The 90,639-nt window shown below is 56.0% G+C and carries 79 protein-coding genes, 4 tRNA genes and 1 pseudogene (1 of these 84 cut by a window edge); 24 read left to right on the top strand and 60 right to left on the bottom strand.

Features of this window, described 5'->3' with window-relative positions:
- From ACEW8N_RS09080 to ACEW8N_RS09170, 19 genes are all read right to left on the bottom strand, one after another.
- Nucleotides 1–1,161, bottom strand: the 5' portion of a protein-coding gene (locus tag ACEW8N_RS09080; protein WP_373499496.1) for a hypothetical protein. The gene continues 654 nt to the left of window position 1, outside the view; 1,161 of the gene's 1,815 nt are visible here — the first part of the coding sequence; its start codon is at nucleotides 1,159–1,161; its stop codon lies off the left edge, out of view.
- A 190-nt stretch (nucleotides 1,162–1,351) separates the two neighbouring features.
- Complete coding sequence (locus ACEW8N_RS09085; RefSeq protein WP_373499497.1) at nucleotides 1,352–3,211, bottom strand: hypothetical protein; 1,860 nt, start codon at nucleotides 3,209–3,211, stop codon at nucleotides 1,352–1,354.
- A gap of 253 nt (nucleotides 3,212–3,464) precedes the next feature.
- Entirely contained in the window at nucleotides 3,465–4,931 is a 1,467-nt protein-coding gene (locus ACEW8N_RS09090) for a CAP domain-containing protein (RefSeq protein WP_373499498.1), read from the bottom strand.
- 179 nt (nucleotides 4,932–5,110) lie between these two features.
- Nucleotides 5,111–7,120 (bottom strand): TonB-dependent receptor plug domain-containing protein, encoded by a 2,010-nt coding sequence (locus ACEW8N_RS09095; RefSeq protein ID WP_373499499.1) that lies wholly within the window; start codon nucleotides 7,118–7,120, stop codon nucleotides 5,111–5,113.
- 66 nt (nucleotides 7,121–7,186) lie between these two features.
- Nucleotides 7,187–8,551, bottom strand: coding sequence for a sigma-54-dependent transcriptional regulator (locus tag ACEW8N_RS09100; RefSeq protein WP_373499500.1), 1,365 nt, complete (start codon nucleotides 8,549–8,551; stop codon nucleotides 7,187–7,189).
- Complete coding sequence (locus ACEW8N_RS09105; RefSeq protein ID WP_373499501.1) at nucleotides 8,548–9,948, bottom strand: PAS domain-containing sensor histidine kinase; 1,401 nt, start codon at nucleotides 9,946–9,948, stop codon at nucleotides 8,548–8,550. Before ACEW8N_RS09105 ends, ACEW8N_RS09100 begins: the two co-directional genes overlap by 4 nt.
- Nucleotides 9,945–10,943: an ABC transporter substrate-binding protein gene (locus ACEW8N_RS09110; protein ID WP_373499502.1), complete on the bottom strand. Its 999-nt coding sequence runs from the start codon at nucleotides 10,941–10,943 to the stop codon at nucleotides 9,945–9,947. Before ACEW8N_RS09110 ends, ACEW8N_RS09105 begins: the two co-directional genes overlap by 4 nt.
- A gap of 118 nt (nucleotides 10,944–11,061) precedes the next feature.
- Nucleotides 11,062–13,347 carry a type II secretion system secretin GspD gene (gspD, locus tag ACEW8N_RS09115; protein ID WP_373499503.1) on the bottom strand — a complete coding sequence of 762 codons (2,286 nt, stop codon included), beginning with the start codon at nucleotides 13,345–13,347 and terminating at the stop codon, nucleotides 11,062–11,064.
- Complete coding sequence (locus ACEW8N_RS09120) at nucleotides 13,347–14,063, bottom strand: hypothetical protein (RefSeq protein WP_373499504.1); 717 nt, start codon at nucleotides 14,061–14,063, stop codon at nucleotides 13,347–13,349. Before ACEW8N_RS09120 ends, gspD begins: the two co-directional genes overlap by 1 nt.
- Nucleotides 14,060–14,737, bottom strand: coding sequence for a type II secretion system protein GspM (gene gspM / locus ACEW8N_RS09125; protein ID WP_373499505.1), 678 nt, complete (start codon nucleotides 14,735–14,737; stop codon nucleotides 14,060–14,062). Before gspM ends, ACEW8N_RS09120 begins: the two co-directional genes overlap by 4 nt.
- The gene (locus ACEW8N_RS09130; protein WP_373499506.1) at nucleotides 14,655–15,854 is read right to left on the bottom strand and encodes a PilN domain-containing protein; all 1,200 of its coding nucleotides are present in this window, start codon (nucleotides 15,852–15,854) and stop codon (nucleotides 14,655–14,657) included. The genes gspM and ACEW8N_RS09130 overlap by 83 nt, the downstream gene beginning before the upstream one ends.
- On the bottom strand, nucleotides 15,851–16,972 hold the full coding sequence (locus ACEW8N_RS09135; protein ID WP_373499507.1) for a general secretion pathway protein GspK: 1,122 nt from the start codon (nucleotides 16,970–16,972) through the stop codon (nucleotides 15,851–15,853). Before ACEW8N_RS09135 ends, ACEW8N_RS09130 begins: the two co-directional genes overlap by 4 nt.
- The gene (locus tag ACEW8N_RS09140) at nucleotides 16,969–17,742 is read right to left on the bottom strand and encodes a type II secretion system protein J (protein WP_373499508.1); all 774 of its coding nucleotides are present in this window, start codon (nucleotides 17,740–17,742) and stop codon (nucleotides 16,969–16,971) included. The genes ACEW8N_RS09135 and ACEW8N_RS09140 overlap by 4 nt, the downstream gene beginning before the upstream one ends.
- Nucleotides 17,705–18,148: a prepilin-type N-terminal cleavage/methylation domain-containing protein gene (locus ACEW8N_RS09145; protein ID WP_373499509.1), complete on the bottom strand. Its 444-nt coding sequence runs from the start codon at nucleotides 18,146–18,148 to the stop codon at nucleotides 17,705–17,707. Before ACEW8N_RS09145 ends, ACEW8N_RS09140 begins: the two co-directional genes overlap by 38 nt.
- A gap of 6 nt (nucleotides 18,149–18,154) precedes the next feature.
- Nucleotides 18,155–18,673, bottom strand: coding sequence for a GspH/FimT family pseudopilin (locus ACEW8N_RS09150; RefSeq protein WP_373499510.1), 519 nt, complete (start codon nucleotides 18,671–18,673; stop codon nucleotides 18,155–18,157).
- Nucleotides 18,663–19,097: a type II secretion system major pseudopilin GspG gene (gspG, locus tag ACEW8N_RS09155; RefSeq protein ID WP_373499511.1), complete on the bottom strand. Its 435-nt coding sequence runs from the start codon at nucleotides 19,095–19,097 to the stop codon at nucleotides 18,663–18,665. Before gspG ends, ACEW8N_RS09150 begins: the two co-directional genes overlap by 11 nt.
- 163 nt (nucleotides 19,098–19,260) lie before the next feature.
- A complete protein-coding gene (gene gspF, locus ACEW8N_RS09160; RefSeq protein ID WP_373499512.1) occupies nucleotides 19,261–20,490 on the bottom strand; it encodes a type II secretion system inner membrane protein GspF in 1,230 nt (409 codons plus the stop codon).
- 4 nt (nucleotides 20,491–20,494) lie between these two features.
- The gene (gspE, locus tag ACEW8N_RS09165; RefSeq protein ID WP_373499513.1) at nucleotides 20,495–22,024 is read right to left on the bottom strand and encodes a type II secretion system ATPase GspE; all 1,530 of its coding nucleotides are present in this window, start codon (nucleotides 22,022–22,024) and stop codon (nucleotides 20,495–20,497) included.
- Between the two features lie 272 nt (nucleotides 22,025–22,296).
- Complete coding sequence (locus tag ACEW8N_RS09170; protein WP_373499514.1) at nucleotides 22,297–22,644, bottom strand: ComEA family DNA-binding protein; 348 nt, start codon at nucleotides 22,642–22,644, stop codon at nucleotides 22,297–22,299.
- A gap of 787 nt (nucleotides 22,645–23,431) precedes the next feature.
- On the opposite strand from ACEW8N_RS09170, the gene ACEW8N_RS09175 reads away from it, so the two are divergent.
- From ACEW8N_RS09175 to ACEW8N_RS09190, 4 genes are all read left to right on the top strand, one after another.
- Nucleotides 23,432–24,037, top strand: a complete 606-nt coding sequence (locus tag ACEW8N_RS09175) for an ATP/GTP-binding protein (protein ID WP_373499515.1) — start codon at nucleotides 23,432–23,434, stop codon at nucleotides 24,035–24,037.
- Between the two features lie 12 nt (nucleotides 24,038–24,049).
- Nucleotides 24,050–24,472: a roadblock/LC7 domain-containing protein gene (locus ACEW8N_RS09180; RefSeq protein ID WP_373499516.1), complete on the top strand. Its 423-nt coding sequence runs from the start codon at nucleotides 24,050–24,052 to the stop codon at nucleotides 24,470–24,472.
- 56 nt (nucleotides 24,473–24,528) lie between these two features.
- Nucleotides 24,529–25,332 (top strand): hypothetical protein, encoded by an 804-nt coding sequence (locus tag ACEW8N_RS09185; protein WP_373499517.1) that lies wholly within the window; start codon nucleotides 24,529–24,531, stop codon nucleotides 25,330–25,332.
- Between the two features lie 164 nt (nucleotides 25,333–25,496).
- Nucleotides 25,497–25,853, top strand: a complete 357-nt coding sequence (locus ACEW8N_RS09190) for an FHA domain-containing protein (RefSeq protein WP_373499518.1) — start codon at nucleotides 25,497–25,499, stop codon at nucleotides 25,851–25,853.
- Nucleotides 25,854–26,029: 176 nt separating this feature from the next.
- On the opposite strand, the gene ACEW8N_RS09195 is transcribed toward ACEW8N_RS09190, so the two are convergent.
- From ACEW8N_RS09195 to ACEW8N_RS09205, 3 genes are all read right to left on the bottom strand, one after another.
- Complete coding sequence (locus tag ACEW8N_RS09195; RefSeq protein WP_373499519.1) at nucleotides 26,030–26,770, bottom strand: cytoplasmic protein; 741 nt, start codon at nucleotides 26,768–26,770, stop codon at nucleotides 26,030–26,032.
- Nucleotides 26,771–26,828: 58 nt separating this feature from the next.
- Entirely contained in the window at nucleotides 26,829–28,913 is a 2,085-nt protein-coding gene (gene fusA / locus ACEW8N_RS09200) for an elongation factor G (protein ID WP_373499520.1), read from the bottom strand.
- Nucleotides 28,914–29,442: 529 nt separating this feature from the next.
- Nucleotides 29,443–29,529 (bottom strand) — tRNA-Leu (locus ACEW8N_RS09205).
- A 125-nt stretch (nucleotides 29,530–29,654) separates the two neighbouring features.
- Between ACEW8N_RS09205 and ACEW8N_RS09210 the strand changes: the two genes are divergently transcribed.
- The 5 genes from ACEW8N_RS09210 (at nucleotide 29,655) to rpe (ending at nucleotide 34,773) form a co-directional block, all read left to right on the top strand.
- A complete protein-coding gene (locus ACEW8N_RS09210; RefSeq protein ID WP_373499521.1) occupies nucleotides 29,655–30,590 on the top strand; it encodes a bifunctional riboflavin kinase/FAD synthetase in 936 nt (311 codons plus the stop codon).
- A gap of 423 nt (nucleotides 30,591–31,013) precedes the next feature.
- Nucleotides 31,014–31,526, top strand: a complete 513-nt coding sequence (gene def / locus ACEW8N_RS09215) for a peptide deformylase (protein WP_373499522.1) — start codon at nucleotides 31,014–31,016, stop codon at nucleotides 31,524–31,526.
- Nucleotides 31,519–32,490 (top strand): methionyl-tRNA formyltransferase, encoded by a 972-nt coding sequence (gene fmt, locus ACEW8N_RS09220; RefSeq protein ID WP_373499523.1) that lies wholly within the window; start codon nucleotides 31,519–31,521, stop codon nucleotides 32,488–32,490. The genes def and fmt overlap by 8 nt, the downstream gene beginning before the upstream one ends.
- 19 nt (nucleotides 32,491–32,509) lie before the next feature.
- Entirely contained in the window at nucleotides 32,510–33,958 is a 1,449-nt protein-coding gene (rsmB, locus tag ACEW8N_RS09225) for a 16S rRNA (cytosine(967)-C(5))-methyltransferase RsmB (protein WP_373499524.1), read from the top strand.
- Between the two features lie 149 nt (nucleotides 33,959–34,107).
- Entirely contained in the window at nucleotides 34,108–34,773 is a 666-nt protein-coding gene (gene rpe, locus ACEW8N_RS09230) for a ribulose-phosphate 3-epimerase (RefSeq protein ID WP_373499525.1), read from the top strand.
- Nucleotides 34,774–34,797: 24 nt separating this feature from the next.
- On the opposite strand, the gene ACEW8N_RS09235 is transcribed toward rpe, so the two are convergent.
- The 11 genes from ACEW8N_RS09235 to ACEW8N_RS09285 all read right to left on the bottom strand — a co-directional run bounded on the left by ACEW8N_RS09235 (nucleotide 34,798) and on the right by ACEW8N_RS09285 (nucleotide 47,399).
- A complete protein-coding gene (locus tag ACEW8N_RS09235) occupies nucleotides 34,798–36,549 on the bottom strand; it encodes an ArnT family glycosyltransferase (protein WP_373499526.1) in 1,752 nt (583 codons plus the stop codon).
- 7 nt (nucleotides 36,550–36,556) lie between these two features.
- Nucleotides 36,557–37,339, bottom strand: coding sequence for an ABC transporter permease (locus ACEW8N_RS09240; protein WP_373499527.1), 783 nt, complete (start codon nucleotides 37,337–37,339; stop codon nucleotides 36,557–36,559).
- On the bottom strand, nucleotides 37,336–38,289 hold the full coding sequence (locus ACEW8N_RS09245; RefSeq protein ID WP_373499528.1) for an ABC transporter ATP-binding protein: 954 nt from the start codon (nucleotides 38,287–38,289) through the stop codon (nucleotides 37,336–37,338). Before ACEW8N_RS09245 ends, ACEW8N_RS09240 begins: the two co-directional genes overlap by 4 nt.
- A complete protein-coding gene (locus ACEW8N_RS09250; RefSeq protein WP_373499529.1) occupies nucleotides 38,261–38,950 on the bottom strand; it encodes a tetratricopeptide repeat protein in 690 nt (229 codons plus the stop codon). Before ACEW8N_RS09250 ends, ACEW8N_RS09245 begins: the two co-directional genes overlap by 29 nt.
- A gap of 77 nt (nucleotides 38,951–39,027) precedes the next feature.
- Nucleotides 39,028–39,417 carry a type IV pilin protein gene (locus ACEW8N_RS09255; protein WP_373499530.1) on the bottom strand — a complete coding sequence of 130 codons (390 nt, stop codon included), beginning with the start codon at nucleotides 39,415–39,417 and terminating at the stop codon, nucleotides 39,028–39,030.
- 129 nt (nucleotides 39,418–39,546) lie between these two features.
- Nucleotides 39,547–41,472 carry a hypothetical protein gene (locus ACEW8N_RS09260; protein ID WP_373499531.1) on the bottom strand — a complete coding sequence of 642 codons (1,926 nt, stop codon included), beginning with the start codon at nucleotides 41,470–41,472 and terminating at the stop codon, nucleotides 39,547–39,549.
- Nucleotides 41,473–41,587: 115 nt separating this feature from the next.
- On the bottom strand, nucleotides 41,588–41,986 hold the full coding sequence (locus ACEW8N_RS09265; RefSeq protein WP_373499532.1) for a type IV pilin protein: 399 nt from the start codon (nucleotides 41,984–41,986) through the stop codon (nucleotides 41,588–41,590).
- Nucleotides 41,987–42,611: 625 nt separating this feature from the next.
- On the bottom strand, nucleotides 42,612–44,009 hold the full coding sequence (locus tag ACEW8N_RS09270; protein WP_373499533.1) for a sigma-54-dependent transcriptional regulator: 1,398 nt from the start codon (nucleotides 44,007–44,009) through the stop codon (nucleotides 42,612–42,614).
- 7 nt (nucleotides 44,010–44,016) lie between these two features.
- A complete protein-coding gene (locus ACEW8N_RS09275; protein ID WP_373499534.1) occupies nucleotides 44,017–45,339 on the bottom strand; it encodes a dihydroorotase in 1,323 nt (440 codons plus the stop codon).
- A 42-nt stretch (nucleotides 45,340–45,381) separates the two neighbouring features.
- On the bottom strand, nucleotides 45,382–46,011 hold the full coding sequence (gene lepB, locus ACEW8N_RS09280; RefSeq protein WP_373499535.1) for a signal peptidase I: 630 nt from the start codon (nucleotides 46,009–46,011) through the stop codon (nucleotides 45,382–45,384).
- Nucleotides 46,012–46,235: 224 nt separating this feature from the next.
- Nucleotides 46,236–47,399, bottom strand: a complete 1,164-nt coding sequence (locus ACEW8N_RS09285) for a M20/M25/M40 family metallo-hydrolase (RefSeq protein WP_373499536.1) — start codon at nucleotides 47,397–47,399, stop codon at nucleotides 46,236–46,238.
- A gap of 88 nt (nucleotides 47,400–47,487) precedes the next feature.
- Between ACEW8N_RS09285 and ACEW8N_RS09290 the strand changes: the two genes are divergently transcribed.
- Nucleotides 47,488–47,585: transfer RNA gene (locus ACEW8N_RS09290), tRNA-Sec, on the top strand.
- 84 nt (nucleotides 47,586–47,669) lie between these two features.
- Here the strand turns inward: ACEW8N_RS09290 and ACEW8N_RS09295 are convergent.
- A complete protein-coding gene (locus ACEW8N_RS09295; protein ID WP_373499537.1) occupies nucleotides 47,670–47,876 on the bottom strand; it encodes a hypothetical protein in 207 nt (68 codons plus the stop codon).
- A 366-nt stretch (nucleotides 47,877–48,242) separates the two neighbouring features.
- Between ACEW8N_RS09295 and ACEW8N_RS09300 the strand changes: the two genes are divergently transcribed.
- Together ACEW8N_RS09300 and ACEW8N_RS09305 are read left to right on the top strand one after the other, a co-directional pair.
- The gene (locus ACEW8N_RS09300) at nucleotides 48,243–48,668 is read left to right on the top strand and encodes a pancreas/duodenum homeobox protein 1 (RefSeq protein WP_373499538.1); all 426 of its coding nucleotides are present in this window, start codon (nucleotides 48,243–48,245) and stop codon (nucleotides 48,666–48,668) included.
- A 64-nt stretch (nucleotides 48,669–48,732) separates the two neighbouring features.
- Nucleotides 48,733–49,308 carry a VOC family protein gene (locus tag ACEW8N_RS09305; protein ID WP_373499539.1) on the top strand — a complete coding sequence of 192 codons (576 nt, stop codon included), beginning with the start codon at nucleotides 48,733–48,735 and terminating at the stop codon, nucleotides 49,306–49,308.
- 19 nt (nucleotides 49,309–49,327) lie between these two features.
- On the opposite strand, the gene ACEW8N_RS09310 is transcribed toward ACEW8N_RS09305, so the two are convergent.
- The 7 genes from ACEW8N_RS09310 to glgP form a co-directional block, all read right to left on the bottom strand.
- The gene (locus ACEW8N_RS09310; protein ID WP_373499540.1) at nucleotides 49,328–50,920 is read right to left on the bottom strand and encodes a DEAD/DEAH box helicase; all 1,593 of its coding nucleotides are present in this window, start codon (nucleotides 50,918–50,920) and stop codon (nucleotides 49,328–49,330) included.
- A gap of 89 nt (nucleotides 50,921–51,009) precedes the next feature.
- Nucleotides 51,010–51,822 carry an alpha/beta hydrolase gene (locus ACEW8N_RS09315; protein ID WP_373499541.1) on the bottom strand — a complete coding sequence of 271 codons (813 nt, stop codon included), beginning with the start codon at nucleotides 51,820–51,822 and terminating at the stop codon, nucleotides 51,010–51,012.
- A 30-nt stretch (nucleotides 51,823–51,852) separates the two neighbouring features.
- Nucleotides 51,853–53,538 (bottom strand): energy-dependent translational throttle protein EttA, encoded by a 1,686-nt coding sequence (gene ettA, locus ACEW8N_RS09320; protein WP_373499542.1) that lies wholly within the window; start codon nucleotides 53,536–53,538, stop codon nucleotides 51,853–51,855.
- Nucleotides 53,531–53,953 carry a hypothetical protein gene (locus ACEW8N_RS09325; RefSeq protein ID WP_373499543.1) on the bottom strand — a complete coding sequence of 141 codons (423 nt, stop codon included), beginning with the start codon at nucleotides 53,951–53,953 and terminating at the stop codon, nucleotides 53,531–53,533. The genes ettA and ACEW8N_RS09325 overlap by 8 nt, the downstream gene beginning before the upstream one ends.
- 192 nt (nucleotides 53,954–54,145) lie before the next feature.
- Nucleotides 54,146–55,042: a site-specific tyrosine recombinase XerD gene (xerD, locus tag ACEW8N_RS09330; protein ID WP_373499544.1), complete on the bottom strand. Its 897-nt coding sequence runs from the start codon at nucleotides 55,040–55,042 to the stop codon at nucleotides 54,146–54,148.
- Between the two features lie 110 nt (nucleotides 55,043–55,152).
- Nucleotides 55,153–56,667 carry a glycogen synthase gene (locus ACEW8N_RS09335; protein WP_373499545.1) on the bottom strand — a complete coding sequence of 505 codons (1,515 nt, stop codon included), beginning with the start codon at nucleotides 56,665–56,667 and terminating at the stop codon, nucleotides 55,153–55,155.
- Between the two features lie 106 nt (nucleotides 56,668–56,773).
- Nucleotides 56,774–59,323 carry an alpha-glucan family phosphorylase gene (glgP, locus tag ACEW8N_RS09340; RefSeq protein ID WP_373499546.1) on the bottom strand — a complete coding sequence of 850 codons (2,550 nt, stop codon included), beginning with the start codon at nucleotides 59,321–59,323 and terminating at the stop codon, nucleotides 56,774–56,776.
- 358 nt (nucleotides 59,324–59,681) lie between these two features.
- Between glgP and ACEW8N_RS09345 the strand changes: the two genes are divergently transcribed.
- The 4 genes from ACEW8N_RS09345 to ACEW8N_RS09360 are packed head-to-tail and all read left to right on the top strand — an operon-like array spanning nucleotide 59,682 to nucleotide 63,844.
- Complete coding sequence (locus ACEW8N_RS09345; protein ID WP_373499547.1) at nucleotides 59,682–60,818, top strand: glycosyltransferase; 1,137 nt, start codon at nucleotides 59,682–59,684, stop codon at nucleotides 60,816–60,818.
- A 29-nt stretch (nucleotides 60,819–60,847) separates the two neighbouring features.
- Nucleotides 60,848–61,981, top strand: coding sequence for a radical SAM/SPASM domain-containing protein (locus ACEW8N_RS09350; RefSeq protein ID WP_373499548.1), 1,134 nt, complete (start codon nucleotides 60,848–60,850; stop codon nucleotides 61,979–61,981).
- Nucleotides 61,982–62,025: 44 nt separating this feature from the next.
- Entirely contained in the window at nucleotides 62,026–63,012 is a 987-nt protein-coding gene (locus ACEW8N_RS09355) for an NAD-dependent epimerase/dehydratase family protein (protein ID WP_373499549.1), read from the top strand.
- A 10-nt stretch (nucleotides 63,013–63,022) separates the two neighbouring features.
- Nucleotides 63,023–63,844 (top strand): methyltransferase domain-containing protein, encoded by an 822-nt coding sequence (locus tag ACEW8N_RS09360; protein WP_373499550.1) that lies wholly within the window; start codon nucleotides 63,023–63,025, stop codon nucleotides 63,842–63,844.
- Nucleotides 63,845–63,864: 20 nt separating this feature from the next.
- Here ACEW8N_RS09360 and ACEW8N_RS09365 read toward each other — a convergent pair whose 3' ends face one another.
- The 11 genes from ACEW8N_RS09365 to ACEW8N_RS09415 all read right to left on the bottom strand — a co-directional run bounded on the left by ACEW8N_RS09365 (nucleotide 63,865) and on the right by ACEW8N_RS09415 (nucleotide 78,247).
- Nucleotides 63,865–65,283: a CDP-glycerol glycerophosphotransferase family protein gene (locus ACEW8N_RS09365; protein WP_373499551.1), complete on the bottom strand. Its 1,419-nt coding sequence runs from the start codon at nucleotides 65,281–65,283 to the stop codon at nucleotides 63,865–63,867.
- Between the two features lie 271 nt (nucleotides 65,284–65,554).
- Nucleotides 65,555–67,048 carry an HAD-IIA family hydrolase gene (locus tag ACEW8N_RS09370; protein ID WP_373499552.1) on the bottom strand — a complete coding sequence of 498 codons (1,494 nt, stop codon included), beginning with the start codon at nucleotides 67,046–67,048 and terminating at the stop codon, nucleotides 65,555–65,557.
- Between the two features lie 78 nt (nucleotides 67,049–67,126).
- Nucleotides 67,127–68,632: a CDP-glycerol glycerophosphotransferase family protein gene (locus ACEW8N_RS09375; protein ID WP_373499553.1), complete on the bottom strand. Its 1,506-nt coding sequence runs from the start codon at nucleotides 68,630–68,632 to the stop codon at nucleotides 67,127–67,129.
- Between the two features lie 246 nt (nucleotides 68,633–68,878).
- Nucleotides 68,879–70,072, bottom strand: coding sequence for an ABC transporter ATP-binding protein (locus ACEW8N_RS09380; RefSeq protein ID WP_373499554.1), 1,194 nt, complete (start codon nucleotides 70,070–70,072; stop codon nucleotides 68,879–68,881).
- A gap of 19 nt (nucleotides 70,073–70,091) precedes the next feature.
- Nucleotides 70,092–71,039 carry an ABC transporter permease gene (locus ACEW8N_RS09385; RefSeq protein WP_373499555.1) on the bottom strand — a complete coding sequence of 316 codons (948 nt, stop codon included), beginning with the start codon at nucleotides 71,037–71,039 and terminating at the stop codon, nucleotides 70,092–70,094.
- Nucleotides 71,040–71,052: 13 nt separating this feature from the next.
- Nucleotides 71,053–71,589 (bottom strand): winged helix-turn-helix domain-containing protein, encoded by a 537-nt coding sequence (locus tag ACEW8N_RS09390; RefSeq protein WP_373499556.1) that lies wholly within the window; start codon nucleotides 71,587–71,589, stop codon nucleotides 71,053–71,055.
- Nucleotides 71,590–71,672: 83 nt separating this feature from the next.
- Nucleotides 71,673–72,566, bottom strand: coding sequence for a glycosyltransferase family 2 protein (locus tag ACEW8N_RS09395; protein ID WP_373499557.1), 894 nt, complete (start codon nucleotides 72,564–72,566; stop codon nucleotides 71,673–71,675).
- 108 nt (nucleotides 72,567–72,674) lie between these two features.
- Nucleotides 72,675–73,010: a type II toxin-antitoxin system HicB family antitoxin gene (locus ACEW8N_RS09400; RefSeq protein WP_373499558.1), complete on the bottom strand. Its 336-nt coding sequence runs from the start codon at nucleotides 73,008–73,010 to the stop codon at nucleotides 72,675–72,677.
- Entirely contained in the window at nucleotides 73,007–73,261 is a 255-nt protein-coding gene (locus tag ACEW8N_RS09405) for a type II toxin-antitoxin system HicA family toxin (RefSeq protein WP_373499559.1), read from the bottom strand. The genes ACEW8N_RS09400 and ACEW8N_RS09405 overlap by 4 nt, the downstream gene beginning before the upstream one ends.
- Nucleotides 73,262–73,337: 76 nt before the next feature.
- Complete coding sequence (locus ACEW8N_RS09410) at nucleotides 73,338–77,591, bottom strand: amylo-alpha-1,6-glucosidase (RefSeq protein ID WP_373499560.1); 4,254 nt, start codon at nucleotides 77,589–77,591, stop codon at nucleotides 73,338–73,340.
- 44 nt (nucleotides 77,592–77,635) lie between these two features.
- On the bottom strand, nucleotides 77,636–78,247 hold the full coding sequence (locus tag ACEW8N_RS09415; RefSeq protein WP_373499561.1) for a peptidylprolyl isomerase: 612 nt from the start codon (nucleotides 78,245–78,247) through the stop codon (nucleotides 77,636–77,638).
- A gap of 250 nt (nucleotides 78,248–78,497) precedes the next feature.
- On the opposite strand from ACEW8N_RS09415, the gene ACEW8N_RS09420 reads away from it, so the two are divergent.
- The 3 genes from ACEW8N_RS09420 (at nucleotide 78,498) to dksA (ending at nucleotide 80,600) form a co-directional block, all read left to right on the top strand.
- Nucleotides 78,498–78,743 (top strand): hypothetical protein, encoded by a 246-nt coding sequence (locus ACEW8N_RS09420; RefSeq protein WP_373499562.1) that lies wholly within the window; start codon nucleotides 78,498–78,500, stop codon nucleotides 78,741–78,743.
- A 136-nt stretch (nucleotides 78,744–78,879) separates the two neighbouring features.
- A complete protein-coding gene (locus ACEW8N_RS09425; RefSeq protein ID WP_373499563.1) occupies nucleotides 78,880–80,079 on the top strand; it encodes a M24 family metallopeptidase in 1,200 nt (399 codons plus the stop codon).
- A 98-nt stretch (nucleotides 80,080–80,177) separates the two neighbouring features.
- Nucleotides 80,178–80,600: an RNA polymerase-binding protein DksA gene (gene dksA / locus ACEW8N_RS09430; protein WP_373499564.1), complete on the top strand. Its 423-nt coding sequence runs from the start codon at nucleotides 80,178–80,180 to the stop codon at nucleotides 80,598–80,600.
- 74 nt (nucleotides 80,601–80,674) lie between these two features.
- On the opposite strand, the gene cysS is transcribed toward dksA, so the two are convergent.
- Both cysS and lgt read right to left on the bottom strand, forming a co-directional pair.
- On the bottom strand, nucleotides 80,675–82,081 hold the full coding sequence (cysS, locus tag ACEW8N_RS09435; protein WP_373499565.1) for a cysteine--tRNA ligase: 1,407 nt from the start codon (nucleotides 82,079–82,081) through the stop codon (nucleotides 80,675–80,677).
- 63 nt (nucleotides 82,082–82,144) lie between these two features.
- Nucleotides 82,145–83,011, bottom strand: a complete 867-nt coding sequence (gene lgt, locus ACEW8N_RS09440; protein WP_373499566.1) for a prolipoprotein diacylglyceryl transferase — start codon at nucleotides 83,009–83,011, stop codon at nucleotides 82,145–82,147.
- Between the two features lie 336 nt (nucleotides 83,012–83,347).
- Between lgt and ACEW8N_RS09445 the strand changes: the two genes are divergently transcribed.
- The 3 genes from ACEW8N_RS09445 (at nucleotide 83,348) to ACEW8N_RS09455 (ending at nucleotide 86,238) form a co-directional block, all read left to right on the top strand.
- Nucleotides 83,348–84,424 carry a site-specific DNA-methyltransferase gene (locus tag ACEW8N_RS09445; RefSeq protein WP_373499567.1) on the top strand — a complete coding sequence of 359 codons (1,077 nt, stop codon included), beginning with the start codon at nucleotides 83,348–83,350 and terminating at the stop codon, nucleotides 84,422–84,424.
- 148 nt (nucleotides 84,425–84,572) lie between these two features.
- Nucleotides 84,573–85,337: an ABC transporter ATP-binding protein gene (locus tag ACEW8N_RS09450; RefSeq protein WP_373499568.1), complete on the top strand. Its 765-nt coding sequence runs from the start codon at nucleotides 84,573–84,575 to the stop codon at nucleotides 85,335–85,337.
- Complete coding sequence (locus ACEW8N_RS09455; protein ID WP_373499569.1) at nucleotides 85,318–86,238, top strand: SufD family Fe-S cluster assembly protein; 921 nt, start codon at nucleotides 85,318–85,320, stop codon at nucleotides 86,236–86,238. The genes ACEW8N_RS09450 and ACEW8N_RS09455 overlap by 20 nt, the downstream gene beginning before the upstream one ends.
- Nucleotides 86,239–86,315: 77 nt before the next feature.
- Here the strand turns inward: ACEW8N_RS09455 and ACEW8N_RS09460 are convergent, their stop codons facing one another.
- Together ACEW8N_RS09460 and ACEW8N_RS09465 are read right to left on the bottom strand one after the other, a co-directional pair.
- Complete coding sequence (locus ACEW8N_RS09460; protein ID WP_373499570.1) at nucleotides 86,316–86,645, bottom strand: DUF6122 family protein; 330 nt, start codon at nucleotides 86,643–86,645, stop codon at nucleotides 86,316–86,318.
- Nucleotides 86,642–86,980: a cupin domain-containing protein gene (locus ACEW8N_RS09465; RefSeq protein ID WP_373499571.1), complete on the bottom strand. Its 339-nt coding sequence runs from the start codon at nucleotides 86,978–86,980 to the stop codon at nucleotides 86,642–86,644. Before ACEW8N_RS09465 ends, ACEW8N_RS09460 begins: the two co-directional genes overlap by 4 nt.
- 366 nt (nucleotides 86,981–87,346) lie before the next feature.
- Here ACEW8N_RS09465 and ACEW8N_RS09470 point away from each other — a divergent pair, with 366 nt between their 5' ends.
- Nucleotides 87,347–87,607, top strand: a complete 261-nt coding sequence (locus ACEW8N_RS09470; RefSeq protein WP_373499572.1) for a hypothetical protein — start codon at nucleotides 87,347–87,349, stop codon at nucleotides 87,605–87,607.
- A gap of 112 nt (nucleotides 87,608–87,719) precedes the next feature.
- Here ACEW8N_RS09470 and ACEW8N_RS09475 read toward each other — a convergent pair.
- The 3 genes from ACEW8N_RS09475 to tadA all read right to left on the bottom strand — a co-directional run bounded on the left by ACEW8N_RS09475 (nucleotide 87,720) and on the right by tadA (nucleotide 89,767).
- Nucleotides 87,720–87,796: transfer RNA gene (locus ACEW8N_RS09475), tRNA-Pro, on the bottom strand.
- A gap of 117 nt (nucleotides 87,797–87,913) precedes the next feature.
- Nucleotides 87,914–89,203 carry an adenylosuccinate synthase gene (locus tag ACEW8N_RS09480; protein ID WP_373499573.1) on the bottom strand — a complete coding sequence of 430 codons (1,290 nt, stop codon included), beginning with the start codon at nucleotides 89,201–89,203 and terminating at the stop codon, nucleotides 87,914–87,916.
- Nucleotides 89,204–89,290: 87 nt separating this feature from the next.
- The gene (gene tadA / locus ACEW8N_RS09485; RefSeq protein WP_373499574.1) at nucleotides 89,291–89,767 is read right to left on the bottom strand and encodes a tRNA adenosine(34) deaminase TadA; all 477 of its coding nucleotides are present in this window, start codon (nucleotides 89,765–89,767) and stop codon (nucleotides 89,291–89,293) included.
- 102 nt (nucleotides 89,768–89,869) lie between these two features.
- On the opposite strand from tadA, the gene ACEW8N_RS09490 reads away from it, so the two are divergent.
- Nucleotides 89,870–89,946, top strand: a tRNA-Arg gene (locus ACEW8N_RS09490).
- 263 nt (nucleotides 89,947–90,209) lie between these two features.
- Here the strand turns inward: ACEW8N_RS09490 and ACEW8N_RS09495 are convergent.
- Nucleotides 90,210–90,639 (bottom strand): annotated as a pseudogene (locus tag ACEW8N_RS09495) (hypothetical protein); the annotation flags it as partial.

Here is a 90,639-nt window from a genome sequence, read left to right on the forward strand (position 1 = left end):
TGCGCCGGGAGCGACGTAGGTTTCAAACGGGAGGGCGTTCAGGCTTTGGGCATTGCATACTTCGTCGAGTGTGGTAGTGGAGAGGTATTCCATTGATGTCTCGGCGATATACACGCCCTGGTCGCCGGTGAGGCCGTTGACCTTCACCTCGAGGCTGATCTTGTAGTCGTTGACCGGGAAGGGATTGGTCAGGGCCTGGATGATAAGCTTGTTGTTGGAATGGGTACCGGGGCAGTAGTAGGCGCCGGTGTCGAAGTCGAACGGCGGACAGGTTGCGCCCTGGCCTTCACCGAGGATAATGTTGCCGACCGTAGGAGCATCCTTGCAGGTTACCAGTGCATACTCAGCCGTCGCAAGAATTCTGGCGATCTCGCGCTCACCCGTGAAGGTCAGCTTGTTGTCGGCCGCAACGGGCAGCGAATCCGGGGTCACTTCCACTCTCTCACCCTGATAGTCGAAGGTGAGGGTGTCGATGCAGATGGTGTTGTCAGCAAACAGGAAGGGGTCGTCCAAATCCGTGGAATCCAGAATGTACTGGATGCCGGAGGCATCCTTGTCATCCTTCCACAGGTAGGTCGCCGTGGCCTTCTCATCGAAGATGGCGACGGTCACTACGTCCGTAGCTAAGGTCATGGGGCTGAAGAAAATTTCGAAGTCATCCAGCGCGGTTTCATTGAATGCTCCGGTGGTGACATTGCGGGAGCCCACCGTCAATTGGATGATCTGGCTGCCGGCAAGGGCTTTTACGCGGAAGCCGTAGTCGTGGGTGCCAGCTGGCGCAGGCGTCAAAGCGCCCGCACCCGGAGCCGTGCTAGCCTGAACGGTGAGGGTGTCACCTGCATCCGTGGCTGAAACCGGGTTAGCGGTTATTATTCCAGGAAGAAATGTGGCTGCTGCTCCGTCATGGAGCCTCAGGTAGAAGTCGATGTCCTTGCAGACCACCACGCCATTGTTCAGGGTAAATTGAATCACGTCTCCGGAGCGCAGGATGGTATCGGCGCTGAACTGCATGGAGATGGAGCCGGCCTGGTAGCAGAGGGATTTGGGAATGTTGGGCACGTTGGTGCCGAGCTCAACGCGGTTGGCCGCTGCATAGACGGCGCCCGAGAAGGCCAAAACGGCACACAGTGCGATAATTACGGGGAAGAATCTTTTTTTCATCATTTCTCCTTTTAAATGTTTTACACTACAGTTACGTGTTACGATTAATGACTCATAATTTTGCGTTTATTACTCTGCCGCGCCGATTTTCCGGCGCTTTTTTTATCACCCCCTTTCAGAATCCGGTTGTATATCCCATTAACACAATAGGGTTTTGATGATCAACCGCTGTGGTTATCGGTCACCACCTTCATTTTTTTCCGTCCACCCTGGGCAGGTAGCCCATGGATTCGCCCGTCGGGGAACCGGCGATGAAGCCGAAGCCGTCGGCGGTGAATGTGGTGACCGCCTGGACATAGGCGGCGGCGTCACCCGGGGTGCCGGTGCCGGCGGTCTGGGTCCAGGTGATGTCGGGGTTCACAATGGAGTCTGCCAGGGTCGTGGTCCAGATGGTGCGGGCCTTGACCGGCGTGGCGACAACACCCGTGAAGGCGTCGCCGTCGCTCTCATACATGTACAGGGTCACGTTGCCGTCGGTGCCGCTGATGTTGGTGATGGCATAAGCCGACCAGAAGTAGGAGCCGTTGGCCGGGGTGAAGTAGGGATAGAGCAGGGTCGTGGCACGGGTTTCGGGCGCGCAGCCGAAGGTGCCGATCTGGATTTCCTCGTCGAGGATGGTGCCGCAGGGGTACTGCGCCACGATCAGGCGGACGGAGACGACGTCGCCTTCCTTCACGATGCTCGTGTCATAGCGGAAGGAGGGAAGTCCCAGTCTCAGGTAGCTCTGGCCGCCGGCCAGGGTGATTCCCAGGTTGTTGGCGATGGTGGTGGCCTTCACGACCTTGTTTGCGCAGTCCACGGTGCAGCCGCTGCCGCCCGGTTCAACATCCGTGCTCTGGGTGCATGCGCCGGGAGCGACGTAGGTTTCAAACGTGAGAGCGTTCAGGTTTTCGGCGCTGCAGGCCTCGTCCAGGGTGGTGGTGGAGAGGTATTCCATGGCATTCTGGGCGATATAGACGCCCTGGTCGCCGGTAAGGCCGTTGACCTTCACCTCGAGGCTGATCTTGTAGTCGTTGACCGGGAAGGGATTGGTCAGGGCCTGGATGATAAGCTTGTTGTTCTCATGGGTGCCGGGGCAGTAGTTGGCGCCGGTATCGAAGTCAAACGGCGGGCAGATCGCATCCTGGCCTTGCCCCCCCAGGATGATGTTGCCCACCACCGGAGAATCCTTGCAGGTCACGAGCGCATACTCGGCCGCAGCAAGAATTCTTGCGATCTCGCGCTCACCCGTAAAGGTCAGCTTGTTGTCGGGAAGGACGGTGATGGAGTCGGGGGTCACTTCGACTCTTTCGCCCTGGTAGTCGAAGGTCAGGGTGTCGATGCAGAGGGTGTTGTCGGCATAGGTGAAAGGATCGTTGTTGGCCGGATCAAAATCCTGGTCGTAAAGGATGCCGCTGACATCCGGATCATCTTTATAGAGATAGGCCCTGCCCAACGCGTCCACAACCGCGGCCTTCTCATCGAAAATGGAGACACTGAGGACGTCTTCGGGATTGATGCCGACAAAGGTCATGATGAAATTGTCGGCGCCGTTCTCATTGAAGATCCCCTCGGGCGTAGCCAGCAGAGAAATGACCGGATCCACCGAACGGGAGCCGACGGTCAGTTGAATGATCTGGCTGCCTGCAAGGCCCTTGACCCGAAAACCGTAGTCATAAAAGGCAGGTCTACCGGCACCCACATTGACGGGCGGAACCGCTGCCGCATCGATAGTGACCTGATCCAGGGCGTCGGTTGCGGAAACCGGCGCCGCGGTGTTGGTTCCGGGCCGGTCGATGAGGGCCTCGCCGTTATGGAGGCGTACATAGAAGTCGATGTCCTTGCAGAGGACGACGCCGTTGTTCAGGGTATACTGGATCACGTCACCGGAACGAAAGACCGTGCCGGCGCTGAACTCCATGGAGATGGAGCCTGCCTGATAGCACAGGGACTTGGGAATGTTGGGTACGCTGGTCCCCAGTTCCACGCGGTTGGCGGCGGCCCAAACCGTCGCCGAAAACGCGAGGATGGCGACCGACGCGACAATTGTCGAGACGCATCTTTTGATCATCTGTTCTCCTTTTCCTGCTCTAGATTAATCGTTCAAAAAACCCTTTGAATCTTAAAAAAGCATTCGATTTAAACCTAATAACTTAAAAAGAGCAAATTGATTCCCGACCGCTTTACCTTTCCAAAGCGCTTTAACTTGCACCTCCTTTTGAGCGGCGTTAATACTTCTCAAACTAAAAATTTTCGACTTAATCGTACCTTTAAGCAAATTTGAACACAAATGTCAAAGAAAATATAACATTATGAATAAGATTCTAAACGGTATCCCCCGGCAGCATGAACACCAGGCTTTTGTAATCCTTGTGGATGTTGCCGATGACCCTCCGGTCGTCCCCGATCTGAACCTCAAGGGTCCTGGATACGCCGGGAAAGGAAAAGCGCCCCGCGCCGTCGGAGATGCTTACAGGATAAGATACTTGGACAGGGATCCAGTCTCCGGGTCGCCGCTCATAGCCGACCGCATTCACCGGGACGCCGAAGAGACCCTCCCCGACGGAATAGAGGCCGTTGCCGTCGCGGTCCTGGTAGACCCAGCCTTCGGCGCTCTGAGGAGACGCGGCCGATCCGCCCCAGTCCAGGGTCACCACCAGGGCCTTTCTCATGCCCTCTTCCGTGGGAAGGGCCCCAACCTCGATGCCGATGCCGACTTCCCGGTAGGCGGGGTTCAGTATGGTCTGAGCCTCGGGGGCGGCGGAAAGCTCCGCGCGCAGGAGGTTCTCGAAAAGGCGCTGGATTTCCGTGGAGATCACCGCGCCGTCCGCAAGAAAGTCATGTCCGAGCAGTTCCGCGACCGGTGCCGCTCCGTCGTAGCCGCTTTCGGCGATCCTTGACGGATAGCTTTTGCCCGACCGATCTTCACGGCTGTAGTAGGCATGCACCGCCATGTCCCGGGCATGTTTTTCTGCGGCGGCCGTCAGCGCGTCGTTTTTGGCGACCGGCGGCATTCCGGCGACCCATGCGGCATATCGCACGGGATCCGACGTTTTCACCAGATCGACGTCGATCCCCAGGGAAACAGCCACGTCCAGGGGCCGCATCCTGGCCTGGTTGATCAGGACGATCAGGGTGGATTCGGCGCCTTTATCGGTAATGTTCTCAACAATGTTCGACCCGAAATCGCAGGTCGCCATATAGGCATTGTAGCGGCGCTCGTTGATCACCACCTGGCCCGAGCCGAAACCGACACCCACGTCTCTCAGGGCGGGGTCCAAAATATTCCGCCGGGTACCCGCGGCCAGGGTCAATTCATCCTTCAGCATGTTCTTGAAAATCGTTTCCGCGGCGGCCGCCGGATCAATATAATTATAGAAGGCGATCAGCCCCAGAGACTCCCCCGTCATTGTCGCATCGTAGCCCGCGGCTTCGATACGCTCCTCGTAGATCCTCCCGTCGGAGCCCGCATGACCGTAAAGATTACAGGTCAGCATGTCCATGGTATGCGCGCGAGCGGCGGTTTTCAGGCGGCCGTCACCGACAAGCGGCGGCATCCCGCCGGACAGCCATTCCGCATCCTCGGGACAGGCCGCCAGGACCGCCGCCGGGTCGACCCCCGCCTCGATCATGGCCTGGACCGGATTGGCCCGGGCGGTGTTGATGAGGACGAGCATATGGTTTTCGGCCTGGAGGAAGGCATCCGACATATTATCATCCGCCCTTGCGGATACACCGGTCAGGATGAGCGCAAGGATGGCAGCAATCATGTACGAGATCAATCTGTTCATAGCAAGAATCCTAAGCAATACTGCTGCCAGCCTTTCAAGAGGCCCGCATATAAAACCAAACTATTTGATATAAATAAAATTATTTCATTTACCGCATCATTTTTCATCACGGCGAAAATACCAGGGCCAGGCTCGATCTGACCAGCGCTGGACAGAGCGAGCCTTCGATTCGGACCTCATCACCATGTTTTTCTGAGGGTGATCCGGGCCGACGCAGGCGGTCCCTCCATGAGGCCATAAGTCCCGGGGGTTTCGTACCGGGTGTTCGCCACATTGTCGACGGCCAACTCGAGATCCAGACCGGGGTAACCGACATCGTGAATGGTCCCGTTGAGATCCAGGGTCCAGAACCCGGAAGCGGAGAAGGACCGGAAGGCCGGATTGTCCGGATCGGTCTCGTCCAGATAGACCAGGTCTCTTTCCGAAGCGTATCCGGCGCGCACATAGGCGGTGAATTTTTCGTTCGGCCGCCAGGCGCCGGTAAGATTGAACAGGGTTTTTGCGCCGATGTCGTAAGGGTAGTTCAGGTCCATGAAGGTGTCCGGGTCGGGAAATTGAATCTGGACATAGGAGAAGGTCTCCTCGGGTCCGGCGTTGTTCATCAGCGTCAGGTTGGCGTAAATGTCGAGGGTGGCATGGGGGGACAGCCGCCCCTCAAGCTCGACGCCGTAGATGTCCTGATGGTTGGGTTGGGACAGTCCCGCATAGGTATCCTCCATGATATGGTTGTCGATGCGATTGAAAAATCCGCCGATCTTGGCATTGACTTGTTTCAGCGGCTCCCATGCCGCCTGGAGATTGACGCTGGTGATCCGTTCCAGGTCCACGTCATCGCCCTCGAGAAGCTGTTTGGCGAACGGCGTCCGGTAGGCATTGCCGACAATCAGTTTGAATATCCATTCGTCTGAGAGCGGCCAGGACGCCCCGGTATTGTAGCTGATGTGGTCTTTGTAGGCGTCGTGGTCATCGTACCGGAGCCCGAGCCAGACATCCGCACTGCCGATCCTGTGGCTGTATTGTCCGAACACGGACCAGAGTCGCGTGGCGTAATCCTCCTGGGTGATCACGGGCAGGAGAAACCGGTTGTCCGGATCCAGAAATTTCGGCAGGTAGCCCTCCCAGATGATGGCGTCCTTGATTCGCTTCTCCCGGTAGGAAAGCCCGCCGGTGAACTGGTTCTTGCCGGAGCCCACGGCCCGGTCGTAAGTCAGCTCGGCGAATGAGGTGCTCTCCCTGCTGGCGTATTCCCGGTCGATGACCCGGGTTTCCGCATTGAGCCATGTCTGGAGGAGCGTCGCCCGAAGGAGGGATTTCCGGTCGATATCCAATTTCGATTCCAGCTTGACGTAATTCATCGGGTCGTCGAGGCTTTCCCCCCAGGAGAGGTTTTTCTCCATGCTCTTCATGGCATAGGGGTTGTGGCTGTCGGCTACGCGGCCGGAGATTACGATGAGGTCGCCGATGCTTGCGTTCCCGGAAGCCTCGAGGTAGCGCGCGGTTCCGGGCTGGTCTTCTCCATAGCGCTGGGAGGGTCTAACGGGAAACCTTCCGTCGCCCCAGAACCGGATCACGTCGAAGGTTGTGTCGTCTTCATCCCCGCGGCGGCCGCTGATCGAAAGGAATCCGTCCCAGAGGCCGCCGTCGCAGCCCAGATTGGTGTAGAATCCGGCCTCGTCCCCGGGAGCGCCATAGAGGACGCCGGTTTCGACGCCGGCAAAGTCCTTGCCGGTAAGGGGGACCACGTTGACGATGCCCGCAAAGGCGTCCGGCCCCCATAAGACCGATCCCGGGCCCCGGATGATTTCGATCCGCTTGACCGGCGCCAGTGACAGGTCATGGTCGAGCGAATTGAGCGATTTGGTGAAATCGGAGGTCAAGGGGACGGTGTCATACAGGAAGAGGGTCGAGTCGGGGGTGCCCCGGAGATAGGGCTTTGTTCCCCACTCCCTTTCGGCCATGAAGAACCCCGGAACCGTTTCCAGGACCTTGCTCAGGGTGTCCCGGCCGCTCTCGATGAACTCCTTCCGGGTGACCACGCCCGCCACCGCGGGGGCCCGCGAGGCGCTCTCCTCACGGCGGGAGGCGATGGTCAGGACCTCGATGTCCTCCCCGACAAACATGAGGAAGGTGTCGTCCGACCCGGGCAGTTGTTCCGATGCGCCTGCGATCCGTCCGGCGCCGAGCGCCATGCCGAGGGCGAGTCCGCAAAGGAAAAGGGTTAACGATAATATTTTCAATCGGTTCGACATATCCGTTTATCTATCCGCCTGTTTCATTAATACCCTGAACTTCGCCCGGCTGAGGCCCAGGAGTTTTGCGGCCGCCGTCTGGTTGCCTCCGGCCATGTCCAGCGCCTGCCCGACCAGATCGTTTTCCAGCGCCTCCAGATCGATCCCGCCCGGCGGCATGGCGAATGCCCACGAACCCGCCATCGATGCGCAGGCCGACGGCGGGCTCAGGAAGGAAAGGGTTTCCTCCGTGATCCGTCCCGATTCCCCGGCTAGGATGACGGCCCGTTCAATGGCATTGGCCAGCTCCCGGACATTCCCGGGCCAGGGGTAGCCCGTCAGGGCGCGGACGGCCGAGGGCTCCAGGGAGACGGCGGCGGCGCCCAGACGGCTCAGGAAAAACCGGGCGAGCGGAGGGATGTCCTCCATCCGCTTCCGCAGCGGCGGGGGCTCGATGGGAAAAACGTTGATCCGGAAATAAAGGTCCTGCCGGAACTCCCCGGCATCCAGGCGCTTGGGGATCTCCTGGTTGGTGGCGCAGATGACGCGCACATCCACCGCGATCTCCTCGTTGCCCCCCACCCGCTGAATCCGCTTCTCCTGCAGGGCCCGGAGCAGCTTGGCCTGGGCCTCCAGGGGCAGGTCGCCGATTTCGTCCAGGAACAGGGTCCCGCCCGAGGCGTATTCGAATTTTCCTTCGGCCTTTCGGTCGGCGCCGGTGAAGGCTCCCTTCTCATGGCCGAAGAGCTCGGATTCCACGAGGCCCGCGGATATCGCCGCACAGTTGACCGGAACAAACCTGCGGTCGCATCTATGGCTCATCCGGTGGATATGCCGTGCGATGAGCTCCTTGCCGGTTCCGGATTCACCGCTGATGAGCACGGCGGAGTCGCTGCGCGCGACCCGATCGGCCATCCCCATCAGCAGGGCCATCGCCTTCGATGCGTAAATGATCTCATACTGCCCCTCGGCCCGCTGCAGGCGATGTTTCAGCTCCCGGTTTTCATAGAGGACGCGGGAAAGCTTGAGGGTCCGCTCCACGGTCAGGAGAATGCGGGAAGCCTCGAAGGGCTTGGTGATGTAATCGGCGGCCCCCAGTTGCATGGCCTCCACCGCCGATTCAACGGTGGCAAAAGCCGTGATGAAGACCACGGGTGCCAGGATCTGCTTCGCCTTGATCTCCTCCAGAAGGGCCAGGCCGTCCATGCCGTCCATCTTGATGTCCGATATGACCATGTCGAAGGGGGCATCCATGAGGAGGGCGAGGGCCTCTTCTCCGGAGCCGGCCCGGCTCACCCGGTATCCCTCCCTCTCGAGCATCATCGAGAGGAGATGCTGCATTTTTTCCTGGTCATCCACGACCAGAATGCGGGGTGTTGAGGAATCGATCATCTTCCCTCTTCCAGGGGCAGTTCGATAGTGAACACGGCGCCCCGCCCGGTGCTGCGGTTTTTGGCCCGGATGGTGCCGTGATGGTTCTGGATGACCTGGAACGCATAGGCCAGCCCCAGGCCCGTTCCCTGTGCCCGGGTCGTGAAAAAGGGTTCGAAGATCCTTCCCAGGTCGGGGGGCCGGATCCCCTCCCCCTCGTCTAAAATCTCCAGGACCCAGGCCCGATCCCCGCAGGCCGCCCGGACCGAGATACGTCCCTTGCGCCGGTTGGCCTCGACGGCGTTTTTCAGCACGTTCCCGATGGCCCGCATCAGCAGGTCCGGGTCTCCGCCGGCATAGCAGGGCGACCCCGGGATATCGGAGGAGATGCCGATCTCGTCGCCGCTCAGTTGAATCTCGAACCGGCTGATCCCTTCTGCCAGCATGGCGTTCAGGTCCACCTCCCTGAAATTGGGCATCGCCGGTTTCGAAAAGAGGAGGAATTCCTCGATGAGGCGGTTGAGCCGCCGGATCTCATCCTCGATATACTGGACCAGAATGTTGTCCGCCCCCTGGTCCACGTCATTTTTCAGCAGGTCCACGGAGCTCTTGATGATGCCCAGGGGGTTCTTGATTTCGTGGGCGATGATCATGGAGAACTTGCCCATCTCCGCCAGGGTTTTCTGCTTGACCATCTCCCGGTTGGCGTCCGCCAGCGCCCTGCCGCTCCTCTCAAGGGAGTCGAGCATGGCGTTGAAGGAGAGGGCGAGTTCGCTGGTCTCCGGGAGATTGCCGGGGGTGACCCGGAGCTTCATGTTGCCCGCCGCCACCTCGCGCGCGGCGCCGACCAGCCGCGTCAGCGGAGAGACGATGGACCTGGAGAGGAAGTAGAAGAGCAGCACTGAAAAGACGGCGAGAATGGCGGACCACCAGATAAAGCGGACCTTCATGACCGTAAGGAGCTCCGCGATGCCCTCGACGCTGTAATCGATCCTCACCTTTCCAATCAGCGTCTCTTTGGATTCCTTCCTGTGGAACTGCTGCCGGAAGGGGTTGTCGAGGTTCTCGTTCTCCTTGAGGATGACCGGCGCCTCAAGGGTGCTGCAGCGGGCCTCGGAGCCTTTGGCGACATCGGCCAGGCATTCTTCCCGGTCGTTGATGATCATCACCCGGATGACATCCTTTTCCAAAAGCAGGTTTTCCGCAAGGCGCTTCAGCATGGGCCGCTCGTCGATCAGGATGCCCAGTTCGGCATTGAGGGCCAGGTATTTCGCCAGGAACCGAATCTGGTTTTCAAACCGCTCCTGCATGAATTCATGGGTGATGTTGACGCCGATATATCCCAGCGTCAGCGTGGAGGCGCTGATCAGCAGGATGCCCGCCATGAGAAGGCGGAAATGAATACCATATCGCTTCATTTCAAGATCACCGATCCCCCGCCGTCGCCCAACGGGATCTCCAGTTTTTCGAGTACGCGCGTGTTGATCCAGGTTTTGAACGCCGGCGCGGGATGTCCGCATTCCCGGCCCTGGACCCTTTCGATCGCGAGCCTGCCCGCCTGCTCCCCAAGCTTGCCGTAGTCGAAAACAAAGCTTATCGCGGCGCCCGATTCGTAGAAAAACCGATTGTAGCCGACCACCGGCGTGTCGTTCAAGAGGGCCTGCTTGATGAGGTATTGAACAATGCTCTCGGAGATGATGGTCCGGTCGGGGACCAGCCAGAGCCCGTCGATTTTCCCCCAGACAGCCTCAAGGGCGCGGGAGATCTCCTTGCGGGAGGATAGACGGATGGGCGTGACCGAAAGGCCCTTGGCAGCCGCGATCCGCTCGGCCGTTTCATGGAACCAGGCGTTGTTGCCGGGGTCGAACATCAGGCCGATGCGCTTTACGGAAGGGAGGATCCGGGTGATGGATTGCATCTGCACCTCAATGGGAATGCCCAGGGAGATGCCGCAGGGGTCGGCCGGCGCGTCAGGCAGCCTCTCCGGATTCAGGACCATGGTGTAGATGACGGGGCATGCCCCCGTCCGGGACCGGGACCATGCGAACCGGGACGCCTCCGGACCGACCGTCAGGAGAAGGTCGTAGGCATTCCGGTCGATGGCCTGCTCCAGGAGCTGTTTTTCGTCTGCCGGAAGGGTTTCCACCTGAATGGTTTCGACCTGCAGCCCCCCGCCCTGAAGGGTCTCCGCCGCGCGGTCGGCGGCTTCGATGTAGGGCCGGATGTTCTGGGATATGAGCACGACCGCCCGAAGCGGCTGATCCTCCGGGGCTCCCCGGCCGTCCTTCGGGAATCCGAGGATTACCCCCAGGAAGATCATGCCGATCGCCGTGAGCGCGTCAAGCCGTTTCGGCCAGGGTGCCGGAGCGGGAAATGGGCGGTCGGGCGGCGATCCGCCGCCGGACGTCCGCATCGGATTTCTGATACGGGCCTTCAAAAACCGCAATCCACTCCTCCGGTGTTGTCCTGAAATCCCGACATGCCCTGAGCCATCCTGTTATTTCGGGGTACGCGCCGCCTGGAACACATGATTACCGGATGAACTTGATGGCATCTCCGACCTTGGTCCGGAATTCCCGGGAAACGGCATCCACGTCGTCCAGGCTGACGATAACCCTGGGGGTCAGCAGGATGATGAGTTCGGTCTTGATCGTGCTGTCTTGTTTCTTCCCGAAGAGATACCCCAGATACGGCAGGTCCTTGAAAAACGGCACCCCGCTGTCACCCTGGTCCCGCTTTTCCGTCATCAGGCCGCCCAGAACGATGGTCTGGTCGTCCTTCACCGTCAGCGTGGTTTGGACAACCCGCTCAAAAAACGACGGATACTCCTGGCCCCCGACGGAGACGCCGCCGGCCTGGTCGCTGATCTCCTGGCGGATGTCCATGCTCACCAGGCCGCGGTCGTTGATCCGGGGCGTGACCTCCAGGATGATGCCCGTGTCGCGGTACTGAATGGTCGTCTGAAAAATGGGATTTTCGTCGGTCGCGCTGTACTGGAACTGGGTGGTCGCAAGGGGTACCGAGGTCGAAACGTTGATCTGGGCCTGCTTGTTGTCGGAGGCCAGCACCGTCGGCGCCGACAGGATATTGACCTTGCCGTTCGTGGCCAGGGCGTTGAGGGCCTGGGTCCATTTTTCCGTAAGGCCGATGGTGTAGGCCAGGCCGGATTCCCCGATGGTGGCCGTCAGAAGTCCCGTCGGGTTGTCGCTGGTCCGGTCGAAGCTCCATTCCACGCCGAGCTCCGTGGAGGCGTCCAGGGTCACTTCGGCAATGGTCGCCTCGATCAATACCTGGCGGGGCAATACATCGATGCTCCTCAGGATGTTCTCCACGAGCTGATAATCGCCTGGCCGCGCGTCGATGATGAGGGCGTTTCGGATGATGTCGGGGATGATCCGGAGATCCCCCTTCAGGTTGGCAACCCCGGCTTCGACCTCAACAACGCCGGGCCCGTTATCCGCGACGCCGCCGTCCGCCTCTCTTTGGAGCGTCTCTTGTGCGGCGGTCTCCTGCGGTGCGATTCTGTCCGGAAACGGATCCACGGGGTCGGACAGCCGCCGGCTTGAGCGGGGCCGGGAGCCGACCGTCTTCCGGTCGCCCGTTCCGCCGTCCGACCTGGCAGACCGGCGCTGTACCGTCCCCTCCTCCTGGAAGACACTCATCAGGAGATCCGCCAGCTCGGAGGCCTCTCCGTTCTTGACAAAATAGACGTAAATTCTCGAACTGACGCTTTCGTTGGGCACATCGAGCCGTCTCACCAGGGTGTCCATCTGTTGAAAGACGTTCATGTTGGCGCTGACCACGAGGAGGGTGTTGAGCCGGCTGACGGCGATGATCTTGAAGTCATTTTTCTGGGGCTCGTTGCCGTAGGCCGTGAGGATGGACTCCAGGACCTGGACGACTTCTTCGGCGTTCGTGTGTCTGAGCGGGTAGAACTTCTGCTTCATGTTGTGGAACACGTCGATGTCGAAGGCATCCACAAGCCTCATGGCCTTTGCGATGTTACCCGCCCTGTCGACCAGAATGAGGATGTTGGGCTCGCTGTGGGAGACGAGGGTCCCGTCATTTGACATGAATGGGGTAAGCAGCTTGGCCATCTCCGCGCTGTCGATGTTTTTCAGGGGGATGATCTGCATGATGACCCGCTCGCCGAACCCCCCGCCCGCAGCGTCGCGCCCCGACGAGGATGGGCGGTAAAGCGGGATGGACCGCTTTGCCGATTCGCCGGATTTTCCGATGCGGTAGACATTTCCTTCCGGTATGGCCGTCAAGCCGTTGGCATCCAGTATCTGAGAGAAGATGGAAAAAAGATCCCGCCGGCTCATTCGGCCGGCCGTGTGGATCGTCACGTTACCCTGGACCGTGGGATCCACAATATAATTGATCTTCAGGATTTCAGCCATGGTCCGAATGACTTCGTAGATATCGGCGTTGTCAAAATTGAGGGTGACGGTCTCGCCTTCATCCTGATCCGGGCCGCGGATCTCGCCGTCTTCATCCGGGGCGAAGGCTGCCGTTCGTCCGCCCCCGCCGGAATTCACCGGGATGGGTCGATTCTCGACCGTCAATCCGTTCAGGGCTATTCTTGGGGATGCCGCCTGTGTATCATCGGGGATCGGACGCGAATAGGATTTGAACGGCGCCTGAGCACTCTCCCCGCCCGCCTCCCCGATGTCGGTGACGCTTATCTCGCCGCCCTCCGGGGCGGGCTTGAGGTCCTTCCCGCCGGTGGCGCAGCCGCCAACGGCGAAACAGAGGATAAAGGCAAGCGGCAGCAGGGAAGACCTGGATGGATTATTTCTAAAGGCTGTCATCATCACGGATTCTGCTTGGGAAATTGTCGTCGAAAGGGATTGTCCATCATTCTCTTTTCAATGGGCTTCGCTTGTTTTCCGGCGGCGCCGTCAGGCTTCTCCGCCTTTACTTTAGGGGGGTCGTTGGCGATGACCGTCGGTTTCTCGGCAGCCTTCGGCGAGGGCGGGGCCATGACTTTTCTGGATTTGGCCTTGTTCTTGTCGTAAAGCGGAACTTCATAGGTCTTTTTTCCCTCGGCCAGAAGGATGCTGTCTTCCCGGATCTCTTGGACCTTCAGGTTGGAAAGGGCGTCGCCCACCTTGACCCATATCTGCTCTCTTCCTCCGGCCTGCTTTCCCGGATTGCTGATGAGGGCCTTTTTGTAGTCATTCAGGATAACCACCCCGTACAGAAGGATCGCTTCCCCCGAAACCGCGTCTTTTGAGAGCACCGGCAAGGGCTCCGCCTCGGGCGCGGGCTCATCCGGCAAGACCTCTTTGCGATCCGGCGAGAAGAGATTGTCGGCGGCCACGATGTCATATGCGGACTCGGACGGCATCATTCTTTTCACGAATTTTTCCGTCGGGTCAAGTTCCGCACTTTTTTCATCGCTTTCCGCGATGTGGGTTTCCCTCCCGCGATCGACCCCCTCATCCCATATTTTATAGGCATTGACGCTAAAAAATACGGCCAGGACAGCCAGCACCAGGTTCATCATCCAGACCTTCGGGGACATCATGATCCGTTCCCTCCCCCGGCATCGGGCAGTTTCATAAACCCCTCGACGGTCAGCACCGCCTGGACGACCTCGGGCGTCTTCGGGTTCGGCATACGGATTCGGGCCTCGGGCACCCGGAGCAGTTTGGCGGCGTTTTCAATCCGATAGACGATCTCCTTGACCTGCCGAATTGATGCATCAAAGGTGATCTGCACCGGAATGGGAAGATACGCCGCCTTGTCCTCGCCGGTCGGCTGAAGAACCCGGATGGTTTTGAACCGCACCCCGCTCTGCTCGGCCAGAGCATTCAGAATATTCTGGATATCCACGGCGGCGATGGCCTTGGTGTTGCCGCTCAGCAGGCCCGATTCCGCCTGGGTGAGCGCCCTGCTGACCTGCATCAGTGCCGCCTGAAGATGGTCTTTTTCCCGCACCGCCTCCCGGTACTTGGCCACCTGCCGTGCCATCAGGCGAGACTCCCCGTCCGTGGACAAGGCCGATCTCATATCCGGTGCATACTGGAAGAGAACTGCGACCGACAATACAACAACCAGAACGATTAAGAAATATTTTCTTTTTCCCTCCGCAAGGGAGGATCCGAAATCGACCATATTATGAAGATTCCAATTCCATGCTGATATTGAACCGCTCCTTGCCGTCTTTTTCCTTGACGATGGCGGAGGTGAAGAAGACATCCTTGAAAATGGGGGAGGCCTCCAGCAGGGAAATCAGATCGGGCGCCGAATCCGCATACCCGTCGAGCCGGATCTTGCCGCCGCCCAGGCTGAACTCCCGAACCCACACGGTATCCGGCAGGATCTGGGTCAATTCCCGAAGAATATCGGACACCGGGATATAGGCGGCATTCAACCGGTTCAAAGCCGCCACCTGTCCTTCGACCGCATCGATCCGGCCATGGATTTTGGTGATTTCAGCCATCTCGGAGGCCAGCCGCTTCAGCTCCGCGTTGAGGGATCCCGAGACCATTTTGTGGTGCATCCAATAGCTTGCCCCCCACGCCGACACGGAGAGCAGCACCAGAACCGCAAGGGCCATCATGGCATAGTGGCCCGTGCGGCTGGGCCGCCTTCGGTATTCCATGGGCATGAGATTAATATCCACGGAAACCTTTTGCATGCCCTTTAGGGCCAGACCGAAGGCAGCCACAAGGTCTTCCGACGGCAGATCGAAGGTCTTCATCAAGGCGGAAACAGGCTCCGATTGCGACGTGTCCGAAGGCGCCGCCCCCCTCAGGAGCTTCAGAAAATCCTCGCCCAGATCGCCTGCCGTTTTTCCTTTCAGATGATAGATCAATGCATTGGCGACGGCCGTGGAAGACATCTCGATGCCGTTCACGCCCATGGCAATGCGATGGCAGAAGTCCAGATAGTGCTGGAGGTCATTCCGCTTCACCACCGCCAGCAGCACCGATATCCGGCTGTTTTCGGCCTCACCGATGATCTGATGGTCAAAATAGATCTCCTCCATTGAAATCGGGATGTGTTTCTCGAGTTCATAGGTCAGGGTCGTTCCCAGGTTATGACGAACCGCCGAAGGGAATTCGATCGCCTTGAACATGGCCGATGATGGCGGGATCCCGACATAGATTGACGGGTTGCCGACATTGTTTTCCCGCAGGAATTCCACGACGGCCAGACCGGCCGCATGGAGTTTCTCATTCAGGGAAGCGCCGGGGTCAAGGTTCAAACTGCCTCTTGCGGCGCAGGTCATCCCTCTCAGCGTCCCCTTGACATAGACAAGGGAGACCTGATGATCTCCAATCGAAATTCCCAGGCTCTCCTGAAAAATCAATTCCTCCTCCGCAGCCCTGCCTGTGGCGTCCCCTCAGGCCGCTCATGAATTGCCCGGTGTTGCGCCGCGCGGGGGCCTCCCTGAAAAACGCCGAGATTATCCACCCATTGGAGAATACGGTACTTCCTTCCCGGGCCGGACGTGATCTCGATGATGGCACGAACGCCGCGATGAAGCCCTCCTCCCGGCAGTTCACCTTCAGCAGACGGATATCCGACGGCGGTGACGGCGTAGACGGGGGAGTCCTGAACGGCCAGATAGGGCGATGCGGCGCCGTAAGCGTCGGGCCCCAGGACCGAAATCAGATCTCCGTAAGATCGGAGCGGCGTGGTTTCACGGCCGGCGATCACCGCATCGGCCAGCTCCCGGGTCATGCCGGGAAGCGATTCCAGCAGGACGGCGGGCGCGGCGTTCACATTGATCTGGTTGTAATTGAACGGCGCAGGGGCTCTGCTTGTGCCGCCTATCGGCATCCTCGGACTGCCCGGATGGACCGTGATCATCTCCCTCAGCCCCCCGTGAAAGATCTGCGCCGTGACGCCGCGGACCCGCATCAGCTCCTCCGGGGAGGAGAAATCCCCGTTTTTCGCATGGTACGGCTCGGTCAAGGCCTGGTAATACGCCTCCTCCGCGCCGTTCATCCTGTGAAAATCGTCGCCGTCCCGCCAGTCCTGGATGGAATCCACGATGATGTCCTTTTCCGCGTCACTCAAATCGAATCCCGTCAGCATCGCCCGCAAGAGCCCCGGCCCGGCGCGGTTGATGTTGACCTTTCCACCCTCATCCTCCAGACGGATCCGGAAAAAGCCGCCGCCGTATGAAAAGTCCGGCATGGCCCGGTTGATCCGCCACCGGTCCTCCGGCGGCGCTTCCCCGGGGCCTGCCACAGAAACGACAACCGCGGGCTGGGCGAGGTGCCGGAGCAGTTCATTGATCCCGATGGTCACGCCGGCCTTGGCGATATAGTACGACTGGGCCTCCTCCTTGAAATTTCGGGCGATGTTGACCTCCGTCCGCATGGCGTAGCAGAACTCGCCGACGATAACAGACAGCAGCATCAAAATCCACAAAACGAGGAAAAGGGCAATCCCCCGATCGTTGCGGAGCGGCCGCATCATGGCCGGTCTCCGCCGGGAACCGGCGCAATGATGCGGACGGGCCTGGATTCGCCGGCCCCCCGGAGACTCAGGGCAACCGCGCGCGGGTTGTGCTTCTCGACCTCTGGATCCCAGGCCGTTTCCCAGGAATACTCCTTGCCGCCGGTCCATCCGCCATCCATCGGGCCGGCATCCATCCGGCCGATATGCTTTTTAAAATCCGTTTTAGGATCCGGCTTCATATTCGGAAGTTTTCCCTGGACTTCCGGGCTCGCAACCCTGAGATAGGCGAACCCGCATTCCGCCGCATGGGGGAGCAGGACGTGGAAATCCTCCTCACGGATCTCATTCTCCTGCGGATCCGGGGATCTTTGCGCAAGATTCTGTTCATAAAACAAAAGGGATCGCCCCCCGTCCCCGTCCGTCCGGACCTCGTATTTCACATACACCAGGCCTGCGCGGTTTTCCGGCATCAGTGAGGTCCGGGAGATGAACTCAACGGAGAACGCGTCTCCCCTGAGATGATATTTCGCGGCTTCGGCCATCGGCAGGTCAACGGGGATATAAATTGATGCCATCTGCTGCCCGATGCGGTCCAGGACTATCCGGTGACGCTGCCGGTTGTCGATGTCGCTTTCGCCTTTCTCCCAGGCCCTGACCCCGATCCTCAGTGCGCCGAATACGATGGTGACGATCACCCCCAGGATGGTGAGGGAGATGATCAGCTCCAGCAGGGTGAACCCGTGGGGCTTTTCAGGCGCCGTCTTCGGTCTCGATCCGTTTTGCCGCATGAACCGTCTGCAGGGTGACACTGCGCTCCCGATCGGCCTCCCGCCAGCGCACTTCAACCGTGATCTCGAAAAGATCCAGAGGCCATGGCGTTTCGGGGGGAGATTCCGGCCGCCCTGCCCTTGCCGCCTCTTCGTCGGGCTCCGGATTGAGATATCGAGTCTCGGCCCGCCAGCCATATCCGTCCTCAAAGTCCCCCTCGAGCGCCGTGTCGCGCATCTCGTCGTATAAAAGCATCTCTTCCATCTTTTCACGCGCGTAAAAAACCGCGCGGGTATACTCCCCGGAGATCGCGGCGGAGCGCAGCCCCCCGGAAAAGAGTTGAAGGATGGTGACCAGGGAAATGGCCAGGATCATCATGGCCGTCAATACTTCAATGAGGGTGAACCCGTCGGCTGGTTTTCTCATGTCCGATCACTCTTCCAGCCGGACGGTCCCCATGATCCCGTCGATGGAGAGAGCCGCCCGCCGCCCCTTTTCATCGACGACGAGCACCCTTCCGCCGGAGCTGGCCCCGTCGGGGTAAAAAAAGATTTCGGCCGACTCGTTTTCCTCCGCCTCTCCCGAGGCCCGGACAACGCTTTCAATCCTGACGCCGTCTGCCAGTGAAAAAGCCCTGGGATCGATCAGCAGCAGATTCCCGTCTTCCGATATGGGCGCTTCGCCCGCGGCGTCAGGCAGCTTTCCCACCGCGACCCGAGAGGATTCGAGATGGAATGCGGTGACGTACACCGCCTTTTCCGAGGCGGCGTGGTTTCGGGCATACCGCAGGGCTGTCGCGATGCGCTTCACCGAGGTCCGGGCGCTCGTGCTTGCCAGGGTCCCGGCCAGGCGGGGCGCCACCAGCGCCGTCATGAGGCTCACCAGAACCAGGACAACGATCAGCTCGAGAAGGGTGAATCCCCCGCGGCCGGCTTTTCCGTCATTCCCCAAGATTCTTCCAACTGACGATGTCCTCCCCCTCCCCTTCTCCGCCGGGAACGCCGTCAGCGCCGTACGACACGATATCGTAGTCGCCGTGCTCGCCGGGAGACCTGTAGTCGTATGCGTTGCCCCAGGGATCCAAGGGAATTTCCTTGGGAAGGTAGGGGCCGTCCCATTTCGGTTCGTTTTCGGGCCGCTCTCTCAGTACCTTCATCCCCTGATCCGTCGACGGAAACCTTCCCACATCCAGCCGATAGGTGTCCATGGCGGTTTCAAACAGCGAGATCTGGGCCTTGGCGGCCTTCTGCCGGGCCTTGCCCGTTTTTCCAAACATGCGGGGTCCGACCAGCGCGGCCAGAAGACCCAGAATCACCATCACGATGAGCAGCTCAATGAGGGTGAAGCCGCGTTCTTTTCGATGCAGTTTCAACATATGCAAAATAACTCCTCCGATCTGGAATGGTTGATTGCAGGGTGAAGGCTGAAGGACAGTAACCGATCTTCAATCCCTGCACAACCCCTCTTGTGATGCCGTGGGTCCCGCTTGTCGGGTACGTCGGCAGAGCCCCTTCGGCCTTCAGTCTTCGGCCTTCTGCCTAAAACGGCATGTCATTCATGCTGAAAATCGCCATCAGCATCGAGATGACAATGAAGCCCACCACGAGCCCCATGCAGAGAATCATCATGGGCTCCAGCAGGCTGACAAACCGCTTGACGAGGTTTCTTACCACCTTTTCGTAATTTTCTGCGACCCGCAGCAGCATCTCCTCGAGTTTTCCCGCCTCCTCGCCCACGGTGATCATCTGGATCGCCAAGAACGGAAATATACGAGCATGCTCAAGGGATCTGGAGAGGCGGTCCCCTTCCTTGACCCTGTTGTGAACCTGATCGAGCGCCCTGGAGATGACCTGGTTGCCGATGGTGTCCTTGACCAGCCTGAGGGCCTGCAGAATCGGCACCCCGCTCCTGACCAGGGTGCCCAGGGTCCTTGCGAACCGTGCGACCTCGATTTTCCGGATCAGTTCTCCCATGAGGGGAAATGTGAGCTTGAAACGGTCGATCCTCAGGCGGCCCGACGGGGTTCCCGCAAATCTCCCGTAGCCAATGACGACCGCGCAGGCCCCGACGAGCAGTGTCCACCCGTAGGACTTCAGCCACGCGCTCGTGCCGATGAGCAGTCGGGTGGAAAACGGGATGCTGGCGCCCAGGTCGGAAAAAATCATGGAGAATTTGGGGATGACAAAGGTCATCAGGATGATGATTGAGACGCCTCCGACAAGGACCAGGAACACGGGATAGACCAGGGCCGATTTGATAAAATCCCTCAGCTCCTGGGAGGATTCCAGAAAAAGCCCCAGCCGGTCGAGGACCGCCTCCAGTACGCCCCCGGCCTCACCGGCGCGGACCATGTTGATGTAAAAATCCGAAAACGGACCGGGGTGCTTTGATATGGCGTTCGACAGGTCGCTGCCCCCCTGCACGGACTTCAGAATATCCTGGACGATGTCGCGCATCGCCTGCTTCTCGAGGGTATCGATGAGAATCCCCAATGCCCGGTCCAAGGGCAGCCCGGCCTTGAGGAGCGCCGAAAGGTCCTGCGTGAACAGCATGACATCCTTTGCGGACACGCGGTGGAGGAGCCCGCCGATGCCCTCGAACCGCCGGAACGCCATTTTGCCCATCGACCGTCCGCCCGGCCGGATCTGCATCGGGATGAACCCCGAATCCTGAAGCTGGGCCGCGGCCGCGCGCTCGTCCCTGGCGTCCACGGTGCCTTTGACGACCCGGCCTGAAGCGTCCGTCGCCTTGTAGGTGAATGCAGGCATGCGATCAGCTTTCCAGCGTCACCCGGAGCACCTCCGGTATGGTCGTTTCTCCTTTGATGACCTTCCGCCAGCCGTCTTCGCGAAGGGTGGTCATCCCGTTCCGGGCGGCAACCGCCTTGATTTTCTCGGCGGTTGAATTTAGAACGATCTCTTTTCGGATGGCTTCGTCCACCGACAGGTATTCAAAGATGGCCTTCCTGCCCTTGAACCCGATGCCCCGGCAGTCCTCGCATCCCCGGCCGGCAAAAAAGGTTGTCCGGGAAAGGGTCTCCTCCGGGAGCCCCATGGCGATCTGCAGCCGCTTCTCAGGGTGGGTCGGCGCCTTGCATCCGCCGCATATGACCCGGACCAGACGCTGGGCCAGAACCCCCAGAAGGGTCGAACTCAATAAGAAATTCTCGACCTTCATATCCAGAAGGCGGGATATGGCGCCGGCGGAATCGTTGGTATGAAGGGTGCTGAACAGGAGGTGCCCGGTCAAAGCCGACTGGACGGAAATCTCCGCAGTCTCCCGGTCCCGGATCTCCCCGACCAGGATGATGTCGGGGTCCTGGCGGACGATGGCCCGCAGGCCGCTTGCGAAACTGAGCCCGATCTTCGGGTTGACCTGAATCTGGTTGACCCCTCTGAGCTGGTATTCCACAGGATCTTCCAGGGTGAGAATCTTGTTTTCGGAGGAATTGATCTTGGCCAGGGTGGTGTAAAGCGTGGAGGTTTTGCCGCTCCCTGTCGGGCCGGTCACGAGTATCATCCCGTAGGGCTGGTGGATGGCCTGGTGGTACTGCGCCGATATCTCCTGCGGCAGCCCGAGCTCCTCCAGCTCCAGGATAAGGCTCTCGCGGTCGAGTATCCGCATGACGAGGCTCTCTCCGAACAGCGTCGGTATGGTCGACACCCGGAAATCGATCTCCTTGTCGGATATCCTGAGCTTGATCCTTCCGTCCTGGGGAAGGCGTCTTTCGGCGATATCCAGGTTGGCCATGATTTTGACCCGCGAGACGATGGCCGCCTGAAGGCGGCAGGGCGGAGATTCGATCTCGGCCAGGACACCGTCGATGCGGTATCTCACCTTGAACTCGTTCTCAAAGGGTTCAAAATGAATGTCGGAGGCCCGCATCTCGACCGCATTCAATATCAGGCGGTTAACAAGGCGGATAATGGGGGCTTCCGAGGCCAGGTCCTTGAGATGATCGACATCTGTTTCCCCCTCCTCGGATATCTCATATACATCCTTTCCCGCTTCTTCGATGATTCGCTCGATGGATTGGCTGCCGGCGCCGTAAAGCCGTTCGATCGCCTCCAGAATATCCTCTTTCTTGCCCTTCAGCGCTTCGATTCTGCATCCGTATGAGAATATGAGGGCGTCGACGGTATCCGCGTCTTCCGGATCCGCAATGGCCACCTTCATGTTTTTCCCGTCGAAGGCGAGGGGGATGAACCCAGCCTGTTTCATGAACTTTACGGATAGGTTTTCTATGGCTACGGGTTCTTTGGGATATTCCTGATATGTAATTTGGACGCTGGTATTTTTCACTGAAATCGCTTCGCGGGCCTGGCCGGCATATCCATGCTGATGAAAAGCATACGTTCTTAACGAGACAATATTTTGATAAGACTGGCTTTTTTGAAACATCTCGCCAAGGATCGGCTTTAACCGATCGGGTGTAAAGGACTATTTATCGACCATATCTGGCAGGGACTGTCAAGGAGAATTTGACGCGGAGAGCCGGTGAGCGGGGATGTGGAGAAAGGGATGCCGGCCATTGACGGGGTGCCGCGACAATGGCCGGCCAGGGTGGATGCGTCCTATCCTTTCTTTTCAGTTTCGGTCTGGCTCACCTTTTCATTGCTTTTGGGGGCTGGGTTATCCATATCCCCGACGACGATGCGGTCCTTGTTGAGTTCGAAGATCTTCTCGCCGATGCCCTTGACGTTCATGAGTTCTTCCGGAGCGTTGAACTTGCCGACGCCGGCCCGATATTCTACGATCTTTGCCGCCGTTTTCGGCCCCACCTTGTTGAGGGTGGCCAATTCTTCGACCGATGCGGTGTTGATGTTGACCTTCAAGGCTTCATTTGCCGTCACCTGCGCTGAAAGACAAAACAGACATCCCATAACCAGTGTGATCGCAGCCAGCAGTTTGAATCGTTTCATTTTTTTCTCCCTTTTCGCTTGTTTTGTTTTCCCATCCCCGCAAACGCTTCCCAAGCCGACGGTTTTTGATGCAGAGAGGGCACACTTGCGCCCCTCCCGTTCGCCTGCATCCAGATACAATCCCTTCCCGGCGGTCGCCCTCACATGAGGCCGTCAATTCGCATCACAAGAATGAGATAAGTTATATGTGTTTATAAAACGATCTGATTTTTTATGCAATCCGTACAAATACCTATTTTTGTATAGGTAGTTATGCCTATATGTGGTGCGTCGCCACGCCACAGGGACAAATCCCCCCGACGCGCCAAACTGGATCAGCGGATGCCGGGAAAGACAGATAGGCTATAACACTCTATTTTATCATCCGATAATTTCATGAGAACGAATGGAAAGAAGGCGTTGGAGAAGGTCTTGGATCATGTCTGCCCGCTTTTGTCCCGGCGAGCCATCCTCGCTGCGATGGGACCGCATATTTTTTTTCAGAAAAACGTCAGCAGTTATTGACCGGCTTTTCAGTTGATGGTATAAATAAATTTATTGGATTACCGTTAACTCATATAAATAAATATCAGATATACAAAAATCCTCTTGTATCAACGGTTATATGGAAAAGGAAGCGGATACGGTGCAGCGTTGGATGCTTGACCATCGCGCCAGACATCATCAGAAGCATCGGGACAGGTCGCATGAGCCATTATCGGATTGAAGCGCGGTCGCATACTTTCATTATCTTGGTCTTAGATCGAGACGCCAATTATCGGTTCATCGATTTTAGGAGGGTTCTGGTTTGGCATTCGTCAATCTGAAAAACAAGGAAGTGCAGGCCAAAATCATTTATTACGGTCCGGGGCGAGGCGGAAAGACCACCAACCTTGAGCAAATCTTCTCCAAATTTCGCCAGCGCATCAAGTCTGACATGGTCAGCATCAAAACCCACGGCGACCGGACGCTTTTTTTCGATTTCCTGCCCTTTGACATCGGAAAAATAATGGGATATGATGTAAGAATTCAGCTTTATACGGTTCCCGGACAGATAAAATACAATGCCACACGACGCCTTGTCCTGAAAGGGGTTGACGGGGTGGTTTTTGTTGCGGATTCTCAATTGGATCAAAGAAAGAAGAACCTGCTTTCCCTCAAGAACCTTCAGGAAAATTTGGCCGCTTACAAAAAGAGCATCTTCAAGGTTCCCCTGGTACTGCAATACAATAAAAGAGATTTAGAAAAAGAAGGGGTCCAAATCATGTCAATGGAGCAGATGGAAAAAGACCTGAACAGTCAGCTCAAGGTACCGTACTTCGGGGCGAGTGCGGTTTCCGGGGAAAATGTTATCCCGACCCTCAAAAAGATCATTTCGCTAACCATGACTTCCTTGCAGAGCACCCTAAAATAGGAGGACAGGCTATTGACACCCGATTTTGATGATGACCTGGCTTTTGACGAGTATACCTTCAGCCAGGAACAGCTTGAAACCATAGAGAGCATTATCCTTCACGATCTCATAGAGAGCGGCGCACACAGCGTTCTGCTGATCGATATGGCCGGCAACATTATCGCCAAGGCGGACAACGGCGAATGTGATCATGATATCTATTCCCTTGCCGCGTTGGCGTCGGCCAATTTCGCGGCCGTCGACACCATGGCGAAACTTGTGGGGGAGAATGAATTTTCGCTGCTGTTCCACAAGGGCGAAAATGAAAGCATCCATTTCAGCAAGGTCAAGAAAGACTTTTTATTGATCTCCATTTTCGGGACAAAGGTATCTTTGGGGCTGCTGCGATTGAAGGTTGCGGAGGCCATTGAGAAGATTTCCGCAATATGGAATTAACGCGTCTTTCGATGGATCATTTTTTTTTCAACGCCGCTTGAAGAGGAGAATTACCATTGGCATCCAATGACGAAAGCAATATCATGGAGCAGGTAGGCAGCCGTTTGGATGATCTTTTCGGGGAAGACGCCGTCAAAGACTCGGAGGATGCGCCCCTCAGCGTTGAACATGGATCGGGCGGCATCGGTCAAACGAGTGATTCCCCCGCACCTGAGGGCCGATTCAACAGGGAAACGCAACCGGCGAATGCAAAGGAGACGCATGTTCACAAGATCGATGCCGAGGAGATCGAGAATTCTCCGATTAAAGAGCTGAAATCGATCGTTCTCTCGCTGGAGTGGGAAATTACAGACCAGGTGATGGAAAAACTTGAAGAGGAAATCCGCAAACTGGAAACCCTCTGTCAAAGCGACAAGGTCATCCTGGCGTATCTTCAACTTCTCGGATCGTTGGGAAAATATATCCGGAAAAAACTTGCCCGGGCCCACGTGGATTCGATCACACTGCTTCATTCGGTCTATGACAGCCTCGAAAAGGCGATGCTTTCCAAAGACATGAGCGACGCGGCCAAGAAAAAAATACTCATCGCCCATGTCACGCAGTACAAAAAACTGAAACAAGACATACAATCCGCAAGAAAGCCGGGTTACCCCGGCAAGCCGTCGGAAAGTCATCGCCCCGCACCCACGGTCACCCCTGAAACGGAATACGATGCAAGACAAATTCCGTCAGACTTTAGAGATTTGACCCACATGACCCAGGAGATTCTCAAATCCATGAGAGAGATACAACAGACCATCCAGAACGAATTTACGGTCCTGAGAGGAGAAATCCGACGTCTGTTGGAAGAAAAAAAATAGACTTCGTCTTGTGAGGGAACCCTTCAGCAATGATAGTCTTTTGTGAGGAATGCGGAACAAGAAATACGATTGACCCAAACGCGCTGAATACCGAACAGGAACCCATTCGGTGCAGTGCCTGCAGCGATATTCTCAGATTTACCCCTCCCGCGCCCCGCAATGCCATGCATGACCTGCCGGAAGCGTCCGTCCGGCAGCGGCTGGAGTTGAGATTGGGACGCCTCCTGATCATCATGAACACTGACCGGCCGGAGGTGACCATGGGAAGGCAGCGGCATAACGATATCGAAATCGTCGATACGCGGGTGTCCCGCTCTCATGCCCGCATCGAATTGAGAGACGGACGATTCATCCTGATCGACCACAGCACCAACGGGACCTATGTGAAATTAAACGGAAGAGACGACAGCCTGAGCCTGAAGCGAAGCGAACTTCCGTTGGAGGGGGCCGGGACCATCAACCTCGGCAGGAAAATGATCGATCGGCCCTCCCGGACCATTTACTTCAATCTCATGGCCTGAGTTCCAGCGACCCGGCCGTTGTCACGCACGCTCATCCCTTTTTTTCCGCACCGCCCGAAAATAAATTTACATCCCCCGATCCCATGGTTGATTTTGGCTGCCGGGCTTGGCGGTTCATGACGCGCCGTTCGATTCACGGAGATCCCCTGCGGTGAAAGGCACGTCATGAATACCGGCTATTGGGCTTTTCGGTCTGCTGATGCGGGTACAGCATCCCCGTCGGGATTTTTAATCATCATGGTCGAGGGGTCCAGCGCCAGTTCCTTCACTTCCGATTCGGGGGGGCCGCCCTTGATGGCCCTCACAAAGATATCCTTGCCTTCCGGCTGAAGTTCAATGGCGACATCAAACAGGTCTTCGATATTCGAAAGGGGGATCGGCATGCCCCCATGCCCCGGCGCCTCATGGCGGTGGGTTTTGACCGTGAACCAGATGGGGACCCCCAGGTTCCTGGCAACGGCTTTCAGGTCAACGAACGTTTTCCGACCCCGCTCCTCAAAGGGGAGCCCGTCGATCAGAATCATCTGCGGGAAAAATATCCCCTGTTCGGAGAGATCCGTGATGCGCTCCTCCAGTTTGGGGACGCTGAAGCCGTCCACCTTGAACGTCATGATGAAGCGCCGGGGGAGAATGACCTCCCAGAAGGGATCGAGATGTTTGATGCGATTGCTGTCGGCGATACTCCTGAAAACTTGTTCGTACCAGAGGCAAACCTTTTCCACGGGCTCATCGATGCTGATATGGAGCACATTTTTATCCCGCAGGAGTTTATCTATGGCGATCTGAACAAGGAAAGCGGTTTTGCCGACGCCCGCACGGGCCATCAGCGCGCCGAATCCTCCTTCGGGCAAAACATCTTCAGACGGATACCCCATCATTTTCAGGGGATTTCGCCGAATGATTTCTTTTTTTTCCATATTGAAGTTCCTTTCCATAAAATATATGACATTCGCCGGCGATGAATTCCCGCTGATGTCAGGCAGCATTCTTTTTGTCTTTGGCAAGTTTTTTGTTCAATTCATCCGCGACGCCCTTGGGAACCTGTTTGTAGGCGGCAAATTCCATCGTGAACTGGGCCTTGCCCTGTGTCGAAGACCTGAGAACGGTCGAGAACCCGAACATCTCCGAAAGGGGGACCTGGGCCTCGATCACGCACATGGGTCCTTCATCCTGAGAACCGACGATGATGCCCCGCCGCTGGTTCAGCAGCCCCATCACCCCGCCCTGGAATTCGGTGGGGGTTTCGACGACCACCTTCATGATCGGCTCGTGAATGACGGCCGCCGCCTTGGCGTAGGCCTCCAGAAAGCCGCCGCGCGCCGCGGCCTGAAATGCCATTTCCGATGAATCCACGGAATGGGATGCCCCGTCGTTGATCACGACCTTGACGCCCGTCACGGGAAATTCCATCTTGGGCCCTTTTACCATGCAGGCTCGGAATCCCTTTTCGCAGGCGGGAATGTACTGGGTGGGAACAGATCCGCCGGTGACCTGGTTATCAAAGATAAAATCTTCCTCACACGGCTCCAGGTATCCCGCAATCCGCCCGTACTGGCCCGAGCCGCCGGTCTGTTTCTTGTGGATATAGTCGAACTCCGCCATCCGGGTGATGGTTTCCCGGTATGCCACCCTCGGCTGCCCGGTATCGACCTCCGCCTTGTATTCACGCCGCATCCGTTCGACATAGACCTCGAGATGGAGCTCGCCCATGCCGGAAATGATCGTGTCGCCCGTCTCCTCGTCCACATAGGTCTTGAAGGTGGGATCCTCCTTGGTGAAACGATTGAGGGCCTTGGACATGTTGATCTGGGACTTGTTGTCTTTCGGCACGATGGCAAGGGAGATCACCGGTGTCGGTACGAACATCGAGGTCATGGTCAGGCTGAGGTTGGGCGACGTAAAGGTATCGCCCGAGGCGCAGTCGATGCCGAACAGTGCCCCGATGTAGCCCGCGGGGATGGACTCGATCTCTTCCATCTGATTGGCATGCATCCGGACAACCCTGCCGATCTTGACTTTCTTCCCGGTGCGAACGTTGACAATGGTATCCCCCTTGGCCAGGACGCCTTGGTATACGCGGATGTAGGTCAGTTGACCGTACTGCCCGTCCTCCAGCTTGAAGGCGAGAGCGACGGTGGGATCCCCGGGATTGCTGCTCAGGGTGACGACCTCTTCATCTTTTTCCGTATTCAGCGCCTCGTTGACCACATCGGCCGGACAGGGCAGAAGCTGATTTACGCCGTCCAGGAGGGGCTGAACCCCCTTGTTCTTGTATGCCGATCCCATGAAAACAGGGGTAATCTCCCGTTTCAGCACGCCCTGCCGGACGGCCTCAATAAGCATGTTTTCCGTGATCTCACGCTCTTCCAGGATGGCCTCGGTCAATTCATCGGAAAACATGGAGGCGGCATCGATCAGCTCCTCCCGCTTCTCGAGTGCCTCGTCGAGAAGCTCCGCGGGCACCGCATCGGTCCGGACCGTCTCGCCGTTTTCTCCTTCGAAATAGACGGCTTTCATGGAGACAAGATCCACCACGCCGTTGAATTTGGCTTCCAATCCCACGGGAATCTGCAGCGCCACGGCATTGTGGCCGAGTTTGTCCCGCAGTTGCTGGACCACCCTGAACGGGTTTCCGCCGCTGCGGTCACATTTGTTGATAAAAGCGATGCAAGGGACCTTGTACCGCTTCATCTGCTGATCGACGGTGATGGACTGGGACTGAACGCCGCCCACGGCGCAGAGCACCAGAACGGCGCCGTCAAGAACCCTGAGCGACCGCTCCACCTCGATGGTGAAGTCGACGTGCCCCGGGGTGTCGATGATGTTGACCTCATGGCCCTTCCATTCGCAGAATGTCGCGGCGGACGCAATGGTGATGCCGCGCTCCTTTTCAAGCTCCATGGAATCCATGGTTGCCCCTACGCCATCCTTGCCTTTTACATCATGAATGGCGTGAATTCGCTGGGTATAGAATAGAATCCGTTCGGTCAGTGTGGTTTTGCCTGAATCGATATGGGCACTGATGCCGATGTTCCGGACCTTTTGTATATCGCTGTTCATTGTGTCTGTCCTCTACTTGAGTTTTGATGTATCCAAAGCCTTGGAAAAATATAAAAAGGAGGCGTATCGCCGACAAACGCCCTTTCAGCCGCCTGAGGATCAAAAATGGGCCTCACCTGTCTTTATTGCCGATTGACGCTGCTTTTAATTGCGCCGCAATGGAAACTGCTGTTCGAAAATATCCTCGTGCGCGGGAGGAGCGTTGGTTCAACAAAGATGCGTGTTCGCGGGCGGAGGCAAACTAATTTCCGGTGACAATAATGTCAATAGCAATTTAAGGCATCAACTATTTTTTAACATATGTCAAACAAACAGAGCGTATCCACAAGCAGCCCGATATCGGCACCGCGCGGTTCCCCCGTCACTGCGGTGTACTGTAACATCCCATCATATCATTGGAATTCGATAGTCTCGATCTCGAAGGTTTCACGAAAGCGAATCTCAGGCGACTATTGGGAATCCATCAATCAACATCAGAACAAAATAAAAAGAGGCGCCACTCTAAAAGTGCGCCCTCTTTATTTGTTGTTGGTGCCGAAGGGGAGACTCGAACTCCCACTGCCGTACGGCAACTAGACCCTGAACCTAGCGCGTCTACCAGTTCCGCCACTTCGGCCCCGCAACAATTTATCTCCGACGATCAACCCTCAAAAAGAAAGATTGATTTCGTCATGGACGTGGGGTATGTATACTGTTTCGGATTTGATGTCAAGCCAATTTTTCAAGGGAAACCAAATTATAATGAAGCTCATCGAAGGCATAGATACCATATCGGATCCCTTTCATAACGCCGTGATCACCATCGGCAATTTCGACGGCGTCCACCTTGGACACCAGGCACTGTTTCACGAGGTCATCGAAAGGGCCGCGGAGATCAAGGGCACCTCCCTCGCCATGACGTTCGAACCGCATCCCATCCGGGTTCTCCAGAAAAACAGCCATCCCCCGCTGATCACGCTTTACGAACAGAAGATCGAACTCATCGAAAGGACGGGCATTGATGTCCTGATCTGCGTACCGTTTACCCGGGCCTTTGCGGCGATCCCCGCGAAAGAGTTTCTTGAGGATATCTTGATCCGCCGAATTGGCATGAAGGTATTTGTTGTGGGAGGAGACTATGCATTCGGCAAGAACCGCGAGGGAAACCTTGATTTCTTGAAAAATTGCTCGAACAGCCATCATTTTGACCTGGTCGTCGCAGACTGGATACAGACCCAATCGAATGGGAAGTCAAGAATCAGCAGCACCCGCATTCGAGAACTCGTCATGGAAGGCGAGGTGGTGAGCGCCCAGAAATTGCTGGGGCGCCACTATCAGATCCGGGGCACCGTTGAACATGGGCGCAACCGCGGCGGAAAACTTTTGGGCTTTCCCACAGCGAACATCAAACTCTATGATGAGCTCGCTCCCAAAACAGGTGTATACGCCGTCACGGCGGAATGCATCGGCGGACGCTACAAGGGGGTGGCCAACATTGGCTACAGCCCCACATTTGATGATCACATCTACACCGTTGAGGTTCACCTACTTGATTTTGATAGCAATATCTATGGAGAAAAAATTCGCGTTAACTTCATCGAACGCATCCGGGATGAGATTAAATTCTCCGGCATCGATGCGCTGGCGCAGCAAATCCGAAAGGATGTCGAAACCGCCCGCGAGATCATCCCGCTGTAAACGCGAGCGATCTTGCTTCTGAAAGCCTCTCCTGATCCGGGTCGTCCGCGCCGTGGGAGACGCGATACAGATGCCATCGTGCCGCCGCCGGTACCCTCATTGCCGGGGACGACCGCCGATTCTTCATCGGGCCGGCGCAAACAGCGATGTCCCGAAACATGAATCCCCTTCCCCGGCCAGCGATAGGGCGAGGTGGGGGCGGCGTCCTCCTTTTCTCGGATATCCAGGCTTTTCTATTGAATTTTAATGCTTAGTTTAACAGACTGAGCAGATAATGATGGCTGGAACGTACTGAATACAGAACGAATTTGGATGGATATGCGTCCGGGTGAAGGCAACCGCCCGACACGGTGGGCCTCACGATGACCGCCACCCCAACGCAACCACCAACCCATAACTGCGAGAACATAAGAGACGGTCGCCATGGAACTCTTAGAAATTGTAACATTTCCTGACAAATTCCTGATGCAGCCGACCCGGCCGGTTGAAAATATTGACGGGGAATTACAGCATCTGATCGACAAAATGGCCCACACCATGTATGCGGCGCCGGGTGTCGGTCTGGCGGCAATTCAGGTCGGATCCGACAAAAGCCTCATCGTTTTTGACGGAAACCCCGGAGAAGACAGACCGGCGCTGCAGGTCCTGATAAACCCGAAACTGATTCAATACGAGGGTACGATTATCTCTGAAAACGAAGGCTGTTTAAGCGTCCCCGAGTTTCGCGCCGACGTAAAACGGCATGCGGTTGTCCTTGTGGAGGGGGTGGATCGGGAAGGACGGCCTGTCCGATTGGAGCGGGGCGGTTTCCTGTCCATTGTCCTCCAGCATGAAATCGATCACCTGAACGGGACCCTGTTCATAGACCGAATCAGCGCCCTGAAAAGACAGCTTTACAAAAAACGAATCCTGAAGCAACTGAGACAGCATGCATAAGCCATTCAACATCGTTTTCATGGGCACCCCCGACTTTGCAGTCCCGGGGCTGAGGGCGCTTCACGAAAGCAGGCACGCCGTAAGCCTGGTGGTAACACAGCCGGACCGCCCAAAGGGGCGCGGACGAAAAATTCATCCCCCTCCGGTCAAAACCGCCGCCCTGGACCTGGGGTATGACGTCCTTCAGCCCCACGCCATGGGCGATCCGGAATTTGTCGACCGGCTCAAGACCATCGGCCCGGATTACCTGGTGGTCATCGCCTACGGGAAAATCCTGCCCCGGAGCCTGATCGGTCTTCCGCGTGTCGGCGCCGTAAACATCCATGCCTCCCTGCTGCCGAAATACCGCGGTCCGGCCCCGATTCAACGGGCCGTCATCAACGGAGAAAAAGAGACCGGCGTCACCGCCATGCTGATGGATGCCAAGTTGGATACCGGGGATATTCTGCTGGCGGAAAAAACACAAATTGAACCCGACGATACGTCGGGCACGCTCCATGACCGGCTCGCCCGGATGGGTGCAGCATTGCTGCTTACCGCCCTCGATCAATACGGGTCAGGAGAGATTCGGCCCATTCCGCAGGATCACTCGCTTGCCACATACGCCCCGATGATAGAAAAAAATGACGGCCACATCGACTGGTCGCTACCCGCCGCCGCCATCGAATGCAAGATCCGGGGCATGGATCCGTGGCCCGGTGCGTTTGTTTTCCTGGATGACAATCGTCTTAAAATCTTCAAAGCACGGACCCTGCCGGGCGAGCTTTCTCCATCCTCCGGCGCCCCGCTCTCCAGCGCACCATGGCCCGGTACGGTTCTTCAAGGGTTTCCGGACGAGCTTCGGGTGGCCGCCGGGATCGGGGCGCTTTCCATCCTGGAACTCCAGGGGGCTTCGGGAAAACGCCTCAAGATCCATGATTTTCTGAGGGGCTTCCCGATCCCTCCAGGTACGGTTTTTCGATAACCGAATCGAGCGATCTCATATGCCCCACGGCCCAAAAAGCACCGGCGTCAAGAAAAGACCTGTTCTTCCAGTCAACCGGAAGAAGAGGGCGGCACACAAAAACACCCCCTTGGCAAATCATCCGAGGGGGGCGGCATGGAGTATTCTAGAACGCATGGGTGAAGGGGATCAACCGCTGGACACCGCCCTCGAAAGGTTCTTTGAGACATCGCCTTCCTGGGAACGGCGGGATATCAACCTCCTTCACGCACTCGTTTTCGGGGTGCAGCGCCGACGCGCCACACTCGATCACGTTATTCATCATCTGTCAAACATTCCGCTTCCAAAAATAGACCCCGCCGTGCTCAATGTTCTCAGGGTCGGCATCTTCCAGATCCTTTACATGGATCGCATACCCGATTCCGCGGCGGTGAACACTGCAGTTGACATCACCAAGACATTCGCACCCCGTTGGACCGCCGGATTCGTGAACGGTCTGCTGAGGGCCGCTGTCCGGTCCCGGGACCGTCTTCCTTTTCCGGACATTCGGACCGACCCGGTGCATGGCCTTGCCGTCGTGAAGTCCTTTCCCGAATGGCTTATCCGCCGCTGGTTGGACCGATGGGGTGCCGAGGAGGCCGCGCGGCTCTGCGACGCCCTCAACCGGACGCCGCCCATCACGCTCCGCACAAACACCCTTCGGACCGACCGCGACGGACTCGCAGCAGCCCTGGACAAAGAAGTCGATCTGGCCGTTCCGACCCATCACTCCCCCGACGGCGTCATCGTCAGCGGCATCAGCGCCTCCATTCGAGATCTTTCCGCATTCCATGAAGGGCTGTTTCAGGTTCAAGACGAAGCGGCGCAACTGGTTTCACGGTTTCTGGGGCCTCTTCCCGGTGAGACGGTGATGGATGCATGCGCCGGGCTGGGGGGCAAAACCGGCCATCTGGCTGCGCTGATGGAAAACCGGGGCCGGCTTGCAGCCGTTGAAGTGTATTCCCGGAAGCTCTCGATCCTTGAAGGAGAGACCCGACGGTTGGGAATCTCCATCGTAACGCCCGTTTGTCACGACTTGGATCAGGGCACCCCGCCCTGCCCATACGGCCCCTTCGACCGCATCCTTCTGGATGCGCCCTGCTCGGGACTCGGGGTGCTCGCCCGAAACCCCGATGCAAAATGGTCCCCCGCCAAAAAAGACCTCGCCGGGTACCGGAATCGCCAGATAAGGTTCCTGACCCATCTTGCCCCCCTTGTCAAACCTTCGGGATTGCTGGCCTATGCCGTATGTTCCATGGAGCCGGAAGAGGCCGAAGATGTGGTCTCGGCCTTTCTCGAAAAACACCCGAACTTCAGCGTTCATCGGGATTTCCCCCGCCTTCCCCCGAAGGCCCGCGCGCTGATTACGCCTGAAGGTTATCTCAGGACCTTTCCTCACCGGGATGACATGGACGGTTTTTTTTCGGTTTGCTTCGCCCGGAAAATGTGATAGCGAAAACGGCCAAATTGCTTGGACGCTGATCTGTATTTCACGCAAAGACGCCAAGCGGGAACACCCCAGAAAGATGCGATTTCAACTCTGCGCCACAGCGACTTTGCGTGAAATACCCGGCGCAGGACCGACAAGGAGACATGACCATGAAGCTTATCGCTCCGTCAATCCTCTCGGCTGATTTTTCAAGGCTGGGTGAAGAGATCCGGGCTGTCGAGGCCGCCGGCGCGGACTGGATCCATATCGACGTCATGGACGGACACTTCGTCCCCAACATCACCATGGGGCCCATCATCATCGAGGCGGCCAAAAAATCCACCCGGCTGCCGCTGGATGTCCATTTGATGATTGAAAACCCGGACAGGCTCATCCCGGCCTTCGTCAAGGCCGGTTCGGACTGGATTTCCGTTCAGGTCGAAGCCTGCGTTCACCTCCACCGGACGGTTCATCTGATCAAGGAAAACGGCGCGAAAGCGGGCGTGGTGCTCAATCCCGCGACCCCCCTATCCGCCATCGAATGGATCTTGAACGACGTGGATTATATCCTGGTGATGAGCGTGAATCCCGGGTTTGGCGGCCAGAAATTTATCGAAACCAGTCTGGACCGGATCCGCCGGATCCGCGGCATGATCGAAAAAAGCACCCCCGATTCACGGACGAGCCCCCTGATCCAGATCGACGGCGGGGTCAACGATGAGACCATTGAGCGCATATCCAGTGCCGGGGTGGATGTATTTGTCGCGGGATCCGCCATTTTCGGAAGCCCCGATTACCGGAAAACGATCGAAGAATTCCGGAGGAAGCTCGGCTGATCGGCGGGAAGCGCCATAAGGCAATTATTCCACAGCGGCTTTCCCCGGAGGGGTCACGGCCAGCAACCCGAAAAGGTGGTGCGAGTAGAGCAGTGTTGTTTGCCGCCTCAAAAAAGCCATGAAAAGCCGCCCTTTTTCCGCCGTAAAATCCTCGGTCACCCATCGGTTGAAGATGTCTGACTGAAGCATCAGATGCGTGATCTTTGATTCCCGAAGCCTTGAGGCGATCTCCTCCGGAGAATCCGACCGGTTGACGATCTTCGCCATGAGGCTGGGGCGCCCTTCGTCGTCGAGGAGGTAGGGACGGTCGCAATAATACCCTCTTTTCCCCATGAAAATGAATAATATCCGCGCATCCTCCGAAAGGTGACGGTTGGCGTATTGCATGACGGGATATTCCGGCCGATATCGCGTGATGTATTCGTCCCGGCTTACCTTCCCTGCCAGATAATCGAACGGATCGACAATATTGAATTGCGTCCAGATATAATGAACGTTCAATCCTAAACAGGCGATCAGGATGGCTCCTCCGGCAATTCTGGCGATGGATCGCCGTTCCCGGCCCAACTTTCCTTCGAACCAAACCATCCCGCTTTTCATGCCGAAAACCGACAATATCACGAGCGGCGGAATCATCGGCGACAGGTACCGAATCCGCAAGACCGTGCTGAACAGGGCAAAGAGAAAATACAGAATCGCAAAAGACAGAAGCATTTTTTTCTGCCCCGTAAGCCACCGCTCCGGATCGAATGGCCCAGGGTCCGACCCCTCCCGGTTTCGTCGATGGGAGATCCCCACCCCCACAAATGCCAGAACCGTAAAGAGCAGGAGAAACGGGTTCAGCTTTCCGTCGAAATATTGCCCACTCCCGTCCTGGCCCTCAAAAAAGATTCTCACCGGCAGCAAGAGCATCTGCCATTCGGTTTCCTCGTAAACAACGCTGCGGTAGGAGAAAAGCCCCTTGGCCGCTTTCGGCCGTGTAACTCCTTCCTGCGTCTTGGCAGCGGTTTTGGGAGGATTGAAGACGCTGTCATAAAGCGGGTAAACGGGATTTCCCTTCCAGTGCCAGTTCCGGATCATCCAGGGAGAGAATACCATGAGCGCGACAGCCAGGTACAGCGCCCCATAAGCAATGGCTTTCATGGACGGATGCCGGAATTTTATCCCATGGCTCGAATAGATCCATGGAACAAAGGCCGTCAGCAAGAAACAGACAATCAGGCCGTTGTATTTGGTGCCCATGGCGAGTCCGCAGCAAACGGCTGAACCGGTCAGGAATGCGAGGCTGAAACCGGACTCCTCCCAGCGGAAGAGAAGCAGCAGGGCCGCCGTGGAGAAGAAGATCAAACCCAAATCCACATAGACGGTGATAGAAAGCTTGATGACAATGGGCGTTGACAGGAAGAAAAGCGCCCCGATCAGGGCATAATTTTTCCCGGCCCGGGGTTTCAGGTAATCGTAGATAAGCCATGCGGTAAGGAGAGCGAAGGAAAAGTGGATGAATTTGGGGGCGATGTCATTTCCCAGCCAGAGGGAAATCATGTAGAGCAGGTCGAGGTTCATGGGAAAATAGGAGAACGACATGGACGGGAACTCGACCATTTTTCCATGAAGGAGGTAAAGCTTGGGGATGTTGAGATGATGGACCAGGGCATCCCGGCTGATCGGCGGGACCAGGGAGAGCAGGACAACGGCGCTGATCAGCAGCAGCAGGAAGATCCCAAAAACAGCGGTCATGCGCCTGTCGGTGGCGCCTTCGGGGAGACTTTGGGTCATACGCTATTCAAAGAAGTCTGCGGTGCATGAAGATCAGGTTGGCCGCCACCAGCGCCGTCGCGGTCCATCCCAGAAGAACGACAGCCCCCTGCCAGATCACCGCCTGGGAGACGACGTCATTGTATAGAGCGGCCTCCCGGAAATTGATCGCCTCGAGGTTGGGCAGCAGATAATAGAGGGTATTCAAAACAAATTTCAGGGTCTCGGTCTTGGCATTGTCGGCGAAGATCTTGAGTTCGTTGCTCCAGTGCCCCAGGAAAGAGACCGAAACCAGAAAGAAATTGTGCAGCATCGGAGAGGTGAAACTGGCAAAAAAAAGGCTCATGGCCGACAGCAGCATCCATTCGCCGAAAATGAAGCCCAGCGCCCAAAAATGCGTGCCGGTAAGGGAAATTCCGGCGGAAATGACGATCAGCAGCCATGCGGCGGAGAGCAGAAGAAATGCAGTCATGAGCACCAGGATCATCCCGAAATACTTTCCCAGCAGGAAGGTCGGGCGCCCGACGGGCCGGGACAGCACGAGATAAACCGTCTTGCGCTGCAGTTCATGCTTGATGATGCCGGATCCCAGATAGAGGACCGCGATCAATCCCCAGATGCCGATGATCCAGAATCCCATATCCTGAAGGACGCGAGCCTGGCCTCCCACGGCCATCTGCCCGAAGACGAGGGAGACCAGCATCATCAGTACGCCCGATCCTACTAGCATCAGGATCAACCGGTCCCGTGTCGCCTCCCGCCACACATTGACGGCGAGGGCTTTGACCTGGGGGATGAAAATCGTGTTCATGCCGTTTCCTCCTTTCCGGCCGGCACAGTGCCTTCGCCGGCAAATTTGAAAAGGACCGCTTCGATCTCCTCCTGGACGGGGCGAAGGGATTCGAGGGCAATCCGGTTTTGGGCGGAGAGCTGCAGCAGCGCCTCCTTTTTGTCGATCGGAATGGCGATCCGCCACTCGCCTTTGGGCAATCGTTCCGGATGGTTTCCATTGGTAAGCGCCTTGAGGGCTCCGGGGTTTTCGGCCCGGCAGACCGCCTCGTACCCGATGACCTGTCTCGGCATGTCGGACAAGGCGCCGATCCACCGGACACGCCCCTGTTCAATGAGGGCGACCCGGTCGGAGAGCCTTTCCACGTCGGCCAGAATATGGGAGCTGAACAGCAAAGTCCCCCCCGAAGCCTTGTATTCCTTCAGGATGGTGCTGAGCCGGTACCGCCAGTAGGGATCGAGCCCGCTCATGGGTTCATCCAGGAGAAGGATCTCCGGTTCATGGACGAGGGCCTGGGCGATCCCCGCCCGCTGAAGCTGCCCCTTGGAGAGCGTGTTCATCATCATGCCGGCCTTGTCGGTCAAGGCCATGAGTTCCAGCACGGCATCCACCCGCTCGCGGAGGCGGCCGCCCTTGAGGCCCGTAAATCCGGCCAGCATGCCCAGCCATTCCCGGACCCGCAGATGCGGGTAGATATACTGGGTTTCCGTCAAGAGACCCAATTTTCTTCTGGCATCGGGTTCCACCGCCGGGACACCGTTCACGAGGACATTTCCCTTTTCGGGCGCCGTCAATCCAGCGGCAAGCTTGATGGAGGTGGTTTTCCCCGCGCCGTTGGGGCCGACCAGGCCAAGGGTCGTCCCTTTGGGAAGATCCATATCCAGGTCGTGAACGATGGTTTTCCGCCTCATCCAGAACCCCTGCCGGATGGAAAAACTGACCTTATTCCATTGAAGTGCCGGTACCGTCATGCTGCGCCCTTACCTTTTTGATCTTTTGGATGATAAACTTTCGCTGCCGGGGGTCTTTGGTCATGTTGAGGGCCTGCTCGAGGAATCGCAGGGCCAGGTCTTTTTGGCCCTCGCGCGTCAACAATGTCGCCGATAGCTCTGCCAGATAGACCGGCGCGCCGGGCAGCACGGCGGCCTTCTGGAGCGCTTCCGCTGCGCCCAGATCATCGCCGTCTTTCCATAAATAGTATCCCTTGAAAAACCAGAGCTGCCAATTCTCCGGGTGATGGACCAGGCCTTTGTCGATCATGTAAAAGGCATCATCGGTCGTGTCGCTCGCATCCCCAAGAATTACCGCCCCATAGGTATAGGGGTACTCCCAGCGCGGCGCCAGGTCGGTAATGATGTCAAGGAGATTCATAAGATAGGGGTACTGCTGATCCGTGAGGGCGTGCTGACCGAAATAATAGAGCGCCCGCAGCCAGAGCATATCCGCCAGAAACTCACTGTCCGCAGGCGACATGAAGCGCATTACCGTCGCATCAATGGGCAGATAGACGACATCCCCTTTTGCGTTTGCATCGCACCAGGGGCATTCAGGCAGAATGATGCGGTTGGCGTATCTCTTGTCGAGATAGTTTGCCTGTAGGACCGTGGTGGCTCCAAAAAACAGAATTGACAAAATGAAAAAATAATACCTTTTTCGTATCATACAGGATACTTGTCATTCATGCCGAAAAGAGCGTATTCAATCTTGTTCTAATTTCCTCTACAGGCATTGGTCTGATTATTCAAGTTAAGCATATCATCGATCACCCACTCATCCAACCGTTCCTTGTAATATGCAATTGCTTTTGCATTAAAGCTTGTCTGATCGGCCGAGATGATTTCATAGCTGTAGTAGGGAGTACCCCTCATAAAAAAACCGATTTTGTTTTTATTTGTACTATATGTATCATATTCCAAAAAATAGGCTTCCTGACATTTTGCTATCATTCCAAGGGATTCTTTCGCCTCGCTCTGCCTGGCCTTGCACATGAAATTGTAGTATTCAGGGATGGCCATCGAGGCCAACACTGAAATGATTGCGACAACGATCATGAGTTCAATCAGCGTAAATCCGCGCCGGTCTTTCAAGGTTACCGCCATGCCCTCTCCTCCAAACCCCAGAGATGTTATTGTTAACAGGAGGAAAAGCAATTTTAATGCCATTTTCAAAAAATTCATTTTTTGGTTTTTTTCCGCTTTATCTACAATAATTTTCTATCATAAACCATTCTAATTCATCTTTCTGCAATGCCCATCAAGCAAATTTTGACACAATGACCGCACATTTTTGTCTCCGCCGCCGGCTTTCACCCCTTTGCGTAGAAGGCCGCATCCCTCGACTTTCTCTCCAAGATAAATCAAGCTCTTGCTGTACCAGTAGATCATCTCGATATCCTGAGGCGACCGCTTCATGGCCTCATGGCCGGCCTGCCTGGCGAGTGACCACTCATGGCGTTTTGCATGACAGATTTCTTTGAGCAAAAATAAGGATGCATATGGATAGTTCAGCAGCAACCGATCCACAAGAAGCAGTGTCCTTTCATAGTCTCGCTTCTCGAAAAACAATTCCGCCAGACATTTGAGAGCGTTCGCGTCGTTACGGGGATTGTAATGCCCTTCGTCCAAAATTTTGATCATATTCTCATACACTTGTTCCGAAAGCACGGTATCCTTTTTCACCTGAACCAAAAAAGCGTGCCAGTTCTGCTGAACAACAAAATCGTGGGGCAACGCCTCTGCCATGCCCTTAAGCATGCTGCCGCCTTCGGCAAACCTTCCGGCATTGGTCAGGGCCAAGGCGAGGCCCAACTGGTTTCTGTTTGAGTCGGGATGCTTTTTCAACTCAGCCCGATAGAGGGTAATCTCATCCTTGAAATCCATGTTCCGGATATAGGTTGAGCATCCCAGAATCACGAAAAAGGCTGAAAGGATGATCCACCGGAGGGAGGGTCGTACGGCCTGCTGATGAATGACATCGGAGAGCATCAGCACCGCCCCGAATACGAGACCGACGGAGGGAAGATACATCCGGTGTTCGAAGATGATTTCAAGCGGCACGACAGTGGATTCAATCAGATGGCCGGCAACATACCATGCGGTCATCCATGCGAATACGGGAAACCGGCTGCGACACAACCAGGCGGAGACCACCGCTCCAATCCACGCTGAAATCGATAAGAAGGTCGTCATGGGAGAAAAAAGACCCGAAGAAACAGGATATTCATAAAAAATACTGAAACGGTCACTCACGGGGAATAGAAACAATGAGATGTAGTGCCACAACACTCTCGATTCAGTGAGGAGCCTTTCAGTCAGTGTAAAATCGCGCCTGGCGTAGCCTGACAGAACACGTTTTATCGGGTCAGGCCCCATGTAGAAAAAGACAAGCATGGCGGCCACAAGAATCGCCAGTGCACCCCAGTACCATTTTAATTGATAGAACAGACCCCGCCTGAACAAAAAGAAATCTTGAACGAGAATCAGCATTGGCACAATCGCTACATGCTCTTTGGAAAGCAGCCCCAGAATCCACGCGATAATACCCAATAGCCAGCACACAGATGCCTGCATGCGATCTTGCGCCTCCCAGCGTCTGCGGCCGGCCATCCAGGCGATCATGGCCAGAAGGGCAAACAGAAATGCCAGGCTGGTCATTCTCTGAACAAGATAGGTAACGGCATTGATCTGGATGGGGTGCAGCGCCCAGATAAAGGCCGCCCCCCATGCCAGTTGGTGACGTCTGCCGCCATATCGCGTTCTCAGCCAACCTGTATCGAGAATCTGGCAGAAAAATAGAAAAAGCAATAAAGCAGAGCATATGTGAATTCCGATATTGACCAGATGATATCCTAAGGGGTCATACCCCCCTAATAGGTAATTCAAGGCAAAGGTCAGGTAGGCGAGTTTACGGTTGTTGACAATGTGCGGACCCGACCAAGCTTGTTTGAGGGATTCCCAGGAAAGATCTTTTATTTCAATGGCGGAATTACCGACAATATTGCCGTAACCGTCGAGAAGGAAAGGGCTTTTGACGGTATTGCTGTAAACGGCGGATACGGCAATGATAAGGCCGAGCGCAAGGATGACATGAAAACATATGGGAATGGCTTTTAAATCATTAATCCGCTGAAAATGTATATTGTTTTCACTGGTCATAAGGCTTCAAAAGGTGCGGAAGAACCGGATAACGTAAAAATCCTCCCGCTCCTGATGGTCAAGGAGCGGGAGGTTGCATATCGTTCAGGCGCTTAATTCGTCGTTAAGCTTAGGCTTAATTCTGGCAAGCATTTGTTGTATTGGTAAGCGTAAGGGTTTCCGTGATGGTCCACTGGTCATCGCCGTCGGCCGTCTTGATGCCGCCGTTTATCGAGTCTGCAGTCGCCGTGTACTGATTACCGTTGGGAAGAAGAGAATAAGTATATCGTGCATTTCCTTTTGTCGCGAACCCGATGGCGCCGGTTGTGCTGGCATAGGCATCAAATTCTGAGAAATAGGCTTCCTGAGCTTTCGCAATGGTGCCAAGGGACTGCTTCGCCTCGCTCTGTTTGGCTTTGCACTGGTAATTGAGGAAATTCGGGATGGCGATGGCGGCCAGGATACCGATGATGGCAACAACGATCATCAACTCAATCAGCGTGAAACCTTCGTTCTTTCTCAATTTAGCGAGCATGTTTTATCTCCTTTTTGATTTTTTGTTTTGTATTCCCGATTCACTGAAAAATGATGTCACCCGTTTTTTGACTTCAACTCCCGCAGACCTTTTGCTCACACCCCCTTTTTTTTGTTTGGCGTTATTTTTTCTTAGCTATATAGCAAAAGGAATGCCACTTTGAAAAGAAGAAAATGAATATTGTTATAAGCTTTTATAAATTCAGCAGATATCGACGGAGGCGGGCTTAATAACTATAGGAATTTGGCTTTGGATTATCTATCTGAAATTTCATTTTTTTGTTTTGGATGGACAAAATTTGTCGAAGGATTCGGATCATCAAGAATTTGACGCGCCCTGTCAGGATTCAAGCGGTTCTATAATGGCACACGGAGAAATCCCTGCCCGAACCCCCCGCCATATCCGGAAGGAAAACCACACCGTTCAGCGGCTGTCAGGTGATAAGAGTTGAATGCTCGGAAGGGCAAACAGCCCGGCGAAAAACAAAACCGCCTTCCAGGGCGGCGGCGGTCACACCAGTGAGCTTCAGCCCGCCGGCGCTTTCAGCCCGGAGATTCATTTCCGGGCTCAGTCGGGATTTCCAAAATGGCCTCGGGGGCGCCTCCTTCAGCCTTCGGTCTTCAGCCTACTCCGTACTGATATTCAGCTTCTTCAGCCGATACCTAAGGGATCTCATATTGATCCCCAGCAATTCAGTGGCCTTCTGCTTGTTTCCGCCGCTGATATCGAGCGCTTCCGCGATGTATGATTTTTCCAGCTTGTTGAGTTCATCATCCAAGGATATCCCGTGGGAGACACTGGAAAGATCGATAAGCCCGCCCCTGTCGTTTTCGACCCCCTTCCGTTTGTGGATGGAAAGGGCCAGGCTGTCCGGAAGGAGGATATTGGTGTTGGTGAGCGCCACGCTCCGCTCGAAAAGGTTTTCCAGCTCTCTGATATTCCCGGGAAAATCATATTTTTGCAGGAGGTCTATGGCATAGGAGGAGACCTTGCTGATATCCTTGCCCATCTCCTTTGAATATTTCTCGAGAAAGTGCTGGGCCAGCAGTTTCAGGTCCTCCTTTCTTTCCCGAAGCGGCGGTACTCGGATTTCGATGACATTGAGCCGGTAAAACAGATCCTCCCGGAACCGCTTTGCAATAACCTCTTCCTCCAGATTCCGGTTGGTAGCGGAGATGATCCGGACATCGACATGGACGTCTTCGTTCCCCCCGACGGGTCTGATCATTTTTGTCTGAACGGCCCGCAGCAATTTGACCTGGATCGGGATGCTGATCTCTCCGATCTCGTCCAGAAAGAGCGTGCCTCTGTGGGCGGTTTCGAAAAGCCCCTTTTTATCGCCGGTGGCGCCGGTGAAGGATCCTTTTTTGTGACCGAAGAGCTCGCTTTCCAGCAGGGTTTCAGGAATACCGCCGCAATTGACCGCCACGAAAGGCTGATCGGCGCGGCTGCTCTCCCGGTGAATCGCCCTCGCGATCAGCTCCTTTCCGGTTCCGCTCTCTCCCGTGACCATCACGTTGGTGACTGTCTGGGCGACCTGTCGGATCATTTCATAAATGCGGAGCATCTTGGGGCTGTTTCCCATGATGAGGCCGAAGTGGAGGTTTTTCCGCAGGTCATCTCCCACAACCTTCTTTTCCCGTTCAAGCGTCCGCATCTCGAGCGCTCTCGCGATGGCCTGCCGCAATTCAGTGTTGTCAAAGGGTTTGGGCAGATAGTCGTAGGCCCCGTCGTTCATGGCCTGGACCGCTGTTTCGGCCGAGGCATACGCGGATATCATGATGACCACCGTATGTGGATTCCTGGCCTTGGCGGCCCTCAGGACATCGATGCCCGTCATGTCGCCCAGGCGGATGTCGCAGAGCAGGAGATCGAAATCCCGTTTCTCGATCAATGCGATCGCCTCTTTTCCACTTCCGGCGGTGGATACCGCATACCCTTCTTTCTCCAACATGAAATCAAGAAGCTCGCGCATGCTGATCTCATCATCGACGACCAATATATGGGTTTCCTTTTCCGCCATTCGCTTGTCACTCCGAAAGGGTTGGCACTTCAAAAACAATGTCCCCCGCGACCATGGTCATCACGGCCCGGCCTGTCACCATCCACTGATCAAAAGGCGTGTTGCGCCCTTTGGATTTGAATGCGGCGGCATCGATCCGGTGCGCCGCACGGGGATCGATAAGGGTGATATCGGCGGGATTGCCTGCCGTCAGACGATTGTCAATGCCCAGGATCCGAGCGGGGTTGACGGCCATTTTTTCAATGAGCTGGGTCATGGAAAGGCATTGATCCCTGACCAGGCCGAGGCTGACGGCCAGGGAGGTTTCCAGACCCACGATGCCGTTCGGCGCATCCGCGAAATTCCTTGCTTTCTCCGCGGGCGTGTGGGGGGCATGATCCGTGGCGATGACATCGAGGGTGCCGTCGGACAGCCCCCGGCGAATCGCTTCCCGATCAAGATCGGTCCGTAACGGCGGATTCATTTTGGCATTCGTTCCGTATTTTAGAACATCCCTGTCGGTGAGGGTAAAATAGTGGGGCGCGGTCTCGGCGGTCACCGGGACCCCGCGGTCCTTGGCGTCCCGGATGGCCCGCACCGAACCGGCAGTGCTCACGTGGGCGATGTGAAGCCTTGCGCCGGTAAGCTCGGAAAGGGCGATATCCCGCATGACGCCGATGGTTTCGGCTGCACCGGGAATGCCCCTTACCCCCATTTGACGCGACACGTCCCCTTCGTTCATGGTGCCTCCGGCGGCCAGGTCAAGGTCTTCCGAATGGGAAATAACCAGAAGATTCAATTCCTTGGCACGCTCCATGGCCTGCCGCATCCGCAGGCTGTTCATCACCGGCATGCCGTCATCTGAAACCGCGACGGCGCCGGCCGACCGAAGCTCCTCGTAATCGCAGAGAAACTCCCCTTTCAGTCCTTTGGTGATGGCGCCGACCGGGTACACTCTCGTGCCGCCGTTGGCGCGGCTCTTCTTCACGACGAACGAGACAGTCTCCCTGCTGTCCGCCGCCGGATGGGTGTTGGGCATGGTGCAGACCGAGGTAAATCCGCCCCTGGCCGCCGCAGCCATGCCGGTCTCAAGGGTCTCTTTTTCCTCCTGGCCGGGTTCCCGGAAATGGACATGCATGTCGATCAGCCCGGGGACGACGATCCGCCCCGAAGCGTTTATCGTACGATCGGGGGCATGGTCAGGGGTGCTCCCGGATGTCTTGTGCGGCGGTGTCCGCTCACTAGTTTCCGGAAAGATGCCGATGATCTTTCCGCGGTCGACGAGGATATCGAATCTGCCGTCCAGAAGACCCGGGTCGATTACCCATCCGCCGTGGATCCATATTTTCATGGGCATTCCCTTCAATCGGCCTTTTTACGGAACCGCTAAAAGTTATTTCAGGAAGTCGCCGATCCTGGACCACCTGACCCCAAAATTCTCTTTATCCCAGGACCAATAAATAATGAACGCCTTGCCTTTGACGGCTTTCAAATCGACGAACCCCCAGAACCTGGAGTCATAGCTGTGGTCCCGGTTATCCCCCATGACAAAAAGAGAATTTGGCAGAACGGTTATCGGCCCGAAATTGTCTCTCGGCTGCACCCCTTTGGGAATTGCCACGGGGTCGGTAAAAATGGCCTGTTTGTAATCGACGGGCGCGCCGTTGACAAATAAGTGCTTGTTCCGGATTTCAATGGTATCGCCTTCTACACCGACCACCCGCTTGATAAAATCCTTGTCCGGGTCCTCCGGGAATTTGAATACGACAATATCCCCGCGCTCGGGGTTGCTGACAGGGACAAGGGTCATGTCGGTGAACGGCACCTTGATTCCGTATATAAACTTGTTCACCAGGATGTGGTCGCCGATTTTCAGGGTCTCTTTCATGGAGCCCGACGGGATTTTAAATGCCTGAACAACAAAGGTGCGAATAAACAGCGCCAGCACGATGGCGATGAGGATCGCCTCGACATTCTCCCTCAGGCTGCTTTTCGGGGTGATCTTTTCATTTTCGGTAGCCATTGGCGTGATCTTGGAATTCAATTGAATTCACAATCCTTTCTGATCTGGTGGGAACTCGTCTATCGCTGCGGCGAACTATCCTCACGCACTTCCATGTCAAGATGCCGGCCGGCGTCAGACATCCGCCGCGTAATTCGGGCACCCTGATGCCGGAAATCCATCCCGGGAAGCATGCGTCATGGACGCTTCAGTAGGCGATATCCTTTTAATACATTTATTTTTATCTATAATTCCAACAGGTTTTTGTCAAGATATTGTTCGGTATGGAGTCGGATGATCTCCAGGAGCAATTCCGTCATCCCCACCATATCCTCAAGGGCCACCGACTCGCGCACGGTATGCATGTCTTTCATCCCCGTGCCCAGCACACCGGTAACAATCCCCCTGTCGAAAAATATATTGGCATCGGCCCCGCCTCCGGTCATCTGGGGTTCCAGGACCCTTCCCAGGTTTGCTGCGGCCTTCCGCGCGGTTGCGACAACCGGATGGTCCGGAGCGATGGCGGTTGCCGGGAAGTCGTGGTGGATATCAAACTCCACTCTCGGCAAGGGATCATCGTCGGCGGTTTTTGCCGCGCGGACGGCATCCTCGAAGGTTTTGACGATCTTTTCCGTCATCTGTTCCAGTTTATCGGTGTCGTGGCTTCTCACCTCGCCCCGAAGCGTAACCCGGTCCGGCACGATATTGGTGGCGGTTCCCCCCTCTATCGTGCCGATATTACATGTCGTTTCTTCGTCGATCCGCCCCAGGTCCAATCGCGCGATCGCCTTGCTCGCCAGAAGAATAGCGTTGATGCCCTTCTCGGGCGCCGCGCCGGCATGGGCATCCTTGCCGTGAACCCTGATTTCAAAACGATTGGCAGCGGGGGCCCGGGTAACGATACCTTCAATGCTGGAGGCATCCAGCGCATATCCGTGCTTTGCGGTAATGCATTCGAAATTCAGATGTTTTGCCCCCATCAGCCCGATTTCCTCGCATACGGTGAGAACCACCTCGAGAGGACCGTGCGGCAAGCCTCCCTCCTGGATGATCCGTATCGTTTCGATAATGATGGCAATAGCGCTTTTGTCATCCGCCCCCAGGATGGTCCTGCCGTCGCTTCTGAAAACACCGTCTTCAAAAATGGGCACCACCCCCCGGCCAGGCTCAACCGTATCCATGTGGGCATTCAGCATCAGCGTCGGAACGTCGGCGTGCCCATCAAAACGCGCAATGAGGTTTCCCGCGTTTCCTCCCACGGCCGATGCTGCACCGTCAACCCGGATATCCGCCCCCATGGATGCCAGAAGCGTCTGAAGGTGCTTCGATATTTCAGATTCTTCCCTTGACACACTGTCGATGCCCACGAGAAACATGAACATATCCGCCAATCTTTTCCGGTTGACCACGGATCGACTCCTTTTCATAAATCTATTGACAAAAGATAATTTCGGGCTAAGATATCCGCGCTTCGATCATTTCTGATGGTTTTAAATTGGGAGTGCACAGCTCACTGGTGGGGCTCCCGGACTTCAAATCCGGTGTGGGGCGCTAAAACCGTCCCGGGTGGGTTCGATTCCCATGCACTTCCGCCATCTGAATTGAAAAAAATATATTCATCAGATACATCCAGTCATGAAAATCACCGCCGTAAAAGCCATGACAGAACGAGCGTCGCGTCACCCTCTCGTCTTCATGATCACCCAGTAGATCAGCGGCATCAGCAAGGCGAGTACGATGATCACCCCCGGTATCGTCAGATAGGGTTTATAGCGCGGTTCATGATTCGCCCGCGACTTGCGGACCTCCGCCATAAACCAGTTGCCCAGCATGACGGCCGCCGCCAGGACGGCAACGAACCTGAGAATTTCAAACACTTTTTCCATTCAATGCGACCATCCTGTATGATGTTCCGGTATGATGCTCCGGCTGTGATGCCCCCACCCTGTCGAGTTTTTATGGCGTCGAATTGGGCGCCTGGTATCCTTATCAAAAAACGTCTCATTTTTAAACCATTTTAACAGACGGCAAAAAGGAAATTCCTGCGTCCCGGTCTCGGGCGGAACTGCTTCGTGACCGACATCTTGATCAAATCGACGCCAGATGCTATAAACCTGAGGCGAATTCAGCGGGGTTGTCCGCGATCTCCATCTCGTCGGCTTTCCTCACTCTGCCTTGTCAAGCGCAGTGTCTGAGGGTTTTCCGGCAGGATATGGGCATTGGATTTTATCCGTCATTGAGAGGTTCACTGCATGCCGCAAATTAATTTCGAACAGATTTTTTCATCCGATCATCTATCCGCAATATTCCCGAACCATCGCGCGGACGATTTTTTCGAGGCGCTTTTCGGCGATACGGAAGACGGCGCATACGATATTGCACTGGCCTTCAAAAAGGCGGCTTCCAATGAATTGACGTTCGAATTTCGATTGAAGCGGCGCCCCGGCAAATGCCTCGCCTGCAACCTGACGTATGGACTGCCGCAGGTGTTCTCCCGTCATCCTGTGATTGATATCGGCGGCATTGTGAACAAAGTGGACCACCTGCTCAACGGCCAGGCGCAATGCGGGGAATGGCGCCTGGGATCGACGCAGGAAATCTCGAGGGATCTGCATGTGATCCCCCTGGTCATCGCTTTTCGGAATCATCGAAACACCCCGGGCGGGACAGCGCCGTAGCAGTTGTTCCTAAAAGTTTGCACCCTCAACAATCCGAAAAAGGAGATCTCTTCCACACAGCATCATGAATTACACCGGCATCAACCATCTCGCCCTGGCCACCGCGGATATGGAACAAACCATCCGCTTCTGGCGCGACCTCCTGGGGATGCGACTGATCATCGGCACCGGACGGCCGGGATATCGCCAGTACTTTTTCGAAATCTCACCGCACGATACGATCGCTTTTTTCGAGTGGCCCGATGTCCGGCCGATTGCGGAGAAAGATCACGGCGTTCCGGCAAAAGGGCCGTTCGCGTTCGACCATGTCTCGCTGGGCGTGGAGACCGATGAGGACCTGTGGCGGGTGAAAGACACGCTCGAAGCGGCCGGAGTGTGGGTGTCGGAAGTCGTGGATCATGGGTTCATCCATTCCGTCTATGCTTTCGACCCCAATCATATTCCCATTGAATTCAGCGCGCCCGCGGCAGGCATCGACTGCCGCAAACGGCCGGTCATGACAGACATCTCCCCCACGCCGGCTGCCCGGGAGGGGGATGCCCCGCAGCCCGGCGTCTGGCCTCCGGTCACGCATCGGACGCCAAACACCGAGAAAAAAATTTATCCCGGCGAGGGAGATTCCTTTATCAAGACCCGATAGTGCCCATGCTCCCCGGGAATTACTGCTGCGAGGTTCTCTTCGGCCTGGGCCGCGAACGCCTGCCTCCCTGGCTTCGTCCGGGGGGCTGCTTTCGCCGGTCTCCCCCTTCTTTTCCTTTTCCCCTCGGTGCTTCGGGCAGCTTCAGCCAATCGTCCTCCGGCTGCGTGCAGGCAAGCTTGTGACCGATGAACCCTTCAATGTCGGGAATGTAAAATGAATCGTCTTCGCAGGCGAAGCTCACGGACGTACCCGTCGCACCGGCCCTGCCCGTCCGGCCGATCCGGTGGACATAGTTCTCCGGTTCATGGGGCATCGCGAAATTGATGACATGGCTGATGGCGTCGATATGGAGCCCCCTGCCCGCCACATCGGTCGCCACGAGGACGCGGATGTTGCCCGACCTGAAATTTTCGAGGGTGCTGAGCCGCTTTTTCTGGGGCACCTCGCCGGATATCACCTCGCAGTTGATGCCGTAGCGGTTGAGAAAATCGGCCACCCGCTGGGTCTCGTCCCTGCGGTTGCAGAAAATGATCACCCGCTTCAGGTTCTGGCGCTCGATGATGTTGTAAAGGAGCGCAGGCTTCTGCCGGGTGGTCACCAGATAAACAAGCTGCTCGACGGAAGCCACCTCGACCTGCTCCGGTTCAACCTCCACAACCAGGGGATCGCGCGTCCACTCGGACGACAGGCGCTCGACCTCTCCGGTGATGGTGGCGCTGAAGAGCAAGGTCTGCCGCTTGTCTTTGTAGGGCGTCTTTCGGACGATCCGGCGCACCTGGGGGATGAACCCCATATCCAGCATCCGGTCCGCTTCGTCGATCACCAGAATCTCGAGCTTGTCCAGATGCACATCCTCATACTGACAGTAATCAATCAGGCGTCCGGGGGTGGCGACGATGATGTCGACCACCTGCTCGGTCAGTTCCCGCCGCTGCTTTTGATAGTCCATGCCGCCGAAGATGGATACGATGGTGCACGGATAATATTTCGCAAGAAGCCTGGCCTCCTCCGCGATCTGAATGACCAATTCCCGGGTGGGGGCGAGAATCAAAGCCCGGGGCGTTCCCCATGCACGGCTGCCCTCGATGGGCTTTTTGATGAAGGTGGCCAGCATGGTAATCAGAAAGGCCGCGGTTTTCCCCGTACCGGTCTGGGCCTGGCCTGATGCGTCCCTGCCTGCGAGGGTCCCCGGCATGATCTCAGCCTGAATCGGAGAGCAATATTGAAATCCCAGGTCCGCCACTGCGTGCAGGATCTCCCCGGGAAGATCCAGATCGTGGAACCGTGCTTTATCCTCCGCAACGGGGATGTCATAAGATGAAATGTCCCACTCCTGGTGGGAGGCGATCAGCACATCCTCCGGCGCAGCCTCCTCCGGTGCCTGCGCATCATTTTTTCGGGGCTTCCCCCGTTTTGAGCGCCGCCGTTTCCGTTTCGATGCCTCGGCCTGTTCCGTGTCGAGGGTGCGGGCGGACTCAGCATCCGGATCGCCAAATGCAGGAGACCGCTCCGAAATGGGTTTCTCCTGGCTGTCGGCGTCCTTTTTTCTTTCCGCTTTCCGGAGCCCCTTCAGCTTGTTTCGAATATTGTTGAATAACGTTTTAACTATCAAATGTTTCGCTCTCTCTTTCTGATTTTCGTGTTCCGGCAGACGGGAAAAGGGTCACAACCTGCAGTCTTCAGCCTTTCCCCTGGAACAGCTTATTCTCCGTTGACCACATCGGTGGTCAGTTTCCGGACGGCATCCATATACTCGGCAAAGCCGACATACAGCAGATCATTGTGATTGGCGCGCGGAATCATGAGCAGGCGCTTGTTTGCCGCGCCGCAGGCATCGTAAAGGGCCTGGCCGTCGCTATACGGGATGATATGATCCTTCTCCGCGTGGATCATCAGGGAGCTTCGGGTCACCTGACGGATTTTGTCCACATTCCTGAAACCCCTTTTTTCCTCGAATCCAACGGCGGCCAAATCCACCCCAAGAAGCGCCAGGAGCGGCCCGGCGTAGGCAAAGCCGCTTTCGACGATCAATCCGCGGATCTCTTTTTGATATCGGGATGCCAGTTCCAGGGCCGAAGCGCTGCCCAGGGATCGTCCCATCACGATCAGGGGCCCTGCGCAGGCGTTTTCCGCGAGCCAGGTCAGCGTAAACGACAGAATGGCATGTCCGTCCCGCATCATGTTCGTCACGGTGGGACTCCCCGTGGAACGCCCGTATCCCCGGTAGTCCACCGGCAGGAAATTGATGCCCATCCGGTTGTAGACGGGACCCAGGTCCTCGTAATCGGATACGATTTCTCCGTTGCCGTGAAAAAACAAAATGTTGGGGGCCGACTCATCCGCGATGTAAAAGCACCCGCCGATCTCGACCCCCGGGCCGACGGGTATCATGACCGTTGTTCCCGGCCCGTCATTCGGGCCGGCCCGCCTGTCATCGGACCGCGGATGGAACAGCACTCTCGTGATGTCAGGCCGATCCAGGGGCGAATAATCGATTGTATCAAGGTCCGTCATGTGCATGATCCTCCCTTGGCGGAACACCGTCTATGCCCGCGTCAGACGGCGGTACTTGATGCGTTTGGGCAGGTCGGCATCCGCTCCCAACCGGGTCTTTCTGTCCTTCTCGTAGTCGGAATAATTGCCTTCGAACCAGATGACCCGACTGTCGCCTTCAAACGCCAGGATATGGGTCGCAATCCGGTCCAGGAACCAGCGGTCATGGCTGATCACCACGGCGCAGCCCGCGAAGTTCTCGATAGCCTCTTCCAGGGCGCGCATGGTGTTGACGTCCAGGTCGTTGGTCGGTTCATCCAGGAGGAGCACGTTGGCGCCCTGCTTCAAAATCCTGGCCAGATGAACCCGGTTCCGCTCACCGCCCGAGAGCATCCCGACCTTTTTCTGCTGGTCCGCCCCTGAAAAGTTGAAGCGCGCCACATAGGCGCGGGAGTTGACCTCCCTGCTGCCCAGGACAATGCTCTCCTTGCCCTCGGAGATGGTCTCCCAGATATTCTTTTCGGGCGAAAGCACATCCCGGCTCTGGTCCACATAGGCCAGGACAACCGTCTCCCCCACCCGGATAACGCCCGAGTCGGGAGTCTCCTGCCCCGTGACCATCCGGAACAGGGTGGTCTTCCCCGCACCGTTGGGACCGATCACCCCGACGACGGCCCCCGGCGGAATGGCAAAGGTCATCTCTTCCATCAAGAGCCGGTCTCCATAGGCTTTTGTGACGGACTCGGCTGAGACGACCTCGTTGCCGAGCCGCGGCCCGGGGGGAATATAGATTTCCAGTTCCTCGTTTCTTTTCTCCGTTTCCTGCTCCAACATCGTTTCGTAAGAGTTGATGCGGGCCTTCGATTTGGCCCGCCGGCCCTTGGGCGACATGCGGATCCACTCCATCTCCCGCTCCAGGGTCTTGGTTCGCTGGCTCTCGTGCTTTTCCTCCCGGGCGAGCCGCCTGTGCTTCTGCTCCAGCCAAGAGGAATAGTTGCCCTTCCACGGGATGCCGTATCCGCGGTCCAGCTCAAGGATCCATCCCGCCACATTGTCCAGGAAATACCGGTCGTGGGTGACGGCGATCACCGTCCCGGCGTAATCGTGGAGGTGATGCTCCAGCCAGGCGACCGACTCGGCGTCCAGATGGTTGGTGGGCTCGTCGAGAAGCAGGATATCCGGCTTCTGGAGCAGGAGACGGCAGAGGGCGACACGGCGCCGCTCGCCGCCGGACAGGACATTCACCGGGGTATCTCCCGGAGGGCACCTGAGGGCGTCCATGGCCATCTCCAGCCGCGCGTCCAGGTCCCAGGCGTCCAGTGCGTCGAGCTTGTCCTGGACCTCGCCCTGCCGATGAATGAGCCGGTCCATCTCGTCGTCGCTCATGGGCTCGGCGAACTGCTCGTTGATCCGGTTGAATTCGTTCAGCAGGTCAACAGTTTCCTGCACCCCCTCCTCCACCGCCCCCCGCACGGTTTTTTCGACGTTCACCAGGGGTTCCTGCTCCAGGAATCCCACAGTGTATCCATCGGACAGGATGGTTTCCCCGTTGAAGGCGGTATCCACGCCGGCCATGATCTTGAGCAGCGTCGATTTTCCGCTGCCGTTCAGGCCGAGCACGCCGATTTTGGCCCCATAAAAATAAGAGAGCGAAATATCCTTGATGATCGGCTTCTTGTTATGAAATTTGCTGACGCCGATCATCGAATAGATGATCTTGTTCCCCGGCTCACTCATGACTTACTCCATTTTGATGGACTTCGAATTTTACAAAGAGCTGACCTTCCCGGCCGTCGATCTCCGGTGTGTTGTCGTTCCAGTTGATGATCCTGCACCCGTCCGTTTCTTCTGAGGGGTATGAACAGCCGATGTACGGCATCAGCGGATCACCCGCCATGGATTTATAGTTGGTCAGTATGGCCTTTTCCTTGGGGATCTTATCGAATTCCAGCAGGCGGGACAGGAATATTCTGCACTCGCCCTCAAAAAGCGAGCTGGTATTCCGAAAATGGGAGATTCGTTCCCGGAACAACCGAAGCGCCGCATCCCTGTTTTCCGCATCGACCAGCAGATTGAACTCTCCATGCCGTCTGTCCGCCTCGGATTCCTCCTGCTGATTCGTCGTATGGAGAAAAGTTCCGATATAGATCATGATTCTTCCTTTCTATAGGGGGTTCAGGCTGATGCGCACAGGCTCATGCATCGCAATGGATCTTGTCCGGAGCCTAAACCCGCTAGGATGGGTGAAGCAGAGCGGAACCCATCGACTGACCCAATCAGCCTGAAATCTCTATTTATAGCAATCTATGACTGTCCAGTCAATTTTTCTTTCGATATCGATCCATTACCCCCGCGGATGATATTTCTCGTGGATCTCCTGCAGATGCTTCCGGGCGACGTGGGTGTAGATCTGGGTGGATGAAATATCGGCATGACCCAGCATCATCTGAATCGATCTCAGATCTGCGCCACCCTCGAGAAGATGGCTCGCGAAGGCATGGCGGAGGCTGTGGGGGGTGATCTGCTTTCTGATGCCGGAGTGTTCGGCATATTTTTTCAAGATCTTCCAGAACCCCTGGCGCGTCAGCGGCTTTCCCGCCCTTGCGACAAAGAGGTGAGCGCTTTCCCGCCCCTTGAGGAGCAGGGGCCTCGCCGTTCCAAGATAAAATTCGAGCCGGGCCTTGGCATGAGAGCCCACGGGAACGATCCGCTCGCTCGCCCCCTTTCCCATCACCTTCAGAAAGCAGGCCTCGGTGTTGACATCATGCCGTTTCAGGGTGACGAGTTCCGAAACCCTCAGGCCAGCCCCATACAGGACCTCGAGCATGGCCGCGTTTCTGGCGCCGACGGAATCCGTCGTGTCGGGCATTGCAAGCAGGCGTTCCACCTCTTCAATCGACAGGACATCCGGGAGCTTCAACCCTATCTTGGGAAGATCGACCCGTCTGGAGGGGTCTTCGGCCAGCACCTCCTCCTGGACCAGAAACCGGTAAAATCCCCTCAATGCCGCCAGATGCCTCGCCCGGGATCTCGGCGAAAGGCTCGTTTTCTCCATCTCGGACAGGTGGCCGATGATGAGGGGCATATCCTCGGCGGACACATTTTTTACCCCATTCGATCGAAGATGGAGAAAATACTGGGACAAATCAGTCCGGTAAGACGCAATCGTCTTCTCGGAAAGGCCTTTTTCCACAACGAGGTAATCCAGGAATTGCCCGGCGAGCAGATCCAAGTGAGGCATACGGATTCTTTCTAACGATACGAATCTGAAAGAAAAGAGGCTGAAAGGGTTTAGACTGAAGGCTGAGGGGAAGGTCTCTTTTTCTTATATCTTCGGCCTTCAGCCTGAGTCTACCCGGTGATCAGCGGGCGGTCCAGCATCTTTTCATACAGATCGATATATTGCCTGGCGGTGACATCGTAATTGAAGGTCTCAATGGCCTCCTTCATCACCCGGCGGATCTGGATTTCCCGAATTTCCGGAGCCAGGGAATAAAACCGCATGGCCTCACGGATGGCCCAGAAGAGGCCGCCGGCATCATAGGTTTCGAACAGGAATCCGTTTCCTTTGTTCTCGGCGGCGTTCATGTGCACCACCGTATCATGAATGCCGCCGGTGTCATGGGCCACCGGAAGGCTGCCGTAGATGGGGGCGATCATCTGGGGCAGTCCGCAGGGTTCAAATCGTGAGGGCATGAGAATGAAATCCGAGGCCCCGTAGGCCATATGTTCCAAATGTTCGTCAAAATGACACACGGCAATGCGGTTCTCATATCCGTGAAATCTCGCGATATCCCGGAAATGTTTGTGATATTGCCCATCCGCGACAAAAATGATCTGGAGATGCGCTTCCCAATATTCCGAAATCGCGGCATACAGGATATCCGACAGCAGCTGACACCCCTTCTGAATGGGATCCAGGCGGGACGGCCAGAAGAAAAGGGGCGCATTTTCATCCTCGATCAGGCCCAGTGACGCCTGAAGGAAGCGTTTGTTCTGCCGTTTTGCCGCCGCATGGTTATCGGGCCCGTAACACTGGTGGATCATCCGGTCCGTCCGGGGATCGAACGCCGGATCCGGCGAATTGAGGATCCCGGTCGCGCAACCGGCATGGTATTTTTGGGACAGTTCGCTTTGGATGGACGGTTCGACAAAATCGTGTCTCCCCTCGACGATCTCCTTCAGGAAGGTGTCGCTGACGGTGTTGACAAAATGCGCCGCGAAGATGCCGCTGGTCAGCAGATCGATCAGGTTGGTGTTCCACGATTCCCCGTAATCGACGGGCGGCCGCTCAAAATAGAGGTGCTTCCAGAAAGAGGCCACGTCGATGCCCCGGTCTTCGATGTGGGCCAGGTAGCACTTGACCGTATGAATGTTGTGGATGGTGAAGAGGCAGGGAATTCCCCTTTCCCTGGCCGCGGCCGGAACCAGAGCGGTCATCCAGTCGTTGCAGTGGATCAGGTCGGGATTGACGCGGGGCAGGATATAATTCAGCACGTCCCGCTGAAACGTCAGCGCCAGTTTGGTGTTCTCGAAGCCGTCGCCCGAGTAGATCCGGTTCAGGTAGAAAAAGGAGCTGTCTTCTACCAGATGGATTCGTTCCTCCGGCATGACATCGAGGATGGCCCGCTGCTCTTTTTTGAGAAAAGGGGCCAGGCGGTCGCTGAATATGGACCGGTAATCCGGAAGCGCGACATGGACGTCGGCGCCCTGTTCAAACAGGGCGCTGACCAGGGCCGCCGATACATCGGCCAGCCCGCCCGCCTTGGCCGTCAGGGTGTTGGCCAGGCTTCCCATCCGATCCGGCAGATACGTCACTTCCGGCGTAACGATCAATATTCTTGGATTCCGCATTTTTGCGGTCATCGACTATCCTTTCCGCGCCAATCGAAAGATGATACGGATTGTCGCATTTCGGTCGCAAACAGGCTCCCCGATATCCCAAGGGAACCGGCGTGAGATCGGCGCCGCGTCAGGTCCAGCGGATCAGGCCCGGCTCGAACCTCGCCCACGCATCTCCTGCCGGAAGCACCCGCGCCGTGAAGCCGTACCTGCCCGACATGGGGCACGAAATATCGCAGGCATAGAGGTAGCGCCCCCCCCCGTGGGCTTCCAGCATCTCCATCGCCTTGGCCTTTCCCAAACTCAGCAGGTCGGCGGATTGAAGCATGCCGTAATAGAGTTCCACCGTCACATCCTCCGGTGAGAGCTCCCCGAGGTCGATCAGGGCGGTCATACGGAGATTTTCCCCCACCCGGAACGGACCTGCCGTCTCCTGGATGGGCGGCTCGACCCGGATGTTCCGCCAAAAGGTCTTGAGCTTTTCTCTCCGGACCGCCAGTGCCCTGGCCTCGCCTGCATCGCCGGCCAGAAGCCTCGCCAGCCGGTCCCGGGCGGGTTCGTAAAAACGGCCGTTGTACTCGGCGACCATCCGGTGGCTGCAGAAAACGCTCATGCCCATCTTCATGGAGGCCTTCATCATTTTGACCCATCGCACCGGGATGTCACCGTTCTTCCGATCGTAAAACCGGGGAATGACCTCTTCCTCCAGGACGTTGAAAAGCGCCTGGGATTCAACGGCGTCCTGATAGGCCGGATCCACATATTCCTCGCCGTTGCCGATCCGCCATCCCCTCTCCTCGCTGTAGCCCTCGCACCACCAGCCATCGAGGATGCTGAGATTCAAGGCGCCGTTGATGGCGGCCTTCATGCCGGAGGTGCCGCAGGCCTCCAGCGGCCTTCGCGGCGTGTTCAGCCAGACATCCGCGCCCTGGACCAGATATCTGGCCACATGAATGTCGTAATCTTCAATAAAAACAAGCTTGTTTCTGATTTCACGCTTGCGGGCGAATTGGACAAGCCGCTTGATGAGTTCCTTGCCCTCATGGTCCCTCGGGTGAGCCTTCCCCGCAAAAATAAATTGGATCGGACGGTTTTTGTTCATCAGCAGTGCCTCAAAACGCTCCGGGTCCTGAAGCAGCAGGTTTGCCCGCTTGTAGGTGGCGAAACGGCGGGCGAAGGCGATGGTCATGATATCCTGATCCAGGACCAGTTCCGCATCCCGCATCATCTCTTTCGGCGCGTTTCGCCGCTTGTACTGCCGGGTCATGAGCCTCCGGCAGGCGCGTATCAGGCGGGCCCGGCACATGACATGGGCGCGCCACAGCTCCTCTTCGTAAATATCATCGATCCGGCTGGTATTACCGGGGTTTGACGGATGGTGATGCCATTCGGGACCGATATGCCGTTCAAGGAGCAGAGAGATTTCACGCGACAGGAAAGATGGGATATGCACCCCGTTGGTCACATGGCTGATGGGAATTTCTTCTTCGGGCATCTCCGGCCACACGTGGGTCCACATCCGCCTGGCGACGCGGCCGTGAAGCTTGCTGACGCCGTTGCAGTATCTGGCCATTCGGGCGCCCAGTATGAACATGGATATCGGCGAACTGGGCAGCGCCCCGATGGGCTGCCCCCACGAGAGAATTTCATCCGCCAGGGCCCCGATGCGCTCCTCCAGGGGGATCAGGTAGGGCCGGATCAGTTCGATCGGAAATTCCTCGTTGCCGGCCGATACCGGGGTGTGGGTCGTGAAAACGGTGGTCCGGGGGATGATCTCGAGGGCGGTCTTCAGATCGACCTGATGGCTCTCCCGGATCTGGGCGATCCGCTCCAGGCTGGAAAATGCAGAATGCCCCTCGTTCATGTGGCAGACGGACGGATGGATGCCCAAGGCGGCAAGGGCCCGCATGCCGCCGATACCCAGCAGCATCTCCTGGGCGATGCGCATCTTCTGCTCCCCGATATAGAGCTTCGAGGTGATTTCCCGAAGATCTCTCGGATTTTCAGAGACGTTGCTGTCGAGAAGAAACAGGGGGACGCAGCCGACGTTGAGCCGCCAGACGGCGGCGTGGATATCCCCGTCAGGACCTGCCACGGACACGAAAAGATCGTCTCCCCGCGCGTCCGTGGCTCTTTCGATGGGAAGCTGATAGATATCGGTCTCGGGATATTCCTCCTGCTGCCACCCATCCTGGTCGAGGAATTGCCTGAAATAGCCCTGCCGATAGAGAAGCCCCACTCCGACCAGGGGCAGTTCCATGTCCGAAGCGGCCTTCAGATGATCTCCCGCAAGAATCCCCAGCCCGCCGGCAAAGAGGGGAATACTCTCGTGAATGCCGAACTCCATTGAAAAATAGGCGATGGTATTCGAACGGGAGATAGAAGCATCCCCGTCCCATCTCCGGGAGCAGGCGGTCACCTGGAACTGCTCTCTTACCCTTTCCTGGTGGCTCAGAAAGCTCTTGTCCCCGGCCAGTTCCTCAAGGCGCTTCTGGGGAAGATAGGTCAAAAAAAGGATCGGATTTCGCCCGCTCCTATCCCATAGCCGGGGATCGATCCGACGGAAAAGCTCTACGGCATCATATTGCCAGCTCCACCAGATGTTTCGGGACAACACCTCGAGAAAAGAGAGTGCGTCCGGGATATCGGGCAATACACGAAATGTCTGTAAATATTTCATAACTGTCAGATCTGTATCTCGTTTTAAGGTATAACGTTATGCCGGTTGAGAAGAACGGTTGAAACCGCTCGACGGAAAGCCCACCGGAAATTCGACTTTTGCAAGTCTATCTCACTTACGCTTAATAAACAATCGGGCTTCATAAATCAAGCGGATAAAGCCGCGCGGCGCAATGCGGAAGCCCTGAAAGAAACGTCATAATGAAGGCGCCCTGGACGGCGGCCCGGTGTGTCTTGATGAATCCGACCGGGTGTGATAGGTGCCTTACCATTCGTTTTTGCCTACCGGGACATGCATGCCGTTCCCGTCACGATAACCATCATGGTATCGCCTGAATATGACGCCTGCCAGGATTGCAATGCTGGGATCTTTTCCGCCCCTTCGGGGGGTGAGCGGCTACTGCCGTGAACTGGCCGCCGCCATGGCGGCGCTTTGCCCGGTGGAATTCATTTCTTTCCGACAGATGTATCCCCGGTTCCTGTATCCGGGCGGCGGCCTGGCGGATGACCCCACCCTCCCCGACATCCGTCATCCCCAGTTAACCGTGCACCGCCGCCTGACATGGTACGACCCCGCGGGATGGCTCCGGGCTGGGCTTACGACGAAAGCCGACCTGCTTCACGCCCAATGGTGGAGCCTTCCCCTGGCGCCGGTCTATCTCGCCGTCTGCGCCGCCTTCAAATTGCGGAAAAAGCCCGTCGTTTTCACCGTCCACAATGTCCTTCCCCATGAAAAATCCACAGGATATGTCGCGGCTTCCCGGATCCTGTTTGCATTGGGAGACCATTTCATCGTCCACACCGAACAGGGGCGGCGCCGACTCTCGGCTCGCTACAGCATCCCCGAATCCCGGGTCAGCCGGATTCCCCACGGCAACATGGATTTTCATACCGCAACCGGCGGGGGAACAGGCAATATCCGCAAGACCATGGGAATCGCATCCGATGAAAGGGTCGTTCTCCTTTTCGGCGCCATCCGGCCTTACAAGGGGATTGACACGGCCATCAAAGCCTTCGCCGAGGTCAAGAAAGCCCAAGCCGGCACGCGCCTGGTGATTGCAGGGAAACTGTGGGAGAGCTGGGCGCCTTACGACCGCCTGATCCGGGAGCTGGGTCTTGGGGGTCATGTCACCACGGTCCTGGACTATATCCCCTCCGGAGAGGTTCACCGGTTCTTCGCCGCCGCGGACCTGGTGATCCTGCCCTACCATCATTTCGACAGCCAGTCGGGCATCGGCAACACGGCCATCGCCTTCCGCAAGCCCATGATCGTCTCCGACGTCGGGGGCCTGCCGGACCTCGTCGCAGACCCGGGATGCGTCGTCCCGCCGCAGGACGCCTCGGCCCTTGCCCGGGCCATCCTTCACTGCATCCAGGACCCGAGCCGGCTCAAGGCGCTCTCTGCGGATGCCGATAACATTTCGCATAAATTTTCCTGGCCGGCCATTGCCAAAACCACTTATCTGGTGTATAGGGAGGTCTGTAAAAAGTTATAAGGATTTAATCCCCGTCTCAGGAGCCGACAGTGAGCTATCTCAAGGAAATTTCGCCGAAGATGCCGCGATACGCCATGGCCTACAGAGGGCTGGTGCAGCCGGGGACGCCCCTCAACCTGACCTTCTCCGTCACCAACCTGTGCCAGTCGCGCTGCAAAACCTGCGGCATCTGGCGGATCTACCGGGACGACCCCGCAAAGCGGCAGGAGGAGTTGACGACGGACGAGATCGAAAAGATCTTCCGGACCCTGGGGCATGTCTATGTGTTCAACATCAGCGGCGGCGAGCCGTTCCTGCGAAAAGACCTCGGCGAGATCATCCGGCTCGCCTGCCGCCACCTGACCCCGGGCATCATCCACATCCCGACGAATGCCATCGCGGCGGACCGAATCGTTGAGCAGACCGAGGCGATTCTGGCCTGCCTGGAGCGCATCTGTCCCCAAGTGCGCCTGACGGTCAAGCCCAGCCTCGACCACATCGGCCAAAAACACGACGAGATCCGGGGCGTTGCCGGGAATTTCGAGAAGGTCATGGCGCTGTTCCGGCGGCTGAAAGCCCTTCAGGCGGACCACCCCCATTTTCACGCGGAGCTCGGCACGGTCGTCTCCCGGTGGAACGTCCGGGACATCGAGGAGATCGCCGCCTTCGTCACCCGGCTCGGCACCGACAGCTACCGGAACGAAATCGCGGAGCAGCGCTCGGAGATGCTCAACCTGGACGACCCCATCACCCCGGACCCAGACGAATACGAGGCGGCCATCCAATTTTTTGTCGGCCAGATCAAACGCAACATGAAGCAGCGGGTCCTGTTCCAGCGGATCACCCACGCCTTCCGGCTGGCCTATTATGGGCTCGCCATCCGGATCCTTCGGGAAAACCGCCAGGTCATCCCCTGCTACGCCGGCATTTCCAACGCCCACATGACCCCCTACGGCGACATCTGGGCCTGCTGCACCCTGGGGTACGACAAGCCCATGGGGAATCTCCGGAAGCACGGGTATGATTTCCCGGCGCTCTGGAACAGCCCCCGGGCGCGCGAGGTCCGGCGGTACATCCGGGAGGGCCGCTGCGCATGCCCCATGGCGAACCAGGCCTATTCGAATATTCTCATGCATCCGCCGTCGCTTGTGCGAGTGATGGGGGGGATTGTCGGGGCCGGCTGAAACGTTATTGATTACGCTTTTATAAAAAATTCAAGGTGCTGGAAATGAAGATTCTCATCACGGGCGCATCCGGATTCATCGGCCCTCACCTTGTCCGAAGGCTGATCTCGGACGGGCATGAATGCCGGTGCCTGGCCCGATCTCGAAAAAAGTCGGAACCGCTCGAACTTCTCGGCGCTGAGATTATTGAAGGGGACATCACCCAGGCCCAAAGCCTCAAGGGCATTGCGGGAGGCATGAATTGCCTGATGCACCTGGCGACATTGGGCCACATGAGCAACTTCACGGTCACCGAGGCCATGTTTGAGGCCGTCAATGTTCTGGGCACCCTGAATATCATGACCGAAGCCCTGAGAGAAAAGGTGGCCCGAATCGTCCACTGCAGCTCCGTGGCCGCCATGGGCATCTGTCCCGAGGTTCCGGCCACGGAAAAGAGCGAATGCCGACCCCACCATTCTTACGGCAGGAGCAAGCTCAAAGCAGAACGTGCAGTACTCGACATGGTGCGAACTCACGGGCTCCCCGCGTCCATCATTCGCTTCTCAATGGTTTACGGCCCCGGGGACTGGCGGGATATGCTGAAGCTGGTCCGACTGGCAAGAAAAGGCATGTTTCCAAAGATCGGCAGCCGGCCCAAGCTGACCCCGATGATCCATGTGGACGATGCGGTTCAGGGAATCCTGCTCGCCGCCGAAAAGGGAATCCCCGGTGAAATCTACCTGATTACCAACAAGCAGTCCGAGCCGTTTGACCGGATCAGGCAAATACTCCAAGAAGGATTGGGCATCCGGCGGGTTCCGCTGTATATCCCCGAATGGCTGGCGCTCTTGGCGGCAACCATGATCGAGAAATCCTTTACGTGTGTAGGCAAAACACCCCCGGTGGCGCGGAAGAATATCGAATCGACGCTGGCCGATCGCGTCTTTTCCATCGAAAAAGCCCGGCAGGAGCTCGGATTCAATCCAACGGTCGATTCCGAAGCTGGTTTGAAGGAGACCGTAGCCTGGTATCTCGAAAACAAATGGATATAGGACGAGAAAGATGAGCAAAAAGGAAGTCGAGGTTTTCGGGGTCACCTATGACCGCTACGTGCTGCTTCAGCTTCACGGACTTCTGGCCCGCTCCCTCCATCTTCAGGAGATCGTGGAGATGCCGAGCCACGGCGCAAAGGCGGCGGGATCCCTTTACAGCATCGGGTTCGGCCTGGCCGGGTGCCGTGTCACGCTGGTCAATCCGGAGCTGGAAATGATGCACGGATGGGATGAATTGGGAATTCGGCAGCAGGTGAAAGCGATACCGGACGTGAACGTCTATCGCACCGGCTTCGACGCCGACAGCTTCGACCTGGCCTGGAATTTCGTGACCTGGACGGAACTGGCCGACCCGGCCCGCTACCTCGAAGAGATGAAGCGCATCTCCAGAAAATATGTTTTGCTCATCACCTGCAACAATTTCCAGCCCGGATACCCCTGGCACCGGTTTCTTCACATGATCTTCGGCTTTCCGTGGTCCCACGGCCAAGTTAAATACAACCACATCACCAAGGTCAAGAAGATGTTCTGTGATGCGGGGATGAGGGTTCTAGAATACGGCGCCATCGACACGCCCGGCTGGCCGGACCCCAGCGGTCCGAGGGATGTTCGGCTTCATCGGAGATATGGCGGCGGAAAGGCGTTGTCGCCAACAAAACCGGATTGGGAGGTGCCGATTCTACGTTACGTGAAATCGGGCCGTTTTCCCGGTTGGATGACTTGGCTGGGGCGGTGGGATATGTTATTTCGGAAAGGGGTGCTGAAGCTGCCGATGAGTCATCTGTTTTATGTGCTGGGCAAAAAGAGCACCCTGCCAAACAAAGCGGTATGATCAACAATTGCAGATTGACTCTATGTCAGGAGTTCTGAAATTAGACGCACATTGGACTTGCCATCTATATGATCATGCGTGCATGCTCGGATTTTCTGACGCAATGCCGCATAATCATCCTGACACCCATTTTTGAGAATGGTTTCGATATACAATTCAAGCTGATCAACTTTATTGCATTTCATCCCGGGAGTCATGACTTCATAGTCAAAATACATGCTCCGATCATGATTTAAATATGCATCTAAATCATAAGCGAAAAAAAGAATCGGTCTGTCAAGCAACAAAAAATCAAAAAAGATCGAAGAATAATCCGTTATCATCAGGTCGCACATAGGCATGAGCGGATAAATATCGCATAGAGGATTGTATTCAAGTATATTGGAATAATTCTTGATCTGTGAATGCCCATGCATGAAGGGGTGTAGCTTCAGCACAATCAGCAGATTGTTTTTTTGTGCAAACTTGGAGAAACGACTTAAATCGATGGTTGTTTCAAAAGGATCGAACAGTTCTTTTCGGAATGTCGGAACATACAGGCAAATTTTTTGTCCTTTTGATTTCGCTTCCGTGACTTTTTTCAATCCATTTCTGTCCACGTTAATCCACGCCAAACGATATATGATGCTGTCAGATTCTGGCCAGCCGAATAAAATATCATTACGCGGATAACCGGGAGATATGAACTTTTTGGCATTAAAACATTGCGAAAAGACATTGTCGACAAACCATTGAGATGTTGTCACAACCACATCGTAAACAGGATAGCGCCCAATTAACCATTTTTGAATTTTTAATACAGGCCACATCCAGGCCGGTATCGAATTCAGGCGCTTCCGAAACAAATCCAGTTCTATATGCTTGATCGGTGCACCATGCCAAAGCTGGATCAATTTGGCACCGATCGTTAAGGGATATGATCCGAATTTGAACCAGTCCATATCAATAACGACCTTGCCGCATCGCAACAGTAGGTACATGGACTGCAAGGATGGATGGAAGACAGATTCTCCCCCTGCATCAACAATCAATTTCTGTATGCCACGATCAAATGTAAGCATAACAACGCGTTGGTTCTGTCCGGCCATGCCGCTCGCATGGGCGAAAAAATATTTGCTGTTGTCTGCAAAAGACGAGCCCGGACGATTAATCACCAGCATTAATTCTGGATCGCGTCTTATCAGGCAGCTCAAAGGAAATCCTATAATCCTTGCCAGGATGGCGACAACGGTCTGACGGCAGGCAACATACCATGCATTCATCAACCGAGGATTAAACAAATTTTTCATAAAATCTTGAGAGTTCAACTTGCTGTTAACCTTGTCTGCGGGAGTGCTAACGGTATTGATTGGGCAGGCAAGACTCTCGGACGGCCGTTGCGGGTCAAGTAATGCGGCACGGCGTTTTTCCTCCGTATCAAGCTTGATCGATGCAATCATAAAAAAAGCTCATGCTTCTTTAACCCTACAACGCAACTTAAAAATTCATCATACCGAATTTACAGGGAAAAGTTAATTTTCGGGAATTTGTTTGAATATAAAGTATTTTCATTTATTACAAATGCTTAACAAATTAAGTGTCGTTGTAGGGTTAAAATTGAACTTTAAGCTTCTCTATGGATATCGAATTGTTTTTTTGTTCTTATCATCTTGTCATTTCGATAAGTCTGACTACAAAAAATATCCGAAAAAAACAAGGCAATGAAAGTCGTTAATAGATATCCGCAACGGTGTTCAGAATTACATCCGGTTTGGAGTTGATATTTTCGACCATGGTTCTAGATGTTTCTCCTGAAAGTACCAATATGGATTTCATCCCGGCATTTTTTGCCATTTCAATGTCTGTATGGAGGCGATCTCCAACCATAATACATTGATCTGCAGCATATCCATGCTCTCGCATATGATGCAAAACCATATCTGGAGAAGGTTTTCCAAAAACAAGGGCGGGTTTTCTTGAAGTGGTTATTTCTATCATGTTTCCGATTGCCCCTGCATCAGGGATAGGACCATCTCCGGATGGGCAAAAGACATCAGGATGAGTAATTATATAGTCTACACCGCTATTCACAAGCCTGCATGCGGTAGCAAGCTTATTGTAGGTAAGCTCTTTGTCATAGCTAATAATGACATATTCCGGCGCATGGGTATCGATTTCAAACCCCTCGTCAATAAAAACCTTAACGAGGCTCTTTGTCCCCATTACATATACATTTTTGACTTGCCTTTTTTTTAAAAAATCAATGACGCCATCAGTCGATAAGATTATATTTTCAGCGCTGCATTCTATTCCGAGGTCATGAAAAAATTTAACATAGTTTGATTTGCTGTTAGATGAATTATTGGAAAGAAAGTATATTGATTTGCCATCAGATTTTAATTTTGTGATTATTTCATTCGCTCCTTCAATAAGCTGATCACCAATACATAGTGTGCCATCAAGATCAAAATAATAAGTCGTGATATCTTTTGACCAGGTACTGAAATTTGAGAATAACTTATCTGAAACGGACAGATCATGAAAATCATCAATCTCCACCCAATTCAAACCCGAAATATCATATGGCTTAAATTTCAGTTCACGAGATTTGAACAATCGCTGCATTGCAACTTCCGTCCAGTCTTTCTTATTATTTTCATTCTCAACAATATCGATAATTTTTGAAAAGAATATTTCACATGATTCTTTTGAAAACTTATAAATGTCGATTGAACAGCCGAACGCGTTATCCCTTCTCATTTCTTTTGAGATGTCGTTTATAAAACCTGTCTCGTCTATACTGACTTTCATGCTTTCTTCGTTATAAACATTTCCATCAACCGCGACCAAATTTGGTTCATTAGATTCACATAATTTTTGAATGATTTTTGAATCAATGCTAAGATCTGCGTTATTTAAGATGAATGGTTTATTTTTTACGATATCTCTAGCTAAATAGAGTGAATACATATTATTGGTATTTTCATAATCTGGGTTTTCTACAATTTCTATTTTGAAGTTTTTTATGTGCTTACAGTAAGTTATGACTGATTTACCCTCATAGCCAACAACAATACAAATTTCATTAATACCTGCTTCTCTATAAGCATCAAATTGGTATTGCAATATGGGTTTCCATGCAGTATTGATTAAACATTTTGGCTTCTTATTCGTGAGAGGGCGAAGACGGGATCCAACTCCGGCAGCTAAAATTACTCCTATCATTTTTCCTCCTTAATTTAAGTGCATTTCGATATCCATTTTCAATTTTTACGTTACCAGAAGGCGTCTAAAAGTTCGGGTCTATAGATTCCAGTTGGCAGGTTCAACCATCGTGTCTAACAAATAGGATTTCAAGTATCCTACTATTCTTTCGCAACTATTGTTATCTGAAAAGGTATTAAACCGATTTCTTAGTTCTTCGCGTTTTCCGGAATAAATTGAATGATCAATGCACATGCATTTTTCCAATTCCACCCAATTCCGGGCAATGGGTCCTGCGCAGATTTCATTATAGCTATAAAGAAAGCCCGCATCGTTTTTAAAGTAGTCGTCAAAGTCAAACGGGCTATAAATGATGGGTCTGTCCGAAAGAATAAAATCAAAAACTATACTGCTGTAATCTGTTATTAAAATATCAAAAGAATCAAGGATTTCATAAATATCGTCTACAGAGCAATATCTGATATTAGAAAATTTTTGGAATTCAGCTGTAAAATTAGCAAGCATATTGACACTGTAAGGGTGAAGTTTAATGTTAAAAACGATGGCGCTTTCCTTGCAGAAACGATTTAGTCGTTCTAAGTCAAATTCATAATTCGTAAACAGTTTCCAGTCATTATTACGCCAGGTCGGCATGAAGACGACATTGGATACGGAAGGGTTCTTATAATCTAAATGCCTTGATTTCGCTCGTGAAAGCCAAGGATCATTTTTGGGATAGCCCGCTAGGATGGTGTTATTGTTTCTTAAAAGGAACGAGTCTTTCAAGGCATCTGTAACCAATGGCGATGCACTTAGCATCTTGTGACAACTTGATCTATTTTTAATGAAGGGAAAGAATATATTTGCGGCCTTTTTCGCTATCAACTTGCCGTACCATTTTAGCCCAGTTTGGGGATCAGTCTTTCGTGTAAGACCGATGCCTTTCATCGGTGAACCATGCCAAAGCTGTATGATTGCAGTTTTACAACTCGTTGCATAATCATTGTAGTCTGAGAGAGATCTTTTATAATGTGAAATGATAGTGGCTCCGGCCCTCATGGAAAGGTAATATCCTTTAGGAGAATAAGCCATGCAGACATGCTTGTTATTTTTCTTCAACGCATTATATACATTACGGTTCTTGGTAACCCAGATCGCTTTTATATCCGGACAATTTTTTATTACATATTCAAATAGATATTTAGAATTCTCTGCATATGATTTTCCTTGCCTGCAACCGAATAACCATACATTTTTTTCCTTAGGTATGAAGTTAGAAATCCAATATAATGGTAGATTTATGATCCAGACGGGAAGATGTACCAATGCCCTCATCTTCTCGCCAAGCTGCAGCATCAAATATGTTAGGGCGGAGAGAACAATTATCGTAAGATAATTGAGTCTAACGGTTATGTTCATTATCGGAATATTCAGCTCTGTAGGTTTGATGAACTGGTGAAGAAACGAGTCTTGTAACGACTTTTCTACAACGACACAGATTGTATACCCAAATAATAGAACTAAAGAATATCCAACAATATATTTAGGTAGGTAAATGCAGTAACGCTTGATTTTTCCCTCAACGTAGTAAAGCTTGTATTTCATTTGTCCAATTTTTCTATATCTTAGTTGTTAATACAGTCAGGAAAAAGCAAATATTACTCGATGTTCAAGTTTTTTATAACCGATTGAATTTACTGGATCTATATTTTAAGGGTTTCACAGCTCCCATAATGTAAAATCAATTGGTTACGATCAAATGCTATCCGGCGAACCCTATGATAGCCTGAAAAACTTGAACATTGAGTATTAGGCACGCATTTTGAGAAATTTATATAGAATTCAAATACGTTATTTGGGTAATACCATCAGTTTGTCGGCCTTTAGTTGGCAATCCGCAATGGCCCCCGGGTAGGCACCGTAGATCAATACCTCGTGGTTTTTGTATGACCAGACGATTAAATCGCCGAAACGGTCGATCAAATTAAAGGCTAAATAATATTTACCATTTTTAAGAGATATTGATGCTAAGCAGATTTTAAATTCAGTTGAGCCTCTAGTGATTTCAATTTCATAATCATGAGATTGAAAACCGCCATCAGCGGCGAATGCCCCTGCGGAGTTATAGAAAATGACCTTGAGCAGGAAACTAGAGAAATCTCGTTTGCTTTCAACCTTGAAACGTATTTCAAGCGGCTCGCATGAAGCAAGTTTTATTTTTGAAAGAACAGCATCAAAAGCTGTAATCGGATACTGTAGAGAGAGGAAAGTACCTCCTTTGAGTTTTGAATCATTAAGCTGATCATAGAGCGAAATACCTTCAGCTACGGATTGAATAGCGTAAGGAGTACCATTCTTCATCACAAGGATTTGAGTTGATGTTCTGGCAACCTGATCCATGTTGTGAGATACAAAAATCACTGCCGCCTTTTTCCGAAGTGTTGCGATCCGATGATAGCACTTGTCGCGAAATGAGGCATCGCCCACAGCCAGAACCTCGTCCAGAAGAAGGATGTCGGGTTCTAGAATTGTCGCCACAGCAAATCCTAATCTAACAGACATACCCGAACTGTAACTCTGCACTGGCGCATCAATGAATTCGCCAAGCTCTGCAAATTCGACTATTTCATCTATCTTTGTCTCTATTGCCTTTCTGCTAAGCCCCAACACCGCAGCATTGACATAGATATTTTCCCTGCCCGTCAACACCGGGTTAAATCCCGCACCTAAAGCTATCAAGGCTCCAACACGCCCCTGCATCTCGATTCGTCCTTTGTCTGGCTTTATAAGACCGTTGAGCATTCGCAGCAAAGTGGTTTTGCCAGCCCCATTTCGCCCGATCAAGCCAACACATTCGCCTCGCTTCAATTCGAAACTTACATCTTTTACCGCCCAGAACTCATCTTTTCGCAGCTCCGTTTCATGGTTTTGATGGGGAAATAGAATTTCACTGCTCAAATCCTTCATTCCATACCAGAGGGAACGCTTGAGATCCCGGCAGAACTTTTTGGAAACGTTGTCAACCGTTACTACTATTTCGCTCATGCCATTCGCCTCCGTCCTTTCAGGCACTCATCCGTTCGATCAAAATCGGCATAGCCGCCCGGTATACGACCCACACCACCAGGAGCAGAGCGACAACCAGTCCATTGACCAGGAAAAATGTTCCCAAATAGGCCGGTGAAAATCCGGTCAGCCAGTCCCGGGTGGTCAAAATGAGAGATGTCATGGGGTTTATCTTGAACATTACCTCGGCCCATCCACCGCTCGGCATTGGGAAGACGACCGGCGTCATGTACATCAGAAACTGCATTAGCAGCGGCAGGGACTTCCCGATATCCGTATACAGCATTCCCACGGGCGTCACTAGGAGCCCCAAGGCCGTTCCTGCCAGAATCAACGACAGTATGCCCAGCGGAAACCAGATCAACGTCCATTTCGGTGAAATACCCAGGATCATCAATGTGACCAACATCAGAAGGATCTTGATCGCCCCGTTGAACAGGGTCTGATAAATCCCGGAAACCACCAAGGCTTCCCTCGGGAAATTGATCTTGGCCAGCATCTGCTTGGCCGCGATGGTCTGCTGCAGCGGTGCGTTGACGGCGTCCATGAATATGGCCCAGATCATGGTGCCGGTAAACACATACACGGGGTATGGCAACGCCGTATCGCGGACGGTAACGATACCTGCTCTGCTCAGGAATATCCAGGTCATCGTATGTGCCAGGGGAAGGATAAAGGCCCAAAGCAAGCCTAAAGCCGTCTGTCGGTACTGGGCACGGATATCCCTCACAGCCAGTTGCCATGCCAGCTCACGCCCGGCAATCAGATCACGGAACATCGCCAACAGCATACGGCCTGGGTGCCTTAACGAGGAATCCGGCGTATAAACCGTTATATTGTTTCTTTTCATATCGTCATCAGGAATATTTGCTGGTGCGCAGAAATGATTTGAACGTCGTGTCCTCGACAATCCAAATGCATTGTGGAACGCTTTTAAAAACTCCATCACGTCTTCTCCCTCACCTCTCCCACACCAAAAGATGCGGCCGGGTATTCAGCGCCGGCAGAAAATCCTCGAATTCCTCCCCGCTCATCACCAGCGACCGGATCTTCCGCTCAATATACCGTTCGGTTTTCCTGCTCAAATCGCTCAAGTGATATTGATCGATATTGCCCACCAGAAGCAGATCGACGATGCCGCTGTCCTTTCCTTCGGCGTAGTCGTCGATAAGATAGGCTTTTTCGAGGTTCCCCAGGCGGCCGATGATGCTGTCGATGATCCGGTCCAGGCCGATCACCTTGGTAATCATGGATTTCAGTTCCGGAAACAGGGGATGCATCGGATTGGCCGAGTAGAGAACCTGCCGGCCGTCTTTTTCGGATTTCAGGAGATTTGCACGGGTGAGTTGATTGAGTTCCTCACGGACGGAATTGGTGGAGAGGTGAAACTCTTTGGACAGTTCCCTCAAATAAGCGCTGCTGTGCGGGTTTAAAAACAGCCGCACCAGCAGTTTGATCCGTGTTTTGGAGGATATCAGGCCGGACAGGATATTCAAGAAAGCCGCTCCTTGACTGAGTTGTTTTCCTACTCATACCAGAACGGCCGGATTTGTCAATAACTTTTTTTATATTGTTTATCTTACTGGTTTGGTTCGAATTTACGCATTCGGCGGTCGCTGCTGCGCCGTTCAAAGCGCATCTGGCAGATCTGCTCGGAGACCAGTCCCATCATGAAGATGACGATCGAGGTGGTGAACAGCAGCGCGCTCATGTTGGTGAAACGGCCGGCGGTGATAAACGAATGGATATAATGGAGAAAGCCCAGGACGAACAGTCCGAAACTGACCGGCAGAAACACCCGCATGGGCGAATAGAGGGTGCAGATTTTGGTGATGATCATGAAAAACCGCACCCCGTCGTGGACGATGCGGATCCGGCTCTTCCCGCTGGTTCGTTTGTTGGTCTCGATCGGCATGTATCGGACGCTCTTGCCGTCCCGGAGGACGCCCAGGGTCATGGTGGTGGGATAGGAATAGGTGTTGGGGAGGAGGTAGATGTAGCTTTTGGCAATCTCCGATTTGACGGCCCGAAAGCCCGAGGTCAGGTCCTTCACGTGAAATTTGGTCACATAGGAGGCGAGCCAGTTGTAGACCTTGTTGCCCACGGCCCGCTCGAAGGAGGCCTGTCCGCCCATGCCCCGCTCTCCCACCACCATATCGTAGTCGGGAAAGAATTCGAGGAGTCTCGCGATATCCTCCGGGTCGTGCTGGCCGTCGCCGTCCATGAACACGAAGATCTCCCCCGTCCCTATGCGGATGCCGCTTTTGACGGCGGCCCCGTTGCCCATGTTATAGGGATGGCTGTAGACCTCGGCACCGGCGGCATGGGCCGCCTCTGCGGTCTTGTCGGTTGACCCGTCATTGATGACGATGATCTCGAAATCAGGGTGGAGAGAGCGGATTCTGGCGACGATGTTGCCAATGGTCTCCCCTTCATTGCGCGCCGGAATGATGACGGATACGGTGTGCTCCATCCTTTGCCTCTTGTTTTTGGTGATAAAATGGCTGGTTCGGAAAATGGTTATACTAAAGCCGGTCTTCGGCCTTTAGGTTCCGGTTTTTCCCCGCCCTTCTCAAAGGAGTCAGTGGGTTCTGTCTTTTACTACTTTAAGAAGGGTATCATTAACCCATGTATTGAGACTTTTGCCGTTTTTCCGTGCCTGTATGACGAGAGTTTTATGTAGCTCTGGCCCAACACGAACTAAAAATTTACCAGAGTAAGGCTTTTCAGGATCCTCTCCACGCTCAGCACAAAATTCCAAGTAGTCCTCTACTGAATCCGTGAACGCCTTTCGTAATTCATCAACAGATTCACCTTCAAACGTGATTACATCACGCAAATTGATGACTTCACCATGAAAAATGTTAGCTTCGTCATCAAACTCAACCTTTGCAAAATACCCTTTATATTCCATCATGGTTTCACCCCCGCTTCTTGCAGGAATCTTCGTACAGATTTAACGGCTCCCTTGTTTGTGATTTTTTCTGGGTGTGGTCGATGAAAAACAGCACGGACATCATGTAACGCGACCCTGACTCGTGAACCTCTGCCCTCTGAAATATCAGCGCCAAGTGCTATAAATAACGACTCAATATGCACCCACGGGATATCTGAACGAGCGGGTTTTTCAAAAATTTTATCAAGGGTTTGCCGCTGTTTCTTGTTCATGGATATATAGTATCTAATATTGATACCATGTCAAGGATTTGTTTTAGATAAATTTTGGCACCAAACCACTGATCATTTAACCACTTACCTTCAACCACACCCGGAGCAGCTCCGTATCCCCCCACGCCTGGGCGTCGCAGCCCCGCTGGCGGTGGGGGTAATCCCCGTCCAGGATTTCGGGCATGTGGCCTGCGCAGTGGGCGTTGATGATCCCGGCGGCGGAGGAAAGCCATGCCCGGGCCGCCGCCTTTCCGGAATCGCCGTAATGGTCGGCCCACGCCTCGCAGAATGACGGAAAGACCCAGGTCCAGGCCGTGCCGTTGTGGTAGGCCGGTTTTCTCATGGTATCCTCGTCTCCGGCATAATTACCGCGGTAGGGCTGATGGGGATCCCCCAGCCGGCGTCCCTGGTGGAGGATCTCAAGCGGATAAACTGCCGGCTTGTCGGCAAGGCTGCGGATGGCCCCGGGCACCAGGAGCCGCAGGCAGGCATCCAGAACCCCGCGGCATATGACCGGGTCGGCCACCGCCCCCAGGGTGAGGGCAAATAACTGGTTGGGCCGGAGGGCGTCGTCCGCCGCAGCCTGGCGCGCGGATTCGCCGGGCTGGGCATGGAGGCAGTCGGACAGATACCCTTCATCCTTCAAATAGTAAAGCCGGGCAATGGCATCCCGGACCTTTTCCGCGAGACCGCGCCATGGCTCCGACGGCTCGCCGCCGCTGATCCGTGCCAGAAACGAGAGGGCATAATGCCAGAGGGCCTGGATCTCGATGGGATATCCCTGCCTGGGGGTCCCGGCAGGATGGTTGGTGTCCATCCAGGTAAAATGGGAGGGACTGAAAACGAGGCCCGATTCCGGGTCCATCCGGATCCCGTTGGGGGTCCCGCCGACAATCGAACGCCCCATGGAGAGAAGGATGTCGCGGATCGTCCGGCCTTCCAGGTCCGTATCCAGGAATGTGCCGTCGGCTCCGGCCATTTCCTTGCAGGCCACGAAAAACCAGAGGGGGGCGTCGGAGGTGTCCCGGTTCCGGGCGTCGTCCCCCCGGATCATGTTGGGCAGGGTGCCGTCCTTCTCGAACCGGGCGAACTGCAGCAGGATCTCGCCGGTCTCGCGGATTTTTCCCGCCGCGATCAGGCCGCGGGCGGCAATGAGCGTGTCTCTCCCCCAATCCAGGAACCAGGGGTATCCCGCAATGACGGTACTGAAATCCCCCCGCCGGACAATATAGTTCTCCACCGCGCCTCGAAGCCCCGCTGAAAGATCCCGGCCCGCCGTTTCCGGCGGATCGGCTTTCTTGTGATCTGTTGTGGAAAAAAGCGTATCCGTGGGCATCGGGAGGCGCGTCCTGCCGAGGATCTGGGCGAAGAGGTCAAGGGTTTCGCCCCCGGAGAGCGGGGCCTTGAAATAGCCGGGGCTGAACAGATCCGAATCGGGATCCAGGCCCCGTTCGGCCTCCAGGGGCCGGTGGACCATATACTGCCACTCGGGGTCGCTCACATAGGCGCCCCGGGAGATCTCGACGATCAGCCGGCGGTCCGGCGCGGGTGTGAAAACGAACTCCCGGTCGCCTGCCGCCGCCGAACCGGGCCACCTGTGCTCCGGACCGGTGAAGGCCTTGGTGGTGTCGTGAAAATTCCGGTCCTCGATGTCGGGCCGAAGGATGATGCGGACCGGCCGGTCATCCGACAGCCGCCCTGTCGTCCCGAGTCCCGGGTGCCGGTAAAAGGAAATGCGGACGGCATTTTCCCCCGGGATCATCCGAGCGGCGATGGAAAGCGATATATCCTCCCCCTGGCCCGTGGGGATCTGGTATCGCCACCGGGCGACCGCCCCGTCATCCACCCGGAAGGCGTCGAGGCAATCCAGTCCGATCTCGTAGGAAAATCCCTGATAGACCACCCAGGCCCGGCACCGGGTGAACATGACCCACCGGTCCTCTGGATACAAGGGGTTCAGGTTCCCGGCCAGAAGGGCGTCGTAGCGGCTCGACAGCTTTCCCCAGGAGGCATGGGCCCGGAGCATGCCGCCGCGGCCGTTGGTCCCCAGAAAAAGCAGGGGCCGGGCGAGGAGTTCGCCCCGCCGGAACCCCCGCCGGATCCTGGCGTTTTCAGGCCGGGAAAGAAACAGGAGCGGCGCTTCGCGGTGGACCGTCCCTTCGCCTGCGTATACGGTCAACCGGAGCGTTCCCGGGCGATGGCTCTCGGGCGCGGCCGTGGGGGCAAACAGGGCAAACCATGGGCCGTGTCCCCCGCCCGGAAATGCTTCGCGGGGCAGGCTTTCCTCCCGGGCAAGCACCCTCCCCCCGTCAACCAGGCCGGCTCGGAAAGGCGCATCCGCCAGAACCAGCAGAAAATGGTCCGGCGGGATCATCACGGCCCGCCTCAGATCCTCGGGCCACCGCCAGGATACCACCCGGGGATCCTCCCCTTCGGGGTTCATGGCGCGGCAGAATTCGGCGGGATGGGTTTTGAGCCGCCCCGCCGCTTCGGCGAGGTCGAACCCGCCCATGTCCCCGGTGCCGTGGTAGAAGCGGTGAACGTCCATGACCTTTGCGCGGAAACGCTGATCCCAGACCCGATCCGGCGTAACGGGAGGATCCTCCATCCAGACGCCCGCCGCGCCGGCGCCCAGGCACAGGACCTGGCCCGGCCGCAGTTCCAGCACCTGGGTGGCTCCATCCGGCTTGAGGTAAACAGGACGCCCGGACAACAAATCCCGGAGGTCGTCTCCCATATCGGGTTGCCGTTCCCAGGCCAGATTCACGGGATGCCCGTCATCCAGATTGACCAGAATGATGAGGCGCTGGTCCGTGGGCAGGTGATGCCGCAGGAGCGCCAGGCCGTTGCCCTCCCCCTGCTGAATCATCCGGACCGCGACCTGATCGTGAAACGCCGGATGGTTTTTCAGCAGCCCGTTCAGACGGCGGATGTGGAAGACCTGGTTCTCCTCGCTGCCCCAGTTGAGGGAGGGGGCGTCGTGGACCCTGATCTTCTCCCGGGCGAACCATTCCACACCGTTGGCAAAGGCAAAGCCGCCGTTCAGGGAAAAGAGCGCGCAGAGGGCCGTCCGCATCCGGGCCCACGTCTTTGACCTGGCCGCCAGCCGGTTGTTGTCGTGGGTTTCGGCAAAATGGATGAGCAACCCGCAGCATTGGTGGATCTCCCACGCCTCGCTGAGATAATGCGCGATCTGCCCGCGGTCATAGTTCTGGAAAAGTTCGGAGTAGGCCCAGTTGAGGTTGGCCCGGTTCAGCAGGTCCCGCGTCACCGATATTTTCCCGCCCAGCCCTTCCAGAAAGAAGATCGTATCGGGGTATTCCTCCCGGACCCGGGCCGTAATGTACATCCAGGCGGCCTCCGGGACCATGTAGCCGGCGTCGCAGCGGAACCCGTCGACTCCCCGCCGGCACCAGGTGAGGAACACATCGGCCATGTAGACCCAGAGGTCCCTGTGGCGGTAGTCCAGTTTGGTGAGGTCCGCCCAGGTCACTCCCCAGGCGCCGGGCATCTCGATCCGTCCGTCCTCGTCCCGGGAGAGCCACTGGGGATGGGTTTCATGGAGCGCGGCCGCCCATCCGGTGTGGTTGATGGCGATGTCCATGATGAGCCGTCCGCCGCGGGCGTGCACGGCGTCCAGGAGCTCGATGAACTGCTCCAGGGGGGTTGCTTTGGGGTCAAATACCGCCAGGGCCGGATCGACCTCCGTAAAGCTCAGGGCCGCGTAAGGGCTCCCGAAGCGTCCCATGCGGCCGTAGGTTGTCGGCGTGGGGTGGATGGGCAGCAGTTGAACGTACCGGCATCCCAGCTCGCAGAGGATGAAATCAAGCTCCCGAATCAGGTCCCGGAAGGTGCCGGACCTGGGGATCACCGTGTAGCCGTCCCGGTCCATCCGCTGAACGCATTCGGCCATGACGGGATCCATCTCGGCTTCAGCACCGTCGGCCTTGTTGGGGCCGAACTGACGGACGAAAGCGTTGTAGACGATGTTACCGCAGCAGCAGTCGGCCGGCGCTACATTGAACACGCTGTTGGCCCCTCCGGGCCACACGGGATCGGGATCGCCGTCCGGCAGGAAATAGGCCTTGGCTTCAAAATGGCCGACCTCGGCCAGGGAAACCCTTGCTTCAAACCGGGAGGCCGTCGATTTTCGCATAGGGATATCGAACCAGTCACGGCTCAAAGGGGACTCGTCGTGAAGCACCTCCCGGATGATCTCCCGCCGGGCGACCGCGGCCTGGCCGATGTTGGTCCGAAGCCAGGCGCTCCCCCGCCACGATTCGGGCGCTTCAAGTACGACGGTGACCGTATCCCCCCGAAATTTCACCATCCGCGATCCGGGGGCCGGCGTCTGAATCAATCTGGCGCTGGTTTTCATTTCTCATCAACTATTTTCACTGTCATCTCAATCCGTTTCACCGGATTGTCCCGGGAATCCCGCTCCTGGGAGACGATGGCGTCCACTGCGGTCATGCCCTCGACCACCTCGCCGAACACCGTGTATTTTTCATCGAGAAAAAAGGCGTCTGCGACACAGATGAAGAACTGGGATCCCGCGCTGTCGGGCTGCTGGGACCTGGCCATGGAGAGGGTGCCCCGCTTGTGGGGCCGCTTGTTGAACTCCGCCTTCACCTGGTAGCCGGGGCCGCCGGTGCCGTGGCGCGCCCGATCCGCGTCCCTGGAGTTGGGGTCTCCCCCCTGGATCATGAACCCTGGAATGACCCGGTGAAAGGTGGTCCCGTCATAAAAGCCCTTTTGGGCCAGCTCCAGGAAATTGCGGACATGGTTCGGGGCCTCGGCTGGAAAAAATTTCAGGACGATATCGCCGAACTCGGTGTGGATGACCGCCTTCCTGGCAGTCATGGTCGAAATCTCCTCGGGTGAAAAGGTCTTCGGCGCACCGCCGTCGGCCGCCCGGACGACCCCGCCAAAGGCAAACAGCGCAGTAAGGGAACACAGGACAATCAGCGGAACTATCTTTTTCATAACCAATTCCTTTCCAAAAATTCGTTCATTCAGACATCGAAAGTTATACCATTTCAGATCCCTTGCGTATAGAATTATTGTGACCGGTGGCTTTTTCAGGATGAATCGGTAATAATTCCAAGGAAAAACCCTGGGTGCTTCTTCTCTTGCAGGGTCATGGAAAAAATGATATACACCTAACACTCAAAATTTTAAAATGTTAAAAAAATAGATAGTTAACACGATCAACGAAAGGGTGCGGCAAACAATTATGATGCAGACGTTGCAAATTGCGTTTTATCGGCCCAACAAAAACGACCCGGACACCCGTATCAAAATTCCGCTCTCTTCATTGAATATCTCAGAAAAACTGCTCCCGAGCAAGGCCAAAGCCTCGCTTGAACGGGAGGGCATCGATCTGAATCACCTGAGCGAATTGTTTGCCAAGCAGGGGCCGAAAGGCACGCTGATAGAGATCGAAAACGCCGAGGAGAGGATCGTCATTTCAATCGAGTAATCTTGGGAAAAACGGAGTGGGGCCGCAGCAGGCCCATCCGTAGCCGCATGGGCGGTGAAGCCGCCGCTCGAAGGCGGCTTCCGGGGGGTTTGTCCGCAGCGCGCCGGCGCTGCCGCCCTGAATCAACGAGGATGCCATGTTCAAAACAGAAGAAAAGGTACCCGCAGGCGAAATCGATCATCGCATAAACCGGCTGAGGGTCCATCTCGAGGATGCCGGGGCGGATGGCGCGCTGATCCTTCAGAAAGCAGACCTCTTTTATTTCTCGGGGACGGCCCAGGACGCACATCTCTATGTCCCCCGAGACGGCGATCCCCTGTTGATGGTCCGGAAAGACCTGGACCGGGCTGCCGCGGAATCCCCGATCGGACGCATCGTTCCGATAAAAAGCCCGAGGCAGGTGCCGGAAATCCTGAAACAGAACGGATATGCCATCCCCCGTTCGCTCGGGATGGAGCTGGACGTAGTGCCGGCGAACCTCTATCTGGACAACTGCCGCACCTTTGGCGGGTCCGGCATCGTGGATGTTTCCCACCCGATACGGCTGATACGGATGGTCAAATCCGATTATGAAATTCAAATTCTCCGCGAAGCCGGAAAGAAAGCGGACGAGCTTTACTCGGGCATCCGGGAATTCATCACCGAGGGCATCCCGGAGGTGGAACTGGCCGGAAAAATCGAGGCCCGGGCGCGGAAGCTGGGGCACCAGGGTACGATTCGAATGCGCCTGTGGGGGAGCGAAATTTTTTACGGACACCTCATGGCAGGACCCTCCGCGGCCGTTCCCAGTTTTCTCGCCTCGCCCACGGGCGGAACCGGCACCGGTCCGGCCGTCGGCCAGAGCGCAGGCTTCCGGCCCATCGGCCGCGGCGAGCCCATCCTCGTGGACTATCTTTTCTGCTATCAGGGCTATATATCGGATCAGACGCGGATATTTGCCATCGGCGGGCTGTCCGACGACTGGTGCAAGGCCCACGGGGCGATGATCGAGATCCAGTCACTCATCCGGAACGAAGCCAAACCCGGGGTGAAAACGGGTGAACTTTACGACATGGCAGTAAACCGCGCCGCTGAGCTGGGTTATGGCGACCATTTCATGGGCGCAGGCCCCCAGCGCATCCGATTTATCGGGCACGGTACGGGCATTGAGCTGGATGAATACCCGTTTATCGCCAAAGGCGGGCAGACTCCCATCGAGGAGGGAATGTGCATCGCCATAGAGCCCAAGCTGATTTTTCCGGACAAGGGCGTGGTGGGCATCGAGAACACCCATATCGTGACCGGAGACGGCCTGATACCGCTGACGGTATTCGAGGAGACCATTGTACGGGTATGAATTGCACCCGGCGGATATTTCGAGTGAATTTTCCTTCACCAAAGAACGCGTTTTACCATTGTGTCGTGTTGGTTTCGTGAACACACGAGGAGGTTGCCATGTCCGTTGATCTGCCCGAAGGGTACATCCCCAGCGATGATGAACCCTACATGAACCCGCGCCAGATTGAATATTTCCGAAGGGAGCTGATTGCCTGGCGGGAAAATCTGCTGCAGGAATCGGAAAAGACCCTGAACAAGCTGAAGGAAGACAAGGAGCGCGATATCGAGGCCGTGGACCAGGGCACGAATGAATCCGCAACGGCTTTCGAACTGAGGACCCGGGACCGGTATCGAAAGCTCATCAAGAAGATCGAAAGGGCCCTCGATCGGATCAGCAACGGGACCTACGGCTACTGCGAGGAGACCGAGGAGGAGATCGGCATCCGAAGGCTGCTGGCCCGTCCCATTGCCACGCTCTCCCTGGAGGCCCAGGAACGCCACGAGCGCGAGAAGAAGAAGCGGGAGGCCAGAGGCGGCTGACGTCCGGCCCGCCTGTCCGGAAAGCGCAGCGGTAGTTTCAGGCGATTACCGCTGGTTCTCTGGGGGCGGCATCCTCATTGCCTGAACACCTTCATTCCGTCTTTCCCGTCCTGAACCACATACCCGAGGGCCTGAAGTTCATCGCGAAGCTCGTCGGACAGGGCCCAGTTCTTCTCCCGCCGCGCAGTTTCCCTGGCGGTCACCTTTTCCTGGATATCCGCGGGAAGGGATGCGGCCGCCCCGACCCGGTCGAGGTCAAACCCCAGCACTTGGTCGAACGCGAGAACCGTCTCGAGCTTCCAGGCCGGCGTCATCTCTGATTTCAGCACATCCTGAACCACCGCCATGGCCCGCGGCATGTTGAGGTCATCGTTCAGGGCCTCCAGGAAACGGCCCCGCGATTCATCGGCGGCTGCGGGCATGGCCGCCGCATCACCCGGGGAGCAGGCGTCCATGATATGCCGGACCTGGTTTTTGAGGTGCAGCAGCCCGTTCTGGGCCGCCTGGGTGGCCTCGTCGCTGTATTCCATGGGGTTGCGGTAATGGGTCTGGAACGCCGCATACCGGTAGGCCAGGGGGTCGATCCCCCGATCCACCAGGGAATACTGGATCGTGAGAAAATTGCCGGCGCTCTTGGCCATCTTCTTCCCGCCCGCGATGTTGAGAAAGGCGCCATGCATCCAGAACCGGAAAAAGGGCTTTCCGGTGGCGGCCTCCGACTGGGCGATCTCGTTGGTGTGGTGGACGTCGATGTGGTCCGTGCCGCCGCAGTGGATATCGAGGTGGTCCCCCAGGAATTTCATGCTCATGGCAGAGCATTCGATGTGCCACCCCGGGAATCCGACTCCCCAGGGCGACGGCCACTCCATCTGGCGCTTTTCATCCCTGGGAGAAAATTTCCACAGGGCGAAATCGGTGGGGTTCCGCTTTTCCGGGTTTCTCTCCACCCTCGCCCCCTCCTGAAGCGCCTCCAGGTTCTGATGGGAGAGCTTGGTATAATTCTCGAACCGGGAGGTGTCAAAATAGATGCCGTCGCCGGTGGCGTAGGTATACCCCTTTTCCTCCAATGTCCGGATCAGCGCGATCTGCTCGGGGATCGTGTCCGTGGCCCTGCACCAGATGTCGGGCGGGAGCAGGTTGAGCCTGTCCATGTCTTCCTGGAAGGCCCGGGTGTACATTTCCGCGATCTCCCAGGCGCTGCGTCCCTCGCGCTGGGCCCCCCTCTCCAGCTTGTCTTCCCCCATGTCCCGGTCGCCAGTGAGATGCCCCACGTCGGTGATGTTCATGACATGTCTGACGGTATAACCGTTGAAGCGCAGCACCCGCTTCAGGACATCCTCGAAAATGTAGGTCCGCAGATTTCCGATATGGGCATGGTTGTAGACCGTCGGACCGCAGGTATACAGGCCGACGTAATCTGGAAAGAGGGGCGCAAATTCCTCCTTCCTTCGGGTCATGGTATTATATAGATAGAGTTTCATAGATTACCCCGAAAAGTTTGGTTTCAACGATATCCGGACCCCCCGCCCTGCCCTCCCGGCTTTTCATGCGCCGATTTCATGAACGGGAGGGGCGCCGGTTTTCTTCAAATAAACATAGGAGAGGACCCCCGAAAGGATCATCAGCGCGCAGAGAAGCTGCCCGGCGGTAAAACGAAACATCACGAATCCCAGATGGGCGTCCGGCTGCCTGAAAAACTCGACAAAAAACCGCGCCGCGCCGTAGCTGACCAGGTAGAGGGACAGCATGGCGCCCCGGGTCCGGATGCGCTTCCGTGGAAGCCACAGCACGATAAAGCAGAGGATTCCCTCCAGGAGAGCCTCGTAAAGCTGGGAGGGATGGCGGCGCTCGGGTGTCGGGGCCATGGGGAAAACCATCCCGACCGGGAGATCCGTCACCCTGCCGTAAAGTTCGCCGTTGATGAAGTTGCCGATCCGCCCGAAGGTGTACCCCAGGGGGACGGCCGGTCCGTAGAGGTCTGCGATCTCCAGGAAAGCGACGCCGTTCCGGCGCCCGTAAACCACCGCGGCGATAATGACGCCTATGAGGCCGCCGTGGTAGGACATGCCGGAGATGCCCGTGAATTGAATGCCTTCGCCGAAGCTGAAGGGCAGAAAGATCTCCAGGGGATGCCGCAGGTAATAGCCTATGTTGTAAAACAGGACATACCCAAGCCGCCCGCCCAGGATCACGCCCACGATCATGGCCGTGGTGAGGGCTTCCACCTGGGCCGACGTGAGGGTGAAGCCGTCTTCGCGCCTGATCCTGTACAGGACCAGGGCATAGGTCAACCCGAAGGCGACCAGGTACATCAGGCCGTAGTACTGGAGCTTAAAAAAACCGATCTCGATGATTACGGGATCGAGACGCTCGGGGAGGTGCTGCCACCAGTTCCAGAATTCGTTTGTCATCTCTCATGCCGTTCCATGCAATGCGGCTTTTGCGGGATCATCAAGGTGTGCGGATCCCGCAAAAAGCAGACCCTCAGGAGGTTTCGAAAAAGTCCTTGTTCCAGCATGACGCAGATATCGGACTTACGGAACCGTCAAGCTGTCCGCCTCTGTAAAAATGACGATACCATAAGCCCTTCATTCCGCTAAATCAAGCTGATTTTCCGGATATGTCACCCCACTTTCAGGAGGCCATCCGATTTCTCGACGCTCAATTTTACGCAGCCGGGGGTTTGCCAACCGCTGCAAAAATGGTATGAGGTCCACCGGTTGAACTGAAACGAAAGGAAGCGGCCGATGAAAACCCGTCACCAGTTTTGCTTTTCCTCCGCGGAAAGCATGCCCCTTGTTTCTTCGGAAAGCGTCGATCTGATCGTCACCTCGCCCCCCTACCCCATGATCCGGATGTGGGATGAGATGTTCTCGGAGGGGCGGCCCGAAATCCAGGATGCGCTGAAGCAGGAGCATGGAAACACGGCCTTTGAACTGATGCACCAGGTCCTCGATCCGGTTTGGAAGGAATGCATGCGCGTCCTGAAACCGGGCGGCATCGCCTGCATCAACATCGGGGACGCCGTCCGGACCGTGGACGGCGACTTCAGGCTCTACCCGAACCATGCCCGAATCCTTCAGGCCGCGCTGGAAGCAGGTTTTTCCGCCCTGCCCCCCATCCTGTGGCGGAAGCAGACCAACGCGCCCAACAAGTTCATGGGGTCGGGCATGATGCCGCCCGGCGCATACGTGACCCTGGAGCACGAATACGTTCTGGTCCTGCGGAAGGGGGCCAAACGACAATTCAATCGGCCCATGGAAAAGCAGAACCGACTGGAAAGCGCCTATTTCTGGGAAGAACGGAACATCTGGTTTTCGGATGTCTGGACCGACCTGAAGGGCACGGTCCAGAAGATGGTCGATCCCCTCGTCCGGCAGCGCAGCGGAGCCTTTCCCTTTGAACTGCCCTACCGGCTGATCAACATGTTTTCCGTCAAGGGGGATACGGTCCTGGACCCGTTTCTCGGCACCGGCACCACCGCCGCAGCCGCCATGGCAGCCGCCCGGAACAGCATCGGGTACGAGCGGAACCCCGAGCTTCGGCGCGCCGTCCTCGACCGGACCCGGGACATCGTTTCTTTCGCCAACACCCGCATCCGCGAGCGGATCGAACAGCATGCCGCGTTTGTCCGGGAAAGGGTTGCAGGCAAAGGCCCCTTGAAGCACCGGAACGTCCATTACGGCTTCCCCGTCACGACGAAGCAGGAGACGCATCTTATGATACCCCCCCTGGAAAGCTGTCGGGTTTTGGACCGGGACACCGTCGAGGTCGCCTACACGGATCAGCAGGAGCGCATCCAGATGGAACTTTTCAACGGATGAGCCTGTGGGTGTTTTTCAGGAAACCCGTCGAAAATCCGGCATCGCATGTTGACAAAAAGACGGATCAATCCAACTATTACCTCACATGCGAGACGGCCTGCTTTCATGCTGAACTGCATTTTTATTGGAATCCCAATCGAGGAGCATCATGATCGAACTCAAAAATATCCGGTTTTCCGTGCCGGCGGATGAAGCGAGCAACGGAGGCGGCCCCGTCAGGACCATCATCGACGATGTGAGCTTTTCCTTCGAGCAGGGGAAGTTCTACGGCATCACCGGTCCCAACGGCGGCGGCAAAACCACCCTTTCCAAGCTGATCATGGGGATTAATCCCATTACGTCGGGGTCGATTCTCCTTGACGGACAGGATATCACCGCCCTGTCCATCACCGAGCGGGCTAAGGCAGGCATCGCCTACGGGTTTCAGAGCTCCGCCCGTTTCAAGGGGACGACCTTCCGGGACCTCCTTGCCATCGCCGCCGGCACCGACGACGAGATGACCCTGGTCAAGATCATCGCCAGGGTCGGCATCTGCTCCCTCGATTTTCTGGAAAAGCCCGTGGACGCCAAGCTCTCGGGCGGGGAGATCAAGAAGATCGAGCTGGCCACCATCATCGCCAGAAACCCCAAGGTGGCCATTTACGACGAGCCGGATACGGGCATCGACCTCTGGACCATCGGGCCCATGGTGGATCTCTTGAAGCGGGAACAGAAAGAAAAAGGCACCACGACCATCGTCGTCAGCCACAACCGCGCATTTCTGGAGGCGGCCGACGTCATCGTCATGGTTCGAAACGGCCGGATCGCCTACACCGGCGATCTGACCGGGGCGCTTCCCATACTGGATGATCTGAGTGTTTGCGGTTATGGTGATTTCTGTGAAGGAGACAGCAATGCTGGATGTTTTAGATAAGGAACTGTTGAAAGCGGTCGCGGGTCTGGAGAGCATCCCGAAAGGGGCTTTCAATATCCGGAAAAACGGGAAGCTTCTGGGCCGGGAGGTGTCGGCCAACATCAATATCGAAAGCAATGCCGAGGGGACCGGGATCGTCATCACCATCCAACCGGGCACGGTGAACGAATCCGTGCACATTCCGGTCATCTTGAGCCAGGCCGGCCTCCACGACGTGGTTTACAACACCTTCATCGTCGGGGAGGATTCCGACGTCACCATCATCGCCGGGTGCGGCATCCACTGCGGCGGATCGGCCCCGGAAGGGCACGAGGGCATCCATGAATTCAGGATCGGCAGCAACGCCCGCCTGAAATACGTGGAAAAGCATGTCGCCCTCGGGCCGGGCAAGGGGAAACGGACCCTCAATCCCACCACCAGGGTCTACCTGGACAAAGGCGCCTACGTCGAAATGGAGCTTTCCCAGCTGGGCGGCGTGGATGAGGCCAGACGCCTCAACACGGCCGAACTGGGCCCGGGCAGCGCCGTCCTCATCACGGAGCGGGTCATGACCGACGGGACCCAGCGGGCGGAATCCAGAAACGATCTGGTGCTTCGCGGGACGGACAGCAAAGCCAACATCGTCTCCCGGTCGGTGGTCAAGGGGAATTCCAAGCAGGATTTCTATGTCAACCTTGAAGCCCGGGCCAAGTGCTACGGGCATATCGAGTGCGACGCCATCATCATGGACAACGGTATCAGCGAGACGGTGCCGGCCCTCAAGGCTCTGCACCCGGATGCGGAGCTTACCCACGAGGCCTCCATCGGCAAAATCGCCAACGACCAGCTTATGAAGCTGATGAGCCTTGGCCTGACCTATGACGAATCCGTCAACCGGATCATCCAGGGCTTTCTGAAATAACGACCGCGCCCCCGGGATGGCATGGGGCGGAGGTTCCCCCTGCCGCCGTCCCGGAGGCGGAAATGAGGCGCCCGCCTTCAGCCCCCCTGGACAAGGCAATCCACCCCGTCCAGCCCCATGTGGATCAGCAGGCCTATCCCCGCCCACCGGAGGAGCCGCGAATCCGGCAGTATCGCCAACAGCCCGTAGGCGCCGATGGCAAGCACGGTGTGGAGGGGATGAAACCCGATGCTGCAACGGTCGGGGTCAAAAACAGGATTGGCCAGAAGATGGTCCAGATCCACCACCATCACCCCCGTCATCACGGCCCAGCATTTCCAGAACGCCTCCCGAAAGGCCGCCCGGGCCACCAGGGCCGGGACCGCGAAGTGAAGGACGATATGCAGGCCGGCCTGTAAGCCGATCACTCTCCCCCCGTTTCCGCTGAATAATGCACCGCCAGCCAGATGGTGTCGTTTTTGGGATCGGTCCATTCCACCCGGTGCCGGACGTGGGCCTCGATGATGAGGTAATCGCCCGGCGCCAGCACGACCGTTTCAGCCCGGCCCTCGATGGCGATCCCCGCCCGCCCCCGGACCAGCAGGACGAACTCGTGCCGGTCCAGGTCGTACCAGAAGTCCCCGGGGGAAGCATGCCCCCGGGACACAATGCGCTCGATCCGAACATCACCGGCGGCGGCCAGCGTATCGAAGAGTTCCTCCGGCAGGTCCGGGGGAAGGGGTGTGAACAGGGTTCCTTTCATGGACGGTACCTTGCTCATCCGCCGAACGCGGCCAATCGACCCGTTTCGGGGTCATCAGGATGTGGCTGGACAGTTTTTGTCATTCCATCACAACTTTTTTGTCATATTGTTCCCGCAGGCCAGGCGGAGGCCCTCCGGCCGAAGCCGTTTTGACGCCGGCGCCCCTGTCCCATGAAAAAAAGCTAATCATTTAAAATCGAACACTTATGATCTTGACGGGGATGCCACCGCCGGAAGGCTTGGCGGCCGAAGAAAAAGCGGCACATATTTTGCTTAGACTTGTTGTATCCGGAAGCGGCCACCCCTGGAGGGCCATCCATCGGTATCCACGAGAACAGACAGCGCCTTTTGCAGAGCCGAATTCAGATGTCAGCATACAACCTGAGGTATATCGCCATTCTGATCACCGTCACCCTCATCTCGTTCCTCGCCATCAAGCTCGTCTCCAAACCTCCAGGGGCGCCGCTGTCCGGAAAGGCCCCCCAAACCATCCGGCCGATTCCGGCGGATGCCTGGATTCCATCCGTACCGGCGGGAGAGACGGATAGAATGAACACAAATGAGAAGAAGACCGCCGCCGCAGCGAAAATCGAGGGGGGCGTCCCCCGGGTGCCGCTGTGGGATTGAAGGATGATGCCTGAATGCGGATAATGGATTTTTTTTCGAAACCCGTAACAAGTCGAAGCGCACCAAACAAAAGGCCGAATCCGCTGACAGATTCGGCCTCGCTGTTTTATTGTGGTCGGGAAGACTGGATTTGAACCAGCGACCCCAGCGTCCCGAACGCTGTGCTCTACCAGGCTGAGCCACTTCCCGACAAGGGCTCTCTTCTATTTCAGTTGATGCAAAATGTCAATCGAAAATTGACGGTTCCGTAAAAAGTCCAAAATCCGCGTTCTGCTTGATCCCGCGGGGGTTTTTTGCCGGCCGCGCCTATCGGAAAGGGTTCTCCAGAACGATGGTTTCATTCCGCCCCGGCCCCACGGACACGATTTTGATGGGGGCCTCGATCAGGGCCTCGATCCGCCGCAGGTAGCTCCGGGCGTTTTCCGGAAGGTCTTCAAAATCCCGCACCCCTGAAATATCCTCCTGCCATCCGGGAAGGACCTCGTAAACCGGCTCGCAGCCGGCCAGGACTTTCAGGCTCGTTGGAAAATCCCGGAAGGTATCGCCGTGGTATCGATATTCGTTGCAGATCTTGATCTCATCGAGCCCGCCCAGCACATCCAGTTTGGTGATCACCAGGCCCGTCAATCCGTTCAGCCGGACGGCGTTGCGGAGGATGACCAGGTCCAGCCAGCCGCACCTCCGCTTGCGCCCGGTAGTGGCCCCGAATTCGACGCCCTTCTTCTGGATCGCATCCCCGACCGCATCAAAAAGCTCCGAAGGGAAGGGCCCCTCGCCGACACGCGTGGTATAGGCCTTGACGATTCCGTAGACGTCGTTGATGGCCGTGGGACCAATGCCGGCCCCGCAGCAGGCATTGCCGGAAACCGTATTGGACGAGGTGACGTAGGGGTAGGTGCCGTGATCAATATCGAGGTGGGTCCCCTGTGCCCCCTCGAACAGTATCTGTTCGCCGCGGCGGATGCTCTGGTCGATGATGACGGAGACGTTGGTCACATGAGGCGCCAGCCGTTCGGCATACCTGGCATATTCGGAGATCACCGCCTCGGGTTCCAGGGGATCGGTCTTGAGGAATTTTTCAAGGTAGAAATTTTTCTCGATCATGAGGGTCTCGACCTTTTCCCGGAAGACCTCCGGATCCAGGAGGTCCACAAACCGGACCCCCCTGCGGGTGGCCTTGTCCTCGTAAGCCGGTCCGATGCCCCTGCCGGTCGTTCCGATCTTCTTATCCCCTTTCATCCGCTCGCGGCCGAGATCGATGGATCTGTGGTACGGCATGATCATCTGGGCACGGTCGCTGATCTTGAGGGTGGTTTCATCCACGCGGATTCCCTTTTCGATGAGATAGTCGATCTCCTCCACCAAGACCGCCGGATCGACCACCATCCCGTTTCCGATCAGGCACGTACGGCCCTGCAGGATTCCCGAGGGCACCAGGTGGCTGATAAACTGCTCGCCGTCAACCACCATCGTATGCCCGGCGTTGTTTCCGCCCTGAAAACGCACAACCACATCCGCATACTCGGCCAGCAGATCCACGATCTTGCCTTTGCCTTCATCCCCCCACTGCGTCCCGACAATAACGACATTCGCCAATTGCTTCTCCTTGAAAAGATGTGCATCTCTCGGAAATAATTATGATGGATCGGTATCTGCGCAGGAGAACCCTCTGCCGGGTTTCCCTCATCCGCCGTTTTTATCGACTCTCCGTGCCTGAAAAAAATCCCGCATCATCTGTCTGCACCGGTCTTCCATCACGCCGCCGACGGCGGCCACCCGGTGATTCAGACGGGTATCCGAAGCCAGATCGTAAAGAGAACCCGCCCCGCCCCATTTTGGATCATAAGCGCCAAATATAATTTGGGATATTCTGGCATGGACGATGGCGCCCATGCACATGACACAAGGCTCAACCGTAACATACAGGGTCGTATTTAACAACCGATAGTTTCTCAAAATCCCTGCGCCCCGCCGCAGCACAAGCATTTCCGCGTGAGCGGTCGGGTCGTTCAGGGTGATCGTCCGGTTATGGTCCGCGGCAAGCACCGACCCCTGCTCGTCGACCAGGACGGCGCCGACCGGGACCTCTCCATCACCGGCCGCACGTTCGGCCTCGCCCACGGCCAGCGCCATCATTTCCAGAGATATCTTTGCTTCCATGGAATACCCCGAACCAATCCCTCTCTCATCAAAAAAATTGAAGAAATCGTTGACAGACGAGCCATAATAGCCTATTAACGCCTCACAATTCAACGCTTCTCTGCGCCCGTAGCTCAGTTGGATAGAGTGCCGGACTACGAATCCGTAGGTCGCAAGTTCGAATCTTGCCGGGCGCGCCAGTAAAATCAAGGGCTTAGCTGAATGTGGCTAAGCCCTTTTTTATTTTTGTGCTGTTTTGTCCCGGTATTGTCCCGGAGTTTTAAGTCGCCATGAAAACAAATGCACTGTAGATTTTTTCGTTAAATTCCCAGAATTTTCCCGCGGAGATTTACCGAGGGAAAAAGGGCTCGGCGTGAGCCGAGCCCTTTTTTGAGAGGCAGAAAGCAGTCTACCGCACCGGGCTATCCCTTGGCGCCGGAGTCCCCTCGCAGGCGCCGCTGTTTCACCCGGATATGTCCATCAGATCAGAGCTGAGAATCAGTTGGGATCCGACGGTTTTTTCATGTCGATGATAGGCCTCGTCGAGGAGCAGGGTTGCGACGTTCATGATTTGTCGCCGGTTTCCTCGGCAATGAGCGGCGATGATGACCCTGGCGTCGGTGTCGAACAAGCTGTCCGGGGCCTTTGCCTGGAGGAGCCGATAGGCGATAAAATCCCGGCTTTCGGCGTCGTCGAGGGATGTCATGGCAAAGATGCCGGTGAGCCGGGTTCGGATCGGTGTCATGGCGTGGAGTCCAAGGGTTTTGGCCAGGGTTTCGTCGCCGACCAGGATGAGGGACGCGGCGGCGGTTTTTTTCTGGGGGCTGACCATCATGGAGCACAGATCCATCATGGATTCCCGCTCCATGAGCTGTGCATCGTCGATGACAAAG

Origin of the sequence: Desulfococcus sp. (assembly GCF_041737845.1) — a bacterium.
In the GTDB taxonomy this organism is placed as follows: domain Bacteria; phylum Desulfobacterota; class Desulfobacteria; order Desulfobacterales; family Desulfococcaceae; genus Desulfococcus.

Coding starts and splice junctions, on each gene's coding strand:
- ACEW8N_RS09085 (WP_373499497.1), bottom strand. CDS start 3,211: ATGATCAAAAGATGCGTCTCGACAATTGTCGCGTCGGTCGCCATCCTC.
- ACEW8N_RS09090 (WP_373499498.1), bottom strand. CDS start 4,931: ATGAACAGATTGATCTCGTACATGATTGCTGCCATCCTTGCGCTCATC.
- ACEW8N_RS09095 (WP_373499499.1), bottom strand. CDS start 7,120: ATGGCGCTCGGCGCCGGACGGATCGCAGGCGCATCGGAACAACTGCCC.
- ACEW8N_RS09100 (WP_373499500.1), bottom strand. CDS start 8,551: ATGATCGATTCCTCAACACCCCGCATTCTGGTCGTGGATGACCAGGAA.
- ACEW8N_RS09105 (WP_373499501.1), bottom strand. CDS start 9,948: ATGAAGCGATATGGTATTCATTTCCGCCTTCTCATGGCGGGCATCCTG.
- ACEW8N_RS09110 (WP_373499502.1), bottom strand. CDS start 10,943: ATGCGGACGTCCGGCGGCGGATCGCCGCCCGACCGCCCATTTCCCGCT.
- gspD (WP_373499503.1), bottom strand. CDS start 13,347: ATGATGACAGCCTTTAGAAATAATCCATCCAGGTCTTCCCTGCTGCCG.
- ACEW8N_RS09120 (WP_373499504.1), bottom strand. CDS start 14,063: ATGATGTCCCCGAAGGTCTGGATGATGAACCTGGTGCTGGCTGTCCTG.
- gspM (WP_373499505.1), bottom strand. CDS start 14,737: ATGTCTTCTTCACCTCCGCCATCGTCAAGGAAAAAGACGGCAAGGAGC.
- ACEW8N_RS09135 (WP_373499507.1), bottom strand. CDS start 16,972: ATGATGCGGCCGCTCCGCAACGATCGGGGGATTGCCCTTTTCCTCGTT.
- ACEW8N_RS09140 (WP_373499508.1), bottom strand. CDS start 17,742: ATGCGGCAAAACGGATCGAGACCGAAGACGGCGCCTGAAAAGCCCCAC.
- ACEW8N_RS09145 (WP_373499509.1), bottom strand. CDS start 18,148: ATGAGAAAACCAGCCGACGGGTTCACCCTCATTGAAGTATTGACGGCC.
- gspG (WP_373499511.1), bottom strand. CDS start 19,097: ATGTTGAAACTGCATCGAAAAGAACGCGGCTTCACCCTCATTGAGCTG.
- gspF (WP_373499512.1), bottom strand. CDS start 20,490: ATGCCTGCATTCACCTACAAGGCGACGGACGCTTCAGGCCGGGTCGTC.
- ACEW8N_RS09170 (WP_373499514.1), bottom strand. CDS start 22,644: ATGAAACGATTCAAACTGCTGGCTGCGATCACACTGGTTATGGGATGT.
- ACEW8N_RS09190 (WP_373499518.1), top strand. CDS start 25,497: ATGCATGACCTGCCGGAAGCGTCCGTCCGGCAGCGGCTGGAGTTGAGA.
- ACEW8N_RS09195 (WP_373499519.1), bottom strand. CDS start 26,770: ATGGAAAAAAAAGAAATCATTCGGCGAAATCCCCTGAAAATGATGGGG.
- fusA (WP_373499520.1), bottom strand. CDS start 28,913: ATGAACAGCGATATACAAAAGGTCCGGAACATCGGCATCAGTGCCCAT.
- ACEW8N_RS09210 (WP_373499521.1), top strand. CDS start 29,655: ATGAAGCTCATCGAAGGCATAGATACCATATCGGATCCCTTTCATAAC.
- def (WP_373499522.1), top strand. CDS start 31,014: ATGGAACTCTTAGAAATTGTAACATTTCCTGACAAATTCCTGATGCAG.
- fmt (WP_373499523.1), top strand. CDS start 31,519: ATGCATAAGCCATTCAACATCGTTTTCATGGGCACCCCCGACTTTGCA.
- rsmB (WP_373499524.1), top strand. CDS start 32,510: ATGCCCCACGGCCCAAAAAGCACCGGCGTCAAGAAAAGACCTGTTCTT.
- rpe (WP_373499525.1), top strand. CDS start 34,108: ATGAAGCTTATCGCTCCGTCAATCCTCTCGGCTGATTTTTCAAGGCTG.
- ACEW8N_RS09235 (WP_373499526.1), bottom strand. CDS start 36,549: ATGACCCAAAGTCTCCCCGAAGGCGCCACCGACAGGCGCATGACCGCT.
- ACEW8N_RS09240 (WP_373499527.1), bottom strand. CDS start 37,339: ATGAACACGATTTTCATCCCCCAGGTCAAAGCCCTCGCCGTCAATGTG.
- ACEW8N_RS09245 (WP_373499528.1), bottom strand. CDS start 38,289: ATGACGGTACCGGCACTTCAATGGAATAAGGTCAGTTTTTCCATCCGG.
- ACEW8N_RS09255 (WP_373499530.1), bottom strand. CDS start 39,417: ATGGCGGTAACCTTGAAAGACCGGCGCGGATTTACGCTGATTGAACTC.
- ACEW8N_RS09260 (WP_373499531.1), bottom strand. CDS start 41,472: ATGACCAGTGAAAACAATATACATTTTCAGCGGATTAATGATTTAAAA.
- ACEW8N_RS09265 (WP_373499532.1), bottom strand. CDS start 41,986: ATGCTCGCTAAATTGAGAAAGAACGAAGGTTTCACGCTGATTGAGTTG.
- ACEW8N_RS09270 (WP_373499533.1), bottom strand. CDS start 44,009: ATGGCGGAAAAGGAAACCCATATATTGGTCGTCGATGATGAGATCAGC.
- ACEW8N_RS09275 (WP_373499534.1), bottom strand. CDS start 45,339: ATGAAAATATGGATCCACGGCGGATGGGTAATCGACCCGGGTCTTCTG.
- lepB (WP_373499535.1), bottom strand. CDS start 46,011: ATGGCTACCGAAAATGAAAAGATCACCCCGAAAAGCAGCCTGAGGGAG.
- ACEW8N_RS09295 (WP_373499537.1), bottom strand. CDS start 47,876: ATGGAAAAAGTGTTTGAAATTCTCAGGTTCGTTGCCGTCCTGGCGGCG.
- ACEW8N_RS09300 (WP_373499538.1), top strand. CDS start 48,243: ATGCCGCAAATTAATTTCGAACAGATTTTTTCATCCGATCATCTATCC.
- ACEW8N_RS09305 (WP_373499539.1), top strand. CDS start 48,733: ATGAATTACACCGGCATCAACCATCTCGCCCTGGCCACCGCGGATATG.
- ACEW8N_RS09315 (WP_373499541.1), bottom strand. CDS start 51,822: ATGACGGACCTTGATACAATCGATTATTCGCCCCTGGATCGGCCTGAC.
- ettA (WP_373499542.1), bottom strand. CDS start 53,538: ATGAGTGAGCCGGGGAACAAGATCATCTATTCGATGATCGGCGTCAGC.
- ACEW8N_RS09325 (WP_373499543.1), bottom strand. CDS start 53,953: ATGATCTATATCGGAACTTTTCTCCATACGACGAATCAGCAGGAGGAA.
- xerD (WP_373499544.1), bottom strand. CDS start 55,042: ATGCCTCACTTGGATCTGCTCGCCGGGCAATTCCTGGATTACCTCGTT.
- ACEW8N_RS09335 (WP_373499545.1), bottom strand. CDS start 56,667: ATGACCGCAAAAATGCGGAATCCAAGAATATTGATCGTTACGCCGGAA.
- glgP (WP_373499546.1), bottom strand. CDS start 59,323: ATGAAATATTTACAGACATTTCGTGTATTGCCCGATATCCCGGACGCA.
- ACEW8N_RS09345 (WP_373499547.1), top strand. CDS start 59,682: ATGCTGGGATCTTTTCCGCCCCTTCGGGGGGTGAGCGGCTACTGCCGT.
- ACEW8N_RS09355 (WP_373499549.1), top strand. CDS start 62,026: ATGAAGATTCTCATCACGGGCGCATCCGGATTCATCGGCCCTCACCTT.
- ACEW8N_RS09360 (WP_373499550.1), top strand. CDS start 63,023: ATGAGCAAAAAGGAAGTCGAGGTTTTCGGGGTCACCTATGACCGCTAC.
- ACEW8N_RS09365 (WP_373499551.1), bottom strand. CDS start 65,283: ATGATTGCATCGATCAAGCTTGATACGGAGGAAAAACGCCGTGCCGCA.
- ACEW8N_RS09370 (WP_373499552.1), bottom strand. CDS start 67,048: ATGATAGGAGTAATTTTAGCTGCCGGAGTTGGATCCCGTCTTCGCCCT.
- ACEW8N_RS09375 (WP_373499553.1), bottom strand. CDS start 68,632: ATGAAATACAAGCTTTACTACGTTGAGGGAAAAATCAAGCGTTACTGC.
- ACEW8N_RS09380 (WP_373499554.1), bottom strand. CDS start 70,072: ATGAGCGAAATAGTAGTAACGGTTGACAACGTTTCCAAAAAGTTCTGC.
- ACEW8N_RS09385 (WP_373499555.1), bottom strand. CDS start 71,039: ATGGAGTTTTTAAAAGCGTTCCACAATGCATTTGGATTGTCGAGGACA.
- ACEW8N_RS09395 (WP_373499557.1), bottom strand. CDS start 72,566: ATGGAGCACACCGTATCCGTCATCATTCCGGCGCGCAATGAAGGGGAG.
- ACEW8N_RS09400 (WP_373499558.1), bottom strand. CDS start 73,010: ATGATGGAATATAAAGGGTATTTTGCAAAGGTTGAGTTTGATGACGAA.
- ACEW8N_RS09405 (WP_373499559.1), bottom strand. CDS start 73,261: ATGAACAAGAAACAGCGGCAAACCCTTGATAAAATTTTTGAAAAACCC.
- ACEW8N_RS09410 (WP_373499560.1), bottom strand. CDS start 77,591: ATGGTGAAATTTCGGGGGGATACGGTCACCGTCGTACTTGAAGCGCCC.
- ACEW8N_RS09415 (WP_373499561.1), bottom strand. CDS start 78,247: ATGAAAAAGATAGTTCCGCTGATTGTCCTGTGTTCCCTTACTGCGCTG.
- ACEW8N_RS09420 (WP_373499562.1), top strand. CDS start 78,498: ATGATGCAGACGTTGCAAATTGCGTTTTATCGGCCCAACAAAAACGAC.
- ACEW8N_RS09425 (WP_373499563.1), top strand. CDS start 78,880: ATGTTCAAAACAGAAGAAAAGGTACCCGCAGGCGAAATCGATCATCGC.
- dksA (WP_373499564.1), top strand. CDS start 80,178: ATGTCCGTTGATCTGCCCGAAGGGTACATCCCCAGCGATGATGAACCC.
- cysS (WP_373499565.1), bottom strand. CDS start 82,081: ATGAAACTCTATCTATATAATACCATGACCCGAAGGAAGGAGGAATTT.
- lgt (WP_373499566.1), bottom strand. CDS start 83,011: ATGACAAACGAATTCTGGAACTGGTGGCAGCACCTCCCCGAGCGTCTC.
- ACEW8N_RS09445 (WP_373499567.1), top strand. CDS start 83,348: ATGAAAACCCGTCACCAGTTTTGCTTTTCCTCCGCGGAAAGCATGCCC.
- ACEW8N_RS09450 (WP_373499568.1), top strand. CDS start 84,573: ATGATCGAACTCAAAAATATCCGGTTTTCCGTGCCGGCGGATGAAGCG.
- ACEW8N_RS09455 (WP_373499569.1), top strand. CDS start 85,318: ATGCTGGATGTTTTAGATAAGGAACTGTTGAAAGCGGTCGCGGGTCTG.
- ACEW8N_RS09465 (WP_373499571.1), bottom strand. CDS start 86,980: ATGAAAGGAACCCTGTTCACACCCCTTCCCCCGGACCTGCCGGAGGAA.
- ACEW8N_RS09470 (WP_373499572.1), top strand. CDS start 87,347: ATGTCAGCATACAACCTGAGGTATATCGCCATTCTGATCACCGTCACC.
- tadA (WP_373499574.1), bottom strand. CDS start 89,767: ATGGAAGCAAAGATATCTCTGGAAATGATGGCGCTGGCCGTGGGCGAG.